Below are 115,343 nucleotides of genomic sequence, written 5' to 3' on the forward strand. Positions count from 1 at the left end.
ATTTTTTCGTCATTTTAAAATTTCTCCGATTCTCATTTTTCTCTCATTATACAAGAAATACCCTATAGAATAGACTTTTTTTAAGTGTCTATTCTATAGGGTACATTTTAGTAACTGACATCCTTTTTTATTTTGTCGTAAGCATTAAGATTGATTTTCACTTTGGAATACACTTGATGTCATATCATAAATGCAACTACTGTCCATAGTTGCGAACTTAAAAAAGCACCTCTTTTAAATACAACTATAACAAAATTCTATTCATTTTCTTTTCATCTATTTATTAAATTCAATTTGCATCATTTTATTTAACTGCGGAACAATATCGACCCCACCTATTGAGTTAAGACTGATAGCTAATGTATGTTTGCCTCCAATTACTCCCCCAGCAAAAGTTGCAAATCCAGGAATTCCTCCTCCATGCCCCCAAACTGAAACACCGTTTGGAAGTTTAGTCTCATAGATTCCAAGACCGTATGCGTCACCAACCCCTTTGCCTTCTATAGGAACTGTAGTAAGCATTTCTTTTAGCTCGCGTTCCTTCAGTAACTTACCACCAAATAAAGATGAAAAGAACTTATTTAAGTCATCCGCATTAGAAATCATATCTCCAGCTGCATTAGCTAAACTCGGATTATAATACGTAATATCTTTGAACTCGCCTGTCCCTTCCATTTTCACATATCCACGAGCATGATTCTTTCCTGGAATGACGGGTGAATTTCCTGGTAAAAACGTATTTGATAGATCCAAAGGTTCAATAATTCGCTTTTCGATTTCTTCCGCATAACTATTTCCAGTTATTTTTTCAATAAGCATTCCTAGTATTACGTATCCTGTGTTTGAATACAACCAATCTTTACCCGGCGAGAAATCTGGAGGCAGCGAAAGGCCTATTTTCACTATTTCTTCTGCTGTATACGTTTTTTTCGAATTCATTATGTCCGCGTCTTTTGACTTTAAGTATTCAGCGATACCACTCGTATGATTCAAAAGTTGTCGTATCGTAATTTGATTACCATCATACCCATTTCCTTGCACGAGACCTGGTAGCCACTTTTCAATTGGATCGTCAAGTTGTAAGCGATTTTCTCCTACTAATTGAAGCACAGTCGTCGCAGTAAACGTCTTCGTCACACTACCAATCCGAAAGCGATAATCCGAATTCACCGGTTTCTTTGTACTTAAGTCCGCCACGCCAGCAGTAAAACTACTAGTTTTTCCGTTGTTAGACGCCTTAGCTAATATTCCTACAGCACCAAGCTGTACTGTTTCCTGCATTACTTGTTTCCAGCCATTACGATTCTTTTGATCATGTACTTGTGACGAACTAGAAATATTTTGAGTTGACTCTGCAGTCACAGTAAAACCAGGTGTAAATAGAGCAGTACCCGCTAATAAAACTGCAAAACTTGCTAACTTAATTGAATTACATTTTTTCATAAGGCTTTCTCTCCTCCATTAATATCGGATTGATTCAAGCTATACTTTCATCTTATATGATAACTCTCTCTTTTTTCTTATCCATTCCTTACGAAATACTTACGTTTAAATTTAAATACGGTAAACTGCGGAAGAGTTATGCATGCAAATAAAAAGAGAACATGTTTTCATTTTTTATGTAAACATGTTCTCTTAAACATTTAAAATTCTATATCAACTTTTCATCCTATTCTTTACACAACTAATTTATATTCCTTTTTACCAGCCCGCACTAGCATTCATACCATTTCCAATAATAGAAAGTAATAGCGGCCATAATACTGGTCCTAGTGTAAGAAATACATTTAGAAGTATGAGCATTCTATATCCAACGGTGAAATTGTGATTTTTACGATTAACAAATACTAAACTGATTAATGATATTATAGTTGTTAAAAATAATACTAACATTAGCAACCAATACCACACCATTAAACTAAGACTCCACGGTGTTAATAGCTCATGTATGATACAAAATGAGATTCCTAATACAGCAAAACTAAAACTAGTCACCGATGTTTTTATAAGCCATTTATTTATTTTTTTATCGTATGTATTTTTACAATATAAATCTATTAAAGTATATAAAGATAAATATGCCATTAATACACCTATCCAAGACAATAACCAGTCTCCGTCTCCTTTGAATAATACGTACAGTAACCAACACATACCTACTGCTGAAAAAACAAAGGAAATAAGTATGCTTTTTAATACCGATTTCATTACATTTTCACACCCTTAAAAAATCAAAAATTAATTATAATTTATAAAAATTAAGTATAGGTTAACATGTAATGAAGTATAAGTAAATAAAGCTAATTTTGTTTACCTATTTGAAGACGGTTTCATATAAGAAAATAATTCATGTTAATCAAATTTCCGTATAAAAATAGAAAAGGTGGATATTTATGTATCCACCTTCCCGTCTCCCTCTACCCACTTCATTATTTCTTTCACATCTAAATCCGTATACGTCTTTTCACCATAACGAACAGACTCATATAACGAGATAATATCCCTTGTTATACAAATTCTTTTTAACCATTGTTGTATCGTTTCATAGGACCTTCTCTGTTCATGAAATGGTAATGTTCTTTCCCATTCAACTAACGTTTTTCTTATCTTATCTGTCGGTAACGGCTGTTCTAACTGATGAATGACTTTTTCATTCTTTATGCTTCTTACCGCAGTTTGCTTTGTGATCGATTCTTTCTCCTGTACTATTTCTGTTTTCGTCAATTTTTTCCTAATATACTTGTAGATGGCATATATAATTGATATTGTGATTATCACATAAAAAACTATAGTAATCCATACATTTGAAAGAACAGAAAGCACGTCATTCCATAGACTTTCTCTTTCGAAAGGTTGAAATTTTTTACCCGTTTTCGTTCTTATACCCGTATCTTTTACTTCTTCATATTCATCTTCATCTATTTTGGAATCATCAAAATTTTCACCTATACTAGTAAAGTCATAATTTCTTTCCGATATTGTCTTAGTCTTACTGAAAAAACGCTCTTTTACTATGTCTTGTACATACACAATACCTTGTGATAACGTTATCGCACTAATCGCAAAGAAAAGTATGATTAAAGTTCTCACACTCCATAACTTCACTTTCATATGTCGCTTTTTATTCACCATGACATAAGCCCCTTCTTATTCTTTCATTACAATCCATTTATTCGTTCTACTGTATTTCTTTGGTGAAGTACCAATAATTAAAGGAACCGCATCCAGTTCCTTTCGACGAAAGCCTGCTGTGTAAAAGTAAGAAGAAGATATAGGCGTATCTTGGTCTGATATCGAGGCAAGTATCCTTAATACATTTTGCAAATGTTTCCGATTATCCCCATTTTTTATATGTAGCAAACCGTTATCTTTTACACTATTGATCCATACTTCAAACGAACAGTTTTGCATAAGAAGTTGTTTGCATATACCTGCTGTTAATTCAATTAGTTCCTCTATATCATTTCGCAAAGAAACACCACTTTTATTTTGCAAGTTGAGATAAATCGCGTATTTATCACATTGTGTTCGCTCATACTTTTTCGCAATTATTGTCCCTGTTTTCGCTGTTGCACTCCAGTGGATGGAACGAAAATCTTCATTTTCATAAGACTTTACTCCCATTACTTTCGTTTCATCATATAAGGGTGAAGACATCGCTTTTCGAAATCCTCGTGACCATTCTTGTAATTCAGGAACTTGTATTTTCGGAACAGCTGGTAAAACTAAATAAGAGGGCGTATCAACTTGTTTATATGTTATATGGTTCGTTATAAATCCAAAGAGATCAGTAATAACAATTTCAACTTCTTCCCATTTCGCGATGCCTCTTTTTAACGCTACAGCTTGCAAATCAAATGAAACTGACTCCCTTCCTTTTAAATTAAAATTCATATAATAATTTGAACCTGTACTATGATTTTTGTTTATTTCATCATGATTCCAAGTTAGCTTATTTTCACATTTAAATCGAAATACGATATTAAGAATAGGAAATATCGACTTGTTTGAAATTTTCATTTTGCACATATTCGTTTCACCTATAAAAACATTCGAATTCCCTTGACTGTATTCCCATTCAACACGAGATACTTTACGTATATATACATGCATAGCACCTATTAAAATTACATATAAAAATACGAGAGATAAAAACAGTAGATTACTTGAAAATACACTTAAAATAACGGCTACAACTGACATAACCCCCATTACGAAAGGCTCCGCTAAAGGTGTATACACAAGCTGTTGATTCATCGTACATTCTCCACTGGCACACTAATCGTATGAAGAATTTCTTTCATAATTTGTTCTTTCGTCGTTTTCATCTCTCCCTCAATCGTTAACGTTAAACGATGAGCACAAACTGATGCAGCGAGCGTCTTAATATCATCTGGCGTACAGTAATCTCTTTCATTTAATATTGCCCGTGCTTGAATCGCTCTCATAAATGCCAACGTTCCCCGAGGGCTTACACCAATTTCAATTAACTCATGGTTACGAGTTGCTTCAATAATTTCAAGAAGATAATCTTGCACATCATTCCCTACTAACACTTCTCTTGCACGCTTTTGCATCGTAATAATTTCTTCACTTGAAATAATAGAGTGTAATGTTTCTAACGGATCATTCATTTGAAACCGATTCATCATTTCCTTTTCAGCTTCTCTCGTAGGATAACCTTGGCGAATCGTAAGTAAAAATCGGTCTAATTGAGCATCTGGTAAAGGAAATGTGCCCGCTGATTCGAGTGGATTTTGCGTTGCTATAACTAAAAAAGGTTCTGGTAATGAATGTGTCTGTTTCGCAATTGTAACAGTACGCTCTTCCATAACCTCAAGTAACGAAGATTGTGTTCTCGGTACAGCTCGATTAATTTCATCCACTAATACGATATTTGCAAAAATGGGTCCTAACCTCGTTTTAAAATCCGATTCCTTCACATCAAAATATTCAAGGCCAATAACATCTCCAGGCAAAGTATCCGCTGTAAATTGTATTCTTTGAAATTTGGCGTCCACACTTTTAGCCAAACTTTTCGCTAATGTTGTTTTTCCTGTCCCAGGTACATCCTCTAATAAAATGTGTCCTCTTGCTATTAGAGCAATGGCTGCTAGTTCTATCGATTCGTCTTTTCCTATAATAACCTTCGAAATATTATTAGTAATTTTCTTTAATGTACTCATATAGTATCTACCACCTTTTAATTATCTAAAAATTAAGAATATACTTTTTCCAAATTATAACATGTAATTCGAAGATGAAATAGAGTGAAAATGAATCTTTTATTTTTTCTTCATTGCACGCAAAAAAGCACCTATTGTCGTATATTGACAATGAGGTGCTTAACTCAATCCAACAGCCTTCTTTCCCTCTAATTTTTAGTAACAATACATCCTTTTTTCTGCCACGCATGCATTGTTTTCAATTAACTAGTAAAATGCATTCTAATATTACATATAATAAAAACCATTTCGATTTGTTCGTTATAGAACTTCCTCTACATCGACACTCTCAATCTTCACTTCATACATATTTGGGATGCTTGCTTCTTTTGGTACCCATGCATAATAATTTTGATCATTTTCTAATATAAATTGAACTAACTTTGTTTCTGAAACATTCCAGAAATTTTTAAGATTATCAATGTAGTCTTCTAAATCGTCTTTATAGTCCAGTTGTAATATATAATCTCTTACCGTCAGGGCAAACACAATTAAACTTCCTAATAGATTTTTTTGCTCATTTTCTTCTTCATACTCTTGTGGTAAGAACCACACTTGACCTATTCCTATCGTTTTTTTGTATTTTTCATAAAAACTACTATCATCCATATTCTCATAGTCATGAATCAATTCATTGACCAATGAATGCCATTTTGGCGGAATAATATTTTCCAATGCAGGATTATGTTCAATTCCTTCTACTATATCCTCGATTTCTTCTGTCTCATCTTCATAGTGATATTCACTTAGGTCTATATGCTTGAATTTCATTTCATTTTTATAATGTGCCAAATCATATGGATAATGATTATTATCTTTTAAACTTGTATCATCAAGTCCGAGTATCTTTACTATTGCAGCTGTCTCAAAGCTCCAATACCCTACATATCCAGGTTCTTTATGCGCATTTTTCCATTCATAATCATAATGGCCTTTAAACCATTCTTTCTCCATGTACGTTTGTAATCTTTTAGATGCTTCTTTTTTATCTGTTTGTGCAAGTTCTATAATCTCTCTCGTTTTTGCATATGGATTTTCTTTATAATATCTGTTCGTCATGTTTGTGTATCCAATATCACTAGCGCATAAGAGGAAATCAATTACTGCGTCATTCATATTTTTTGTATCAACTATCTTTTTTAATCTTTCTATATTCTTTTTATCCGTTTCTAACAAAATTCCTAAGGAAATCATCCAAATCAGACTTAAATATCCAATTTCCCTACTTCCTGTATTCTCTAAATCATAAATTGCATTATGAAAATCTTTTTCTATTACACTAACATCTTCCCCTAAAGAATACTTTGCCCTAATATCCTCCATCTCATATCTAAAATTGGCTAGATATGTCCCTTCTATAATACTCTTATTATCTTTAGAATATCTTTGAATTCCATTTTTAGTATCTTCTTCTAAACTTTTAATATCTTCTCTATTTTCCTCTATAAACTCTTTATGATATTCAATTCCTTCTCTACACTTTTCTTCTATACATAAATAATCTCTCATACCATTCAATTCCTCCTCGCTTCTAAATTATGGCCATTCTCCAACGATGTTACCCTTTGCATCTATCTTAAATGTTTTAACCTTTCCGCTACTATCGACTTTTGATAATACTCTTTCTACCTTATCTCTCTCCAACGCTTTTGTAATCTTATCTGCTAATTTGTTATCTCCATCAACAGCTTTCAATATTCTACTTTTTTCAGTATTCACACCTGTCAACCAACCATCTGACATTTGTGGTCCATCTTTAGTTTTTCCTAATTGTGAACTACCAAACTTTGCTTCATCAATAACATATTTAATATTTGAATTTGGATTTGCATTTTCATATAATCCATCAATCCCTTTTACTATTTTATCATTTATGCCTGATGGTGCACTTTTTCCGACTGGCTTTAAATCAAATCCAGCTTCTTTTAAACTTTGATTATTCAATAAATTGTCACTAGATTTTATTTCACCATAATTCCCTTTTTGCTTATTTGTAGCTGTTTTTGCATCAAAATTGTCTACATTTGTATTTTTGTTACTGCTAGGTTTACCGTTAGCCGCACCCTTAATAGGTACTTTAACACAAACTTAAAAATCCACAGTGTAAAAAATTTATCACTGTGGATTCTTACATTTATTTTTCTTGATAATGCACCATATCATAAGGGTAATATAAAGTATTTTTTAAACTTGAATCATCTAATTTTAAAATCTTTGCGATTGCTCCACTTTCAAAACTCCAATAACCAAAATATAATTTTTCCTGGTGTTTATGGCATTCATACCATCCCATATCATTATGCCCCACATACCATCGCTCTAACAAGTATTCTTTCATGAATTCACAAGATTTTGTATTATCATTACACATCATGACATTAATTAGACTTTTAAATGGCTTTTCAAATAACCAATTACTGTTTTGATAGTTCACTTCTTCATTTCTATAATGAATGATAAAATTATATAAAAAATCATTCACCTTATGCTTTTCTACTAATTTTGCAAGAATATCAAATGTATTTTTATCAATCTCCAGCATAATACCTATAGAAAGCATCCACAACATATCTTCATAAAGATTAATATCCCAAAATTCCTCCATTTTTCCGGCTATTAATTTATAGTCGTCTATCAAGGATTCTATTGGTTCCCCCATAGAATATTTGGCTATTAAAATTTGATATTCTAAATCATATACCTTCTTTCTCACATTTAAAATCCTATCTTCTCGCACTTCATTATTGCGTAATTTTGTTTCAAATTTATTTATTCTACCTTCTTCTTCAGAAATATACTCCAAAAAATATTCTTTGTCTTTAAGTGTATCCCTTAGCATTTCTAAACAACCCTTCTTATTTTTTTATAGTTCTTGCATCATCTAACTTTTTGGTTATAATAGAGCCGTCTTCTTTAATATTAACTAGTATCTTATCATATCCCTCTAACAAAATATCATCAGCAGCATCTTTTCCTACTGCTTTCTCTAGCCTAATCTTTCCCTCTACCCAAGTATCGCTCATCTGTCTTCCATCTTTAGTTTTACTTAGTTTAGCACCACCATATTTAGCTTCGCCGATTATATATTTCGGAGGTGGGCCCTGATTATAATAAACCCCGTCTATTCCTTTAACTATTTTATCATCTAAACTCGTTACTCTATCGTTACTAATTCTATCAAAACCTTTACTTTCGAAATGAACATCCATTTTCATTTCTCCATAATTACCTTTTTGTTTATTAGTTTTAAGTTTAACGTTACCATTTTCTACTTCGTTTATAATTTCTTTTTGCTTTATTTTAGCTTGTTGTACATTATTTATTGTCTTAGGTTTACTCAGGCTCTTACCAGCATTATTAGTCCCCTTAACTCCTCCACCAGAAGACTCGAATTTTTGAATAGTATCCTTAGCATTTTGAATCGATTTATCCCATACAAATCCACCATGCGCAAAAAGACTAGCCCCAGCAGCTGTTGCTGCTATATCTAATGGAATAACAATTGGTGATGCTAACCCACCAGTTCCTACTTCTGCGACGATAGTTAAGAAATTAGATCCACCTATGAGCGAAATAGCTTCAAACATTTCTACAATGGACCCGGCTATTGATATAACATTTCCAGCCAACCTTCCAGCTTGGTAAGTTGTCTTACTTTCTAATTTATCATTCTCATGTGGTTGTAGTCCAACAAAGTTTTCTAGTGCTGCATCACCAGCACCTTGAAAAAATTCGATAACTCCATGCAAAAATGATTGCGCATAAATGGCTGTTTTTTCATGCCATGATCTATTGTCTTCCTGTTCTTGTAAGTTCATTTCTTGTTTTTGCAAAGTAATTTCTTTCATCTCGTTTTTTCGAGCTGTTTCTTCTATAATCCCCTGAATCGAACTCACCCAATCCATATTCAATCCTTGTATACTAAACGTCCCACTCACAGGGCTAAATCCTTTCCCACTTTGCACTTCAGCGAGTCCGGCTGTGATGCTAGCTGCTAATTGGAGAGCGGTGCTGTAGTTGTTGCTGGATGAATGATTGAATTCATATAAATGCTCTAGTTTTTCTTCCAGTTTTTTTCTCATTGCACCTAATACCGTTACAATTGCACCTACTCCGGGCATTGGTGTAAGTACTTCTATTGCTTCTATACTTGTAATCGATTGATTAATTCCCCTTATTTGTTCTCTTATTTCTTGTTCAATCACATCTGTCGAAGCAACTTTCGCTTGGAACTCATTTGGAAATGCTTCGTTTTGGCGAATTAATTCTTCACATAAGCATATAATTCCTTGCGCTAATGGCCGAAATGTTTGGACAAGGTAGGATTTTGCACTACTGTATGTTTGTCCTTGTAATACTGTGTCTATCGCAAAGGCATCAATAGATTGAATGACTTGTTCCATACTTTGAATCGTAGCATTACATATAGCGTTCATACTTTGAGTTTGACTTTGTACTTCTCCCAAATACATGTTTAAACTCATGTATTGGCCTCCCTTTGTAGTTGCTGCTGTTCATAGGAAAGGTCGTTTTCTTTCTCACTGAGATGCCGTTTTTCTTTAAGCAACGTCTCTTTTTCATTTTCTAATTCGAATGTAAGTTTTCTTTCATACTGTCCGATTTCTTGCCGCATATTCGTAAAAAGGTGAAACACTTCTTTGTCGCCGTGCCAAGTTTCTAGTATTCGGTTAAATAAACGATTACTTCTATTTTTCCATTCATGAAAACTAGCCTCAGCTCGTTCTTGATTTTGCAGCGCGATTCGGTTTTCATTTTGTTCTTCAAATATAATTCGTAATTTTTGATTACATTGATTGATTCTCGTTTCAATTTCTTGACTCATCTTTTCCCCCTACCTTTTCCCCTTTACGTAGGTTGTTACATTATTGAAAAGTCTTTTGAAGTCCTGTATCCATTTTCTCAAATTCATTTGCTACGGAATGGATATTATCAATTGTTTGTTGAAAAGCAGTACAAAATTGTTTCGTGATCTGTAAATTTTGTTGATTTGCCTCTTGTGCTTGGAAGTTCACAGATAGTGTCGTACGCGTTGCCTTATTTATAGAGCGACTAGTAGCACTTTGCATTCTATCTGAAGCATTTCTCATTTTCGTTGCAAGTTGCGTTGCCGTATGCAAATTACTTTGAAATTCTCCCATTACTTACTCCCCTCTACCTTTTATTTACAAGAAAATTATACCACGGAAAAATATCCCAATAAACCGAATGTTCGAATTTAACATACAATTCAGCACTGTTACTGAGGATGCGAGCAACGCTTATCTATCAACATAACTGAGTCCAAAATGGATTCTACTTATACAAAAAAGATGACTTCAGCCATATGCTAAAGTCATCTTTTTCTACCTTATTATTTTACTAATTCTCCATTATAAGCTTTTATATTAAGCGGAGCAGTTAAAAATTGTGCTGCTTTACTAACGAAAGATGTGAAGTGTTCACTCGTATTATGGCTCGCAACTGCTGCTTCATCTTTCCATACTTCTACCATCGTATAAACACTTTCTTTTTCTGTATCTTTATATAAGTCATAAGATACATTTCCACTTTCTTCTCTTGAACCATGAATGAGTGGCTGAATTTCTTCTAAAAATGCTTGTTGTTTTGCTGGGTCTACTTGAAATATTGCGTGAATAATAATCATGGTGTTTCCCCTTTCATATTCCATATATTTCTATGACCTAATTAGATTACTTCCACTCAGCAACTTTGTCAATTGGAAGACGTACTGATTGGTAACCACTGTCAGCAGCTTTCCCGATTGAAATTAGCATTACTGGTACGTAGCGTTCTTTATCTAGTCCAAACGCTTCTGCGATTTGGTCTTTTTCAAATCCACCAATTGGACAAGTGTCATAACCGTGCGCACGAGCTGCTAGCATAAATTGCATCGCTACAAGACCACCGTCAATTAATACTGTATCTTTCATTACTTCTGGTGTAACCATAGAGAAGTAAGCTGAAAGTTTTTTCATTTGATCTTCTTTTACTTCTGCTGGCATAAGTCCACGCTCTACTGCTGTACCATAAATTTCTTCTGCGTTATCAAAGTTGTTTAAGTCACCAAATAAAGCGATCATTGCTGAAGATGTTTCTACTTGAGATTGATTGAATTTTGCAAGTGGCGCAAGTGTTGCTTTCGCTTCGTCACTTGCAATCACTACGAATCTCCATGGTTGCATGTTTACTGAAGATGGTGCAAGTGTTGCTTCTGTAAGAATTTCTGTCATTTCTTCTTTGCTAATTTTCACTGAAGGGTCGTACTTACGAATTGAACGACGTCCTGTTAAAATTTCGTTAAAATCATTTGTTTTTACTGAGTTAGTCATAGTTGTATTCTCCCTTTTTTATAATTCTTTTATATTTTCTTGAATGTGATTTAACATATTTAAAAGATTATCGCGTTCTTCCTCACTTAATCCTTTAAATGCAGATGCTGCAAAACGTTCTTTTTCCTCTTGAAATGCTTGAATTTTATTTCGTCCCTCTTCAGTAAGAGAAACTAACGTAATTCTGTTATCATCTGGATTTTTACGTCTTACAATCATTTCATTGGCCTCAAGCTGCTTTAAATGCCTTGTTATCGCAGCATTATCAATATTCACTTCTTGTTGAAGTGCTTTTTGACTAATTTCACCTACTTCATATAACTGAAGTATAAGCTCTAATCGAGACTGGCTCATACCCGTACACCCTTCAAATTTCGAACTTACTTCTTTATTTAGAAAGTGTAATTTATATAAAATAATCGCTTCTTTTGAGCATGAACTTGTCAAATTAACCCTCCTTTACAATCAAAATAAAAACATTTGATGTATCAATAGTTGATATGTCAATTAATATAATCTATATCGATTTAGAATGCAAGCATTTTGTTTTCATTTTATTTTTTCCAAATTAAGGCGCTTTGTAGCGTTACAAATAATGTTAATTGCACTATAATAATACTAATTTAAAGAACTGGAGAGTGATTGATAATGTGGCAATATACAAATAGAAATGAGGAATTGAAAAAGGAAAATGAAATGAGGATATTCACAAATGACAACAATAAATATAGGGATTGTCGCGCACGTAGACGCTGGCAAGACGAGTTTGACTGAGCGTATTCTTTATGAAACGAATGTGATTAAAGAAATTGGCCGAGTAGATAGTGGTAATACACAAACTGACTCAATGGAATTAGAAAGACAACGCGGAATTACGATTAAAGCATCTGTCGTTTCTTTCTTTATTGATGCTGTAAAAGTAAATGTCATTGATACACCTGGACACGCTGATTTTATCGCTGAAGTGGAGCGATCATTCCGCGTTCTAGACGGTGCGATTTTAGTTATCTCTGCCGTTGAAGGTGTGCAAGCACAAACAAAAATTTTAATGCGAACATTACAGAAACTAAACATACCGACTATTTTATTCGTTAATAAAATTGATCGTAGTGGCGCAAACAATGAAAAAGTTATGAAACAAATAAAAGAGGTTCTTTCAAATGAAGCATTCCCCTTCTATTCTGTTCTAAACGAAGGAACGAAAGAAGCCCGGATCATTGAATACAAATCATATGACGATTGTATGGAACTGTTAGCACCATTTAATGAATCGTTACTTGAATCATATGTAAATAACGAAATAATACCGGACGCACTATTAAGAGAAAAACTAGAACAGCAAATACAGCAAGCAAATGTGTATCCAATCTTTTTCGGTTCAGCAATGACAGGTATAGGAGTAACTGAACTACTTGAAAAACTACCGGCCCTAATGCCAGCTCTTACATCGGCACAAGAGGAACTATTATCCGGTATTGTTTTTAAAATTGAACGTGAACCTTCTGGAGAAAAGGTTGCGTATATAAGAGTTTTTTCAGGTAGCTTACATGTTAGAAAATATGTTAATATACAGCGCAGTAAGTCTCTATTCCATAAAGAAAAGATAAAAAAAATGTGCCTATTTCATAATGGAGATACCGTTCAAACTTCTACCGTTCCTAGCGGTGAGTTTTGTAAAGTGTGGGGGCTGAATGATATTAAAATTGGTGATATTATCGGTGAACGTACAGATTATATAAAAGATATTCACTTTGCCGAACCACAAATGGAAGCTGCCATTGATGCGGTACCTAAAGAGCAAATTCATAATTTATACGCTGTTCTTATGGAACTATGTGAAGAAGATCCGCTCATTAAAGTTTGGAAAGACGATGTTCATAATGAACTATATATTCGCCTTTTCGGTGAGGTACAAAAAGAAGTAATTGAAACAACACTTTATGAGAAATATAATTTGCAGGTTAATTTTTCAAATACGCGAGTTGTATGTATCGAGAAACCAATTGGCGTAGGCAATTCTGTTGAAGTAATGGGTGAAAAAGAGAATCCATTTTACGCAACAATCGGATTCAAAGTTGAACGTGGTGAACTTAATTGCGGTATAACATATAAATTAGGTGTTGAGCTCGGCTCACTACCTTTAGCATTTCATAAAGCGATTGAAGATACGGTATTTCAAACGTTAAAACAAGGATTATATGGGTGGGAAGTTACAGATATTATCGTCACGTTAACACATACTGGTTATGCTAGTCCTGTTACAACAGCGAGTGACTTTAGAAACTTAACACCGCTCGTTTTAATGGATGCTTTAAAACAAGCTGCAACAGATGTATATGAACCAGTTAATGCGTTTGAATTAACTGTACCGGAGCAAGCAATTAGTACCGCAATGTATAAGCTCGCTGCCGTTCCAGCAACTTTTGCAGAGCCTATATTCAATAACAATTCTTATCAGTTAACAGGATCATTACCTGTTGCGAAAACAGAGAGTTTCAAACGAATACTACATTCATTTACAGAAGGAGAAGGCATATTTACAACGAAGCCAGCTGGTTTCACAAAACTTATGGCTCCCTTCCCTACTCGAAAACGTGTTGATTATAATCCGCTGAATCGTAAGGATTATTTACTTCATGTTTTGAAGGCTTATTAAAGTAAAAGAGGTGCAATTCGCACCTCTTTTGCATGTATTAATAGGTTAGTTTGTCCTAACAACTTCTTTAAGTTTTCCTATTATTTTCGCTATAGCCTCAATTGAACTTTCTGTTTCATATTCTCCAACATTTACAGAATGATTTGCATTTTTGACAACTTCAATCTGTAAATTTGTTTTATGTAACTGATCAACTTGATCTGCATTGTATTGATGATCTTTATCCCCAATAACTAAAAACCCTTCGTGTCGACTATGTAAGATAGAATCAAAAATTGTATCAAACGTCAGTAAAGGTGTAAATAGTATCATTTTTGACTGCGCGAATTCTTCTCTCCTCATTAAATCATTTGCAATCGGAATTGTTCCGAGTGACTTCCCTAAAAACATAGTCTCGTTGTATTGCTCATCTTTTAATACTTCATTTATTACCGGATTAATATCATCCATCATTACTTTCGTTACTTCTTCCATTGGTTTATTCATTAATTGTCCATCATAAGAATAATGAATATGTACAACATCTATTTTATGTTCAAGCATTAACATCCTCGCGTAATAAAATAACGGCTTATCATAATTGTATCCTGAACCTGAAAACATAAAGCAAACGGTACTAGAACCTTTTTCGATATGTGTGTAATAAATTACTTTGTCATTTATATGTACCTCTTTTTTAGTTCCCTTCACCATTTTCCCCTCCGAATACATTTACTTTTGTAATACGATATGTTCTGTGTGAACTGATACATCCTTTACTTTCTCTTTTATAAATGCAGGCTGTAAGTTATATGTATGCAGTTCTTCTACTGGCACCCATCTAAACAAATACGTTCTACCCTCTTCTTCCAAAATATATTGATCCGCTCCACTCGCAGGTAACTCATGTAGCTCTACTTCATAATAAAAACTAATTTCATGAAACTTTCGCTCAGAAAGTGTAAAGAAATTTTCTACTGACCATATTAACCTTTTCCTTTTAATAGGAACACCTATCTCTTCCGCAAGCTCTCGTTTTAATGCATCTTCACTATTCTCTAGCATTTTTACTCTACCGCCGGGTACATACCAAAAATCTTCACCGTCACCTTGCAGAATGAGTATTTTATTATCATGTTTACAAATTGCTCCAACGCGGTAATTAAAACATGTTTCCTCAACTTTAAACGTAAGATCCATCCGTAACGCCCCCTTATATAAATATCGAATTATTACAAAACAATTATGTAATTACTGTACAAATAAGGTTACTAAATTTATCCACTCCATTCAATGATTTTTGAATTTTCTAAACTATTATTTTTCATCATTACAAGTGTATATACATATGTTACAATCATATTGCACACTAGAAAACATTATGGGGGTACGGATGGAAACGTTATTAATCCAGCAAACTGAGAAATCAAATAAGTTTTGGAAAATCGTTGTGAAAGAAAAAGACTATGTTGTGTTTTACGGAAAAATTGGCACAGCTGGCAGTGTGAAAGCGAAAGAGTTTGAAACAGAAGAAGAATGTATGAAAGAAGCTAATAAACTAGTTGCTTCCAAACGTAAAAAAGGATATACAGACCCGTTGCCTGGGGAAGATTACATAAAAGAAAAAACGATAACCGAAGAAGAATTTTGGGAGCTACTTCATCGTGCAAAAACGAAAGGTGAGGACCAAGAAGAACAAATAGAATGGCTTACTTCTCACCTTGCTAAACGTACAGTACATGAAATTGTAGCTTTTGATACGCATATGCATCGCCTTTTGAAAGACTCCTATACCTCCCGTTTATGGGCAGCAGCCTATATTATTATGGGTGGCTGTTCAGATGATACTTTCGATTACTTCCGCGGATGGTTATTATATCAAGGAAAAGAGACATACGAAGCTTGTATTGAAGATCCAGAACGATTAATTCCTGTATTAGAAAATTTGAGTGAGTATGACGTCCCAGAGATTGAAGAACTTACTCTATATTTCGGGCAAGAAGTTTACATGGAGAAGACTGGGGATGAAGATGATACATACTTTACACTATACCATGTCTTAACAAATGAAGAGTTTGAGGAAGTTGATATCGAGTTAGATTGGGATGAAGACGATGAAGAAGGTTTAAAAAAGATGTTTCCTAGGCTATGGGAGATGTATGGGGAAGAACCGATTGAGTGGTAGATTAATTATTCGTGAAAAAGTGCCTTGTTTCTTTAGTAACAAGGCACTTTTTTTGATACTATATTTAAATTATCATCTTTCCACTCTCCCACCACTCCATAAAAGTCTTTAAAGAAGGAGCAACCCACGTTCTACTATCATTTTCATGGTTCCATACATATATGTCATCTCTTTGTACTTTTCCATTCAAAATGGAATAGCCAAACAAATCACCATTTCCCCCATCAGCAAAAAATAATAAACAGTCAAAAGGCATGTATAAATCCTTAAAATCAACTATATTTCTCATACTCATATTTTCAGTTTTAATTTTTGAAGCAGACCATATAAAGTCACCGTATTCACCTTCTATACCGTTTGTTTCCTGTAATAATTGATATAAATCATTCGGTAACTCCACATGTAAACATTTTTGTATATCAGTAAGTTCATCCTTCGTAGCTGGGTTTTTCAAGCTTAAATTTGATGAGATACTGTGAATGGTGTCTTTCCACATCACCTTTTCCTCCTTATGTGCAATCAAGCATATTCAAAGAACTCCGCTAAATTTATTGATACCATCTTTCTAACAATTCCTTCTCCCTCTCGCCTGAAATACCTGCTTTTAATTCCCATTCTTCCGTACTCTCCATCCACTCATACACATCTGTAACTGTCTCTTCTATCCTTCTAAAAGTAAGCCCTTCATTAACCGCACTTTCGATACAAATAGAAAACCCGCCTCTCCACGGCTTCGTCTCACCATCTAATGGGAAAGTTTCTGGAATCCACAAAGGCATTTCTGTCCAAGGCTGCACATTATGTTCACTCATAAACGCTTCGTCTACCCAAACAAATTCAGCATCGCTATTCGTAACCTTTTTACACGTATTTAATAGCTCTTCCATCGTCAATTCATCATTCGGACCTGTTATATTAAATGTTCCTGCTTTATGATGTTCTGCCATATTTAGCCCCCATCTCGCGACATCTTTTATATCAACTAATTGCACGGGACGAATTTTTCTTCCTGGTACTAATACTTTCCCACCCTTTGCTACACGCTGAATCCAGTATGGAAGTCGATCTGTATAATCAAACATTCCTGAAAGAAGACCTGCTCTTACATGTAACACACGCCCCGGCCAATACTTCTCTGTTTCTTTTTCACATAATACTTTCAGTGCACCATAATACTCATAAGGTGAAACTTCACCATTCTCTATAGCCTTTATTTGATCATCCGTCGGTTCGGGCTGTAATATATAATCTTCTTTTATGTCATGCGGAATCCAATCTTTATATACGGAAAGGCTTGAGATGAATACATAGTGTTCAATATTATCTTTGAGCACTTCTCCAACATTCCTAATATGATGTGGAGAAAATCCACACGTGTCTATGACAACATCCCACTTTCGATTTTTTAAACTTGATACATCGTTATTTCTATCACCGATTAACTGCTCCAATTCAGGAAAAACTTCTTTGTTTGTTCCGCGGTTAAATAACGTAACTTCATGCCCTCTCTGTAAAGCCTCATCTACAAATGCTCTTCCTAAAAATCGTGTACCGCCTAGAATTAATATCTTCATAGTTCTCCCCCATTCGTGATTAATAACCCTTCCTAATGTTTAACGATTTTTTATTGAGGAAAGTTACGGGGAGCGTTTAAATTTTTCTACAAGCTCACCATTACTCTGTTAAAAGTATATACTCTTTGATTAATCTCCATCTATCATTTGCTTCTGGCACAACTTCAGAAGCCATCACCACCACCAATTCCTTCTCTGGAATACAACAAATCATATTCCCCCCATCACCCATAGCACAGTATGAAAAGATTCCATCTTCTTCTCGTAACCACCATAAGTAACCATATTGATTTGGGTTCATTTCTGTCGATTCTTTTATCCATGATTTTGATAGTATTTGTTTTCCATTATGAATACCTTCATTCAAATACATCTGTGCAAACTTCGCCATATCTCTAACCGTTAACGTTAGTCCCCAGCCACCCGTCGAAATACCATTTGGATCGTGAACCCATCCTTTCACATCTTTTCCGAATAAGTCATCAAATCCAAATGCTTTCATATTGTAGTTTGGAATTTCTCTCATGCCGAGTGGCTGAAATAAGTATTCATTCGCAAATTCACGCGCATTTTTTCCTGTTGCGTTCGTTATGATCGCTGATAGTATATGAGCTCCTGCAGATGAATATTTAAAAGCCCCAATTTCTCCGCCTTGTCCTATCCTATTTAACGTATACTGTACCCAATCTCGTTGCATACATAGTTCTTCTAACGGCTCCTGCCAGTCTACGAAAGGATGTGGAGCTGTCATTGTCAACAGATGTCGTACTGTTATTTCAGATGAATTAACGTTATACTCCGGGAAAAATTCTATTACTCTTTGATCAACGCTTTTTATATAGCCCTTATCTATACATATCCCAATTAGCGCAGAGATTATCGTTTTTGTGACTGACGCTATGTGAAATGCATCATCTGGACCGTAACCGTTATAATATTTTCCAAAAATAACATTACCTTTCTGCACTACTAACATACCATTCATATTTTCATATTCTTCTTTTATAATCTGATCTAACTTTTCAGCAATTTTCATTATTCCTTCCCCTTTAACCTATAATTAAAAAGGTTCGATAGGTACATATATATCAACTATATGTTTATGCTTTGGATGCTGCTTTGGGTCATTTCTATATACTTCAAAAGGATACGAATCTCTCGGTTTATATCCGCTATTTGGAAGCCACTCACCGTATATAAAGTCCCATGCTCCTTTATATTCATCTTGGCATATTTCAAAATGTCCTACTGCATACTTTCCAGAAGGTATTACCATTATTCCAACGTCGTTCGTTTCTACTGTGGATTCATCTGAAATTGTTACACATAAACTTGTTCTTAAATGATAGTCCTCAGTAAATTCATGATGATCGTGGTAAATGGTTAATACTTTCGTATCCTCAAATACATGATAGTTTTGCTTAGCTGCGTAATGAAATAATTTCTCTATCATTTTCGGAAAAGCTATAGTTAACTCTTCATATGTACCGATATGTCTTATGTATGCGACGTTTATATTGTCTGCTGTTACAATTTCAATATTTCCTCGAACCTTCTTACATTCATTGTATTGAGGAATTCCCCTTACGTCTTTGCAATTCTTGCTATTGTCGTTTCGATATTGAGATGGACTTACGCCGTAATAATTTTTAAATGTTCGGGAGAAAACTGCTGAATCTGTGAATCCGAAGTGATACGCAATATCTGTAATCGTCATATCTGTCCGATATGTAAGTAGATGTGTTGCCCTTTCTAACTTCAATCGGTTTACATACCGTGATAATGACTCGTTTACTATCCCCTTAAAAATCCGATGAAAATGAAACTTTGAAAATCCTGCTACATCCGCTAACTCTTCAATTGAAAGTGAATCATTTATGTTTGATTCTATATAATCTTGCACTTTATAAATGCGTCGTAAGTATTCATTTCTACTTTGTTTACTCTCCATACTTTTAGCTCCTCACAACAAAAAGAACCATCCTAGAATACTTTTAGGACGGCTTTCTATTCGTAATAGATTCTTCCATATTTTATTGTTAAATCGATATAATTTCACTATATTTTTTAAGCTGATGGTAATGTGGCGTTATCCTAATTTAATTTAAAGAAATAACTATTTTTTTATAGCCCTACGCAAGTTAATAATATTATTGGGATTTAGCTCCCATTGTCTCATAAGTTCTCTTTGTCTTGTTTTTAAGTCTTCAAATGGTTCTTCCACCATGTCGATTTTATTAAATTTCCCTTCGAAAACTAAAGCATTTTTTATCTTTTTATATCCACCAAAACCTAAGTCATCATTTAGTAACCAGACTACTCTCTGTATTTTTGCAAATAAAATACCACCTGTACACATTGGGCACGGTTCCAACGTGCTATAAATAGTAAACCTCTCATTTTTTATTTTTGCATCAAACATTGCTTCCCCTGCATTGCGAATAGCGTCTAACTCTGCGTGAGCTGTTATGTCTTTTTCTGGATGCACTCTATTCCTTCCTCTTGCAATGACATTATTATTTCCATCAACAATAACTGCTCCTACTGGATATGTGTTTTCTTTTAATGCCTTTTCTGCTTCTTCCAATGCCATCTGTAAAAAATATCTATCCCTCTCAAAATTCATATAGATCCCTCTTTTTTAGATGAAATTATGTTATGGAAATTCCTTTCGACTATCATACTAGCTTCTATCAAGCTAACAAAGTCAGCTATTCTTTATGCAACGGATAACATTTTCATATACATTTAACTCAGTGGGTTTTGGTAAAGCTTATTTTTCTACACATTTTTCAAAAATAAAACTCTACTACCGCCATTCCCATCATAATTTGTATGTACCGATACACCCTCTATCTCATCATCCCCAGCCTCAATTTGAAAGCCAATCTCCCTATGAAACTGTATCGATTTTTTATTAACCGGTGACGTGATTGCTTTTATAACTTTACGATTGTTTGCACGAGCTACATCGAAGAAATAAGAATACAATGTCGATGCGATTCCTCTTCTTCTATACTTCGGATTTACTCCAATAAAATGAACGTACGCTTCCTCTTTATGCGTTTGCGAAAAGAATCCGCATAAGAAACCTAACGTTTCGCCATCTTCTTCAATGATAAAACTCGTTTCTTGAAAGTGAACGAAAAACAATTTTGGCAACATGGCAGCCATGTCTCTCCCGCCCCACCAATCATTTAAAACAGAATAAATCTTTACATAATCTTCCCCTTGGATGTTTCTTACTCGCATATGTTTCTCCCTCTCACTCACTTCATTTTTTCATAAATTTTAATGACTGTTTCTACTAAAAGGATGAATACCCATATCCCGCAAAATACAAGAACAGACTGGAATAAAGAACCTAGCATAACAATACTTATTAAACCTAATTCCGATCCCGAAATAGATATTTCATCAAACCCAAGATTATGTATAAATGGACCAGTTGAAAAAGCCATTAAAATTGATGCTATTAAATAAATCACACTCATTATTTTTAATATTTTTATAGAAAGATATGAAGTTTGTTTTTCTTCCACTTGTGATAATTCGATTTCCCCACTCGCAATTCCTTTTTGCAAACAGTCTTCACATAGAAATTCTTCCTTAATTTTTTTGCCACCGTGCAATGTACCTGTTATTTCTTTACAGCGCGAACACTTTCGATTTATCATTTTGTTATCACTCCAATCTCGTAAGATTATACTTATACAATTCTATTTTTACCTTATTATTCCTTTTGTGTATTTTATAGAGAGGTGACGTGTTTTATGATATCTAAACTTATTTTTGGTTATAAAAAGCCTACTGAGCAATATGTATTACGACCTAGTTGTTATGCAATTATTTTTAACTCAACTTCTTCAAACATTGCTATTATCCAAAAAGGAGACCGTTATTTTTTACCTGGTGGCGGTATGGAAGGTACCGAAACAAAAGATGAATGCTTACATCGTGAACTACTAGAGGAATTAGGATGGGCAATTGAAACTAATCAATATATCGGTAATGCAATGCGATATTTTTATGCGGAAAAAGAAGATACATATTATTTAAACGATGGATTTTTTTATATTGCGAACATGGTGCAGACACAAACTGAAAACTGTGAGGAAGATCATGTTTTGCGGTGGATGTCTCCTTTACTTGCTGTAGAGCTTCTCATTCATGATCATCAAAAATGGGCTGTTGAACAAGCGCTTTTATTACAAAAACCAAAAGGATCTCCTTCTATATGAAAGAGATCCTTTTTATTGTTAACTTACTTTTTTCAAATTGAGAGCTGGCTTTTGAATTCCACCCTTTTTTACAACATATAAGCCGATAAAGATTATAAGTCCGCCAACGAGTTGCATCATGTTGATTTGCTCTCCGATAGTTACTGCCGCGAAGATAACTGCGAACAATGGTACAAGATACATATAAACCATTACTTTCGTTGAGCCTATTTTACTAATACCGACATACCACATTGCAAGTCCGAAGATTGTCGCGAAGACGATTGAATATGCTAGAGACCCCCAGCTTGGCATGTCTACTGGCCACGTTAATGTATTTACGTTGAATAAACAATATACAACGAGAGGTACAATTCCAATTAAAGTTGACCAAGATGTGACTCTCATTGCGGAATATTTTGTTATAAGAGGTTGCGCTAATATTGGGTACCATCCCCACGCAATCGCTGCGACTAATCCAATTATGTTTCCGAGCCACGCATATTCGTAAGTAGCTCCTCCTGTATGCCCTGTTAATAAAACGAATGCTGCACCAACAAAGGCCACTATTGAACCAATTTGTACTTTCATCGAAAAACGTTCTTGTTTGTGCAATACTGCTAATATCCCTGTAAAAATAGGTGACATTGCAATTAATAATGAGGCGTTTGTTGCTGAAGTATATTTCACAGATAGCATAAACATCGTTTGATACATTGTTGTACCAACGATACCAACTGCTACTAATCGTAACCAATCTTTTCTTTCAATACGTAATGAGCGTTCCATCATAAAAGTGATAAGTAATAATACCGGTGATGCTACTAAAAATCGTAAACTATTAAATTGAATGGATGACATAAATGCCACTCCATACTTTCCTATTGTATAATTTGCTCCCCATACTAATGCAACTGATACTAGGAGCCATTCCATTTGCCATCGTTTCATCCGAATCTCCCCTTCCCTATTTAGCATAGTAAAATTGGCTGGATATAACACCGTCCAATTGGCTGTTTTTTTACCCAGCCAATTTGCTATACTTGATGTATATAAGAGATACGGAGGCGTTTTTTATGGAATGGAAACTAGATAGTGACAGTAAAATCCCTATTTATCAGCAAGTTGTTGACTTTATTGAAAAACGTATTACATATGGAGAACTTCCTCCCGGAAGCTTCCTCCCTTCAGAACGGAAATTAGCTACGCAGTTAAATGTAAACAGAAGTACAGTAACGACTGCTTATAATGAACTACGTGCTATGGGAATTGTAGAGAGTACGACTGGTAAAGGAACACGCGTGAGTACACATATGTGGGGTGTTTCTCCAACATTAACGCCGAACTGGAGAAATTTCGTAGAAGGTGGTACTTTTTTACCAAACTTACCACTACTTCGCCATATTCGGGCAGAAGTACAACAAAATGAAAATATTATTGATTTTGCAAACGGAGAGCTCGGTTGTAATCTTTATCCCCACAATCAACTACAAGCGATTTTACGTGAACAACCGTTAACGCATTCATTAAGTTACGATCATCCGCAAGGCTATCTCCCGCTAAGACAAGCGGTCGTAAAATATATGAAGGAATATTTAAAAGTTGAGGCGACTGAACAATCCATTATGATTACATCTGGCGCACAGCAAGCACTTCACCTTATCGTGCAATGTTTATTAAATCCAGGTGATGCTGTTGCTTTCGAAAGTCCTTCACACTGTTATTCCCTGCCTCTATTCCAATCAGCAGGTATTCGTATTTTCCCATTACCTGTTGATGAACACGGCATTAACCCAGATGATGTACAGGAGTTATATAGAAAGCACCGCATTAAAATGATTTTTTTAAATCCAAATTTCCAAAACCCTACGGGGACGATGCTTCATCCAAACCGTAGAAAAAAACTATTATCACTTTGTGCAGACTTACGAATTGCGATTGTGGAAGATGATCCGTCTAGTTTACTTACGCTAGAAAAGAAACAACCTTGCCCTACTTTGAAATCAATTGATGAAAATGGAACTGTCATTTATGTACATTCTTTATCAAAAATGATTGCACCAGGCTTACGAGTTGGTTGGCTCGTTGCCCCGCAGTCTGTAGTAGAAAGGTTATCCGACGCAAGGCACCAAATGGAATTAGGTATGAGCATTTTCCCACAGTGGCTTATGCAACAATTTTTTGAAACTGTACCATTTCAGTCGCATATCGTACCGTTACGAAAACAACTAGCAGAAAAAAGAGACGTTATCGTCCACGCTCTAAACGAGCAACTTCATGATAAAATCTCTTTTTCAAATCCGACCGGTGGAATATACATATGGGGAAAATTAAAAGAACCGATAAACGAAAAGCAACTTATTATGCAAAGTTTAAAACAAGAAATTGCTTTTATGCCAGGTAGTATTTTCGGCGCAAAAGATGGTTATATACGTTTATCTTATGGAAAAGTGAATATTAATCAAATTGAGGAAGGTATTTCTCGTTTGCGGGAGGCTATTTTGGTTTGTGAAAAATAACGTGAGATAAAGCTTTCTCGTTTGACAAAAGAAAAATCTACCATTATTATCAACACGAACCTAGTTATAGGAGTGATAAAAATGAAAATTTACGTTGATGCAGATGCTTGTCCTGTAAAAGATGTAATTATTTTTGAAGCTACGAATGCAGAAATCCCTGTAACCCTCGTTACTAGCTTTTCTCATTATTCTAATGCGGAACAACCAAAAGGTGTGGAAACAATATATGTTGATTCCGGAGCAGATGCTGCTGATTACCGAATTATGCAGTTAGCAAAAAAAGAAGATTTAATCGTAACACAAGATTACGGTCTTGCTTCGCTCGCTTTAGCAAAAGGCTGTATCGTTCTACACCATAAAGGCTATAAGTATACGAATGATAACATTGAACAATTGTTACAAACACGATATTTAAGTGCAATGGTTCGAAAAAGTGGTAAACGTACAAAGGGACCGAAACCATTTACAGCAGAAGATAAAGAGAAATTTAGAGCACTCTTTAAAAGTATGATCTCACTTTAAAAATGAATCGTCTATTTGCTAGGAAAACTTCGCAAAACAAAGAAGAGAATATCGTAATGAACATTCTCTTCTTGAGGTTTACCCGTTTAAAATGAAGGTAAATTATCTAAGTTATTTTCTTTTATTCCATCCGGTTCACTACGTATAATATCTCTGCCATACTTATGAAATACGTCCACATGAGCTAACTTCCCTGATTTTGCTTCATTAAGAGCAGTCATATAATCTAACTCTCTCCCGCTACTTGTTTTAAACGCTATTAAATCTCCATCATCATTTTTACGAACAGCAACAATTTGTTCTGCTCCTGTATTGACTTCATGGCCTACTTCAAATTGAGCTTGCTCTTCTCCTTGATGTAAATAATCATTATACACCTTTTCAAAGTCTTTTTTGTCCATAAAACTCACCTCCAACACAATTTATTAGTATGGTTGGGAGGTAGTGGTTTTATGTACTTTTCTCTTAGAAAAACGTATTTTTAATACCTACGCAACCCTTTCAAAGTCTCCAATATATCATCTGTAAAGGCTGTGCTACCCTCTGTCTCTAAAACTCTAAAATATAAACTTCTTAAGAAAGCTCTAATATTTTGTACTAAAATATCATATTGAGGATGCGGGATGTCTTCAACAATTGCTATACTATGTAACCAGTTGCTCCACTCTTCTTCAGTTAAAAGATTTTGGTTACGTAACGACATAATTGGTGCTACTAATCTCTCATCCTCAAAGTGAATGTATACATAGTCATGTAAGCGTACCTTCTGACGAACGGCAGCTAGTATTGCATATGAGAACTCACGATTTTGGATTGTACGCGCTAAAGCATCAAGCGCATCTGCTGCATGTGCAGTAGAGTGTGCCCAGCCTTTTCCTTCTACGTAGCCCCTTACATCTTCTTCTAAATATACATATTCCAACACTTGTTCTGCCACACTGTACAATTGTTCTTCCGATAACAACGGTTCTCTTTCATGAACAGATAAAATAAGTGGTGGAATTAATACGGAGAATGCACGTTTAAATACAGAGTCTGTTCCCTTTTCACCAATTTTATAAAATAAATAATCAGGACTAATTGCTTGTAACATTAATCCTCTTAACTCTTTTTGTCTAAATACATCATTTGTAATCCATGTGTGAAGCGTACTATAAATTAAATCATCACGTAATTCAGCATCAGGTGATCCGATATAATCTAGCATCCATTGCGCATATGGATATGCATCTACGTCTTCTGGTACAGCATAATTGTTATTTTTAATTTGTAGTAGTTCTTCTTTTAGTTCGAGTACTTCATTCATTATATTTCTTGTCCCCTTTTTGCGTTTTTTATTGTCTTATCCCCTTTTATTTGCTTCATAAAATTAATTTAATTATAACCATAAACAAAAGGCTATACATATATTTCTGATTATGTATTACGCTCTTTCATGAAATATAACTTCTGGATTTCCTAAATCACTATTCTTAAATATAACATTCGCACACTCTTTTGGATTATGCTCATCTATATACAACTTACAGGCCGCATGATATCTGTTCAAAAATATCTTCTCTGCTTCTTCATAACTTCCAAAAGCTTCAGTTTCCCGCTTAGCACCACGTTTTCTCGCAATCTCAAAATTTGTATCTACAAAGATTTTGTAATCAAATAAATACGCAACGTCTTTTTTCAATAGAAACGTTCCATCTACTATGAATATCATATTTTGCGTGGCCAATAGCGGCTCATTATGTACAGACATATCCGTTATTAAGTTATGAGAAATCGTTTCATACTGTAAATTCCCGTTAGGTCCTAAAGGCATTAATAATCTTTCTTTGAAAGCTGTATAATCGTGTGCATCTTCATAATACCCTCTTGCAGATTCTTTTCCTTTTGCATAGCGAATCACTCTTGGATTATGAAAATCATCAATGCTGGCGCGTGTTACTGGTAATCCTCGTTTTTTTATTTCTTCCGCTAGTTCGTTTGCAAATGTTGTTTTTCCTGATGCTGTAATACCACTTACTCCAACTCTTGTTGGATAGGTTAAGTTTAGCTTTACAATATGATCTGCAATTTCTTTGATTCGTTGTTTTCGGTTCATGATATCTCCCTTTATAATTAGTTTACATAATATAATTATAAGTAACAATTCATGTCACTATTTGTCGGTAAATCGATATCCTTTGTCGAATCGTTGATATATTTTAAGTTATGATAGATATATTTGAAAAATCGTTGATATATTATTAGCTTACTTCCCCTTAAACCCTCGATATAAAGCAGTCCGTAATTCTTGTTTGTATTCTTCAATTTCTGGCATTTCGAGTTCTTCTGCTAGTCTGATAGCTAATTCAATATCATACGGTACTCGTACAAGTTGAATAGAAAAGCTCGCTGCTTCTTTTTCATTGTAAGTTCCTTCAAATATTAAATAGGAAGCTTGTGTTATTTCAAGTGGGTTTCCTACACTACCGGCATTACATAACGTTTTCCCTCTGAAATTTTGAACGAATGCTTGGTGAACGTCACCGTAACAAACGACATCTGGTTTTCTTTCCCCTTCTATATTTTCCGTCAGATCACTATTTTCGAACATACTAATACGTTCTTCTCTTGAAGCGTGTGGTTGAATTCTTTCATATAAACTTCTCGGTGAAGCGTGAAACATACGAATGAATTTCCCACTCATATAAAACTCGATTGAAAATGGTAAGTTTCTTAAATAGTCATTTTGTTCTTCCGATAATTGTTTTTGATGCCATTTCAATGCTTCAAATTCAGTCGGCTTTGTAATAAAATCATCCCAGTTTCCCATTACGACTACTTCACATTCTTTACGAATGATTTCAATTGCTTCACTGGAATGAGGTCCTTTTCCTACTAAATCTCCAAGACAAATAATGCGCTCGATTCCTCTTAATTTAATATCATTCAACACGGATTCTAATGCTTGAATATTACCATGTATATCTGAAATTACCGCTATTTTATCCATATAAATTACTCCTTTATTTATTAAATTCGCTTGATTGATACCATTTTGGAATATAAGATGAAAAATGATTATGATCTTCTAAAATTCCATTTAATCTTTCCTTCATATCATCTACTAAATGCGGCGTACTTCGATTCGTCCAAACGATATCCGCTGGGAATGTCATCGCGGCGTACAATGTATAGAGTTTCCAAAAATGAATCGATGGTTCGCCTCCGCAATAACCGTGAACTTGTCCAACCGCAAATGGTTTACTTATTCTTGTAGTAAAAATCGCTACATTATAAAAATCGTGTATTGGATCGCCAAAATCATATCCACCAAAATCAATAACGATAAACTCCTTATTATGAATCATACTATTTGCTGGATGGAAGTCATCATGTAAAAATCTTATTGGACGATTTCCCAATAAATCTTTATGATTTTCTACAAAGGTTAATACTGGCTTCAAATCCAGAAAATTCACCTCGTAATCTGTTAGTGCCTCTATGTATCTTTCGTATTTATTCCATCTAGATGTTTCCCATTTATTACTCGCACTTTCTCTTTCAATTGAGTGAATCCTCTTTAATACTTCCCCTGCTTTTCTTCCTGCCTTATACTGTTCTTCCACCGATAACTTCGTTAAACCTTCTACACCATTTATACCTCGGGTCCATTCAAATACTTGAACACATTTATTTAATTTCTCAATTATTATGAAATGAATTAACTTGGGTGTTGGAATATGTAATGACTCTAATCGTTTCATATACGTATATTCTTCTTGTTTACGTTCAAAATGAACTGTATCACATACTTTTACAAAATATGTTACTTTGTTTTCTAATTCTATTTTATGTTTCTCTTCATGTGAGAAACCTTTTGAAATAGCTGTACACTTTACAATACGAGGCCATTCTAGTATTCTCTCTATCTCCCTAAGCATTTCTTCCACAACGTTCACCTCTATTAATATATGTACAAACTACCTAGCACTTCATGCTCTCGTTTATTTCCACCTTTAAACTCTACTGCAAATGGATATTCGCCATTCTTATTCAAATGTTCTAGTACTAGCCCTTCTCCAATCGGTTCACAAAACTGCACATGAATATTTCCAAACACTACACTTTGACTCTCAGCATTCCATTTTTCATTTTTCACAACTGAGCTTGTAGATAGTCCCATTACTTTTTTCCATTTCCGTACTGTTTCTCGAACGTTTTTTACTGCGTAATGAATCGTTTCAATTTGTTGCACTTTGTTTTTATGTTCAGTGATCATCCCACTGTTACGTAAATCGTTTCTTCTTTCTTCGTCCGTTTCATTCCACTGTATAAAGAAAGGTAATTTCGGTCCGTTCTCTTCTTGCTTAACAAATAACATTTTCCATTCTAAAAGCCGGCCATCTTTTCTCATGCGTTTCCCTTCAAATGGCCCTATCGTATGTAAGCCGTACTTATTAAAGTTAACTGCTAGCTCCTCAATTGCATCTGTTCGGATCGCGATTTGTAGCATTCCTTCTCCATTTTGTAGTTTCACCACTGTTTCTTGTACTAATGGATTTTCTGCTTCTTTCGCTTTTTCTTCATGCTGAACTGCTAAAAATTCTATGTATGATAAGTCAAAATAACTTAAACTATTCCAAGTACCCCAAGTAGTATGCTCTCCGCCTAATACAGTATGAAATCCAAGCTCCTGCATTTGTTTTGCCGCTTCCTCCGGTGTACATTGCACTGCGTGAACGAGATGATCAAATGCTAACATATTCTTTCTCCCCTTTCTCTCCATCCTTTTATTGTATATTTTATTTTTCTTTCATTCAATTCAAAAACTTTAAAACCTAGTTGATTTATACGATTAATATGTATTATAATGAAACAAATTTAATTATTGCTGATTGGAAAAACCAAAGGCACTTTTCTCATACGGGAAAAGTGTCTTTTTCATTTATTATTACAGGGGGATTATTTATGCAGAAATTAATTGTCTTTGCTATTATTGGATTTTTCGCTCAACTGATCGATGGAGCACTCGGAATGGCGTATGGGGTAACGTCTACTTCACTATTATTAATGTTTGGTATTGCACCGGCTGTAGCTTCCGCATCGGTTCATTTAGCTGAAGTCGTTACAACTGCAGCTTCTGGCGCATCTCATATCAAATTTGGAAACGTTGATAAATATACAGTTTCCAGGCTTACATTACCTGGGGCAATCGGCGCATTTGTTGGGGCATGTTTTTTAAGCAATTTACCTGGTGATGTAATTAAACCGTACATTTCCGTATTTTTATTTACTTTAGGGGTTTATATTTTATTACGATTCATCATTCAAAAACAAATTGTCACTTCAAATAAGCGTATGTCTGCAAAACAACTTGTGCCGCTTGGTTTATTCGCTGGATTCGTTGATTCAACTGGTGGCGGTGGTTGGGGGCCGATTACGACACCTGTTCTTCTAGCAAGAGGAAATGAAGCTAGAAAAGTTATTGGATCTGTAGATACGAGTGAATTTCCTGTTTCACTCGCTGCAACAATCGGCTTCTTCATCTCACTTGGCTGGGAACAAGTAAGCTGGTTTTGGGTATTTTCTCTCATGCTCGGTGGTATCGTAGCGGCACCAATCGCGGCATGGCTAGTTCGCATCGTTCCTTCTCATTTACTTGGCGTATTAGTTGGTGGTCTTATTATCTTTACAAACATTCGTACACTGCTTACTACATTTAAAGTGGATCCAACTATTATTTCACTTTCTTACGTTGCAGTTGGTCTTGTCGTTATTATTTCTATTTTCATTGCTGTTCGTAATCATTCCAATCGTCCTAATACGTCAACGGCTCAGTATCCGAATGATCAGAAGCAAATGCTACCATAACTATAAAAAATACCGCTCAATTTAGAGCGGTATTTTTTATTTTTCTATTTTCCAATTAATCATCATTTCTGTAGCATTTACTCTCTTCATATGTAACTTTTCTAAAACACGCATCGAACTATAATTATCTAGAAGTGTCTCTGCAATTATTGTTTCTACCTCACCTGTTTTGAAAGCCCAATCGATTAGTTCTTTTACAGCTTCTGTTGCATAGCCCTGATTCCAATATTTCTCAATGAATCCATAGCCAATTTCTACTGTTTGATTCTCGTTTGGTTTCCCTTTAAACCCAATATCACCTAAAACGCTATCATCTTCTTTTCGAAGAACATACCACGCCCCCCATGGTAATAAAGCCTCATCTTGTTTCACATTCTCTACATGCCCTACAATATGCGGACCGCTATTATATCCTTGCTCGTTAGCGACTTGAATCCTCTCTTCTGTACACGGCACTATATAGAGCCTTTCTGTTTCTAATTTCATTTTGATTTCCCCTTTTTGCTTAAACGTTACTCTAATTATAACAAATAATATGACTTTATTATGAATGTCGAATTATATTTTTCTGAATTTTCTTTTAATTTAGAGGGTTTTTCAATATTTTTTGCGAAACATTTGTATAACAATTTTTTCTTTGCTTATTGCTACATAATAGTAGGTTCGGGTGGAGTTTCGCAAGCGTTTCCTATACAATAACCGATATTTTTTGACTTTTCCTAACAAAATATCTTGCAATATATTCAGAAAGTCATTACAATTGCCATATATTAAAAATCTTAGCAATATATAAATCCTCATCAATCCGATGAGGTAGAGGTTGCGACTTTTAAGAGTACGACGGACGAGACACAGAGAATGTCACCGACTCCGTTTGAAAGGAAAAGTTGCCGAAGTTTATATTTCTTCTCTGGAAATATGAGCTGGGGCTGTCTCCGAAAGGAACAGAACTGTCACGTTTACAAAATTACCGTGTAAACGTGGGGTGCTATCTTAACGGAAGGGTATGATGGGGTGGTTATTTGTGAAACGTTCCGCCAAATTCCTTTGGCGGTTTTTTGTATTTTTCTCCCCCGCTCCTTCCTAACCTACAAGAAAAGGAGTGTTGAACATGAATAGCGCAACAAATCAAGCTACCTCTAAAACAGAAACTACACAAGGAAAAGGTGAATTAAGACGCGGTCTAAAATCAAGGCACCTTACGATGATTTCTCTCGGTGGTACAATTGGTACCGGACTATTTCTTGCCAGCGGTGGTGTCATCCATTCAGCTGGACCTGGTGGTGCATTAATTGCATACGCCGCAATTGGAATTATGGTTTACTTCTTAATGACAAGCTTAGCTGAACTCGCAGCTTACATGCCTGTTACTGGATCTTTTAGCACGTACGCAACAAAATTTGTTGATCCATCACTTGGCTTTGCACTTGGATGGAACTATTGGTATAACTGGGCAATTACGATTGCTGCTGAACTAGCTGCTGTAACATTAATTATGAAATTTTGGTTCCCAGATACCCCTTCTCTTATTTGGAGCGGATTATGTTTAGCTATTATTTTCCTTTTAAACTATTTATCTGTTAAAGGGTTTGGTGAATCTGAATATTGGTTCGCACTTATTAAAGTAGTTACGATTATTATCTTTTTAATTGTTGGTTTCATGATGATTTTTGGAATTATGGGCGGCGAAACGGTTGGCTTCAAAAACTTCACTGTTGCAGATGCACCATTTAACGGCGGTATCATGGCAATTATCGGTGTGTTTATGGCAGCTGGTTTCTCATTCCAAGGTACTGAACTATTAGGAGTAGCTGCTGGTGAAACATCTGATCCAGAACGTAATATCCCAAAAGCAATTCGTTCAATCTTTTGGCGTATTCTTTTATTCTATATCCTTGCGATTCTCGTTATCGGTTTATTAATTCCTTATACAACTGAAAGTCTTGCTGCAAGTGATGTAACAGTAAGTCCATTTACACTTATTTTCGAAAAAGCGGGCGTTGCCTTTGCTGCTTCTGTTATGAACGCTGTTATTTTAACGGCAGTACTATCTGCTGGTAACTCTGGTATGTATGCATCAACTCGTATGCTTTGGGATTTAGCTCGCCAAGGGAAGGCACCAAAGTTTCTTGGTAAATTAGATAGCCGCGGTGTACCTGTTAACGCATTAATCGTAACATCGATTGTCGGTAGTATTGCTTTCATTGCTTCTTTATTCGGTGACGGTGTTGTATACATTTGGTTATTAAATGCATCAGGAATGTCTGGCTTTATCGCTTGGGTCGGCATTGCAATTAGTCATTACCGTTTCCGTAAAGCGTATATCGCACAAGGAAAAGATTTAAATGACTTACCATATAGAGCAAAATGGTTCCCCTTCGGTCCAATCTTTGCATTTACACTTTGTATCATCGTAATTTTAGGACAAAACTACGGGGCATTTATGGGTGAGTCAATCGACTGGAACGGTGTACTCGTTTCTTACATCGGTTTACCACTCTTCTTAGTACTATGGTTAGGTTATAAATTTACGAAAAAAACAAAAGTGATTCCACTTGATAAATGTGAACTAAAATAAAGTGAAACGAGCAAACAAATTTGTTTGCTCGTTTTTTGTTGCAAACCTCTTTCCTTCCCTATTGCTCCTGTTTTTGCCATAATAGAAGAAATATAAATAAAAGGTTGGGATACAATGAACATTCGCATTACTGATGAAGCAAAAGCAGCTATACATAGATTAGAACGTGAAGACAAAAAGATCATTCGCATTAGAGGAACAATGACAAACTCCTGTAGTATTTTCGTTGATGTCGATTTAATTTGGGATACATTTAACGCAGATGATGTTGTATATGAAGATGCGGAGCTTATCGTACAAATGGATTCATTTACGAAAGACTACACTGGTGATACAGTGAAGCTTGATTATAAGACGACAGGTTTTAGTATTACGACTCCGAGTGAGACTTTGGTTTATGGATTGTCGATTAAAAAATAAAAATTGTTTTCATTTGACCACCGAGGTGAAAAAATGGGTAAATATGTTCCGTTAAAATTTTTATTTAATGAAGAATTAGCAGAAAAAATAGCTGATTCTATTTGTAAACACGATCCTTGTTTCTCTAAAAGCATCTTTGTAGATTCTGTAGCTTGTAAAGTTGAAAATTTAGAGTTAAAACAGCGTATTGAAGTAATTGCAGATGAATTACACAATGCTTTACAAAAAGATTTTAATGCCGCAATACATATATTACTGAAAACATTAGGACCAGAAAATACAACAGAAGTAGGCACATTTACAAATGGATATATGTACATGCCTGTTGCAAAATACGTTGAAAAATATGGGCTTAACGATTTTAAAATCTCGTTTAATGCAATGTATGAAATAACGAAAAGGAATACTGCTGAATATGCCATTCGGCCCTTTCTTGAAACATACCATGAAGATACACTAAACATATTACAACAGTGGATTCATGACGAAAACAGCCACATTAGGAGATTAGTTTCTGAAGGTACAAGACCAAGGCTTCCTTGGGCTAAAAAAATAGGAGCTCTAAAAGGTGATTTTCAGTACAATTTACAACTTCTTGAACCATTAATGAATGACCCTTCTAAATATGTTCAAAAATCTGTAGCCAATCATATTAACGATATTACGAAAGAAGATAAAGAACTCGTTTTTCAGTGGTTACAGCAATTACGTGATAAACAGCATCCTATTAATCCTTGGATTATAAAACATGGGTTAAGAACAGTTATTAAAAATGGTACTTTACCAAAAGATTTTTGTTTTTGAGTATTTTAAACAAAACCGCTTATGCTTCAAAAATGAAGTATAAGCGGTTTTCCTTTTGAATACAGAAATAACAAACATAAAAAGTACTTTAAATTTCTTCTTTATATCATTATTTTACTAACTCTTCTATGTTATTACTTGCCTTAATTTTTTCGGATGATAGCCAGAGTGAATAACTTGTTCCATCCTTGTTCCTTAAATATATGTTAAATTCCTTATTATATAGTTCTTCTTTAAGAATAGTGACTACCTTTCTCAAATCATCTATTACATATGGATCATTTCTATATTTTATCTCACTGTCATTGAAAACTAATGTCAATTCATACTCTAGACAATTGCCGTCTTTCGGGTGTGGACAAGTAATATCCTCAATTTCAAAACGATCATTTTGAATTTCATTTAACCTTACGCCTACTTTTGTTTCAGTTTGAACCAAATATGTCCAATAACCGCTTACTGTGTTTTTCATTGTTAAAAGCAGTTCTTCTTTCGTTATAGCTTTTTGCACATTTTGAAAAGGCAAGCCTATAGATTCACCATTATAATCCTCAATTTCAAGTGTTGTTATCTTTCTATTACTCTTCTGAATGAATTGGATTAGAGCATATAAACGATCTAATTCTTTTAATTCAAATTGACTGTAATCAATCTTGTCACTCGTTTTTAAAGTTAATAATAACGTATCCGTTGGTTTCTCCTCTATATCATCATCCACTATATATTGAAAAACATTTTTATTTTCAGGTTCCACGTAACCTAATTTTTTAATTTCTTCTAGCATTGGTTTAAATTTCTTATATTCCTCATATGTTTTTTTTCCGTATTGATATTCATCACCTTTTATTCTTGAATATAAGAAGCCATCTACCTCTACTCTAAATTGAATATTTTTGTTATTTTTTGCTTGAACAGTATGATATGTATGCCCCATATTCCCTTCGTTTATAGCACCCCAATGTGTTACAATCACATCAATTCCGTGCTTTTTTTTCACATATTTTTTCACCTGATCGTCATCTTTATAATTACACCCACTTAAACATAAGAAACATAACAATAGTAACATTACATTTTTCATTCTTTTCATATAGCACCTTGCCCTCTTTTCGCATAAACAAAATATTCCATATATAAAGAATACTAAATCGCTGAATGTTTTCAAAGAATTAAAATATTTTTACACTCGGTTTATATATCTATTTCTTTTATTAATGGCTCTAATAAGTTTTACTATTGATAATCGAATATAATAAAAAGAAACCTAAATTTAAGGTTTCCCATTTTTACCAACAATTTAAATTTTAATAGATATTTTTTAGCCAAGTAATAATTCGTAGTACCTGAAACGACTCAAACCAAGTAATGAAAAACAGGAGAACAAAGAAAGAGATAAGTGATATGAATTTTAATCTTCCATCTTCACGTCTAGCAATCGCTATAATACTCAGAACCACTCCAATTAAAAAAGCAATATACCCTAATAGGATAATAGGCTCAGAATAGCTATCTATTATCCTATTTAATCCAAATAATAACATTCCAAAAGTCATCAATGTTATTGAAAATACACTAAATTTTTTCATAATTCAACCTCCAATATAATTTTACTATTTTATGGAGAGAATAATTTTTTTATGCGTATGGATGAACAATTACACTATAAAATTAGATAACTCAATTTATTTTTTCATTAAACAACTGCCTTCTTTTATACCCTCAAAGGATTCCCACTCGATTATCCCGAATATATAAATTACTATTCTCACAAGGAGCAAATTTATATGAATCTATTCGAACACGAAACGTAAAACCGCTTCTCTTTCATGAGAGGTCCTCCCGTTCTCCGTTCTCCTTTCTCATCACATCATTCATTGAAAAATAGGAGGATATAATTATGAAACGTGATCCATTATTTTTAACTTTATTAGAAAGTGCAAATACACATTTTAGCGGTTGGGATTTTTCTTTCATTTCAGAAACAGGCCGAATGAAGAGCGAGCCTTTATCATGGTCGTACGGCAGTACTGCTTATGCAACGCGCTAAATCAATGCTAGATATGGGAACTGGCGGCGGAGAGTTTTTATCTATGTTACAACCGTTCCCGTCAACTATTTATGCTACTGAGGGCTACGCTCCAAACGTGCCAATTGCTCGAAAGAAATTAGAGCCTTTAGGGGTTACTGTTGTAGAGGTGAACGATGATACTGCATTGCCATTTCAAGATGGTCAGTTTAATCTAATCCTAAACCAACATGAATCATATGCTGCTTCTGAAGTAAAAAGAATCCTTTCTCAAAATGGGATTTTCCTTACACAACAAGTTGGTGGTCTCGATTGTGTGGAACTTAATGAGCAATTTAACGCACCGCTAAATAACGAATTTGCAAGTTGGTCACTTGAAGCAGCATGTAGTGAGTTAGAGGAAACTGGATTTACTATTTTAGAAGCAAAGGAAGAATTCCCTTTCCAACGCTTTTATGATATTGGCGCTATCGTCTACTATTTAAAAGCGATTCCGTGGCAAATTCCTGATTTTACTGTCGAAAGGTATTATGAGGAGTTATATCGTATACATGAAATTATCTTACAAAAAGGATATTTTGATGTGAAGCAACATCGATTTATGATTAAGGCGATTCACAGCTAACAAAAAGGAGGCGGCAAAGCCACCTCTTTTTTGTTCCGTTTACGTATGTTCTCTACGCTTTCACCATAAGAAAAGTTATATCATACATATTACAATTCTGACCAATAAATTGTATTTCTGAAACATATAATCACTTCGTATATATAATGAGAACAAAACGTGATTTTTCACTATCCTCTTCTATTGAGAAATGAGTTGTTTTTCATATCGCTTGTTCGCATCATCTTCTGTCAAACATGCAGTTGTGTAATTAATAATATTCCGGTTATCGTACGTGAATATATGTTTTAACTTATTTTCTTCTGTTATTACTGTCGGTAAGTATTTTGGTAAGTTGCTAACTACACCTCTATTATCACTATCTAATATCCAATCAATTTCTTTCCATTCTAATAATCCTTCAGCCGTACGTAATGGTGTATTCATTTGCATTCCATCTGGAAAATCAGCAACGAACACATACATTCCTTCACTAGCCTGGGGCTCATCTTTACCTTTAAAACCAACAGTCCCTTTATACGTTACACTTGAAAGTTCTATACCCGTTTCCTCAAACGTTTCTCTAATTATTCCTTCGTATGGCGTTTCATTCTCTTCTATTTTTCCTCCAACACCATTCCACATCCCCATATTCGGCTTTTTATTTCTATTTAATAGCAGTATTTTATCGCTTTTTCTAATAAAACAAATTGTGTATTTGTACATACGATCATTTCCTTTCATTTTCCACATGAGTTATTTGGCTTATTTTCAAGTAAAAACACTCGCCTTACAATTCCTTACTACATAATATATAGTACAACTTTCATGCGTAAACACTTTACGTCAAACGAGAGAATCCTTTTTAGAAAGGAGAATTTAAAATCGATATTATAAGCAATGAATTTCTAAACCAATATTACAACAGCCTCGTGTGGTTAAACGATACACACTGGTTTGGAGTTCCAATCTGTAAACTTCCCTCTGATCTCTTTTTGTATCAAGAAATTATTTATGAATTAAAGCCCGATTTAATTATTGAATGCGGGACTTTTCACGGTGGTAGTGCACTGTATTTAGCTTCTATGTTAGATTTAATTGGAAAAGGTCACGTACTTACTATCGATATAACTCCGCAGCCAAATCGGCCATCACATAATCGGATTACGTATTTAACAGCATCTTCTGTTTCTGTGCAGGCCATCCAAACAATTGTAAGCATGCGCAAACCTGATGATGTGGTTTTAGTTATTTTAGATTCTGATCATAGTAAAGAACATGTCTCCAAAGAACTATTACTATATAAATCTATCGTCACTACTGGCAGTTATATGATTGTAGAAGATACCTCCATTAATGGAAATCCGCTTCTTCCCGATTGGGGTCCTGGCCCGATGGAAGCTGTGGATGAGTTTTTAACTAAAAATAATAACTTCATAATCGACGAGTCTAAACATAAATTTTTCATATCATTTAATCCAAAAGGTTTTTTAAAGAAAATAAAGTGAAACTTTAATAAGTGGGGTTTTGCTCATCCCCCACTTATTCTATCATTTTCATTTTTGAAAAAGGATAATATACAAATTCCACCTTGCCTATTATGTTATCTTCTTCAATATATCCTAAGCCATTTCGACTATCTCTACTTACTTCGCGGTTATCTCCCATTACAAATAACTTATTTGGCGGAATTTTTGTCTTTTGAAAATTATAAAATACTTGAGTGTTGTTAAATAAATCTTTGTTTGTATATGGTTCTTCTTGCTTTTTATCGTTCACATATACCTTTCCGTTCGTTATGTTAATTACATCACCAGGAAGCCCTATTACACGTTTCACATAATATTTCGATTCATCCTCTTCTTTTATAATGACAATTTCTCCGTGTTGTAAATTAGAAAGACGTACTACCGCTTTATTTACAAATACGTAGTCTTCTTCATATAAAGTCGGCTGCATCGATTCCCCTTCCACCTTACATAAAGTAAAAGAATGGTAGCCTATGACTATCACCAATATAAATAGTATGTACTTTCCCCAGCCTCTCTTAATCTCCTTTTTCATATCCATTCCCACCTTATAAAGCGCTTTTTAACTCAAAAAATATATCACTGCACAATATGTTTCCATGCAGTGATACTATTTTTACTGTGCCTTGTTCGGTTGTTCTACTGGAATTGAATTTGCATTTGATCTATTTGTTTTTAATTCAAAATACGCATCCAAAATCTCTTTACCAATCGCAGAATTAATTCCTGATTTATCATCATTCACCCATGGTACAACAACTGAAAAAGCTACTTCCGGATCCGCATCATATGGTGCATAACCGGCAAGAGTTAAATTATAACATTTTTTTCGGTTGTTGTTCTCATCTCTTCCAATATCACTTTCTCCACCATATACTGTCTCAGCTGTTCCTGTTTTTCCCGCTGGTTTATATGGTAGACCTTTAAACGTTCCGGTACCTGTTCCGTCAGCTTCTTGAAAAACTCTTCTAAATCCTTCTTTTACATGATTAATGTACGAAGTGTCCATATCCACTCTATTTAATACAACTGGTTCAATCGACCGAACGACTTTTCCTACATCCTCTGGTCTATTCGGTTGCTCTCTAACTTCTTGTACAATTTGTGGTTTCATTCGGTAACCGCCATTTGCAATGGTTGAAATATATTGTGCAAGCTGAAGCGGCGTATATGTATCATACTGTCCAATCGCGTAATCAAGTAAAAATCCGGGTATGTTATCAGTTCTACCTATTTGACCGATCGATTCATTTGGCAGGTCAATACCAGTCGACACACCTAGGCCAAATTGTCTAAAATAGTAGCGCATTTTATTAAATGTTTCTTGTTTAATATCTAATGGATTGTTTGGAACATAATTAATGCCTGCCATTTTTAAAGCTGTATTAAACATATAAACGTTCGATGATACTTGCAAAGCTCTTAAATCATCAATATCCCCAAATTCTTTCCACGATTTCTTCGGCTTAGAACTTCCTTTAAAATACATTGGCGTATCAAAGAAGTGTGTATACGGCTTAATCGCTTCTGTTTGATATCCAGTTAATAAAGTAGCCCCTTTTACAGTTGACCCTAACTCATAAGAACTTGTCATCGTTCCTAATGCATAATCTTCTATTTGCATACCGCCATCTTTATTTACAATTTTCTTTCCTGCCATTGATAAAATTTGACCGTTTTTCGGATTCATCATTACTACGAACGCACGATCCATCATCGGCTCTGCAGCATGAAAGGCTCGTAAATTCTTTTCAAGGCTGCCCTCTACTCTTTTCTGTAAATCCATATCGACTGTTAACATCAAGTTATTTCCACTTTTTCCTTCAGTCACTTTTTCTGTTCGAACAATCTTCCCTGCTTTATCCATAATATTTTTAGACTGTTCCTTCGTTCCATGTAGTGCATCTTCATATTGTTTTTCAATGTAACTTTTACCAATACGATCGTTTCGATTATAATCACGAACTAAATAATAATCTAATTGTTCTCTTGGCAATCCTTCATTTTCATTAGAAACGCTACCTAGTATAGAGCGCAGTATTTTATCATTTGGGTATTCACGTTCCCAATCTACTGTCGTATCTACCCCTGGTAAGCTTGCCAACCTTTCACTAACGACAGCATATTCATTTTGACTTACATCTTTTTTAACGATTTGCGGCGTCATTTTATATCCCGCATTCATTTTGCTTTTAATTACTAATACTTCTATATCTTCCTTTGAAAACTCATTTAGTTCTTCTTGTGTAATTCTTTCCCGGCGCAGTTCTTCTACTTTTTTATCTAACTCTTTTCCTTCTATTTCTTGCTTTCTAAATTTACTCTCATCTTCTTTTGTTACTTTCGCCGCTGCCCGCTTTTCATTTAACTGCATCCAAAAATCTTTCTTATCTGTCTCTGTTAACTTATCCATGTCCTCTTGCGACATTTCAATTAGTTTGGCTAAATCTCTTGCTACTTGTAAAACTTCTTTCGAGTCTACTCCTCTCATTTTCGTATATGTAACGGTTCGCAATGGTTTATTATTTACAATAACGTGACCTTGCCGATCAAACATTTTCCCTCTAGGAACGGGAGTGCTTACCGTTACATCTTCCTTTTTATTTACTTCATTTCTATACGTTTCTCCATCAATGATTTGTACTTTACCTAATTGAATTATAATAGCTGAAAATAAAAGAAAGACAATAAAAAATAGTACATTTAACCGAAATGGAATATGAGTCTTTTTCTTTTTCGATTGTTTTTTCTGCTCCTTTTTCTGTCTCATTTCGCTCCCTCGCTTCATTCTATTAACATTTCTACGCAAAATCATTATGTATCAAATTTATTTATATGATATATATAGAATTTTATATTAATTATAAAAGAAATAAAAGATTTAATTTTCAGTTTTTTGTTTTTACATCCTATTTATTACCATTCCCTTAATGCACAATAACATGAATATTATTCTAAAAAAAAATGGGCAAATTGATTTTTATAAATTATAGAGATGGTGTTACTACATTATCAAAATGTTTTCATATGGCTTAAAACAGTGATTACTCAAATAAAAAACTGAGGCAGATACCTCAGTTTTTTCGATAACTTATTTCATTGAAGATAACCCTTCAACAAACTCACCAATCTTATTTTGAAAAACAAAATCAAAGTTATATTCCTGTCCTGTTAACTCTTCATTTACTAAAATAGTTGTTGCTCCTACTTCCCTCTTTGCGATTTCCGGGAATGAAGCGACAGGTTGTACTTTTAATGACGTTCCCATAACGAGAAGTACACCTGTTTCATATAAACGTTTCATCGCATTTTGATATTGCGGCAGTGTATCTCCGTATAAAACAACATCTGGATTTAAAATAAAATTACACTTCTCACAACGCGGTACTTCATGATCAATCATATACTGTAAATCATAGCCTGATTTACATTTTGGACAATGTGCTGTTTGAAGTGTTCCATGTAAATCAATGACATGCTTACTGCCACCTAATTGATGTAAACCGTCAATATTTTGCGTTAAAATCGTAATATCTTTCCCTTGTTCTTCTAGCTCAGCTAAAAAGCGATGGCCACGATTTGGTTTATATTGATGGAACGTATTAATTTGAAAGATTTCTTTATAATGCTTCCAAAATTCTTTCGGACTTCGGTTATAGTACCCTCTTGATAAGTACATCTCCACATTCGCATCAGCATACAATCCATTTGCTGAACGAAAATCTGGAATACCACTTTCCGTACTTGCACCAGCGCCTGTTAATACTGTAATTTTCTTCGCTTTTTCTAAAATTGAACGTACTTCTTCAAATTGTTGCACAAAAATCACCTCTATGTATTTTCCTATTCTTATTATACCAGTTGTTTACAGGAGGTGTTGTACAATTCATTTTACTTAATGCGTTGCGCCCCCAACCTCTACAATATCTACCTTAACTGTCGTCGTTACTTCGATTGCCAATTCTATCCCCTTACGAATAGTAGAAAGTGACATACTCGGTTGCCCTGGATAATTACTCGCTTGTTCTGGTAAAAACGGAATATGAATGAATCCGCCTTTTATTTTCTTATCATGTTTCTCTAGTTCATGCATAAGTCCATAGAATAAGTGATTACAAACGAATGTGCCTGCCGTCTGTGAAACAGATGACGGTATACCCTCTTCGCGAAGTTTTTTTACGATTGCTTTCATCGGAAGTGTAGACCAATACGCAATGGCTCCTTCTTCTACAACCGGTACATCTACCGGCTGATTCCCTTCATTGTCAGCGATTCTTGCATCATCAATATTAATTGCGATACGTTCTATCGTAATATCTGGTCTGCCCCCAGCTTGTCCAATGCATATAATAATTTCCGGCGCTAGTTCTTCTATATACTCTTTTAATACGCTTATTGATTTATGAAATACAGTTGGTACTTGTTTGCTTATTATCTTGTATTCTCCAATTGTTTTTTCATGCAAACCTTTTGCTACTTCCCAAGCTGGATTGATATTTTCTCCGCCGAACGGATCAAACCCTGTTAATAATACTGTTTTCATAGTTTTATCCTCCTAATTAGAAACGATATACTAGGCCGTACATAATAAACATATTTATGATAAAAATTGAAAGAGCAATTGGTACTTGCGCTTTAATAACCGCATTTTTATCCTTTAGCTCTAAAAGCATCGCAGGTACGATATTAAAGTTTGCTGCCATTGGTGTAAGCAGCGTTCCGCAATATCCAGCAAACATACCGAGCGCTGCCATAATTGCTGGGTTTCCGCCGTGCATTTGAACTATTAAAGGTAAGCCAATTCCGCCAGTAATAACAGCAAACGCTGCGAATGCATTTCCCATTACGACTGTAAATAGCATCATGCCTAAACAGTACGCCATAACGGCAACGAACGGATACTCTGTCGGTAGCACTTGTCCGACTAAGTCTGAAACAACTTGTCCAACGCCAGACTTCGCGAATATACCGCCAAGTGCTGCTAACATTTGTGGTAAAATTACAGCCCAGCCAACAGCTTGTAATAGTCTGCTTCCTTCTTGTACAGGTGTTGTTATTTTTGATTTTGTAATACGCATCGCCGCAACAAATGCGAGTAATGCACCAAGCGCTAGTGCAAATAATGTTACTTTATCTGGATCAACAAGAGAGACATTTCCCCATTTAATTTTCCCTAAGGTCAACGTACCGATAATTGTAAAAATAGGAATTAATAGTGCAGGCATAAAAATTTTATTTTTTAATTTCTCAGCATGTTTCACACGTTCTTGTACTGGAACTTCTTTTTCCTCTGATTTTGTTACTTTATTTAGCGAGGCTAAAACGACCATAGCGAGCACGATACAGCCAACGTAAAACGAAGGAATTACATTTCCAAATAAAAATGTAACTGCAAACAATGCCCAAAATAAACTAGAACCGAATCTGTTTGGATGTTCACGATCGAATGCGATACGAACAGCGATAAAAGCAACGATTATCCCTAATACATAATAGATTGTATCCATTGTGATGATGTTCATATTAAATTGCCTCCTTCTCTTCTTTTCCTTCTGCCTTCATTGTTTTCTCTATATATTTATCAAACCTTCTAAATCTAATCCAGCTTACAATAAGTGCAGATATTGCTGTCGGAATGCCCCAAAGTGCCATATCCCATACTCCGACATGCATACCTACTGAATCGAAGAATCCTTTCATTAATAAAATAGCTCCAGTTGCGATGAAAATATCTTCTCCGAAAAACCAAGCTGTATTTTCAGCAGCTGCTGCGTTTGCTTTAATCTTTTCTCTTAATTTTTCAGGAAGTTTACCGTATTTACCTTGCGCGGCCCCTTCTGCCATCGGTGCAACGAGCGGCCTTACTGTTTGCGCATGCCCACCAATATTAAGTCCTAGTGCTGCTGATGATTCTCTTATCGTAAAATATGACATTAATACTCTTCCAGTTGTTGCTCCTTTTGATTTCGTTATAAGTGCTTCTGCTCTTTCTTTTAAACCGTAACGCTCTAAAATTCCGATTACCGGTAAAGTTAATATAATTGGCATAGACATATATCTATTTTCTATGAAAAATTTACCGAACATGCTGATCACATCATAAAAACTTAATCCTGAAACCATACCAGTAACAATACCTGCAACCATAACTACTAAAAGTGTATTTAATCTAAATAAAAAGCCCACTGCAACAAGTAGTATTCCGATTAATTTAATCATCCCAGCACTTCCCCCTATTTTTTATTTCGGTGCACAAATAGAAATATCATTAAGTTTGAATGTTCTGTATATTCTTTTTGCAAATTGCACTGCTTTTTCCCCATCACCGTGTAAACAAATTGTTTGCGCCTGAACTGCTACTTTCTCTCCATTGACCGCATTTACATGGCCTTCTTTCACCATTTGAAGTACTTGCTTTATCGCTTCGTCTTCATCTTTTATAAGCGCATTTTCTTCTGTACGGCTCGTTAATGTACCATCTTGCTTATATGTACGATCCGCAAAAGCCTCTTGTACAAGAGTTACTTTGTATTTTTCTGCAGCCTGTATAAACGCCTCGCTATTTGCTAATCCATAAAGTAATAGACTTGGATTTATATGATAAATTGCCTTTGCAATTGCATCTGCAATTTCCGGATTAGACGCCGCCATATTATATAAGGCACCGTGCGGCTTTACATGCTGCATTTTCCCGCCTGCCGCTTTCACAAATGCGTCTAATGCGCCTGTTTGATATAGAACATAATCGTATACTTCACTTGCTGAAACATTCATGTTTCTTCTACCAAATCCAATTAAATCAGGAAATCCAGGATGCGCCCCTATTGCTACGTTATGCTCCAAAGCTTTTTCAACAGTTTGACGCATAATAGACGGATCACCCGCATGAAAACCGCAAGCAACGTTTATAGAGGAAACGAACGGAAGAATCTCATCATCATTCCCCATTTTATAAGCGCCAAAACTTTCTCCTAAATCACAGTTTAAATCGATTGTAGTCACAATGTATTCCTCCTAATTTCAGCTTCGTAAAGCGATGAATTTCTTTAATAGATTCATATTTACTTCTTGTTCTATGTACAATTGTTCCGCTTCTTCAAGCGTAATTTTCTCAAAAGAAACATAGTCCCCCGGCTTTAGCTGGGCAAGAAGAGGTAAATCTACTGAAATGATATTTCCCATTCTCGGATAGCCACCTGTCGTTTGCCTATCTGCCATTAATATAATCGGCTGTCCACCATTAGGAACTTGAATGGTTCCAAATGTAACAGGACTCGATAAAATCTCTTTTTCTTCAATCCTATTTAAAACTTCTCCCTCAACCCTATAGCCCATACGGTCAGCATAATTAGATACCTTATACTCTTTCGTAAAAAATGCCTTTCTACTTTCTTCTGTAAATTGATTATATTCAAAGTCAGCTATGACACGAAGCTTAGGATGTTTCTTATACTTTGGTAGTACGCTGTTGCTAATTGCCCATTTCGTTTTTATACACTCATCTTTTTGTAAGTCTTGAATGAAACGATTCGCCATTTCTGGTTGTGCACCAATTTGGAAGTAGTCACCCTTTTTCAGCATTCTTCCTTCTATACCACCAATCGCAGCACGTATGTACGTACTTTTGCTTCCCATTGTACGCTCAATATGTATACCACCCGCAAAAGTTACATACGCTCTGCAACCACTTTTCACTTTTCCAAAACAAAGCATACTACCTTCTTCCGCTAAAATGGGACGCCATAACGGGATACGTTCTCCATTCAATAACGGTTCCATATCTGCTCCGCCAATCGCAAGTAAAGTCGTTTTCTTTATTAACAATTTAGGTCCCATAATCGTCATTTCGAGTCCCGCTTCATTCTCCTCATTACCAACTAACATATTGATCATCCGAAGTGCACTTTGATCCATAGTCCCGCCAACTGGTACACCGTATTGTTGATAATGAGATCGCCCTAAATCTTGGACTGTTGTAAACATTCCTGCATGCAAAACCTCTACATCCATTCTTTAGCCCCCTCAAGTGATAAGTACTCTTCCTTCGTTATTGGGATAAATCGTAAATACATACCGCTTTGAATAAAGGTTGGTGTTTCTTCTTCCGGATTAAATAAGGAGATTGGTGTTCGACCAATAATATTCCATCCACCCGGTGTTTCAAGTGGATAAATACCTGTTTGATTTCCGCCGATTCCTACCGAACCAGGTGAGATTTGTAACCGCGGTATTTCTTTTCTAGGTGTTTCTAATTCTTTTGATAGTCCTCCTAAATACGGGAACCCTGGTGTAAAACCTAACATATATACAAAATATGTAGTTTCACTATGTATTCGAATCACATCTTCTACTTGTAAACCTTTATAATGTGCAACCTCTTCTAAATCAGGTCCATATTCTCCCCCGTAGCACACTGGTATAGAAATATGTTTCACATCCTGTTTTACTTCTTCTTTATAAGAATCACACAGCTCCTTTATATACTGGCGAACGTAATCATGTGACCTTTCACGTCTCTCATTTCCCTTCCATACTTCGTATACATTGTAGTAAACAGCTAATGAAGTAAACGACGGAACGCACTCTATCATTCCTGCAAACGGATGTTGCTGCAGTGCTTGAAATAACCGCTGTACTTTCTCATATATATCCCTCTTAATTTCTTCACCAAATGTAACAATAATTGCTTGATCCCCTAACGCAGAAAATTTCATCCTACTCCCTCTTTCTATGCCAAAAAGCCGAGTTCTTTCGAAATGCGATGCGCTGTTTCTTTCACCTTCGCAATAAAATATGAAATGTTACTTTCGTTGTACTCAATTGCTAATCCCGAAATACTAATGCCTGCTACAACCGTTCCATCGCTCGCGAAAATGGGTGCTGCTATCGCGGCTGTATGATTTTCTAACTCAGAATAACTAATGGTGTAGCCTTCCTTTTTTGCCATTTGCAACACTTCTAACAATTGTTTCTTATCCACGATTGTTCCATCTGCAAACTGTTTTAAATCCACTTCCTCTATGTATCTCCGTTTCTCTTCCTCAGAGAAATACGATAGTAAAATTCTTGGACATGCGCCAGCATAAAGCGGTGCTCTTCTTCCAACCGCCGTATACACGCGTACCGGCTGAACACCTTCCATTTTTTCAACATAAATTGCGTCATTTCCATCCTGAATTATTAAATTAACTGCCTGTCCTAAACTATCTCTAAGTTCTTTCATATAAGGAATTGCTATATTTCTTACTGATAATCGTTGTGAAACAAGTTGACCGAACCGTAAAAATACGACCCCTAAACGATATTTCCCCTTTTCGTTTTTTTGTAAAAACTCCATCTCTTCCAACGAGCCAATTAAACGATAAACAGATGTTTTCGGCATATTTGTAAGCTGAACCATCTCTGTTAAACTTAGCTCTTCATGCTCATAAAACAACTCCAAAATATCCATTGTCTTAACTGCCGTTTTATTTATACTCATTCTATCTCCCTTTCGTTCCGAATTACGGAACTTAAATTCCGTTTTTCGAAACAAACATATAATTTAAAATTATAAAATATTCTTTCAATTCAATCAATAGATTTTAAGCAAATAAAAAAGTATGGAAGAATATCTCTCCCATACTTCACCACACTTTATAACGCTCTTACTTGTTCCAACGGCCAGAAAACAGCTTGTCCTTTTCCGACAATTTCATCTTCTGAAATAAAGCCAAACATGCGACCATCCTTAGAAACTTCACGATTATCCCCTAAAACAAATACTTGGCCTTCTGGCACTTTCGTTTTCCCAGTGATTTGTTCTAACGTAAAGTCTGGAGTTAATACACGGCCTACTGCTTTTTCTTTAAACTTTTTTAAATATGGTTCTTCCATCGCTTTTCCGTTTACATATAAAACATCATTTTTATACTCAACTGTATCTCCTGGCAAACCAATTACTCGTTTTACTAAATCGTATCCTTCTTTTCCGTGGAAGACGATAATATCAAAGCGATCTAATCCACTTATACTATAACCAATCTTATTCACTAGAACTCGTTCGTTATTTTTTAAAGTGGGCATCATTGATTCACCTTGCACTAAAGAAGGTGTAAATAAAACACCGCGAATAATAGCAATTAATACAAGGGTAAAACCTATCGTTTTAGCCCAAGAGAATAATTCTTTCTTCGTATTTTCCTTCATCGTTTCTCCTCTTTCTTAAGCACTTATTTTATTATTTCAACTAATTCTTGTACTAAATTAGGATCTATTTCAGAAAAACATGATTTTCCTTCTCTTACCGCTGTACCGACATGCGCCTGCGTGATTCCAGTTTCATCTAGCAATCGCTTTATATTTTCTTTCGTCACGCCAGCTCCAGCTACAAGCTGAATTTGACCATCGCTTACCTTTTGCATTTCTGTAAGCACCGGAATATTCTCTACTATATTTCCTTGTCCACCTGAAGTTAGAACGTGAGTCACTTTATGAAACTTCTTTAAAGTGTTCATTGCTTCTACTGGATTTTCTATATCATCTATCGCACGGTGGTACGTTACATTTATTCCATCTACAACAGATAGTAAGTCCGCTAATTTCTCTTCATCCACTTCATTTCGTTCGTTTAATACGCCTAATACTACACCAGCTGCTCCTAACTTCTGCGCAACTATAATATCTTCTTTCATCATTTCAATTTCTTCTTCCGTATATGTAAAAGACTTCGCATGCGGACGAATCATAACATGAATTGGTATACTTACCGCTTCTACCGCTTTTTTTATAAAAGCATAACTCGGTGTTAAACCACCTTCTGTATAAGATGAAATTAATTCAATCCGCTTCCCGCCAGCGCTTTCAATTCGTTTTACATCTTCTAAACATGTTGCAATAACCTCTAGCATGAGATGACCTCTTTTCGTGCTTTTTTCTTATTATAACATTAGTAAAAATAAGAAGCCTAGCTTTCTCCTTTAAAACTTAAAAAAGAAGAATGAAAAGAAAGATTTTTTATTGGCAACGATTATTGGTAACATCCTATTATTCATGTACACTCCTACCATAATGAAAAAAGCCCTTCATTTTGACGGATTTTTCTAATTTCAAGCTTTTCTTTCCTCAGTTTTCATATCAATGCCTAATTGATCTTCCAATAACTTTACACCTTTCTTTGTAAGATGGACAGCTCGGTTCTTATCCGTTTTCGTAATCCATCCCTGTTCAAAAAGCAGTTTTGCAATTGCAGACCCTAACCAACCAGAAATATGGTAACGCCGTTCACTCCAATCAAGGAAAGGTTTTGCAAATACCCTCCTTTTTGTATCTGCCTCATCAACATTTATTCCAAAATTCAGAAACCATTTCTTACCTTGTTCCGTTACAATGTATTCTCCATCCTCTAAAATTATAAATTGCCTATCTAGTAATTTTTCAGTTATCTCTACACCGAGTTTGCCTGCAAGATGATCATAACAAGTTCGAGCATAACGAATTTGTTTTAGTTGGCTTGATTGTTTTAAAGAGCGAACTTGAACTGTTGGTGCAATTGTCCCTAACTTTTCAAGCACTTCTGCAACTTCTTGATTAGCAAGTCGATAGTAACGATGTCTACCATGTTGTTCAACTGTAAGTAAATTCCCTTCTACTAATTTAGAAAGATGCGAACTAATTGTTGGATGTGACACTTTTGCCATATAAGCCAATTCACTAGCCGGTAGTGCCTGATTATTCATTAGACAATCTAAGATGATTGCTCTTGTAGGTTCAGCAATTAGTTTAGCTATATATGAGATATTCAGATATACATTCATATTTCGATGATACCCTAACTATTAAATTGATACAATTATTTTAAGTTTAATAGTAAAGGAGAATGTATTATGAATGCAATTGATCTTAGTATATTAAATTTAAAAGAAACGAGAAGGCGCTCAGAAAAATTATGGAATTCTCTTCCCGATAATTTTCTTAATTGGAAGCCTGATCCTGAGGCTATGTCCTTTGGTGAAATGATTCGTCACGTATGGAGCTCAACTTTTTACTATCATATGATTATATAAAACAACGGTTCAATAAACGACATACGTACCCCGTATGATGACGAGCCAATTACTTGTGTAAAAAAAGAAATTGAATTGGCACAATCACACTTTACTGACTTCATAGAATATGTTCAATCAATAAGCATAGCCGAGCTAGATTCAAGACTTATTGATCGAAGCGATGTTGGCTATCAACGATATTTAGGTGATATGCTATTACGAATTGCCTATCATGATGCGGTCCATGCAGGTCAATTTTTACAATATTTGCGAATGGTTAACTTGGAAAGACCTTTAATTTGGGATTAAATACGAAAAATGTTTATACAGCCTCCAAACTGGCATTACAATAAGAATTTTTCAACAAGAAACAATCACAACACCATGATAATCATTTATATTAAAAACCTACATCTCCATTAAGTACTTCATACACATAAAAAGCACGGGTTTGATTACTAATCAAACCCGTGCTTTCAAAACAACTATAATATCCATAAACAATAAAATGTAAACTTCAAAAATCACGACCGAAACGCCGCATCCGCCAGCATAGACAATGTTGCATCATCCATCGGTGGATTATGCAGTCCTGCTCTGACGTTTAAATAGTAACGATGGAGCGGATTTTTTTCTGATAAACTTTTTGCTCCTACGATGCGCATCGATTTATCCACTATAGATATCGCCGCATTTGTTACAGCATATTTCACAGCTGCTAATTCTGCTTGCAGTGATAGTTTATCTTCTGCCTCATCGTACTTTTTCGCAATTTGATATAAAAAGACACGAGCTTGCATAAGCTCAAGTTCTAACTCTCCAACTAATTTTCTAACATTCGGCAATAAACTAATAGAATGATTTAAACTATTTGGCTTGTATGATTCCGCAAATTGAACTGCATAATTTCTTGCTGATTGTGCAATTCCTAAATAACATGCTGGTATATGTAGCAACCAGCCAATACCCTTTTGTTTCACTTTCCCGCCTTTTACATCCGTAAAAAAGCGGTTGTCTATCTCTACATTTTGTAAGACAAGGTCGTGGCTAGCAGTCCCTCGCATTGCAACGCTATCCCACGTTTCTTCAATAGATACACCGAGTGTATTTCTTGGAATAACAAACTCACCAACTTCTTCACGGCCTTCCATACTTGCTGAAATAATAAAATAATCAAGTACTGGCGCCATCGTTGTAAAAGTTTTTCTTCCATTTATAACCCACTTCTCGCCTTGTTGAACCGCTATTGTTTCTGGTTTGCCGCCACGCGTCGGACTCCCTGTTTTCGGTTCTGTTGCTGCCCTGTTAAAGAGCGCACCATTACGTACTTCTTCGCAAAACCATTTGAACATCTCATCATTCCAAGAGCGATTTTCCGCTAGCTCCTTCACAATGCCAAGATGCCAGCCAATCGATAATGCAGTAGCTCCACAGCCTTCCGCGATTTTCTCTTGAAATAAAACGAAGTCATATAAAGAAATGGCACTACCACCAAATTCCTTCGGTAACGTTAATTTCGTATATCCGATATCTTTCAAATCATTTATATTTTCATACGGAAATGATCCTAATTCACTTAGCTGATGCTCCCTTCCCATGAACTTCGGAATCAATTTATTTATTTTCTCAATAATTAAAGACTGTTCTTCTGTTTCAACAAATGAGAGTGCCATACTATAATCTCCTTTATCCCGCTATTTGCGGGCAGTAAAACTCCCACCTAAAAATTCAGGTGAAGCAAAGGAAGTTAGGTAGGAGATCAACTGCCCGTAAACGCCCGATTGGTTCAACTAATAATCAGTGAGAAACCCACCCACTGATTAAAGTTTCACTTTATGCTCGATTCATAAACCGTTCATTTTGTCATTATGATTATATGAAGCTACCTCTCTATTGTTTCACTATTCCGATAAAAATACAATGTTTTTGACTAATAAGAAAAGTGCCTATTTAAGGCTAGATCCTTTTCTTATATTAGTCCCCCTTCAATGCTTTTAACGGCAAAGAGGTTACATATCCAATATACGAGAATAATTCTTTAAAGAAGAATGGTATTTCTGTATCTAACGTTTTATATGCTGATGTCGGCGTTGGTGAAGCATACGCTTCAATATTAATATGTTTTGCGATTCTCATTGCGCGTTTCATATGAAGTGGATCACTCACAATCGTGTATGTTTGTATGCCGTTCTCTATTCCAACTTGCTTCGCATTTTTTAAATTTTCTTCAGTGAAAAGGGATTTAGTTTCAATTAAAATATCTTCCTCTTTTACACCTTGTTTCATTGCATATACTCTTGCAGTACGTGCTTCCTCAAGTTCTGCCTCGAACTTTGTACCACCTGTAAAAATAATCTTTTTAATATTTCCGTTCTTATATAAAGAAATCGCATGATTAATTCTTTCTTTAAATACAGGAGATGGTTTTCCGTTCCATGAAGCTGCTCCTAGTACGATACCAGCATCCGTTTTCACGTCATCATTTGCTTTAAAACGATAACTCCAAATATCGTAAGCTGCATAACTTACATATAAAATAGCAGAACAAATCATTAGTAAAAATACTTGAAAGATTCGTCTTTTCTTACTCTTCTTATTTTCTTTCATTTGTAATTGCCTCCGTACATCATCCATACTTCTATAAAAAACATTTATATCAAATCGTTTTGTTTGAGTTTATTTAAAAGAAGGAACTTTACTTGTTATTTATGTATAAAAGGGTTTTCATTTAAAATTGAGGATTATCAATTCATTTTCATTTGCGGTTTTCATTACATTTTTTAAATTTATAAGTTTATTACCATACAACTACATTGTAACGAATTTTTTCTCAGAAGGGAACGATGAAACAAAAGGAATTAAAATAAAGTAGCATTTTGTAAGAAAAAAGGTATATTTTTCATATCTCACGAACAATATACCTTTCAAAACACGAATTATAACTTTTCTTTATACAACTCTAATTTTTCTAACAATTTTTCTTTTACGCTTGGCCATTCACTCGAGATAATACTGTACACCACCGCATCTCTCACATAACCATTCGGTAATTTTCTTTCATTTCGAAGCACACCCTCTTTTACTGCGCCTAACCTTTCAATTGCTCGTTGTGCTTTTTCATTTCTTGCATCCGTCTTAATTTGCACTCTCAGCATATGCAATTTTTCAAAAGCATACTGAAGAAGCATATACTTACACTCTGTATTTATACTCGTACGTTGCACACTCGGATGATACCACGTTTGCCCTAACTCAACTGTCTTATCTTCTACTGAAATATTATATAAACGTGTACTTCCTACAATTTTATTCGACTGTTGATCTACGACTATGAAAGGTATTTGAGTACCTCTTCCGTAACCCTTTATCGCTTTTTGAACGTATTGTTGCATATCTTGCACACTATCCATTTTAGAGATTAAATACGCCCAAATATCCCGATTTCCTTCTACAATCGAAAACAAAGTTTCGACATCAGTATTATCCATTAACCGCAACTTTGCTCTTTCGTGAATAATTTCCATTTTTAAGCCCCCTTTGTTGTTACTATAACATATCATTAAAATTATTTTATTAATATATACATAAAAATAAATTCATACCATAAACATATAGTACATCTAAAAATAAAAAATGCGATGCCTTTATTCAAGCATCGCACTTATAATTTTGCACTACCTACGATTTTACGATAAATATTCATTTACACAATTTAGTAAACGCCATATATTTAGAACTTACATTATAGTTCAAAGCAACAAATAAGCAATCGGCGTAATGATAAGCAACGTTAAAATCGTTCTCTGCACATACAGAATAATAAGTTCAGATACTTTTAACGGAATATCTGTTGATAATATACAAGGAATTGAAGCGGAGAAAAACAGTATAGATGATACGGAAACAACTGCAATGACAAACTTTGTCACAAGTGGCGCACTTACTACTAATAATGACGGTAAAAACATTTCTGCAATGCCAACTGATGCGGCTTTAGCAGCTAAGTCTGCTTCTGGTAATTGTAATAGCCATGTAAACGGATAGAAAATATAACTGATCCAATCAAATATTGGCGTGAACTTCGCTAAGACGATACCAATTAATCCTACTGACATAATGGATGGTAAAATTCCCATTGTCATAATAAATCCGTCTTTTAAATTCATTGCAATATTTTTCATAATGCTCGGTGCAGACTTTGATACTTCTAACGCATCTTCCCAAGCACGTTCTAACATTTTCTCTTTATAAACAGGCTCTGGGAAGCCTTCTTCTGTTACATATGTATCTGGTTTTCTACTGAGGGGTGGGATTCTTACGGTGATAGCAGTCACGATGAATGTTACAACAAGTGTAGTCCAAAAATAAACATTCCATAAATGCATAATATCTAATGTTTTTGCGATGATGATCATAAATGTAGCGGATACTGTAGAAAATCCTGTAGCGATAATCGCCGCTTCTTTTGTCGTATACTTTCCTTCTTTATACACGCGATTCGTAATAAGGAGAGCAAGCGAATAACTTCCAACGAAGGACGCAACTGCATCGATTGCCGATCTCCCCGGCGTATTCCATAATGGCCTCATAATCGGACGACAAAATGTACCGATAAATTCAAGCAATCCATATCCGACTAATAACGCTAAAAACGCCGAGCCAATTGGAACGAGCAAACTTACTGATATGACTAGCTTCTCATATAAAAACGGTCCAACATCTGGCGCAAAGAACCAATCTGGTCCTACTTTTAAACAATATAATATGCCAAAAACAAAGCCAACTACTTTTAAAATAGAAAAACAAATGTCTACGATAGATGCATTCCATTTCTTCGTATAAAATGGATAAATCGCACCAATTGCCATAACAAATAATGCATAATAAGGTACTATGCCAGGAACCGAAGCCCTAATCCACGATACGATATGATCAATCATAATAGACGATGCACCGTTTATCGTAACAGGAACGAAAAACATAAACACTCCAACGAGACTAGCAAGTATAAACCGAAGAATAATCCCCTTCTCTCGCCCTGTCTTAATTACATTACTCTTTAATTCAATTTCACTCAAAATTCGACACCTCCTATTATCTAAATATTCTGTATAATAATGTTGTATTCCTTCTTTCCATTTCTACTATTTAATCATATGAAAAAGCCTATTTTAAAATAGGCTTTTCTATTACCTCTCATAATCATCCACAAGCACTTGAATGATACGATAAGATTCTTCTGCTACTTTTTCATTACTATCCCTATTCGCATCATATGTAATTAACGCCTTCCAAAGTGCCCATCCTCTCGCTCTATTCCACGTTTCTTCATCCATGCGTAATACTTCTTTAAATACATTTCTACTATTTTCATCAAAAAACGTCCAAGCCATCGCTGCATCACAAGCAGGATCTCCTACGCCTAAAATACCAAAATCAATTACAGCACAAAGCTTTCCATCTTTAACGAGTAAATTCCCTGGCGCTACATCTCCATGAACCCAAACTGGCTTACGATCCCATGTCGAACTAAGTGCTACATTCCAAAGGTGTTTTAATAATGCCTCGTCAAAAACATCCTTATTATTTTCAATAGCAACTCTCGCCTCTTCATCATATACAGATATAAGTCCGCCTCGGTAAAAATTATGTGTTCCAGCTAAAGGTCCGTTACTCGCATTAATAGATTGCAATTCTACTAAAAAAGATCCTAAGTCCGCCGCAAATTCATTTAAATCCCGAACGTTTTGTTTCGTAACTGTTTCTCCCTCTATCCACTTATTAATAGACCAAGGCAATGGATACGCTTCAGACGGATTTCCTTTCGCAAGTGGGATAGAAATCGGTAAAGAAAGCCCCTTATTTAATATAGGAAGCCAACTATTTTCTTTCTCTACTTGCGGTGCATATGCCACATCACTTGGCAATCTTACACTCATCTCATCCCCTAAGTGAAACGTCCTATTATCATACCCACTAAACTTTACAGGTTTCACTTCTAAATGGGCCCATTCAGGAAACTGTTCCTGTATTAACTTTTCAACTAAACTTACGTTAATTGGATGCATTCACATTCTCCTTTTCTTTTGAAACTTACTAAGCCCATCCGTACTTCCAACATATTCAAAACTATTTTTCTTATAAAAATCATTCAACGTACGATTATGCCCCACGCAATCTAACTTCAAATACTCTTTATCACATTGCACATTCTCTTCTACCCACCGTAAAATCCATTCTCCTATTCCATTTCCCTTATACTTCCGTTTCACCGCAAATCTATGAATATATAATGAATTAGAAACTTCCTCTTTACCAAAAATATGTTCATCCCATTCATTTTGTTTAGGAGAAACTGTAACCGTACCAACTATTTCAGCTTCTTTCAGAACAACATATGTATATTTCTCTCTTATACATTCTAGTATTTCAGCCGTAGCTTCCTCTCCTAAAAGATACTGCCACTGATCCACTTCTTTATATTGTAGCCATTGTGCTACCTCTTTTAATAAAAGGATAATACTATCACTTTCATTTTCAGTAGCAATTCGAATTGCATATTCTTTACTTATATTTCTCTCCATATTGCCTTTCCCCTTTCAAATTGCTACCATACTGACAAACGAGTCCTTCCATCATTTTCATCTGTAATATATTCTACATAAAATCCTTGATTCACTGCGTTTTCATACATTAATTCAATCGATTTTTGATCTTTCGCATAAATTTGTATGTATTGAGCATCCACCGCTAATACAACTACCTCACACTTGCTTTCCTTAAACTCTTCGTATGTTTCAATATCTATCGCTATTTCTCCTTTAGGATATGCTTTTAAATCTGCAAAAATAAGATAATATATGTTGTCTTTAACTAACTTTTTCAACGCTAACCCTTCCACTACACTTGGTTCTTCTGGAAATAATGCCTCATCCAATTCACCACGTGCTATTAAGTAGGACTCCTCATCCCTCACTCGCCAATCAAATACAGTAATATCAATTGGCTTTAATACTTTCCAAAGTAAATTATCATATCCATCTAGAATATCTACTGTAAGCCCTCTTTTCATATGCTTGCTCCTAACTTATTCATTTTCGTTTCATACATTATATATGAAATGTAATTACTATATTTTGTCGATACATAAGTACATCATAAAAAAACCGCTCCACTACTAGCGAAACGGTTTCCTTCTGCTTACATTTAAATATTCCATTCAATTGTTGCACTACGTTTTAAAATATTTTTTAATATATGCACCACATCAGTCGTTCATTCTTAATGTTCACTTCGACTTCACGAAGTAATATAAAAACCATACTGCATGATTTTGTTCATCCGCAGCTATTCTCCGTAACAACTCTTTCAAATGTACATCCGATGTCTCATCTGAAATTTCCAAATAAAAATCTACTGTTTTTTGTTCATCTTGTATAGCAAACTCTAATCCTTGTAAATACGTATTCGGACAGTCTTCAGTAATTTGTGGTTTCGGCTGCCTGCCAGTTAAGTTCGTATAAATTTGTACAAAGTTGTGGAAATGCTTTATTTCATCATTACGAATTTCAAGAATTTGTTTTTGTTCTACTTGATTTGGAGCCATATTTGCTAATTTTGCATAGCAGCTTATGGCGCTATACTCTCCATTTATAGCTTTTTCAATATCACTAATCAATTTATCATTCTGCCTATACCAATCATAATAATTTGAATTATACATCATATCCCCCCATACTTTCGCTTAACATTTTATGCATTTAGAAATAGTAGGAGCCTGTGTATTTAATGGGACGGCTTTAGAATGAAAGAAAAGTTTGAGAAAAGGGTCTATTTTGTAAAGGAATTGCTTATTCATAAAGTGAAACTATAATCAGTGGGGATTTTACTACACGGCAAATAGCGGATAAAATATCACTATTTTTTTGTACGCTGTTGCTATAAATTCGCGAATGAATCAGGTTTCCAACCAGATGTGGTGTTGAGATGCGAAGCTATTATGAATCCAGTCATATAACTAGGAGGTACCACTATGCCATCTTTATTTAAAACTATGGCCTTCCAGCTGAAAACCGAAAGACTTGAGCTTAGTATGTGGGAGGAATCCGATTCCGTTTGGCTGAGCAAATTAATTGGCGAACGTGGCGTGGACATTCCAGCCGTTGATTCCGTTCGTAACCGGCTTATTGAGATGCGCAAGAAGGCAGATGAAAATGGTATTTCCCTTCTCACTATTCGAAGGAGAGACGAAGGCGATTTCATTGGGTACTGTGGCTTAATTATCGGTCGTTCCACACTTGAAGAGCCGGAGATTGCATACGAGTTGTTCCGCAGCGCTCATGGTAAAGGTTATGCGACTGAGGCCGCATCTGTTGTACTGGACGCGGCGATTGCTACTGGGCGCCAAAGACTTTGGTCGACTGTAGGTGCTTGGAATATCGCTTCCCTCCGGGTACTAGAAAAGATAGGATTTAAGCGGCATCACAGTACGTGGGATGATGAACGTGGTGAGATTGTTTGGAACGTACGCGATCTTTAAAGATTTCGCCTTAATTCTAAACACTACACTTTTCAACAATCAGGCATTTACATTGAGAAAAAATCACAAACAAGCCGTTTCACTAATTAGTGAAACGGCTTGTTTTTAAGCGTTCAATTCTGTTTTATGCCCTTTTACTACACTACGTTTGAGTGCAGTTGCTAATATAGTAACCATACTTACTATACCAATCCAAACGAGTACAGTAACAGGTGTATTCCAGCTTAACCCTTTTCCGAAGAAGAAGATTTCTCTTAGGCCTTCAATCATAAATTTCATTGGTAACCATGAGTAAACCCAGTCTTGATAAAACGGAGACAACATCTCAGGTGCTAATAATAATAACGGTGCCCCGAAGAATAGTAATAAAGCGAATAAACCGATTCCTTTTAGCCCAACTAATGATAGTACTGCAGATATCATTAAGAAGAAACTAAAAGAAGTAATGGATAAGAATAGAGCTGTATCCGTGAAGTTCGAAATATTTAACCCTACCATCCCATCTGCAATCCATGTAAGACCAAACCCAATTACAAGTGTCGCAATAGCTCCTGTTACGATTTGTTTTACTTTTAACAGAAAGTTTTCTTTTCTTGAGCTTACTGGCATTTTACTAATCGCAATAAAAATAATCGCTGCACTAGCTAAACTTGCAATCCATAACGGCTGGAATAATGATATTGGTGAGTTACCGTTCGCACTATTTTTGCCGACCTCATTCACATTTTTCACGTTCTTTACAATAGGTGTTACTAATTTCTCAGCTTGATCTGTTGTTACAGTAGCTCCTTTTGCTTTCAACCCTTCTAATATTTGTGTACGAACAGTATTGTTCATATTATCAACAATCGCCTGTAATATTTGCTCTGCCATAGTTGATGCAGCCGTATTCATTCCTTGATTAATATATATTTCTATCTCAGGTGAAGATGGCTGTGGTGTTCGTAACGACGCTTGTTTTGCGCTAAATTCTTTCGGGATGACTAATGCCGCGTAATACTCTTTATTGTTTAATCCCTTTTGAACGGCTTCTTTATTTTTTACTTCTACCCACTCCACTGCGGGTTCTTCCTCTGATTTCGCTGTTTTTTTCATGTTATCAACGATCGTTTGCCCCATATTCATTTTCGGTTGATTTGGAATTTCTACACCTTGATCCTCATTTACAATTGCAATTGGCAAGTTTTTCGGCTGCGGTTGAACAGTTGGAAATAGCGTTAATGAAAAAATAAAAACAACAAGTAGTGCAATAACTGGTGATAAAAATAAAAGTTTATTTTTAAACATTTTCTTTTCTCCTCCCTTAATTTGATCTATAATAACCAACAACGTGTTGTTTATTTATATTTTGAATTATATGTTCGAGTTGAACCTTATACAATAATCAAAAATCGTGAATGTGTTGGTTATAAGACACATTTTCCAAATGTGTTGAGTAAAATTAAGGAGGGATATGCTTTGCGCGATAATAATTTAGATTTGCGTGTTGTTCGTACGAAAACTGCCATACGAAATGCATTGGTGGAGCTAATTGAAGAAAAAGGTTTTGACGCCATTACAGTGAAAGATATTACAACGAAAGCAAACATTAATCGCGGTACTTTCTATGCGCACTATCAAGATAAATTTGATTTAATGACAAAATGCCAAGAAGACATTATGTACGAGTTTTCTAGCATTGCTAAACAGAAATTCCCGGAAGTTATTGCTGACCTTGGATCAAATCCTTCTCCAACAATGCCATTTATACTTATCACTTCTATTCTTGAATTTCTAAATGAAAATAGTGATTTTATGAGAGCTGTACTAAGTCCGAAAGGAGATTTATCTTTCCAAACAAAACTGAAAGACTTTATGTGGAAAACATTATTTGAAGATACGAATGGTCCTCTCATTAATAAGGAGAATTTACTTGTTCCAAGCGAATATTTAACTTCTTATATGGCATCTGCACATATAGGTGTCATCCAACAATGGTTAAATAATGGACAAAAAGAAACACCTGAGGAGATTGCTCGCTTTTTATCAACAATCGCAGTTCATGGACCTTTTTATGCTGCTGGCTTAAAGAAATAAGCCCGCTTGCTTAGTAATTTCTATTATTTTATTAATAACTTGAAATTTATGTTTCTGTAAAAAAAGCTGTTGAAAGGACTCCCCTTCAACAGCTTCTACATTATTAACGATATAAACGAACTGCACCTGCAGAATTATCATCTGCTTGTCCAACTACTTCAAATTTCAATCCAAATTTCGGTAATTTACGTCCTGCATCTGGGATTAAATCATTTATATACAATTTAGAGTCATCAAACTTCGTTACACCTGGTAATCCTTTGTAATCATATGTTCCACGTGTTGGAGATACCACTTTCCATGCTGGCGTTTGGTTAAGGGAGAACGCAGCATCTGCGATTTGGAATCGTGTACTATTTTTAACAGTTGGTTTGCCATTTAGTGTTCCAACAATTGCCTCTGGGTGAGAGTCAACAACTCCTAAGAAACCTTCACCTGGATGTAAACCAACCCAATTATCTGTAAAGCTAGAGTCTGCATACCATACTAGCAGACCTGTATTATATGGTACACCACTGCTATATTTTAACGCTTGATCAGCACCAGCATAGTTTCTCCACTCTAAATAGTAGTTATGCTTCTTCTTATCAAAACCGTCTGCTACAACAAAACCATTTAATTTAAATTTCGTTTCGCCTTCTGCATCATCAGAGAACACAACATGTCCATCTACAGTTAATGTAGCATTATCAAAAGTAAAACCAGTCGGCGCTAAACCACCATCTGTAATGTATTCGAATACTAATTTTACTTTTTGACCTTTGAATTTGCTTAAGTCATAAGACTTATCTACCCATTTACCATCTGTTGTGTCTAGACCATTTTTCACATTTTTTTCACCAATTCGATCCACTAACGTTTTCGTACCATCTTCTTTCACTGCATGTACTTCAAGGAAGTCATAATCCGTTTCAATTTCATACATTGATTTATAATCAAACCTCGCATTTGTTGCATTTGTTAAATCAAACACTGGCGTTTCTAATGTTGTATGAAGGTTATCACCTTTTGTACTATAGTAGTACTTCTTACCGAATGCAGGCTGAATACCTTTCACCTCTTTATCTGGTAAGTTAACACGAATCAGACCAGGACGATTTGATTTCGTTACACTTTGATCTAAATACGTCGCATAGCCAATACCACGATTTAATTTATTATAGTCAACCTCTACAATATTGGCCCAGTTTCCACCTATGTTCTTTTGAAAGAACTCTTTGTTTTGCGGAGAGAAACTCGGTGGCGTTGTTCCTGCAATTTTACCAGCCCAGCTACCGCCACTCATAACAGACCAGGAGTTAATTGGCTCACCTGCTCCTGTGTACTTCGTATCATACTCATCTGGAAGACCTAAATCATGACCAAATTCATGTGCGAATACACCAACCGCTCCGTCTTCTGGCTCAATTGTGTAGTCGTATGCTGCCATCTTACCGCCCCAGTTATCAACTTTTGCTTTTGTTCCTTCAATTGGATATGGTGTTCCAAGGTGCCAACGATGTGACCAAATTGCATCATCACCTAGTCTACCACCGCCCCCATCTTGCCCAACTCCAGCGTGAATGACCATTAAGTGATCAATCAGACCATCTGGTTCATTTTTATTGCCATCACCATTATTGTCATATTGATCGTATTCGTCAAATTCAGATAAATCAATACCACTTTCTACAGCCGCATTTAATGCCTCTTTTACAAAATCACGAGGTCCTTTTGGTCCCATATTATCATGACCGCCATCTCCTGCATCTGCGCCATAATCTGCCGCATTACCAGGAACTGTCAACCACTTTGTTACTGTGCCATCTACTGTATAACTACCACCAGATTGCTCTTCATAATATTGTTTAAATGTTGGTACTTTTGAACCATCAAAGAGTGTAAATGGCTCATTACCAAATAACATTTTTTGATAATGTTCTGGATTAAAATCATTTGAATACATATAACCTGGTACTTGATCAATATTGTTATGCTTAAAGTCCGCAAACTCTACTAGCAATACGAGAACTTTATCTTTACGAACATCACCGTTATATTGTTTTTGCTTCGCTGAAGTAGTTGGTACTTGGCCGTTTAATCCCCCTTTAACCGGCTCTTGTCCCGCTACTGGACCACTAGCAGGTTGATCTGCTTTTTCTTTCTCATCTGCTTTTGCATCTTTAACTTTTTTCAAAAAGTCAGCCGCTTCTCTCGTAACACTATCCCCCGCTGCTGGTTCTTTTCCCGCATTTTCTCCTTTTTTCTTCTCTACGTATTTTTCAACAGCTTTTAATGTGTCTTCTTTCGACGTAGATTCATTAATTACACCGCGTTTCTTGAGCGCATCTGCTAAACGCTCCTCTTGAATTAAATTTTCATCAATCGGACTTAAAGTTCCTCCATTAGACGGCGTTGCCGCATAAACAGATTGACCCCCATACCCAAATGTGCAACTAAGCACAGCTGCCGCCGCAAGCGTAGACAGCACTTTAAAAGGTTTTTTCTTCATCCCTATTCCTCCCCAATATTAAATACGATACAACGTTTATATATTACGGAAAATTCAGAAAATTATCAATGCATTGTCTGAATTTGTAATATTTTTGAAAAAATCCTTTGTTTTAGATGAACATACATTCTGATTCATCAATATTTCAGAAAATATTGATGAAAGTTGATAAAACTATTAAAATCATAAAGAAATCGTCCACTATATTTAGTGGACGATTTCTTTATTTATCTAAAATACAACTACAACACTTCAATATATCCTTCTGTTCCATGTACCCGAATTCGTTGCCCGTCTTTTATTAGTTTCGTAGCATTCTCTACTCCAACAACTGCTGGCAGGCCATACTCACGTGCAATCACTGCTCCGTGCGTCATAAGCCCGCCGACTTCAGTGACTAACCCTTTTATAGAAACAAACAAAGGTGTCCACCCAGGATCGGTAAATGCCGTAACTAATATATCTCCATCTTCCAAATTCGCGTCTTCCATGTTTAAAATAACGCGTGCTCTCCCCTCAACCACTCCAGAAGAAACAGGCAAACCTACAATTGCTTCAGCCGGGAGATTTTCGCGTTTGTACTTACCTGTAATGATTTCTCCATCAGACGTGATAACACGCGGAGGTGTTAGTTTTTCATATAATTTGTACGCATTTTTTTGTTTATGAATAATCTTGTAATCTAGTTTATTTGTGCGAACGACTTCGTGAAGTTCTTCAAAAGTTAGATAGTATATATCTTCTATTTCATTCAGAACATTATTTTGCACAAGTTTCTCTGCTTCTTTCAGTAATGCCTGCTTATATATGAAATAACGATGAATCATGCCGTATTTCGGATATTCACGATAACCGATGAAATTGCGGAGGTTACAAATCATTCTCTTCGTCTCTTCTACTTTTTGTTCCCCATCCGGCAAGTGCTGCAATCGCTCTAACAACTCTTTTTCTTTTTTCAAAGCTTCCTGCAGCCCTTCTTCAAACTTCCGCTTACTAGCACCATATTCAAAGTCTCTTATATGATTTAAAATCATCGGTATAATTGTAGCTGGCTGTTCACTCCAGCGCGTTTTCGTAATGTCGATTTCTCCACTGCATCTCATTCCATATTTATTTAGAAAAGCATCGATTGCATCCCGAACTTTTTCCCCGCCTTTAAACTGAATTAATTCATCTAAAAAGCTGTCATCTTCTACATGCTGTAAATACGCAATGACTTCCGGATACGGCCGAATCACATCTGCCACATCCAATAACGCTAGCCCCATTTCTGACGTAATATTATGTTGTACAGATTGTGAAAGTACATCTGCTGCATTTTTTTCTCCTAGCCACTGCTCCATCTTTTCATTAATCCATGATGAAGCATTCATACCTGCCATAATGATAGCTATACTTTGCGAGTTAAATAATACTTTCTTTAATTGCTGAATGTCTTCTAAAATAAAATCAAGTACATCCACCCCTGATTTCGTTTGCATGTTTCGTTTTAATTCTTCTATTGATAATTCACTATTCTTTATTAAATTCGTAACGATTTCCGGATCGTTTTCAGGTTGTTGTTGCGAACTTGCAGGTGGCACATTTTTACTAAGATCCTTTTCTTTTTCATCATCCGATAACAATTTAATAAAATTCTCTCGCTCAATTACAGTCGTTAATGCATCTCGTATGAGCGGATCCGATTTACCTAAAGTGTTTATTAAGTAATCTCTGCTAGCAGGTGAAGCTAGTCTTTGCGTAGCATCAACAAATAGTCTTCCTCCGGCTTTACACATAGGTGCACTAGTCGTTAACAGGAAAAAAGATAAACCTAATGGTTTCATCGCATCGGTCATCATTTGTTGGTGACCAACTGATATATACACGTGATTTTCCCCATCATTTACTTCTGGAATTGGATATAAAGTCGTAATCGGTCTGCTTTGGACTATATAAATTGTATCATCAACTAAGCACCATTCAATATCTTGCGGACAACCAAAATAAGCTTCGATTTGTCTTCCGATGCGTGCTAGTTGTAAAATCTGTTGTTCAGTAAGTGTTTGAAATTTTTGCTGATTAGGAGCAATTTTCTTTCTCTCTGTTCCGCCTTCTTTTCGTCCATAGATGGCTAATTTTTTCGTTGCGATGACCTTTTCGACGATTTCGTCTTCTTTTACCTTATAATTATCGGCAGAAACCAATCCAGATACTAGCGCCTCGCCAAGTCCAAAGCTGGCATCGATTGACAACACCTTCCTATTCGAAGTAATCGGATCCGCAGTAAATAAAATCCCTGAAGCCTCAGGGAAAACCATTTTTTGAATGACAACACATATAGAAACTTGATTATGATCAAAACCGTTTTGCATTCGGTATATAACCGCCCGATCTGTAAACAAAGAAGCCCAGCATTTTTTAATATGCTGCAAAATGTTTTCTTTTCCAATAACATTTAAATACGTATCTTGTTGACCAGCAAACGAGGCATACGGTAAATCTTCAGCAGTAGCACTCGAACGCACTGCATATGCATGTTCATCGCCAAAGTGCGAGAGATAATGAGCTACTGATTCCACTACATCAACTGGAATTTCCACCGCCATAATGACTTCTCTAATCTGCTTACTAATTTCACCAATTCGATCTCGTTCCTCAATTTTTAGCATTGCTAATTGATTCAATAAAGTTTGAAACGCTCCATTTTTTCCGATGGCCTGTTCATACCCTACCGTTGTAACACAAAACCCTTCTGGCACTTGTATCCCTTGAATATTGGATAACTCCCCTAAATTCAATCCTTTTCCACCAACGAGAAAAAGCTGCGTTTTTTCTATTTCCTGAAAATCGAGAACGAAAGAACTCATTTGGCACCTCTCCTTACTATTCATGTGTTCTTGATTGTAACAGTAGTAAATGAGAAGAAACAGTCTATTTCGAACGTAAATTACATGATATAATTAAGTTAGGAAGAGATCATCACTTCTATTTCCCCTCTAATTCACTTCAATTACATCACCAAACTTAAACATTCTTTTATTATGAAAAGCAATCATTAGACATAATGGATTTCTATCGAACTTTGTTATGTCTTTTTTATATAAATCCATATTGTAATATCTTTATAAATCTTTTATTAAGCCATAAATTCGCCTCAAGAATAGTAGAATCTGTGACTTTAAAAGCAATATTTTTTGTTTGCACTTTATATAAATTGATATGAATCCCTCTTAATTCTAGGACTAAATTATTGTTTTTTAATCCCGCATTAATTCTTTTCTCAAATTCGCCAAAATGAATTTTCAAGATTAGGGAACTATAATGTCGTATTAAAATATATTAAGGGGGAGAAAAATTGGACAATGAAATGAATTATGGAAGTGATTACAAGTTTATTCCAGCAACTTCAATTGAAAGTGGTCACGGCATCGAAGTATTGCCTGATTTATTTTGTTACACGATTCAAATCGTCAATATATGCTTTGTTGGAAATCCTAAGACCAATGATTTTGTTTTAGTTGATGCTGGAATGCCTAAATGTGCAAATGAAATTATCTCTATCGCTGAGGATCGATTTGGTACCAATAGTCGCCCAAAAGTAATTATTTTAACTCACGGCCATTTTGATCATGTTGGGGGAATAATTGAACTCATCAAGTATTGGGATGTTCCCGTCTATGCACATCAAATGGAGCTACCGTTCCTGACTGGACAACAAAGCTATCCAGAACCAGACCCTACAGTTGAAGGTGGTATGGTAGCGAAAATGTCTCCTCTGTTCCCAAACGAACCAATTGACTTAGGAAATAACGTAAAAGCGCTACCTACCGATGGAAGTGTTCCCCATATGCCAGAGTTTAGATGGATTCATACACCAGGACATACTCCAGGGCATATTTCATTATTCCGAGAAAAAGACCGAACTTTAATTGCTGGGGACGCTTTTGTTACAGTGAAACAGGAGTATCTATATAAAGTCATAACTCAAGAACAGGAAATAAGCGGTCCGCCTCGTTATTTAACAACAGACTGGAAAGCCGCTAAAGAGTCAGTTCTTAAGCTAGAGAAGTTAAAGCCTCTAACCGCTGTTACTGGACATGGAATACCGATGTCGGGTGAATTGCTATCAACAAGCCTCAAAACACTCGTTCAAGAATTTGATAAAATTGCTGTACCTGATTACGGAAAATATATAGATAAAAAGATGCATTAAACGCGGGAATACTTTGTTTATTTTTATATTAACGAATCAGAATATGATACAAAATCAAAACACCAAAAAATATTAAGTTTAATATGAAAAAAACTGTACTTAGGCAACCTCTCTATTATAAGAATGGAACTATCCTTTGTGAATAAAGCTCGATATTCCGCAAATACTATCCATAGTATAAGCCTGCTTCTTACCCAGGTTGTACCTCTTACCATTAAAGGGTGATTAAAACGGGTTACGCTATATAAAAGCATAATCCGTTTTTAATGAAATATTGTATTCCATATACATTTAAACAATGGAGGAAAATAATGAAACATATTGTTGCCTTATTAATTAAGTACACAGCGATAACTGCAGTATTGCTAATCATGCTCAGTATCTTTCAAGGCATTTCAATTCCTAAAGTATTATTAATTTCTCTTTTCCTTACGGGAACTGCCTATTTAATCGGAGATCTCTTCATTTTACCTAAATACGGAAATGCGATTGCTACAATGGCAGATTTCGGCTTAAGCTTTTTCGGAACTTGGTTACTAACATCCTTGTTTACTAATTTAGATGCTACTCGTAATATTGGATTTTCTTCATTTTTAGCTGCTTTAATTATTGGCGGAATAGAAGTTTTCTTCCATATTTATATGCAGAAGTTAGTACTGCGTAATGACAATAAATTAAGAGAACATAATCATATTCCCCATGATAAATACGCTATGGAGATATCAGATGAATATATGGATTCTTCCACAATAAATAAGTCCAAGCTTGAGGATACACCTAAAAAATAAAAAAGTGGCCAACGCCACTTTTTTATTTTTGTTTATTACGCTTGGTCAGAATTTCTTACATGTAATGGAGGTGGAACTACCCATCCCTTTTTCTTACTTAAACGTAGCAGAGTTACACCTGCCTGCGCTTTTTTCATATGAAATTGTCCGAATAACATACCTACATCTTCTCGAAGGCATTTTCCCATTACTTGACTACATGTCACAAGTCCAGCTGCTAATCCTGTAGAAACAGCTGCAGCAATTTCAACATCATTAATACGCGCTCCCGGAGGAATGTCTTCAATAGATGCAACTGGTCGTTCTGGAGGAGCAGGCGGTAAAGCGACCCCATTAATCTTTAAAAGAGCTTTTAATTCTTCTATTTCCGAATTCATATCATTTTCAATTAAGCCTTCTAAAAACTTCTTCAAATCTTCATCACCTGTGTGATTCATAAACACTTGATGGCTTGCAATTGCACCCTGTGCAGCAAGAAGATAACTCCAAATGTCAAATACTTCTCCGTAATGTAAAGGTTCATTTTGAGGATTTCCACTTAATATACCCATTTTTAAATTCCTACCTTTCGAAAATATCATAATAAATATTGATTTCAATATTGAAATCAAATTTTTAAGTATGCTTTTTCCTGCAAAAGATTTTCTACTATGCATGGAAAACACCTTTCCAACACTGCGTGTTTATTGTTTAGGAAAGTAGTTTACAAATTAAATACTCAAAGATTATGAAAGAAGATTATCAATAATCTTTGAGTGAGAATCTGTTTAATATAAGGTTTTTTATTTTTATGAATACACAAAAGAAATTGATTTACATATTTGCTATATTTTAAGCCAATTTACTTAGCGGTTAGCTCTACCACCAAGTTGTTGTTCTGCCATTGCTACTAAACGTTTTGTAATTTCACCACCAACAGATCCGTTTGAACGAGCTGTTGTATCTGCACCAAGTTGTACACCAAACTCTTGTGCAATTTCATATTTCATTTGATCAAGAGCTTGTTCAGCGCCTCGAACTAATACTTCATTACGACTTCCACTATTATTTTTTCCCATATTGTTTCACCTCCGATGTTTTTAATATGCTACAAATTATGAAATAATAATTATCCTTTTTATGGAAATTAGATTATGAATAAAAATTGATTTTTTTCTTAAAGTAGGGCAAAACATATAAGAAAGAATAACTGATATAACATACTTTCATAACAACACTATGTATACTTTCTAATTCCCTTCAGTAAACAAAAGAAAGATTTCTATTTCACCAAGAGATTAAATAAAATTATGTTTTGAGACATAATCCAAAAGGAGATATGAGATGAAAGCTGTAACCTATCAAGGACCAAACCAAGTACAGGTTAAACAAGTGGATGATGCAAAATTAGAGAAAAAAGATGATATTATTGTAAAAATTACTTCAACCGCTATTTGCGGTTCTGATTTACATCTATATCAAGGCAACATGCCCTTACCTCAAGGATACATTATCGGCCATGAACCAATGGGAATCGTTGAAGAAGTCGGGCCAGATGTCACTAAAGTGAAAAAAGGCGATCGTGTTGTCATCCCATTCAACGTTTCTTGTGGACATTGTTTCTATTGCCAACATGAAATGGAAAGTCAATGTGATAACTCAAACCCTCATTACGATTCTGGTGGATACTTTGGTTATACAGAGAAATTTGGTAATCATCCGGGCGGACAAGCAGAATATTTAAAAGTTCCTTTTGGAAATTTCACTCCATTTGTTATACCGGAATCATGCGAACTTGAAGATGAATCCCTACTATTTCTATCAGATGTTTTACCAACAGCCTATTGGAGTGTAATAAACGCAGGCGTTAAGCCAGGTGATACTGTTATCGTCCTTGGTTGTGGACCTGTTGGATTAATGACACAAAAATTCGCTTGGATGCAAGGTGCTAAACGTGTAATTGCAGTGGATTACTTAGATTATCGGATGAATTATGCAAAAAAGATTAACAATGTTGAGGTATTTGAGTTTACAAAATTCCCCGATATGGGAGAACATTTAAAGGAAATTACACGTGGCGGTGCTGATGTAGTTATTGATTGTGTGGGGATGGATGGAAAAAAATCGCCTCTAGAATTTCTGGAACAAAAATTAAAATTACAAGGTGGAACTCTCGGTCCTATTCAAATCGCTACGAAAGCCGTAAGAAAATATGGAACGGTTCAAATGACCGGCGTTTATGGTGGCAATTATAACGCCTTTCCACTCGGTGCATTTTGGGTTAGAAATATTAATCTTAAAATGGGACAAGCACCTGTCATTCATTTTATGCCGGAACTATTTGAAAAAATAACAAATAAAGAATTTGATCCAAAAGAGATTATTACACACAAAATTCCCCTTGAAGAAGCGAGTTATGGTTATCAGATTTTTAATAATCGTGAAGACGACTGTATAAAAGTCATTCTGAAGCCTTAAAGCTACAATTCATTATTCTTAATGAAAAGATAAGATTACATTTCGTAATCTTATCTTTTTTTATTAAATGCTAAGTATCTATCCCCTATTTTCATCTCACATCTAAAATAGTTATTTTCAAAAACTTTGCATTTTGAGGTAATAAATAATTAGTAAAAACATGAATTAAAGTATTAAGTAACCAAATAGCGGACACGATAACAATGTTAACTAACTTAAAAGTGATGTTGATTATATTGCTGCTCCTCTTAATTTTGTTTCTATGAACTATTAAACGCCACTGTTACTTACTTATAATCTCCCTACCTCTATTCACATATAAAATCCCTATATTGTAAACAAAGAGGAGGGACTTGTCCCCCCTCTTCTTTTAATTTTTCTTTAAAAGAGTTGCTCCTGCAATCCCTGGATGTGTCATTTCGAATGGATCTAGAATTAACTCTAAGTCTTCTTGTGACAATACACCATTTTTCACACAAAGTTCTCGAACGGATTGGCCTGTTGCAATTGCTTCTTTCGCAACGCGAGCTGCTGCTTCATAACCGATATGAGGGTTCACGGCTGTAATAATTCCTACACTTTTCTCAACATACTCTTTTAAGCGATCTTCATACGCTTCAATTCCTTTTAAGCAATTATCTGTAAAGGCACGGAAACCGTTATTCATAATGCTAATCGATTGCAGTAAGTTGAAAACAAGTACTGGTTCCATCACGTTTAATTCTAATTGTCCTGCTTCTGAAGCAAGGCAAATTGTATGATCATTACCTATTACTTGGAACGCAATTTGATTAATAACTTCTGGCATAACAGGGTTTACTTTCCCTGGCATAATAGATGAACCTGGTTGACGAGCTGGTAACATAATCTCTGCTAAACCAACACGTGGACCTGATGCCATTAAGCGAAGGTCATTCGCAATTTTAGACATATTCATCATACATACTTTCAGTGCTGCAGATACTTCTGTGTATGCATCTGTATTTTGCGTTGCATCTACTAAGTCTTCTGCACCAACTAGTGGTAGTTCACTAATTGCAGCTAAATGTTTTACAACTGCTTCAATGTATTCTGGATCTGCATTTAAGCCTGTACCAACTGCAGTTGCTCCCATGTTCACTTCATATAAGTGTTGACGTGATTGCTGAATTCGTTTCATATCACGTTCAAGTACACGAGAGTACGCCTTAAATTCTTGTCCAAGGCGAATTGGCACAGCGTCTTGTAAATGTGTACGACCCATTTTAATCACATGATCGAACTGTTCTGCTTTTAATTCAAATACATCGTGCATATAACCCATCGTTTGTAATAAACCTTCTAATGCGTTTAATGTAGCGATATGAATCGCTGTTGGGAATGCATCGTTTGTTGATTGCGCCATGTTTACATGACTATTTGGACTAATATAATGATAGTCTCCCTTTTCCATCCCTAATAATTCAAGAGCACGATTGGCAATGACTTCATTTGCATTCATGTTCATTGAAGTACCCGCTCCGCCTTGGATTGGATCTACGATGAAATGATCATGCCATTTTCCATCAAGAATTTCTTGAGCAGCTTCTGCGATCGCACCGCCCTTGTTTAATTCCAATCTTCCTACATCTGTATTCGCAAGCGCTGCTGCTTTTTTTACAATTGCGAACGCTCTAATTAAACTTTCATGAATTTTATACCCTGTAATCGGGAAATTTTCAACAGCGCGTAAAGTCTGAATTCCGTAATATGCCTCAATAGGTAATTCCTTTCCTCCCAAAAAATCATTCTCCACTCGCACGTTCTTGTTTGTCATTGCCATTTTAATTTCTCCCCCATATTAAATGTAAAACCTAAATAAATCATATGAAGTCATTACCAATCCTTATCAGATTTTATTGTTAAATCGTAGGCTAAAGGCTCTTCAATAATTTTTTTAATCTCTTCTAATTTATTAGTTTTCCCAAGCGCCCACATCAATTTTGCTATGATGGCTTCCGTATTCATATCTCCAGACAATATTACTTGATGTTGCGCCACTTTCCGTCCTACTTCATAGAGAAGTATGTCTTCTCCTTCTTCCAGGCATTGAGTAGTAATCACTACAGCAATCCCCATTTCAGTCAACTCTTGAATTTTCGAAAGCAAGTTCCTTCCTTCAAAAGGTAATCCACCGTTTCCAAAACTTTCAATAATAATCCCTTTATACAAATCTTTTAAACAATCAAATACCTCAGGCTTTGTACCTGGATACAATTTCATAAGAAAAACATCCGTACATAAATTAGTATTTATTGAAAGTTCACTATGTGAGGAAGTTGGCTTCCAATGATATTTCACCTCATCTTCATTTACCTCAGCAACATATGGATAATTCACACTTTCAAATGCATCATAACTTTTTGTTCGCATTTTAACTGCTCTCGTCCCAATAATCACCCTACTATCAAAAACAATAAACACACCGCCAACATCCTCACAGGCAAACCTAAGAGCATCAGCTACATTTTTCTTTGCGTCTGTCTTTTTAAAACTAATAGGTACTTGTGAACCTGTTAAAACAACTGGTTTTCTTAAACCTTGCAGCATATAAGATAACGCAGAAGATGTATAAGCTAACGTATCCGTTCCATGTGTAATCACAAACCCGTCATAGTCATCATAGTGATTAAAAACAGCATTAGCTATTTCTTTCCAGTGCTCAGGTTGCATATTGGTACTATCAATATTCATTAAGATTTTGCAATCTATTTCTAAGTTTCGAGAAGACTTCGAAAAATAATTCAATAATTCCTCAGCGGACAATCCTGGAACAAGCCCCTCATTCCCCTCCACAGATGCAATTGTCCCACCAGTTGCAAGTAATAAAATTTTCTTCATACACAACCCCTCCATAAAATAAACAACGATATAGCGTTCGCGTAATGCGTATTTATATTTATCATTATAGAACTTAATTTGAATTAATCAAGATTTTGTATTCAATACGCGTACTTTTTTTCTATTCTTGATTCTTTTTCTATGTTATAATTAATTTAATAAAATTAGATGGGGTATGAGACGAATGCTGGAACGTTTATCTAAATTAAGAAAAAATCAAAAATGGTCCTTACAAGAGACAGCAGATCGACTTGGGATTGCGAAAAGCACCTATGCCGGGTATGAAAATGGTTATAGATTACCTTCATTACAATCTTTATCAAAAATAGCCGATTTATTTGATACATCTGTAGATTATATATTAGGCCGAATTGAACATTCACATCAAAACAAAGATGTAATTGATATTACAAGACTCCTAAACGATCCAGATCCAACACTTTTAATAGATGGAGAAGCACTGTCAACAGAAGAGATAATAGATTTTATTGCTTTTGTGAGAAGTAAACGAGAACTAAGTTCCAAGAGAATAGAAAATATTGAACCAACATGTAAAAGTTGATTCAATAAAAAACGAAGACACTGTACTCTTTAAACTTAGAAATACTTAGACAATTAATTTGCAAACGGTTTATATAATGAATTCTTAACAGCTGGCCTCATTCGGGGACTTATACTTGGAAACAATCCCATTGGTTATATGATTCAATTATTTTTCATCATTTGTATAGTGGTAGCAGCTATTTTCGGAGGTTTCACATCCAATAAATCAATTATCATAAAACAAGGATTTCTCGCTATTTTAGCGTTGCTTGCCCTTTTATCTGTCATATAGAACTAAAACTTTTCAATAAAGGAACTCACTTTTGAAGAATACGCCATTCTTTCTGTAGATTTATAAGAAAGAATGGCGTTTTTGTATGTCTATTTCTGTATCGAAAGAATTTGAAAGTATAACAGAATTTAAACAAGAATTAGCAAAGTATATAAAGTACTATAATCATGAAAGAATCAAGGAAAAATAAAAGGAAATGAATCCAGTATTGTACTAGGCTCATTCCCTAGAGGCTATTTAATAAACTGACCTTTCTAACTTTCGGGGACACAGTCTAATTGAAGTGCTACAAGCAACGAATTTACTATTTTAAAGTTAAGTGTTTAACCTTTAAGTACTTAAATTCTTTTTTCCAGATAAAGCATACATTATATCTTGATGTTTTATTGTCCTCTTATAATTATGTGGTATCGGGAATTTATTTCGGTGTTCTTTTATTATAATTATGATTACTATAAGTGATAAAGCTACAGGTATAAAAACGATTAACAAAGCATCTTAATGTTTATGAAATTCTTTGTTAATCGTTTCTCTTCTCCCTAATCTCCTGCGAGACTATATTTTTTTATTAAAATTTTCCATATCTTATTTGATTTATTCTGTAACACCAGATTGGGTTACTTTTACATCAGCTGTTACACGAAAACGTAAATGTTTATAGGATTCTTCCCATTCTTGACTGTTCCATTTTCTTACGTGAGTTCTACCAAGCTTTCTAAGTCCTATAGGATCTGTGTCTTTTTTAATAAATCTCTTTATCAATGTAGTTGCTTTTTTTTCTATTTCTTTTTCCATAATTTTTTCTAATTTTTTTATTTCTTTAGGATTATCTAGATTTTTTGTTTTTGTAAATTCTTGAATTTCAGCTTTAACTTGAATATGAGCATTTACGAATGGATGCTTACTATTCCCCTCCATCTTATATTTTGTTCTAGCTTTTATATTCTCTATCGTGGCGTAAGTATTTGAGGAACCAGGTAGTTTGAATTGGTATGTACCTTGTTTAAAATTATCTGTCAACAATTTAAATACAAATAAATCTTTAGGGTTTACTTTATCAACCATTTTACATCTTTTAAAAAGTGCTATTCCATCTAACTCCAACACATTACCTTTTTTAGATATTATCGGTAAATATGAATCTCTCGCATCATCATTAAGTTGGTTTAAAAACATAAAAAAATTTGTTTTTGGCTGCGTTCCATTATCCATATTTTGCTCCAGTAAAGAGGATAGATAGGAAGCAATTTCTTTTTCTTCAGAATAATTCCCCTTTAATAGTGATTCCCCTTTTACATTTGTAATTGCTAAATAAATTGCATTTCCTACACTAGGATTTCGGTTCAAAGTCTCTAAAATTTCCTGCATTCCCTTATCAATTATTTTTTCATTAAATATAATAACACGCAATTGCCCCAACTCTAGAGGTCCAGAAGATTTTTCGGATGCTCTTGCAAGAACTTCTCTACCAGTCTGGCCTGATGCTGAATAGATTTTCGTTTCACCTTCCCCGCCTCCTTTATAAGCTGAAATCGCAAAGGTTCCTTTTAGCTTACCTTTTGCTTCGGTATCATATGCCGCAACTTGAACTAAGTCAATGTCATCCACAATTTTCGTTTTAGCACAACCTATTAAGAAGACACTTACTATAAGGAAAAGTATCCATCGCTTCATGTTTATCTCCTTAACTTTATTTTGGCGGTTTGAATTAGCCATAATATAGGTAGGTATACATATATATATACAAAGCCAATTTGACCTGTCCAAGTATTTAATAAGTTAATTTTATTACGGTTATTCAAGAAAAATGATAAAACAAAGATGAACAGGATGATAACTGGCAAAACATATTTTTGCTTTATTCCCAGTGCCTCTTTTATACCACGACTTACTCCCCATAATGTAAAGGAAACATTGGGTAATATAAAAAAAGCCCAAACAGAAACAATAATGTATTCAAACCGCTCTATAAAGGGAAATTGTATAATTTTAATCATGCTTAAATATGCCCATATCGCGCTCGCTAGTTGTTTTTCACTAAAAAACGCAAGAGTTAAAATCATAAGGTATGTGTAGACAATAGTCGTTACTAAATTTGCATAGTGCGCATATTTTTGAGACGTTCTTGCCTTTTTAATAAATGGGTAGTATAACAATAACATTTCAAATCCAAAAAAACTAAACATATTTCCTTTCATTCCTTTCATAATTTCTAGGAATGAATGCTGTGCAATTGGAAATAAATTTTGGAAATCTGCATACTGCAAAGGATAAAAAAATGTGAAGATTAGAATGCTTGGGATAACGATTCCAAAGAAGCCGATTCCAGCAACTACACGAAATCCTCCAGTCACAATGTAATAACATAGACCCAAAAAAGCCCCTGCTATAATCCAAGATGAAATGGAAGGAAACATCCAAACATGTACTACTTCGATATAGGTATGTAGTGTTGTTGCACCTAACAATACAATATAAGATAAAAAAATGAAGTTGAACAATCCACCAATCCATTTTCCAAGTACGTCTTGATTGATTGCAATGATATCTCCATTACCCTGATTTAAAATCTGATATATGATCCAAATCATAAGATTAACAGATATTCCAAAAAGCAGCGTGCTAATCCACGCATCATTTCCAACTAATTTTGCACTAATCCTTTCAAAACCAAGCATACCAACCCCCATCTGTATAGTAATAATTAAAAAAAACACCATATATGGAGAGACTTGATACTCAATTGGGATCTGTTTCATAATGCTCCTCCCTGTTAATTTCAATCATCAAAATCATTTCGTGATTTAATTTTATTTTTCTCTACCTCTTCTGGATTAAAACGAAAACGCTGTTTAGATCTTGAAAAAATAGGACGTCGAAACATCGCTGAGATCGGCAAACGGATAATGCTGTCTTTCCAATCTGTAGGGCGTGTAGGATAAAAAGGAAACAAATAAGGACGTCTTAATGATTCTGTACGTAATAAACGTGCTAAAAGCAAAGAGCTTGTTAAAACAATTCCTAATAAACCCAACAGGTGTGCAGATATTATAAAAGGAAAACGAATTACTCGAATTGTATTACCAATTCGATATATTGGTGCTGTAAATGAGCTAAGAGCTGAAAGTGCAACAATAATAATAAGTACATTACTTGTAAGACTTGCCTCTACAGATGCCTGTCCAATTACAATACCACCTACTATACCGACAGTTAGACCCACTTTAGTTGGTAAACGTGCCCCCGCTTCTCTCAGTAATTCAATCGTTATTTCTAAAAAAAGCGCTTCAATTAATGGAGGAAAAGGTACTTTACTTCTCGATATGATTAACGTTTCAAGAAGTTCTTTTGGAATAAGCTCGTAATGATATGTTAAGATTGCAACATATAATGGAGTCGTTAAGACAGAAAACATAAAAGCAAAAAGCCTTAATAGACGAAAAAAAGAGGCAATAATCCAAGGCATGGTGTAATCTTCTGTCGTAGAAAAAAAGTCAATTAATGTTGTTGGAAGAGTGATTGCATAAGGTGAGCCATCTACAAAAAGTGCAATTTTCCCTTCTGCCAATACAGCTGCTACACGGTCTGGTCGTTCTGTATTCAAAAATTGAGGAAATATAGAATTCGGGTTGTCTGCAATTAACTGCATCAAATACGTGCTATCCAAAACGTGGTCTGTTTTTATTAGACTCACCCTTTTTATAATTTCTTGTAGATTTTGATCATTTACAATTCCCTCAATATATACAATCGCAACGGTTGTGTTAGATAGAGAGCCTACTTTCAATTCCTTCATTTGTAAATAAGGTGTTGGAAGCTTTCTACGTACTAAATTTAAGTTTACATCTAAATCTTCAACAAACGCGATTTGTGGACCCACGATATTGTATTCAATTTCAGCTTTTGTAATATCTCTTTTTTCTTTCTTTGCCACATTGATTAACAAGCCATTTAATTTATCTGTATCGAACTGAATAAGTATATAGCCGTTTAAAATACTATCCTGAATATCTTCCATTTGATTTGTTATTTTTGAATTTTCAAAGGGTAAGACAGACCGAATATCTTGTAATGAATCGAAGCTCTTCTCTTTTATATAAGTTAAAACCTCTTCATGAAATATATTTACATCGATTAAGGTTCTAAAATATGAAATGACTATAGAGGATTTGTTTGAAGCGATCTCCAACGTTATAAAATCTTTAGATTTTTTTAGTAATTGCATTAATTCCTGCAAAGATTTTATAGAGTGAACAGGTACTTTTTCATGTGGTTTCAATTGATAATACCCTTCCTTTCAAAAAGAACCTATATATAGTTTTTAGAAATTTCTATTTTAAAAATGAGGGATATTTATATGTCAATATGCTTCTTAAAAATAATGCCTTTTTAACTAACTTAACCAAAATTAGTTAAAAAATGTATTACAAGTAAAAATTTGAAATGTCTCCAAGAAAAATTACAATATTAAAAACATCCTTTCTTTTGGTTCTAAAGAAAGGATGTTTTTATAACAGGCTTTTTCAAGTGTCTATTCTATAGGGTACATTTACCAGTGTTCTTCTCTTTATTATTTCATTAAGTAACATTGGCATTACATTCTGTATGGTTTCTTAAAAAATTTCAGTAAGAGAATATCTTAATTTTGAAGTGTACAAATAGGGAGAGTGACTTCAACTGTAGTCCCCTTATTCATTTCACTCTTAATAAATATCTTTCCCTGATGTGTTTCAATGATTTTATAACAGATCATTAATCCTAAGCCAATCCCCTCTTCTTTAATACTATAAAAAGGTTCTCCGAGGTATGGTATACGTTCTTTTGGAATCCCACACCCTTGATCGATAAAACGAATGCTTACTTGATTATTATCAAGTATATTTATTTGAATCAGAATTTCCCCTCCCATCGGCATAGATTCAATTGCATTTTTTAATATATTAACAAATACTTGTTTTAATTGATTTCCTTCACATGAAATCAATGGAATACCAGGGTTAAGATCGATTCTAAATTTTATATTATGCATCATTGCTTGAGGTTGTAGTAGCATTACAACTTGATCCATTAGCACACTAATGTTATTAGGTTGCATTTTTACTACCTGTGGTTTGGCTACCGCCATAAATTCAGTTGTTATGCTCTCTATACGCTCAATCTCTGATGATACTATATTAATATAACCCTGATTATTCTCATTTTCCGTTGATTTTAGTAATTGCATGAACCCTTTCATTGCAGTTAATGGATTATTAATCTCATGAGCCATTACAGTCGCTAATTGTCCTACAACAGCAAGTTTTTCAGATTTTCGTAATAATTCTTCTGTTTTTAGCCGTTCAGTGATATCACGAGAAATACTTAGAAAAACTTTTTTACCATTTAAGTTAAAAACACGAACACTAAACTCAGTTGTTATTACTTTTCCTGTTGGGAAAACATATTCATCTTGCAAAGTGAAGGAAGTTTGTCCTTTTTTAATTTTTTCTAATAACCTTACGATTATTTGAGAATCTTGTGGTACTATATTTGAAAATGATAATGAGAGCAACTCTTCTCTACTATATCCAAATCTTCTACACCCAACAGGGTTTACCTCAATAAATCGACTTGGAGCATTATCTTCATTCAGCTCTACTACATATACCGCATCAGTTGCTTGTTCGATTAGTGCACGGTACTTCATTTCACTATCTCTTAATTGCTGGTGTAATCGATGCCGTTCTCTTTCTGCTTGTTTTCTTTCAGAGATGTCTCTACATATTGCTGATAAAGCTATCACATTTCCTCTTACATCTAGTATAGGAGAAACTGTCAGACTGATATCAAGAAGACTCCCATCACTCCGTTGTCTAACAGTTTCTAATCTAGTAACCACCGATTCTCCTGTTAGAATTTTCTGAATATTTTCGAGCGATTCTTCCATTAAAAAATCCGGTACACAAGGTAATCTCTTACCTATGATTTCTTGTGATGACCACCCAAATATCTTTTCATAAGCTTTATTGGCTTGTAAAATATGCCCTTCTCGATCAGAAATGGTAATAGCATCTAGATTATGCTTTATAAATGATTCTAATAATTCTTTGGTAGCGCTTAATTCTGATTCTACCTTTTTCCTTTCGGTTATATCAACTGTAGAACCAACAACTTCAATAACTTGTCCATTTCGTTTAATTGGCCTAAGCGCAATAAGAATAATAGTTTTATCATTTGGCCAAGGTAATTCAAATATAATTTCTTTTCCTTCCCATGCCTGGAGATAGTACTTCATCAATTGTGGAACTAAATGTGGAGGAATAATAGAAGCATCAATAGTACGTAAGCTTTTTCCTACCACCTGTTCAGAATAAAATCCGTTTTGATAATAAAACTGTCCATCACATAAAGTGTGTATAAAGTGCTTATCCACTTTTTTAAATTTAAAAATTCCTCCTTGAAGCTCATGTACGGTATCTGTAAGTTCTTGCTTCGATTTTTTTAATTCTCGATTCATTTTAGATAAGTCCTGTGTTAAATAATACAATCTCTGGTAGGCTTCCATAAGAAATAGCCCAATTAAAAGTCCTAACGCTATATATAATAGGCCTCCTGTGTAAAGTAATGTAGTATTAAATAATACGCCAACTAACCACTTTATTCCAATAAAAACAGAAAAATATAACGATGCACTTTTAAAAGGATGTAGTTTTTTAAAATAAGTTTTAAAAGTAGAAAATAGAATCCCCATACATAAATAAGCAATCACAGGAGGTTCCCAATACTCTCCAATGTAAAAAATACGCATTAATATTATGCTAATTAGCGTAATCCAACCAGCAATACGACCAAAGTAAATAAAAGATAGAATAAGAGGAACAACTCGAAGATCGTAGGAAAATCCCATGTATGGAAAAGAAAAGAACATTAACGTAACTGCAATAATCCCTCCATAGAGCTTTTCGAAATATCGACTAGAATTAATTGTAAACACTTGAATAAATATTGCTGCGCTAACTAATAAAGAAAAAATAGAAAGGTTGATGAAATAATCTTTAATAATCATGTAATGTCCCTCCTTGCATTAAGTGTATTCGACAAAAAAGCTAAAAATCCTACAAATTGTATAAACAGTTCAAATGCATAAATTTTAAACTAGGATAAAATCTGGAAAAGTAAATAAGGAACACAGCAGATGGGATATTTTAATGAAAAATAGTTCAAAAAAGATAATAGTAACCGTTGACTACTATTATCTTTTTTCTTTAAGTTATCGTAATACGTATGAAACTCTAAGGGACGTGGTATGTCATTTCATCAAACAATGATTATATACTGAGTCATGAATATAGAAATTTCAGCAGTAATTTTTGAAAAATAACATAAAAAACAAAACTATCTTTGAAAATGGAAAAAATCTATATGAATGTCAACTAATCTATGTACAAAAACGTTCACTTAATTTTGCATAAAATCACTCCACTTAGGAAGCTAAGTAGTTCTTCAAGGTCGATAAGAACACCTGTAGATGCTTCAGGATAACTACATAATTGTATGGGTAATGTACTTGAAACCTTTCGGTAAAACCATACACATAATGCAAGTAACGCCTTGGTTCAATATTTACTTTTTCTTGAGCTAAGTATTCTAGGACATAAGGAGAAATATACCATTACAATTTTTCAATTAACTTGTTGTCTAGTTTATTGTCCAGCTCCAATTACTTCGTTACTTTCAGATTCAGTTCATTATATTTTGTACTTTGTCTTTATACACAACATATTCTTTACCATCCACTACTGCTACTACCGCAAATTCATCATTTGGATTGAATGAAAGCCAATCAGCCCACATGTTAGTATTAGCCCCTCCACTCCACATATTATGAACAGTGTTTTTAGTTAAATTCATAACTTTATAAGACGCATTTGGCGCATTTGTTCCAGTCTTTATTTCAAAAGTGTATGCGTTATGAATCTTTTTATAAAAGTAGAAAACGTTTGATGGACGAAGCTGATTCAAAAAATCCTGTTCTTTTTTCTCTGCAATTTTTATCCCTTCTTGCAAAGTGACAACATCTGTTTTTAATGTTTTCCAACTGTTTTTCGCTGCATTCAAGCTAGGGGTTAAGAATTTATATTTATTTTGATCAGCTTTTTGATCAGCTTTATCAATATGTCCCAGTACACCCGAATATTGAGAATCTAAATCCTCCCATTGCGTAGACATATAAGTAAGAGCAGTGATAGCACTATCAAGCATACTATGCATATCACTAATATTATGAAATGCAACTCCAACTACACGATTCAATGTTATTTTATAATCTACAGTCTGACGCAATTTTGCTAATTCAGGTTCTAGCCAACCTAACTTACCTCTTGCATCACCTATCATTATGCCACCAGCAATCAAGGTTGGAATAAAGGGGATTTTCACCATGTCTAACCCCTTAGATTCTATGTCTTTCTGATATTTTACTTGTCCTAAAAGGTCCTCTAGACGCTTTTGGTCCGCCTCCACATCAGCACCTTGGTTTTTTAAAATCGATTGCAATGTCTCTTTATGACTTCCAAATGTTCTAACATCTTCTCCAATAGCATTTTTTAATTGCATTAATTCTTCTATTAATGCTTTTGCAGACTTTTGATTTTGTTGAATTCCTCCCTGTAGATCTTTAATCCCTTTTTTTAAAGTATCTCCATTTCCAGTATTGATCGCCTCTACTAATGTTTCATAATGATTTTCAAATTTTGTATCGTATTCTATAATGCCTGTCAATGTATCAAAAAGTTGTTTTTTTACTTGTGTATTCCATGTAACAGCATGTGCTCTTGCATTCTTTTGATCTTGTACAATTTTACTAGGTAAATCTGCATTTCCATTAATAGTTATTCCTTCAAAACTCACATCTGGATTATTAATTAGCAAATAAGAGTATTCATTCATAGCTTTTGCAAATAAACCAGCATCTTGCAAAGCTTTTTTCATCTGTTCTTCATTTGCTGAAAGAGATATATTTTCAATGTTCGTTTGTTCAATTTCAATTGCAAAAGTTTCTATTGGTATGACTGCATAAGTAGTTGTTATAGTTATAAACGCTGATACAGCGAGTAGTTTATTAGGGGTTTTTTTCATCATTTCGTATTCCTCCTATATAAGGTATGGTTTCAAGTTCTAATCTTATTAAAAAGCGATGTCTTTCAAAATGAGTTCTACATCTTTTATCAGTATCGTTTGAACTTTCTTTAGCAGCCTTCAAATCATTAAGTATTAAAGAAAATGTATATAATCTACTTCAAATTAACCGATTCTGTTGCAAATTTTAAAAAAGCAATTAAACTACAAGGTTATTTTTTATTCGAATCATACTTATATATAATTGAAAGGCGAAGTCTTTAATGAGACTCCGCCTTTCTGTTATATAAGGATTTATCAATTATTACTTTTCTGTTTAACAGTGTAATCATAGACTTTCTATGTTTTAGTTCACTTTACAACAGAATTAATATTTCCCTATTTTTGTGGAGTAACAGTTTCCACTTTTAATTCCTTTATTCCTTCTTTTAATGTAACAGCATCTGTTCGTAATGTTTTCCAACTGTCTTTCGCTGCATTTAAATTAGGCTTTAAGAATTTAAATTTATTTTGATCGGCTTTTTGAGCTGCATTCTCAATATGCCCTAGAACGCCCGAATATTGAGAATCTAAATCATGCCACTGCGTGGACATATAAGTAAGAGCGTTAATAGCATCATCAAGCGCCTTGTGCATTTCATTAATATTACTGTAAGCAACTCCAACTACACGATTTAAGGTTACTTTATAATCCACGGTCTGACGTAATTCTGCTAATAAAGGCTCTAACTTACCTAAATTATCCCTTGCTACTCCCACTATAATACCGCCAATTATTGGTAGACCCAAAATAGCACCCTTCATTACATTAAACCCATCAGATTCTAATTGTTTATAATAGTTTACTGATCCTAATACTTCTTCTAGACGCTTTTGATCGGCATCAACATCTGCACCTTGATTTTTTAAAATTGACTGCAAGAGCTCTTTATTACTTCCAAATGCTCTAACATCGTGTCCAATAGAGTCTCTTAATTTAGTTAATTCTTCTATTAGTTGTTGTGCATACTTTTGATTTTGTTGAATTTCACCTCGTAAATCTGTAATCCCTTCTTTTAAAGTTTCTCCATCCCCTGTATTAATCGCCTCAATCATTGTTTCATAATAATTATCAAATGTTGTATCATATTCAACAATACCATTCAATGTATCTAAAAGCTGTTTTTTTACTTTCGTATCCCAAGTAACGGCATGTGCCCTTGCATTCTTTTGATCTTGTACGATTCTACCAGGTAAATCTACATATCCATTAATGGTAATTCCCTCAAAATTCACATCAGGATTCTTAATTAACATATAAGAATAGGCATTCATAGATTTTGCAAATAATCCAGCCTTTTGCAAGGTCTCTTTCATTCTCGCTTCATTTGCAGAAAGAGCCGTATCTCCATTATTCGTTTGTTCAATTTCACTTGCAAAAGTTGTTACTGGTGAAACTACATTAGCAGTTGTAATAGTTAATAGCGTCGATACAGCGAGTAATTTGTAAGGGATTTTTTTTATCATTTCATTTTCCTCCAATTTAGGTGTTAAATTTCAGTTCTACTCCTGTTTAAAAGCAATATCTTTTGAAATGAATTCTGCATCTTTATGAATATCATTCCAACTTTCTTTAGCGGCTTTTAAATCATCTGGTATTAAAGAGAATTTGTGGTCTTGCATAGAATCGATATTATCCAGTAAATCTGTATAATTTGCGCCCATTGTATTCCATTGCTTTTGAATATTTGTTAGAGACAATATCGCTTGATCTACAGTCTGATATAAATATGCCAATGTTTCTTTCGCGTTAGTAAGCGAAAGAACTGCTTGATTAGCACGATCTGCTTTCATACTTAATTCTCCGATTTTATTAGAAATTTCATTATAGGAGTCCATATGCTTAGATGCTGTGACACCAGCCGCAGTTCCTAGACCGATACCAGCTGCACCAAGAGCCGAGAGTCCACCAACAACAGCCGGTGTTGCTGTACCGCCAGTTACAACAATAACTACCGCTCCTCCAATAGCTGCAATAACTAAAATAGCTGCTCCCAATCCACCACCAATTGACCATGCTAATACATCATCAAAATGTTTTTTCTGAGTAGAACGAAGTTGCTCAATTTCAGCTTGAAGTTGTGGAATCGTTGCCTGTTGACCTGCTAATATTGCAGTTAATCCACCTTTCCCATCTGGACCACCAACATTATTTTTAAAATCTGTAGAATTTTGATATAGTTTCCCTTTGAAGTCTTGTAGCATCTTAATCACATCTGTAACTTCTTTTGAATTTGTATTGATTGTAGTAATTAAATCATTTATACCCTCTTTTAGACCTGCCTTATCTTTCTTTTGTACAGTTTCTACTAATGTGTCGTAATAATTTTGAAATTGTTCATCGTAATTTACAATATTACGAGCAGTTTTTTGAATCTGTGGCTTCGCTGTATCTAACCAGTAATTCGCATTGATTCGTGACAGCTCTTGATTAAGGTGAATATTTTTGAGCAACTCTCCCCCCTCTGAGCCTAAATCGATATTAGATAAATTTACATTTGGTTGCTTAATCATTGTTTTTGCGTATAAATCCATTACTAGAATATGAGACCCTGTTTCAGCTAATGCTTTCTTCAGTCCTTCGGGGCCTAATGCATAATTGCCTACTTTTTGTTCTTGAGCGGTCGTTTCTTGTGCAAATGCATGAATAGTGTTACCGGTAGTAGCAGTTATAACAGTTGCTAATGTAGCTAAAGTTAGTACTTTGAATGGAAATTTTTTCATGACTATTCTCCTTCTTTCGCTAAATGCTTATAATCTTTATGAATTCCGAAAAAACGCAATATTAAAATTTATATACTTGTTCTTCAAGGTAACTTATTACATTTTTTAATTGTCTTAATGTATCTTTTTGAGACTGCTCGCTAGTTGTATCAACATTAGTAGATAATTTTGTAATGCTATTTTTTATTAGATTTAAATCTTCTTTATAGCGCTTTAGTAGATCAAGTTCTACATCTACTTGATTTGCAAACGTATGCAAATCATTTTGTGTAAGAAGAAGCATTGATTTTTGTAAATCAGCTATTGATAATTTCGTTGTTAAATCATATATTTTTTGATTTTGTTTCTCTAAATCATCTAAATATGCTCGCTGTTCTGCTGTTAATTTATTTACTTCAGCAAAAACGCCAAATGTTTTCTTAATCTTTTCGGTATCAATGACCTTCATCAGGTCATACTCTTGTGTTTTTGCTGCAGCTGCGGCTGCTATTTCACCTTGTTTGCTTTTCTCAATTGCTTCACGAGCTGCTTTTTTTGCTGATTCAATCTCTAGAGCCGTTTTACCTTGCTCTGTTGCTTCTTGCACTGCTTTTTTCTCAGCTTCTAGAATAGAGTTGTTAATTTCTTTTCCTTTGTTATACGCTGCCACCCCTGCTTGCGCAGCTGGTTCAATAATTTCTTTTGAAAGACTATAAACTTCTTTGAATATAGCAAATCCCTGTTCATTTAAAGCCCCTGGTATTAATGCAATTTGCTGTAAATCATTTTGAATTGCTTTTTTGGTATTTAATATTTCATTTTTTAACTGATCTATTTTTCCTGTTCCGTCTGTACTTAGTATGCCTTGAGCAGTTGCCACATTGGTATCAAAATCTTTTAATTTTTTATCAAGCTGTAATTTAAGATCTGTTAATTCATTGATTTGCCGTTGCGTATTTTCTTGATTCGTCATAGCCATTTCTTGAAGTACTTCAAGTCTATCCGAAAACCCTTCTCTATCTTCTTTATTGTCTACAAACGATTTTAATGTCGGGTAATAGCTATTAAATTTTGTTACAAATCCTTTACTTTTTGAATTTAATAGAATTAACTGTGGATAGAGTTCCGATGACCATTCCTTCATATCTTGTTTGATTAGGAATTGATTGGTATTTAAAGCTGGGACTTCCTCTAGCTGTACATTAGGACTCATTAAAGATTGATCAATATACGTTTGGATTAATTTAGATTGCGCACCTAATTTTCGTAATGATGAAGAAATATCCATGCCTTCCTGTTGAGTTTCCGCTTGAACGATTGGTGTTGCGAGAGTATTGATAGGAATAGTTGCTCCAGTTACAATGGATGTTATTAAAAATCCTGTCATTATTTTAGTTTTCATTCCGTACACTCCTTTACCATTGTTTTTATAACTTAATTCATATAACTTGTACGACCGCTCTCGTTGTAAACTGGATAAGAAGGAGAAATCTTTCAGATACGTTAATATCGTTGTTTTTTACTTCTAATAGGATGTAAGGATTTTATTTATCTCTCATTTCGATACTCTATTTTTTTAAATATAAATAACAAAAATTTATTAACTATATTTGAATCAGGCACCCTATGAGTAGTAAATTATTAATTCTTTCCTAAAGTTGCGGTTTAACTTACAGAATCGTGAGGATCAATAAACCAATGCTTACAGTTAATCTTGTCATAACATTGTTTAATTCAAATTTAATAATATTACTCTTAGTTTTATCAGCAAACTCCTTACTAGACTACAAAAGGTGGAATTATGCTGTACATCGCTTATACTTTTATTGCGGAATAACTTCACTTTTGTTATGCAGAAACTTAGAACACGTTTATTACAAATTTGATTCTTGACCTCTTGTGGATAAATTTACCATTTAGAAAATTATTAACAACATAATGTTACTTATAACTTCACTATAATTCCTATTAGCGTAACCTTCTCCTTTCTGTCTGGTCATACCAGTTATGTTGTTCATTAAAACATTAAATTTTTAATGCGTAAATAGAAAAATTTTGTCGATTACGATCGATAATTTACTGTTAAATAAAAATATGAACCGAAAAAAATTATATAAATATAGTTATCCATAAATTTCATTTCTGTAATTGTAATGATTACAAATTAATGTGTATACGGTTAAAAATAACTATTTTAGCTCAACCGAGAAATTTTATTTTAGAAAAAATACTTATAGAATAATATAATAGGTCTTTTTATACTTTTTTACCTTTATTTAGTTATGTATAATTGCATAAAATGTAGATATATTTAGTAATATATGTTATATTGTTGATTTTTTCACAAAACATCCTAATATCATTATTAACAAATATTCAGTATGAAGATATTAGTCTATAAACTTATCATCGTTATAAACATAGGTTTTAAATTACAAAAAAGCTGCAAAGCTTCCTTGGAACACTTTGCAGCCTTCTGTCTTTTTGTTTTCTTTAGCAAAATAATGGTTAGTGTATTTTCATTTTTTGGGATACTTATACCCATGTTTAAGTCTTTACATTGAAGACAGCAGATAACAAGCTTATATTACTGTATATTTTTCACGGTACTGCCTAGGAGTCATACTAGTGATTTTTTTGAAAACTCTTATAAAATAACTTTGGTCATTAAAGTTAAGCCACGCACAGATATCTGATAACGAATAAGTAGTGAGTGTTAATAATTTTTTTGCTTCTTCCACTCTTTCCCTTTGAATATATTCGCTTAAAGTAATTCCCATTTCTTTTTTAAATAGTTTAGACAGATAAGTAGGCGTAATTTCTAAATGATTAGCAAGTTCATTCAGAGATATTCCATCGTAAACATTTTTATTAATATGTTTTATACATGTAGTAACCGCGTAAGAATACTTTTTTGCATTGTATTCTTTCACACGATCTGCAAAGGTACGTAAAGCGTCCCCTGATAATCGCTTTACAGATTCTACATTATCTAATTGTTCTAGGGTTTGTATATATAAAATACTATGGGCAAAAGCAATATCTGGTGGCAGGTTTCCTTCTATTGCATATCGAGTGGCTAAGGTAATCGCAATAATTCCAAGGTTTTTTTGATTCCTGAGCGGATCCTCTATTAGCATAAGTTCAACATCTTCTTGCGAAACCGCATACATATACTGTATTAACTTTTTTTTATTTCCTTCTTTAATAGTCGAAAAGAAATCATTTACTAATGCCATATTGTGCGTTTTAGGTTTGTTTTGTCGGCGTTTTAAAATATATAAATCCGGTTTCACAATTTTATTAGGAACTTCCTCTAGTACTTTATTTTTTTCCAAGACAATATCTACATCTAACTTTTCATTGAAAATCATGTAATGTAATAAAATTCCCATATCAATTAATGTAGTTTTTTTAATCTCAGATAAACACTGATAATAGGCAAGTCTTTCTTGAATGTTATCATTTGATTTAAATTCTTTCTGAAATTTTATGATCATATCATCTGAATCTTTTGAATGTATAGTAGGACCGATTATAATAGTCCCTTTAATATCATCATGATTTTCTATATGAATTAGAACAAAATTTTCAAGATAGTTGTTACTTCGGAAAAGTGGCAAGTTAAAGGGATCGTTTTCTTGATAAATATCAGTAAGATGTTCTTCTTTTGAAGAATAAAAAGGACTACAAACATTATCAGATGTAGAATGATATAAAATTTTTCTGTCTGCAGATAAAATATGTACAGGGGCATTAAATGCTTTATGTGCAAGATCACACAAGTGTTGTATATCGATAGAAGTATTCATTACATTCTCCTTTATAGATCCATAAAATATATTCTGTTATATATAATTCACGACAAATAATACTATAAAATATCAAATTAGTACAATTCACAACAAAATATTACTATATCTTTTTTATAAAAATCATATATTATTTAATTATAGTTAGCATCTAAATATCAGAGTAGATAAGATAAGTAAAGGAAATAAGCTAAGTTCTTTTCTTAATTCTACAAAATATAATTATTGAACTTGAGAAAACAGTGAAATACTACAAAATACAGTGGTAGTCAATGCGAGGACCAAGCTGGAAAAAGATTTAAAATAAAGCGAAAGTAACAGGAGATACTGTACCACCGCAAGAAATAACAGTCAAAGTTCCAATTCAATCACTTATACAAATTGAATTCAAAAAAATAAATACTGCTAATTTACATGTGAAACTGAAAAACTATTTTGCTCCAAATTTTAGAAAAAGATAATAAAGAAGTTGTGAAATTGGAAACAGATGAAAGCGATACGGCTATTTTTGAAGCACTATGCTTTGAAAAATACAAGGTAGAGGAAATTCAAGGATTCAATTAAACATTTAATTGAGAGAAAGGTCTTTTCATCAACTAAAAATAAAAAACGAATGGAATATTCAAAAAATGACACTATATTACTGGTCGTAACATTAGTTTTACTTTCCACAAAAGAGGAAAAAATATATAGACTTTACAAATACTAAAAATAGCAAACTAGCTAGTTTTATTACCGCATCACATAAAGTGAAACTTTAATCAGTGGGGGTTTTGTTCATCCCCCACTGATTATTAGCCCACACCAATCGGGCTTTTACGGGCAAATAGCGAGATAAACTTATTATTAATTTCCAAATACAATAGTTGTTAATCAACCAAAAACTTCAATAACCAAGGTGCACAGTAAATTGACATCAAAACAATTCTTACTACAATATCAAGTTTTGCTTATTCTATAAAAAAGAAATATCACTTAAAAACTATTCCTTTATATCGATTTAGACATAAAACATTTTATTATATCGGCTTAAGTATTATGGAATTAAAATTGCAAATAACACCAAAACTCTTTAAAGGGTTCATACATCGCTCGTATCGAATTTATCACCTTCCAATACCTACGTCATTAACATAACTAAAAAACATCATTACAAAAGAATCTGAGAGGTTTTTTCAATTTCGAAATTTATTTTTTTGTAAATTAAAGGAAAAATAATCCGTATATATACGGATTATTTTCTTAGTGTAGTCTGTATTGACCTGTTAACTGTTTTTCAGCCATTCGAACTAAGCGTTTTGTAATCTCTCCACCGATCCGAACCATTTGCAGATGATGTGATGTATCAGGTCCCAGTGTGACTCCTAGTTCAAAAGCAATTTCATACTTCATTTGCTCAATAGTACTTGTAGTAGCAGAAATAAGAATTTCATTTGTATCACTTTCGTATCTTTGAATATTTATAAATAACATGTGCCTAATTATGCTATTTATGCATGATTAACCTAATTTATTCCAGTATTTTTATAGGAACCCTTTCCCTCCCCTTATTCCACCAATTAAATTTGAAACACAAATGTACATTGCATTTCAATATAACAATAAAAGCTACAAAAGCAACGAATTTACTACTTTAAAGTTAAGTGTTTAACCTTGAAGTACTTAAATTCTTTTTTCCAGATAAAGCATACATTATATCTTGATGTTTTATTGTCCTCTTATAATTATGTGGTATCGGGAATTTTTTTCGGTATTCTTTCATTATAATTAAAGTTTGAAGTTCTATGCTCAATACTTTTGCGAGGATATGATAGTTATATCCATTGTTTAACAGAGAAATTATGTCATAAAACATAGTTTTTCCACCCACTAATTTTACTAATTTATTCTTTAACTCATCCCCCTTTTCTTTAGCTTTATCAATTTCTAACAACATAGATTTTTTATTTGTCTGCTTAATGTATTGAGTATACAACTCTGGGAATTCTTTTTGTACTTCTTTGTTTAATACTGGTCTATATTTAATCATATAAGTAACTTGTAACAAAGAGCGTTTTAACAAACTATCTTCAATGAGATACGCTACTTTATTAAATAAATGTACATATTCCTCAATATTGGAATAACTATTAAAATGAGCTAATACTCTACTTTTTATACTAAAAGCCTTGCCTACATAAATAATATTGTCATTATAGTCTTTAATGAAATAAATACCACTGTCAGATTTTTTCAATTTATTATCCAATTCTTCTATACTCATAAAATGCAATTCACTCATACTTCTCTCTCCTTAGCAGTGTTAAATCGTAAAAAACAAGCAAGGTTTCTAAAAAAGTACTTAGCTGCCCTAGCATCTCTTATTTTATCTCTTGCTAAATGTCAAAAAACTGTTTCTATGTTACTCAACTATCAATATGATTATTAATAAAATTTTCGATCGTTATTATCTCGCAATTTTATCATGTAATTTCGAGATCGTTTCCTCATTTAAATTACTGTATTTTATCGAATAAAGGAAATATACTACTACCCCAATAGTAATCCAAATACTAAAGTACACCCATGTCCTTAACGGTAAATTTAGCATTAAAAACACACAGCATACAATTGCAACGCATGGTAATACAGGTACAAAAGGTACCATAAATCCACGTTTTAAATTTGGATGTGATTTACGAAGGATAATAACTGATAGACAAACTAACGCAAACGTCACCAAACTACCGATATTAACTAAATTAACTAATTCTTTCAAATCAATAAACCCAGCTATTATAGAGCTCCCTATTCCTGCTAATCCAGTTATAAAAGTGGGTGCTCCAGTTTTCTTATTAACTTTCGCAAATGATTTCGGTAACAATCCATCACGACTCATTGCAAAAAATACTCGTGTTGCCGCATACATATTGGAAAAAATAACAGCCATAAGGCCAATTACAGCACCTGCAGCAATTGCACCAGCGACTTTTCCTTGTCCTACAACTTCCATTACATAAGCCATTGCCTCAGGAACATTTAATTCTTTATAGGAAACCATTCCTGTCATAACAAGGCATACCATAACATAAATAATTGTACATATGATTAATGATGCAATAATACCGATGGGAAGATTACGTTTCGGATCTTTTACTTCTTCTGCTGAAGTTGCTAATATATCAAAACCCGTAAAAGCGAATAAAATAGCTGCTCCACCCGTAAAAACTCCACTTAAACCGTATGGTGCAATTGGTATCCAGTTCATTGGTTTTACATAGAATATACCAACCGTAATAAACAACAAAATCATTCCAATTTTAATCAATACCATTATATTATTGATTCGTTTACTTTCTCTCGTACCACGAGATAACATCCATGCCAATATCAATGTAATAATTACTGCTGGTAGATTCACAATACCACCATGCGAAGGAATCGTTACTAGAGCTTTAGGTATCTCTAATCCAAATCCCTTTATTAAATTGTGGAAATAGCCTGTCCATCCAGCAGCGACAGCTGCTGTTGCCACGATATATATTAACAGCAATGACCAACCTACTAGATGAGCAACAAACTCACCAATTGTTGCATATGAGTACGTATATACACTACCAGACGCCGGGAGTGTAGAAGCAATTTCCGCGTAACATAATGCTATAAATCCACATATAATTGCTGCAAGTATAAATGAAAAAACAACTGCTGGACCAGCATTTGTTGCTGCTACTAATCCAGTTAACACAAGAACACCCGTTCCAACTATCGAGCCTACCCCTAACATAATTAAATCAAATGCTCCTAATGTTTTCGTTAAAGTCTTGCTTTGATTATGCTCTAACAATTGTGTAACGGATTTCTTTTTTAGTAAATTACTCATATTTTCTGTATCCCCTTTAAAATAAGGTTTGTTCTTCTCGTTAGTGTTGTATATAAATTTACTTAGTCATTAACTAGCCTCATAATATTTCTTTTACATTAAATAGATTTGAAATATTATATAAATTCGCTTCTCACTTACTAGTTAAACTAGACATTTCCATAGATTTTTGCGTACAACGTTTCATAGCTGAAATGATAGCTGTTCTTAAACCTTTTTCTTCTAGCGTTACTACAGCTTCTATCGTCGTTCCACTTGGAGAACAAACCATATCCTTCAATTCACCTGGATGTATTCCTGTTTCCAATACCATTTTTGCAGAACCTAATACAGCCTGAGCCGCAAATTTATAAGCTTGTTTTCTCGGCATACCGCCAAGTACAGCAGCATCTGCCATGGCTTCTATAAACATATACACATATGCTGGAGAAGAACCACTAATAGATGTAACAACATCCATTAGTTTTTCATTTATGACCTCCGTCTGGCCGAAAATATTAAATATGTTCAGTACCTCTTTTATATCTTTTTCTGTAACCATTTCATTAAAACATAACGCAGACATTCCTTCTCCAACAAGTGCCGGTGTATTAGGCATTACTCTAACAACCTTTAACTTTCTACCAAATTCATTCTCAGTGCTCTTAATACTTTTTCCTGCAGCAATAGTTACAACGATTACATCATTTTTTATTTGATCTTTTATTTGGTTAATTACCGATGAGTATAAATCTGGTTTGATTGATAAAATTAAAATGTCAGCACTGTTAGCGACTTCATTGTTGTTAGTAGTTATAGTTATGCCATATTCATTACTAGCATTTTTTAAATTAATGACGTTTAAATCTGAACAAATTATTTGATCTGGAGAAACTATATTTTTTTTTATCATCCCACCTATCATAGCAATACCCATGTTTCCACATCCGATGAATCCTATTTGTTTATTCATAATAATTTGCTCTTGCTCCTTCTACTCTAAATTTTATTGATTTTGAAATTATTATTCTAAATAAGGGCTATTACAATTACTTGGTTTATCAATAGAATTTCAAAATTCTCCTTCCTATATAGAGCTTACATATACCTCTAATAACTTCTTTGCTTTCGCTGAATTTTGAGGTGGGGGTCTTGCTGCCCGGCAAATAGCGGGATAAAATCATTTCTTTAATCTATAATAAGAAGGACATAAAAAAACAAAAAGTTACAAAAATTTTTAAATTAAAATTTTTGTAACTTTTTGTTTTGATGCAAATATAATTTCAATTAAGGTATCTCACCGTTTTAAACTTGACGCTCCATAATCTTGTATAGTTACATTTATATGATATTTAATCGGTACCTTACTAAATGTTTGATCCCAATTTTTTTTGACTTTCTCCCATGTTCTCGGGTGTTTAATTCTTAATTGGTTGCCAAAACCCGCAATATCGACTTGGTATTCTTTTTGTATTTTTTTTGTAACATGATGTACTAAGTGCTTTACTTCTTTTTCAATAGCTTTTTCTTCCCTTTTTAAAAATTCATTTTCAAAATCTTTTCCTGATTGTATCCAATTTTCAGACAAACGCCCTTCTGATTCAATGTTTACATCAAAGGAAATATTATTTCCGTTAACATGTGGTATGATTTTGCTTTTTATTGACTTTATTTCGTATATAATGAGTTTCTTTGATTCTTTATCAAAAGTTTTTACCACACCACCATTCCTTTTTCCGTTTATCCATACTACTCCTTCCAATTCCTGTTCATTTAAAAAGCCCATCAACTTTTTTGTCTTTCCTTTAATTACAGCAGCTCCTGCAAATTTTGTTTCTCCTTTTATCGAGATTACATTTTGCAAAAGAAAACTGGACCCTGACCGCATCTTTCCTTCCAATTTAGCGAGCGATACAGGAGGTAAAATCCTTGTTGTTCTATTTCTATTATCTGCAATTCCAGACAAACGAAATGCTGGGATTTCTCCTTTTTTGTTTGATTCCAGTACCTCCTTCGCTAGACCCTTGCTAATTAAGAGCATACAGCTAAGCCGAACTTCATTGTCACGGAGATACTGTTCAAGTAATTGTTCTAAACTGTATGTACGTACAAGACTATCACTAATAACAATGTTTTTTAAATGTGGGCTGAACATTGTGCTCTCTCTTTTCAATGAAAACTCACGAACAATTTGATGAATGGAATCACCGGTCTCAGAAACATTTATATAACGTTTTTGTTGTCCATTTCCTTTACTTTGTGCTTGCGAACTAACAATTTGATAAGTAGCTGTTATAAGATTTCTTTTAGGATAACCTCCTTCCTCATCCTCTTTCTCAATTGTTGAATCCTTCCCTTTATCTAGTGCTATACCTGCAGTTAAACTCAACTCTTCTACTTCTTTACTGCTCCAACACCCTGTTAAAAATAGAAGCAAAAGCGTCCATAACAAAGCCAAATAGAACCGCATATAATTAAATTTATGTTTCACACTACTCCTCCTTTTAATCGCGTAATAATAAGAAGAAGCAGTGGTAGTAAACCAAATAAAAATAATGCAACATTACCGAGCATATCCCCCAATTTAAGCAAGTCATTTATATTTTTCGAAGTCATAGCAATGATGTAAATGATTGGAATCAAAGCAAAAATAAACGGATGAATACTCTTTTTAAAGAGTTGCGCTAATCCTAATGCAGCTGCATAATAACTAATCGTATAGGTAGCAAATATTTGCATAATCCATATTACAAGCAGTAAAGATTCAAAACGTTCAAATATCAAACCAGAAATTTCAAAACTGCGCATAAGGTCAATTGTCGGCCATGTTCTTGTTACAACCCCATCAACTGATAATGCACCAATGACCATTACAACAGTTATTACATAAAAGATTAACGGAATAGAAATTCCAACTAAAATAGCTTTTACTGCTTTCTTTCGTTGTTCCATAAATACCAAAAGAATTAACATAATTTCAGGACCTGTATATGCGAGAGACGTTGTTTTTATCCCATCTAACACTGGTTTAATTCCCAAACCTAATACGGGACGGAGATTATCTATCTCGAATATTCCGATACTCATAAAGGAAATGATTAAAAAAATAAAAACAGTAATAGGAAATATTATTTCAAACATCCGTGCAATTGAATTAATACCACCCATAATCAAATAGAGACCTATCCACATAAAAGGCATAACAATAGCCCATGTGGGGGTTCCTTCTAGTAAAAAAAAGCTTATTACTTCTGCCATTGAACGAATTTGAAATGCTGAAGTTGTAAGAAAATACCCTATAATAAGAAAACTAAGCAATCTCCCTATCCATTTCCCTACAATATCTTGACTGTATTGGTAAAATGTTTTTTCTGGAAACTGCTGACTTAATTTGACCATAATTACTCCTGAAACCATTGCCAGTATCCCACCTAATATCACACTTAACCATACATCTGGTGTTTTCACTTTTTCCACAGATGCTCTGGGCAAAGTAAGAATTCCTGTCCCAAGTATGTAATTTACAATAATAACAACTGCTTGTGAAGTTGTTATTCGGTCTTTAGGTATAGTAATCACTGAAGGCCACTTCCTTTCGTCATCAGCTACCTTTTGCGGATAGTTTTTTTGGTATGCATTATTTTCGGTCGACGTCTCATTATTTTTAATGGCATGCGAACCATAAAATCTTTCCAATCACTGAATCGATATGGAACAGCAGGGCTGGTATAAGGAACGCCAAAACTTTTCAGTTTCACTAAATGACTGCAAAGTAAAAGAAAGAAGAGAATAACTCCATACAAGCCAAATATCGCAGCACAAAACATAGCTATAAAACGAAGAATGCGTAACGTAATTCCCACACTATATTGCGGAATAGTAAAAGAAGAAATAGCTGTTACCGCAACAACGATAACCATTATTGGACTAACAATTCCTGCTTCTACGGCAGCCTGACCAATTATTAAACCGCCCACAATTCCCATTGCAGGTCCAATCGGTTTAGGCAGACGTAAACCTGCTTCTCGCAAAACTTCGATAGCTACTTCCATAATTAACGCTTCTATTAAAGCGGGAAAAGGAACTCCTTCTCGCGATCCGATAATAGAAATAGCGAGCTTAGTGGGAATTAATCCTGGATGAAATGAAATAAAAGAAATATACAGTGCTGGAGCAAATAATGAAACAAAAGCTGTCATGAAGCGTAATAAGCGGAGAAGCGTACCAGGAAGCCACCTTTCATAATAATCTTCTGGTGATTGCAGCAGCATACTAAATGTAACTGGAGCAATTAAAACAAATGGTGTTCCATCTAACAAAATAGCTACTCGACCTTCCATCAAAGCACTAATAACACGATCAGGTCGTTCTGTATTTTGAATCTGCGGAAAAGGACTGAGATAATTATCTTCAATAAGTTGCTCTATATAACCAGATTCGAGTACACTGTCTATGTCAATTTTCTGAATTCTGTTTTTTATTTCATCCACCAATTCTGTACTAGCAAGATCTTTAATAAATGCGACGACTAACTCTTTCTTTGCACGTTCTCCTACTGGTAGCTTTACTAATGATAAGCTCTCATCCGCACAGTGTCGTCGCAAAAGTGAGGTATTATCACTTAATACTTCAGTAAAACCGACCCGTGGCCCTCTGACTAATGCCTCCGATACTGGTTCTTCAATGTTTCGTTTATTTGCTTTTGTTGTACCAAGAATAAACACATCTGCTAAACCATCAATTAAAAGAGCTGTTGAACCTATCAATACTTTGGGTATTAAATCTTTTATGTAATGGACTTCTGCTACTTCACTAATTGTAAGAACTTTATTTTTAATATATTCTTTTGAAACAGTCCCCTCCACATAAGAAGATTCATTTTTATATTCATCAGAAAAATCATCCATTAGTAATTTCATAATATGTTTGTCAATTATCTCTTTATCTGATAGACCATCAACAAAAACGATCCCAGCCTGAATATCTGTGCGTCCAATATTAAACTTCCGAAATCGAACATCAGAATTATGTCCGATTTGTTGCTTTATAAGTTCTAAGTTAGAGGCAAAATCATTTGTGAAATGAACGTTTGTATTTTGAGATGGTTTATGCTCTTGTTTCGTTTTACTTTGAATATTATTTTTTTTCACTTGTTTGTCTCTTGACTTCCACCAACTCATTCTTCCCACTCTTTCTCTGACATACGAACCCAATGAAAAAATCTTGAGATAGTATACGGAATTAAAAACAAGATAAAAGCTTGTACAAAGACTTTCCAATCTGGAAGATAAGAAGTAATTATGTTCCACATTTTTATCACCCAATTTATATACTCTGCTAGGATTGAGATTTCTAAAAAACGATATGTACTTAATAAAAAATAACGATAAGATTAAAGAGCAGAAAAGCGAGACATTATGCTTATTTAGTACCAATAACCTAATTAGTATAAAAACATTTCTGACCTAAAATACCATTTCCAATTATAATTTGTTAAATATTATCTCCTTTTCCCTTATTTATATGCCCGCATTTGAATTTCAAATAATATAAGGATCAATGATATTTCCTCTTAAAGAAAAAAAGATGCCAGAAGATAGCATCTTTTTTTCAATTCAACTTACTATGTATTTATATTTTATTGTGAAAATACTCGTTTTTTTTAATGAATATTAATGTGTAAAAAATACATATTCTTTTGTTTTAAGTTCATACACTTCTACCGAATCGATACGGAATTTTCTGATTTTAAAGCCAATATGAAATAAAGGAAAATCCTCTCTTAGAAAAACTATATAAAACCAATAACATGAAAACAATTATCAATCTATCAATTGAAAATAATACTTAGCAAGAGTTTATTATCTTAACTCCAGGTGTATTCGTTTTGCTTCAAAATAAAGAACTTGAATAAATTTTTTCGTATCAATACGAGCAGGTAATGTTGGTTCATTATTCAATTCTGTCATCTTTCTCCTTACGGTAGTAAAATCAAAAAATCTAGAAGCATAATTTTCGAACTTCGGGTTTAAAAAATCAGTAAGTCCAAGGGATGCTAAATGGTTTAATGATTGATAAATTGCTCTCCGAATCCGTTGTTTGGAAGCTTCTATGAACCTTTTTAATTCGGCATCTTCAGCTGAATCCCCAAGTTTTTTTTGAGCCAAATTCATAAAAATCTCTTTTAGTGAGGGAAAGCCTTGTTCCAACGTGTTATCTTGTTCATATTTATATAAATAATCTAGCATATCCATTAAATCTTTACTTCCACTTTCACTGGCTATTCCTAATTCAGACAAAAGAAAATGAATGGAATTTTGAAAATGATTGAAAGTATTTAAATGTTTTTCACTACGGTATTTTTCTTGCGTACTTAAATTACTATCCAATTTTAGTACCATATTAAGCGATTCTTGAATGTTTTTTATTGATTTTTCCAAACGAATTCGTTCAATGACTTTCCGAACAACTGTTAATACTTCAATCCGGTTAATTGGCTTAATAATATAGTATTCAACACCAAGCGAATAAGCTTCAGCAATTAATTCTTTTGATTCTACTTGAGAGACCATGATGATTTTCCCTTTAAACGAAGGCTTTATTTGACGAATTGTTTTTATTCCATCTTGATTCGGCATTAACAAATCGATAAATAAAATGTCTATATTTTTAAGGATTACCATTTGTTGCTCTAAAGATAAACCATCCTCAGCTTCTCCTATAACCTCCCCAAGATCTTCATCCTCGATAATTTGAGCCAACATTGAGCGAACCGCTTTTTCATCATCTACTATATAAAAATACATAGAATCACCCTTTCGAAATTATATGATCAATCCCTAATCTAATTATAAAAATTGATCCTTTTCCTTCGGTTCTGTCCTCAAGCGTAACATCACCTTCAAGTTGTTCGACCATTTCTTTAACATACGATAATCCGATACCTGTCGATGGGTTGCCTAAATCATCATATTTAGAAGTAAACCCAGGCTCAAAAATTGAATCTTTATATTTTGAAGAAATACCAGGACCATTATCGCCTATTTGAAATTCAACAAAATGGTGGTCTTTATTAATGTCAATTGTGATGGTTCCCATACCTTGGATAGCTTCTACAGCGTTTGTAACGATATTATTTATAATAGATAAGATTGTGTAAATATGATAATGAGGATGCACACCATCAATTTTATACACAAATTGGATGTCTTTCTCTAGCAACCGTGCATATTTCGTATTTGCCCGTATAATGATATTTACTAGTTCATGCACAGACATATAATCTGTAAAACTTTCATCAGAAATTAATTTTGAAAGTCCCGCAAAAATACGTTGGTTATCCTTTTTAACGTCATGGACCTCACCAGCAATTTGTAATGCCTGTTGCCTTAAATCCTCAAACTGAAAATCCATCTGTTTGTGCTCAAAGGAGTCTAAGGTTTTATATAAATCATAGGATTTTTTTGTTATATTCTCAGCATCTTGTAATGTTTTCTTTAAATGAACAGCATCTTCATATAAATTAGAGATGAGCATGAGCATGTGTTCATTTTGCTTCTTTATATGTCTCTCCCTTGATTGCGCTTCATACAATTTCATCATATTGAAAAAGCTTAGAACTATAAAACTATGGGAACATGCGATAACAATGATCTCATTTATTGCCTCGGATGTGATCGATGTTTTTAATACGAAATATTGAATCATTAATTCCACACAGTCTGACAGTATTTCAATCATGCAACCAATAAAACCAATCATTAGTGGTTGATGATAAAAACGTTTGATTTTTGCTAAATGAAAGAGATACGAATAAGTAAAATAAAAGAAAAAACTAGGATAGTGAGTATGAAAAGCGGCTAGCCAATCCATATTTCCCTTTATAATGACATCCATTGAGATACGAAATACTACCACGACTATCGCTGTTAAAAAACCCGGTAAGAATGCTGGAATTCGTCGAAACAATAACAAAAAAAAGAAAAATGTTGGTGCGCCAAAGCTCATTCTAAATGTTTCATTTAAAGGAAATGACTTTATTTCACCTACTAAGGGTACTGTAAGTATCATTAAAACGAGAATATAGATGTCTTTTTTTACTAAATTACTAAGATTCAAAATAATCACTTCTCACTTTCGCCTAACAGTCAGTATACAAACCTATTTGCATTAATACAATACTTACTCTATTTTTTTCAAAAACTGATAAATAAGATATAAACGAAAGCATTCTAGATTGTGAGTATTCATTACACCCTTCTACTTTAGAAAGATACTTTATAACTCAAAAATGTTCAGACACAATATAAGGTCTGAACACTTTTGGACTCGCTCTAACACCAAAATATCTGTGCTCCTTTTTAAAATATACTTAAATCCCATTCTTTTGCAATATGTTCTAACAACATAATTCCTGGTAAACTATTCCCATATTCATCAATGGCTGGTCCGTAAATACCAATACCACATCCATCTTGAAACGATAAATCCTTCCTAGATTTTGAGGGAACAAGTGTCATAATTCCGCCCGATACCCCACTCTTAGCTGGTAATCCAATGAAAGCAGCAAATTTTCCAGAAGCATTGTACATTCCACAAGTTAGCATTAAAGCTTTTGTTAACCTAGCTACTTCTTTAGGGAGCACTTGTTCTTTGCGAATAGGATGATATCCATCATGTGCTAGTATAAGCCCTATTAAGGCAATATCTTCTGTATTTATTTCAATCGAACATTGTTTTAGGTAAACCTCTAGTGTCTCCTCCACATCTGATTCTAGAAAACCGTTCTCCTTTAAATAGTATGCTAATGCTCTATTACGATGAGCCGTTTCCCATTCTGATTGAAATACTATTTCATTAATAGCGGGACGCTTCTCTATCATTTTTTCAATTAATACGTATAGAGATTCTAATTTTTCTTGCACCGATGTCCCTGGCAAAAGTGAAGCTATCGTAATTGCTCCAGCATTAATCATAGGATTAAAAGGTTTTCCTGGTTTATGTATCTCTAAACGAATAATTGAATTAAAGGCATCTCCAGTTGGCTCTACGTCAACTCGTTCTAATACATAAGAAATACCGCGACTTAAACAAGCGGCTATAAAACCGATTACTTTTGATATACTTTGTAATGTGAAAGGTATCTCCCAATCTCCTGATTTTATCATTGTTCCATCTGGCTTTACTATACAAATACCTAACTGCGATACATTTATTTCCCCCAGAGCAGGAATATAACTGGCGCTTCGTCCCTTAGCTGCATACGTTCGATAATGAGCTACCCATTGATCTAAGCAAACTTTTTCTTGACCCTCAACTTGAACGCTAGAATCCTTTATCATTTAATCATATTCCCCCGTACTATTAACTTTATATAGAATGATTTTTTCTTTACTATAATCAATAATATTTGCACTAGAACCAAGAAAAATATTCAGACATATTGCAGTCTGAATATCCTTCTTATTACACACTTTTCTTTTTTGAAGTTTTCTCATAACTATCCCAACATTCAATATTTTCAAGCCCTTTAATGTTTTCTTTATAAAAAATAGGATCTTTACCAGCTTTTTTCTGGTTTATATAATCTTGTAACGCCGCAAATGCTACTTTTGAAAGTAAGGTAATAGCAATTAAATTAATAATAACCATAAAGCCCATAAATAAGTCCGCTAAATCCCATACAATTTGAATCTTTGCAACAGAACCAAATACAATCATAGCCAACACACTTATTCTGTATATCATTAACCACACTTTACTTGTATGTAAGAAGCGAATATTTGTTTCACCATAATAATAGTTGCCAATTAACGCACCAAATCCAAATAAAAAAACAAAGATAGCAAGACAACCCGATGCCCAAGGACCTATGTGTTCACTTAATGCTGCTTGTGTAAGTGCAATACCATTTAACCCCGGTTGTTTATATGCATCAGACAGCAAAATAATAAAGGCAGTGCTAGTACATATGATCAGTGTATCCGTTAATACACCAAATGCTTGAATCAGTCCTTGTTTCACCGGATGACTTGTTGTTGCTGTTGCGGCAACGTTTGGTGCACTTCCCATACCAGCTTCATTTGAAAATAAACCACGTTTAACTCCATTCATAAGTGCTGCACCAATTGAACCGCCTGCTATTTGTTTAAAACCAAATGCGTTTTGAACAATAAGAGAAAGAACTTCCGGCATTTTTGATATGTTGGTAACTACAACAAATAATGCAACTCCAATGTATAATACCGCTAAAAATACCACCTTGTATTCAGCCATTTTTGCAATACGTTGTACACCACCAAAAATAATCGCAGCGAAAGCAATGGCCATGATTATCCCAACTGTTAGACGATCTGTACCAAATGAGTTTTGAAAAGCAATTGTAACTGTATTTGATTGTACTGAATTGAATACAAGTCCAAAAGTAATTGTGATTAAAATAGAGAATAATACTCCCATCCAACGTTTATTCAACCCTTTTTCCATATAATAGGATGGACCACCGCGGAAACCAGTTTTATCTTTTACTTTATATATCTGTGCTAATGTGCTTTCGACAAAACTAGATGCCGAGCTGATAATAGAAATAATCCACATCCAAAATACAGCTCCAGGACCACCTAATGCAATTGCAATCGCAATTCCTGTAATATTCCCTGTTCCAACGCGGGCTGCCATACCAATACAAAACGCTTGAAAAGGAGAGACTTGATCTTTAGCACCACTTTTTCCCTCCATTAATACACGGACCATCTCTTTTAACATTCGAAACTGTACAAAATTCAATTTAAATGTAAAATAAATTCCGCAAATAACAAGCATAATAATTAACAATTTAGACCATAAAAAATCATTTGTTGATCCGACTAAATCTACAAAAAACCTTTCCATATCATCACTCCATACCAAAATTTATCTATCATAATCTATATAAAATCACCTATATTTCCTGGTATAAATACCTCTTTCATATTCAAATACAACAAGGATAAAAATTTTCTATATGAATCGGATTGGCCTGTTTAAGCAAACATCACAACATGTAACCGTAAAACTGAAATTTTGAAGTACTTAACGATTATACAAACGGATGCTCTACCCCTTTCTGCAAAACTAATATTTTTATCCACTAACATTGTTGTACTACTATGTTTGTTTCGTTTACCGGTGATTTAAATCATAATAATCAATAGTGATTAAGTGGTTTTTTGTTAATCTTCTCAAGAACATGGAAATATCTCCTTTCTCACTACTAATCTCAAAAATAGGCTAGGTAAAAACTTCGCGAAAACTCTATAAAGCGCTTTCACTATTCAACTAAGAAAATCTTGTCTTTAATTTATAATTAAAAGTACAGAATGTTACGAAAAAGTACAGATTTTTATAAAAACAAAAAATATTTTAAGTTTTTTTCATCTAAAAAACACTGAGATTTTGTGAATTTTATACAGTATCCAAACGTCGCAGATTTTGTTCTACCTATCCCTTGACAAGCCTCTATTTTCTTCATAAAAACATGCATACCTTTTCTCTTTTAGAAGTTCATATAAAGTATTTGAAATCAAGAATCAATAGGATATTATAAGAATATTAAAAAAAAAAGCATTTAATTTATTTATGGTATCATACAAAAAACATTTGTTTTCTCAATTAATCCCCCTAGTTGGATTCGTCTATATTGCACATATTTACAACATGAAAGACACTAAGAAAAAAAAGGATTTTGTTGAAGGGATGAAACATTACAAAACTCTTATTTAGGACCTTATGACATCCTCTTTTCTAGCAATATCGAGTTATCCCAAAAAACGTATATTTACTAACATAGATTACAGGTGGTGTATTGTGAAAGAAATAGTATTCGTTCAAAATAAAAAAAGACTCCTTATGAAATTCGAATTTTTAAAAAAGGATTTAGTGCTTACCATTTCACTGATACTAGCAATTGTAAGCTGCTTAATACATTCGCCAAAGATCGAATATATTAACTTTGAAGTGTTAATTAGCTTATTTAATCTAATGGTGGCCATTAAGGCCTTGGAACAGCTAAAGATATTAGACAAACTTGCCGTTGCCATTTTAAATAAATGCAATAACAGCAGGTCAATATCTATTATTCTAATTTTGTTATGCTTTATTTGCTCCATGTTTGTAACAAATGATGTCGCTCTCCTCACTTTTGTACCAATAACACTTGTCATTAGTAAAAAAACACAAATGAACATGATGGATACAATCATCCTGCAGACAATTGCGGCAAACATCGGTAGTAGCTTGATGCCTATGGGAAACCCACAAAATTTATACCTATATTCTTACTATGGAATTAAGCTCATCCCATTTTTAGGTTCAATCCTGCTTTTAGCTGTACTTGGAATTAGTTTGTTATTTATATGTACTCAAAAACTTCAAAAAACAGATTTGAAAATAGAACTACCTGTTATTACCGTGAAAAATCGAAAAAAAGCTAACGTCTGGATTTTAATACTTATCACTATCATTGCATCTATTTTTGGTGTCATTAATTATTACATTGCACTAATAGTCACATTGATAGCAGCATTTACGTTAGATAGAAACTTACTATTTAAGATCGATTACTTTCTTCTAATAACCTTTGTCTGTTTTTTTATTTTCATCGGAAACATTTCACATTCGGATGCACTGGAGACATTTGCTCGCGCTAATTTAAGAGGAGATACTTCAGTCTTCTTTAGTTCCATATTTTTGAGTCAATTGATTAGCAATTTTCCTACTTCAATTCTTCTATCAAACTTTACTTCTGATTGGAAAGCTTTATTACTAGGAGTAAATATTGGAGGGCTCGGAACAATCATCGCATCTTTAGCCAGTGTAATCTCCTATAAACTATTCATTCAGGCCAATGTTAAAGAGAGCAAGGCATATTTAATTAAATTTAGCATTTACAACTTTTCATTTTTAATCATACTTACATGTATACAATACTTTATGTTTAAATTTCTAAAAATTTTTTGAAAAATTGATTCCTTTAGAAAAACCCAAATTTCTCAATTTAATGCTGAGATATTTGGGTTTTAATATAGGTATGTTTAAAGAGCTACAACAAAGTTACCATCAATTTAATATTTTGAGATGTTCTCACAGCGAAAATCTTTTAGCTTTTACGTTGTTTAATAGAGTTTGGTTCATTTTTTATGCACTCAGTTATATAATAAATAACTGAATTTATAGGGTAATAACTTTCAATTAATAATAGAAAGTTATTACAATGTTATTTCATTTTTGAAGTCCTCTTCACAAAATCCTTAATGTCCCTCAAATTTTTCCCACTAATATTATCTTTGATGGTTAAATTTAGTTCAATTTCTAATTTTGCAAATACTGCTCCTACACAATTATAGATACTTAATCCCTCTAAACTCTTTCAAGCGGTAATCCATTCCGATAGAAATTACAAATGACAAAATTTATCCGTTTTTCCTACTTGCTAAATTCAGCAAGTAAAATGTTCTTAAAAACTTCCGGGTTATTAAGGTTTAAACTGTTCGAATTGATAGCGAGTGTATGTTTACCTCCAAGTGTTCCACCAGCAAAAGTGGAAAACCCTGGAACGCCCCCCCTGTGTCCCCATACCGAGACACCGTTCGGAAGCTTAATTTCAAGTATTCCAAGACCATATCCGGTTCCCTCTCTATTTGTAGGAACTGTAGTAAGCATTTGTTTTAACTGCTGTTCCTTCAGTAATTTGCCACCTAGTAAGTAAGAGAAGAATTTGTTTAAGTCGTCAGCAGTGGAAATCATATCTCCATCCGAGCTACCTGGGTTAATATAAGTAACGTCTTTTAGCTCACTCGCTCCGTCTAGTTGCAAATAGCCACGGGCATGCTTGGTGCCTGGAATCACGCTTGAATTACCAGGTAGAAATGTATTTGACAAATCAAGCGGTTCAATAATCCGATTTTCAACCTCTTCCGCATAGCTGTTTCCTGTTACTTTTTCAATAAGGATTCCTAGTATTACATATCCTGTATTTGAATAAGACCAACCCTTTCCTGGGGCAAAGTCTGGGGGAAGTGAAATCCCCATCTTTACAAATTCTTCAGCCGTATACGATTTTTTTATATCCGTAATATCAAAGTCTTTTGAATTTATATAGTCAGCAATACCACTTGTATGATTCAATATTTGCCGGATCGTAATCTGGTTACCATCATATCCGTTTCCTTGAATAACACCAGGTAACCATTTTTCAATGGAGTCGTCTAGATTCAAACGGTTCTCTCCAGATAATTGAAGTAGAACTGTTGCAATGAACGTTTTCGTCACACTGCCAATGCGAAAGCGAAAATCTGCTTTCATTGGTTTCTTAGTTTTCAGATCCGCTACCCCAGCTGTATAACTCCAAGTTTTACCCCCCTTAGAAATTTTAGCGAGTATTCCCGGGTATCCAAGTTGCAGTTCATCTCGCATTGCTTTTTTAACGGAAGTACGATCGCTTTGCGTACTTGTTTGTAACGAACTAGATACATTTTGCGTAGGTTCTGCTTTTACAACTGATGTTGGTGTTATGTATAACAGGGAACTTCCACCTATTAAAAGTGCTAGACTTGCACATGTAATTTTACTGCGTGTTTTCATAAAGAATTCCTCTCTTCTATTAAAATTGTATAGATAGTTGATAGAAGTGTCATATACGAACCACACAGCTATCCATTCTCCAAATGATGAAAAGGCAACAATGCATTTGCAATCAACGTACTAATCATTATTTTCACAAACACCATTGTGTTCTAACAATCTCTAAATCACTCTTTTTCCACATACATATTAACCATAGAAATTACTTCCTTTCCTTAAAACACTCTTGTTACTGATTATTTGTTTTATATGTAGGCCGTACTTGTTCCCCCCTTCATGCCTCCTTATATTTTTATCCTACACAATGAAAATCTCTTTTTTCTTACCTATTCCTTACAAATTCCTTACATACAAAATCACTTCTACAATAGGATTGAAGTAGCATCTGTGCCCGAAAGCGCAAAAAACACCGATACTTTTCGCTTCAGTGTTTTTGCGCTTTACATATTGTAAGATTCGTTTTACTCTTAACAGGTTAAACTGCTGATTTTTTCTAATGCGATTATTCTTCTTGCTATATAAAACAAATTTCATTGTGTTATATGAAACACTATGAAATTTGTCATTAAGGCACATGATTCTAAATTTATTGATGTACTTGAGATGGACTCACTTTTTGAATTTGAACAAGTATATCAAACGCTTTACCTAATGATATATCAACAGTTTTTGGTATATCAGGCCCTTCGGTAGTTATTCCAGCGAAAATTGGATGTTGTTCGTTTAACCAAGTTTTTGTCACGCCGTTCGCCTTACGTAAATCAATAAAAAATTGATCTTTTTTAACTTGTCCAAAGATGTAGTTATAACTGTTTGGATCATCCGATTTTAATGTTCCATAGGGGCCAAATTCACCATTGCTATTCTTCACATTGTATTGTCCTTCATAAACTGACGTTCCAATAGATACGTACCGTTTTCCGTAATATTCTGCTAAATGCTGCCCTGCTACTTTAGGGTATATAAAAGAAAGCATATTTGTTTTCGAAACGTGTCCATTATGTCCCCATACAATGGTTTTTCCTAAATGTTCTTCAGTCCACTTCGCATTTTCATACATTGCAATATCATGTTTCAAATAAAAATCCGCTGGTTTATCAGGAGGTGTCGCTAACATTGTAGTAAACTGTTCAATAATACGAGCATTTTGCTTTATCCATACGAACTCTTTAGATTTCCCATTTAAATGACTTTTATTTTCCTCTAATAAAGCACTAATTTGTTTAGCATCTAAAACATACTTTTCTTTTTCTTCTTTCGTAAGGCTTTCAAAAGTATTCATATCCTTTGTTACAGGAATAAGCCCTTTTATCTTCTCTTCTACTCTAGGCAACAGTTTTGAATTGTTCGCTTTAATATATTCTATTATATTATTATAAACATTTTCGTTTACTGATTGAATGTCCATCCCGATGACACGTACTTTCGGTTTATGTTTTGGATTAGCATTATATTGCCGAATCCAATCAAGTAAATCTAGCATTTCTTTCGTCTTAAATACAGGTGTTAGATGTTGGCTTGGGTTTCCCTTACCAGTAAGAACATATCGATCAAGTTCCAAGGCCCTGTCCCATCCCTCTTCTAAAACTAGATTGGTAAAGCCCTTTTCAGATACTAAATACTTAACAATGCGGTGTTTCATCGTAAAAACTTCATGAGCCCCATGCGTAGCTTCACCTAAACCTACAATTGAAGCTGAACCTACCATATCCTTAAGTGGTTTCAAATCATTAAGAGATGCAGTTGGATTAGTTGTTTTTAAAGGCTTTGCATGTGCTTCTAACCATTTCGCTATTTGATTTGTATTATAGGGAGCTGTAACAGAAACCTCTGTTTTCGAATCTGCATAAGTATTTCCTACAAAATGAGTCATTGTTATAGCAGAAACAACAATTGCAATAATTATTTTCTTTTTCATAAAAAACCTCCTGAAATATTTACTTATAGCTTTTTGACATACTCTGCCAACTTCCATTTAAAACATTCATTTTCTTATTACTGTTAAGATACATTTATTCTAGTTCCTAAAACTCACTTATTTCTTAATAGGTTCTTAAGAAATTCTTAATTCACTTATACGAATATAAAACTAAATAAGCTTCAATTCATTGTATTGTAAATTCCTCATTGCATAACATTATAATGTACAGATATTCGTTATAAATGATGTTATCTAAAGTATTCAATTTCAGTATGTATTATTAACGTAGTTAATATATGGTTAATATGAAGTTCCAAATTTTGATTGTTTGTAGTCTCTTTATCATAGAGTTAATTTAGGGGTTATTTTTTGTTCACTTCATTTTTTTCGGCACTCTGCATCTAGACGGTATACCCATTGGCCACAGTTAGACTATTTCAAATCAAAAAAATAGATTACCTGCACACTAAAGAGTATAGCGCACAGGTAATCTAGTTGTTTTTGAGATTAATAAAAAACTAATTTATCTTTTGAATTCTTCCATCAATAATAGACTGAATTGGTTCTTTTGATTTTTTTATATAATCTACTAATGCTTCAAAATCAGTTGGTCCTGTTTCAGCATCTTTACCGTTTTTAAAGGATACAAATCCATCTCCACCTGAAGCTAGAAATGCGTTCGCAACGACGCTGTAAGTTTTAGAAGGAATAATTTCTTCTCCATTTGTTAAGCGAATACTTGTTACTTTTTCTCCATTAGGCTTGTTCGCATCCCAAGTGTATTGGATACCTGAAATTTGAAGCATTCTTGTTATGTCTTTTTGCCATTGTTGATTTAAAATATCACGAATGTCTTGACCTGTTAAATTTACTTTTATTAATTGATTTCCGAATGGTTGAATACCATATATCTCTCCCCATGTAATATCACCAGCATCTAAGTCATTACGAATACCACCAGGATTCATAAGTGCAATTTGGGATTGCATTGTTGTACGCTGAGCATCAGCAACTAAATTTCCAAGAGTAGATTCACCAGCCATATTTTGTTTGCGATCTAGTGGAGCGATAGACTTACCTACAACTTCATTAACAAGAGGTGCGATTTTTGCTTGATATTTCTCCATCTTCTTCTTTATTTTTTTATCAGGCTCTATGCCTTCATGATAAGTTGTAACAATTTCTGCTTTTTTCTCAACAATATCTTGTGTCTTACGATCAATCTTTACATCAACATCAGCAAAAGCCATACCATAAGAATTTGCTTGTACGACAAGTTTATTATTAACAGTTCCATTTACATAGGTGTGGCTATGGCCACCAAAAATAACATCGACTTCTGGATCAGTCTCATTTGCTAATCGGACGATATCACCATTTGTTACGCCGTTCCCATCTGTTATACCTCCGTTATGTGCAAGAACAACGATAGATTTAACGCCTAGTTTTTTTAATTGCTTTACGGATTTGTTAATAGCTTCAACTTCATCTGTAATTTCTACATTCTTTAGCATAGTAGGCATAACAAGGTTAGGAACATCCGTTGTTACGACTCCGATAAAGCCAACAGGAACTCCTTGTACCTTTTTTATAGTGAATGGTGGTAAAAATAAACGACCGGTGGATTTATTATAGAAATTTGCAGCAACATATGGGAATTTTGCTCCTTTAAAATTTCCTGTTTTCTCATGGTATCCACCATAAATAAGGCGGTTCATTTCTTCAACACCTTCATCAAATTCATGATTTCCTATCGTTCCAACATCGAATTTCAAATCATTTAGAAATTCAATTGTAGGTTCGTCTTGTAATAATGCTGAAACAGGAGTACTTGCTCCAACAACATCTCCAGCATGTACCTTTAATGTATTTGGATTTTGTTTTTCACGATCACGTAAATAAGCCCCTAAGTACTCAATTCCCCCTGCATCTTTATTGTTAATTTTTTTTACAGTGTCTAGTTGCCCATGAAAATCGTTAATACCGAGCATTTGTACATCTATGTAGCGATTTTGTTCTGTACTTGCTTGGATTGAAGGCGCAGCAAATACACTAGTAAAAGTAACTGTACTTAATGCTAAAGCAACTGGAATAATTTTTTTCAACATAAAATTTCTCTCCCCTAATTAAAATCTGACATAATACGATGTTATTTTAATATATTAAGAGAATTATTTCCATAAAAATTCTACCAATTATAAAAATTAATAAGATTTTATTGTTTTCTGACAAGATATTTCTTCCTCAAAAAATGTACGTTTCTTTGTTTTGAGGAAGAAATATTATCTTGATAGTAATATAGCAATACATCTAAAAGACCTAAAAAAACTCTAAACAATAAATTTTTGCTGTTAAGAAGAATATTCAATTCGAAACTAATGAAGATTTATCAACCTAACATATCAATACCACCATTTAAAAAGATGCTCCTGGATTTATCCAAGAGCATCTTTTATAAAGCTTTATTTTTTACTTATTTATAATTTATCAACTAACAATTATATAGTTGTAATCAGTCCTTTAAAAATAATAGGAGTGCTTCATTAAATTCTTTAGCATGCGTTGCATTTAGCCCATGTGGACCACCCTTTATTAAGGCTACTTTAGAATTAGGAATTGCTTCATGTGTTAATTTCCCACTATATTCATATGGTACAGTTGCATCAGAATCACCGTGAATAATAAGAGTAGGTATATTAAACTTCTCCAAGTCTTTTCTAAAATCTGTCTTACTAAAGGCGGTAATACAATCAAGTGTTCCTTTAGGTGATGCACTGGCTGCAATATCCCAATTATATAAACGGAATGGCTCACTAACTAAATCTGTTCGATTACCAGCCGCGAAAAATCCCTTAGTAAATTCATCAAGAAATGCAAGGCGGTCATTTATCACACCACTTTTGAATGCTTCAATTGTTGCATCATCTAAGGCCCCTTCAGGATGATCCTCTGATTTGTATAAATACGGAGGAACTGCCCCAGCAAAAACAGCCTTTTCAATACGATCTGTTCCATACGTACTAATATACCGGGCTACTTCGCCTCCACCCATAGAAAAACCAACAAGTGTGACATTTTGAAGCTCTAAATGTTCTAATAGTTGATGTAAATCAGAAGTAAAGGTATCATATTCATACCCTTCCCACGGCTGAGATGATTGTCCAAATCCTCGACGATCATATGTTATAACTCTGTATCCAGCCTCAACAAGAGCGGGAACTTGGTATTCCCAAGATCGACCACTTAACGGCCAACCATGAATGAGTACAACTGGTTTTCCTGTGCCATGATCCTCATAATATATCTCAATTGGTTCTTGCTTTTCGGTTCCTACAGTAATTTTAGCCATGCTTCTACCTCCCAAAAATATTCCAATATGTATCCTTTTATTCAATAATCTGGATGAACGTCATAACCTATTCATGCACGTTTATGTTGTGAATTCTAAGTATGAAACTCTATTGTTCCAATGCATTCATTTTCTCCTTTTGGAACAATCCCCCCTCTAATACCTTTTGCATCATAAAATAATTACTGAACATTACTCCTATTCAATTGTAATAACAAAAATAGGTGACTATCAATATCGTTCTATCTATAGGATGTATAGGTAAAACCAATCTATTTTATAGTGAAAACAACTATAGTTACGACCTATACGAATTATAGATAATTTAGAATTGATTAACGAATCAGTTTTCAAATACTATAAATTTGTATAGCACTTCATGTTCTGCGAATGCTGCTATAACCAATATTATTGGTCAGCTTAGTTATAAACGAAGAAACTTATGATAGTATCCGACTATTTAAACTTTCTTCGATTACTTAATTTTTAGGAGGAATACATAATGACTGATCTCTATTCTCGTATTAACAAAGATGATGCTGTTGTGCTTTTAGTAGATCATCAAACTGGTCTTATGTCCGGACTAGTACGTGACTATGGTGTTGATGAATTCAAGAACAATGTTTTAGCTCTTG

General features: G+C 34.2%; 104 protein-coding genes, 5 pseudogenes and 1 riboswitch (1 of these 110 running past the window's edge). Of the genes and pseudogenes, 23 read left to right on the top strand and 86 right to left on the bottom strand.

Annotation, left to right across the window (positions count from 1 at the left end; genetic code table 11):
- Positions 1-276 precede the first annotated feature (276 nt).
- The 14 genes and pseudogenes from MR112_RS17425 to MR112_RS17490 all read right to left on the bottom strand — a co-directional run bounded on the left by MR112_RS17425 (position 277) and on the right by MR112_RS17490 (position 12,022).
- Positions 277-1,443, bottom strand: coding sequence for a serine hydrolase domain-containing protein (locus tag MR112_RS17425; RefSeq protein ID WP_242245155.1), 1,167 nt, complete (start codon positions 1,441-1,443; stop codon positions 277-279).
- Positions 1,444-1,701: 258 nt separating this feature from the next.
- Positions 1,702-2,208: a DUF3902 family protein gene (locus MR112_RS17430; protein WP_000843839.1), complete on the bottom strand. Its 507-nt coding sequence runs from the start codon at positions 2,206-2,208 to the stop codon at positions 1,702-1,704.
- Positions 2,209-2,391: 183 nt separating this feature from the next.
- The gene (locus MR112_RS17435; protein ID WP_242245156.1) at positions 2,392-3,132 is read right to left on the bottom strand and encodes a signal peptidase II; all 741 of its coding nucleotides are present in this window, start codon (positions 3,130-3,132) and stop codon (positions 2,392-2,394) included.
- 15 nt (positions 3,133-3,147) lie between these two features.
- Positions 3,148-4,257, bottom strand: coding sequence for a DUF58 domain-containing protein (locus tag MR112_RS17440; protein ID WP_001075940.1), 1,110 nt, complete (start codon positions 4,255-4,257; stop codon positions 3,148-3,150).
- Positions 4,254-5,186 (bottom strand): AAA family ATPase, encoded by a 933-nt coding sequence (locus MR112_RS17445; protein ID WP_000105661.1) that lies wholly within the window; start codon positions 5,184-5,186, stop codon positions 4,254-4,256. The genes MR112_RS17440 and MR112_RS17445 overlap by 4 nt, the downstream gene beginning before the upstream one ends.
- A 300-nt stretch (positions 5,187-5,486) precedes the next feature.
- Complete coding sequence (locus tag MR112_RS17450) at positions 5,487-6,734, bottom strand: PoNi-like cognate immunity protein (protein WP_242245157.1); 1,248 nt, start codon at positions 6,732-6,734, stop codon at positions 5,487-5,489.
- Positions 6,735-6,761: 27 nt separating this feature from the next.
- A pseudogene (locus MR112_RS17455) lies at positions 6,762-7,292 on the bottom strand (cytoplasmic protein); the annotation flags it as partial.
- Positions 7,293-7,359: 67 nt separating this feature from the next.
- A complete protein-coding gene (locus tag MR112_RS17460; protein ID WP_063245377.1) occupies positions 7,360-8,064 on the bottom strand; it encodes a PoNe immunity protein domain-containing protein in 705 nt (234 codons plus the stop codon).
- A 16-nt stretch (positions 8,065-8,080) separates the two neighbouring features.
- The gene (locus MR112_RS17465; protein WP_242245158.1) at positions 8,081-9,709 is read right to left on the bottom strand and encodes a T7SS effector LXG polymorphic toxin; all 1,629 of its coding nucleotides are present in this window, start codon (positions 9,707-9,709) and stop codon (positions 8,081-8,083) included.
- Positions 9,706-10,068 carry a DUF3958 family protein gene (locus tag MR112_RS17470; protein ID WP_242245159.1) on the bottom strand — a complete coding sequence of 121 codons (363 nt, stop codon included), beginning with the start codon at positions 10,066-10,068 and terminating at the stop codon, positions 9,706-9,708. Before MR112_RS17470 ends, MR112_RS17465 begins: the two co-directional genes overlap by 4 nt.
- Positions 10,069-10,108: 40 nt before the next feature.
- The gene (locus MR112_RS17475) at positions 10,109-10,384 is read right to left on the bottom strand and encodes a TIGR04197 family type VII secretion effector (protein ID WP_000503641.1); all 276 of its coding nucleotides are present in this window, start codon (positions 10,382-10,384) and stop codon (positions 10,109-10,111) included.
- 212 nt (positions 10,385-10,596) lie between these two features.
- On the bottom strand, positions 10,597-10,890 hold the full coding sequence (locus tag MR112_RS17480) for a putative quinol monooxygenase (protein WP_000583805.1): 294 nt from the start codon (positions 10,888-10,890) through the stop codon (positions 10,597-10,599).
- Between the two features lie 46 nt (positions 10,891-10,936).
- On the bottom strand, positions 10,937-11,575 hold the full coding sequence (locus MR112_RS17485; RefSeq protein WP_000185382.1) for a nitroreductase family protein: 639 nt from the start codon (positions 11,573-11,575) through the stop codon (positions 10,937-10,939).
- Between the two features lie 18 nt (positions 11,576-11,593).
- The gene (locus MR112_RS17490) at positions 11,594-12,022 is read right to left on the bottom strand and encodes a MarR family winged helix-turn-helix transcriptional regulator (protein ID WP_000204172.1); all 429 of its coding nucleotides are present in this window, start codon (positions 12,020-12,022) and stop codon (positions 11,594-11,596) included.
- Between the two features lie 265 nt (positions 12,023-12,287).
- On the opposite strand from MR112_RS17490, the gene MR112_RS17495 reads away from it, so the two are divergent.
- A complete protein-coding gene (locus tag MR112_RS17495; protein ID WP_242245160.1) occupies positions 12,288-14,231 on the top strand; it encodes a GTP-binding protein in 1,944 nt (647 codons plus the stop codon).
- A gap of 45 nt (positions 14,232-14,276) precedes the next feature.
- On the opposite strand, the gene MR112_RS17500 is transcribed toward MR112_RS17495, so the two are convergent.
- Together MR112_RS17500 and MR112_RS17505 are read right to left on the bottom strand one after the other, a co-directional pair.
- Positions 14,277-14,942 carry an alpha/beta hydrolase gene (locus MR112_RS17500; protein WP_242245161.1) on the bottom strand — a complete coding sequence of 222 codons (666 nt, stop codon included), beginning with the start codon at positions 14,940-14,942 and terminating at the stop codon, positions 14,277-14,279.
- Complete coding sequence (locus MR112_RS17505; RefSeq protein WP_000366230.1) at positions 14,943-15,410, bottom strand: NUDIX hydrolase; 468 nt, start codon at positions 15,408-15,410, stop codon at positions 14,943-14,945.
- A 193-nt stretch (positions 15,411-15,603) separates the two neighbouring features.
- Between MR112_RS17505 and MR112_RS17510 the strand changes: the two genes are divergently transcribed.
- A complete protein-coding gene (locus tag MR112_RS17510; RefSeq protein ID WP_242245162.1) occupies positions 15,604-16,395 on the top strand; it encodes a DUF4240 domain-containing protein in 792 nt (263 codons plus the stop codon).
- A gap of 64 nt (positions 16,396-16,459) precedes the next feature.
- Here MR112_RS17510 and MR112_RS17515 read toward each other — a convergent pair whose 3' ends face one another.
- The 7 genes from MR112_RS17515 to MR112_RS17545 all read right to left on the bottom strand — a co-directional run bounded on the left by MR112_RS17515 (position 16,460) and on the right by MR112_RS17545 (position 21,646).
- Positions 16,460-16,891 (bottom strand): SMI1/KNR4 family protein, encoded by a 432-nt coding sequence (locus tag MR112_RS17515; RefSeq protein ID WP_000265342.1) that lies wholly within the window; start codon positions 16,889-16,891, stop codon positions 16,460-16,462.
- Positions 16,892-16,943: 52 nt separating this feature from the next.
- On the bottom strand, positions 16,944-17,969 hold the full coding sequence (locus MR112_RS17520; protein ID WP_000697698.1) for an SDR family oxidoreductase: 1,026 nt from the start codon (positions 17,967-17,969) through the stop codon (positions 16,944-16,946).
- 100 nt (positions 17,970-18,069) lie between these two features.
- Complete coding sequence (locus MR112_RS17525; protein WP_242245163.1) at positions 18,070-19,005, bottom strand: serine hydrolase domain-containing protein; 936 nt, start codon at positions 19,003-19,005, stop codon at positions 18,070-18,072.
- 24 nt (positions 19,006-19,029) lie between these two features.
- Positions 19,030-19,920 carry an AraC family transcriptional regulator gene (locus MR112_RS17530; protein ID WP_242245164.1) on the bottom strand — a complete coding sequence of 297 codons (891 nt, stop codon included), beginning with the start codon at positions 19,918-19,920 and terminating at the stop codon, positions 19,030-19,032.
- Positions 19,921-20,085: 165 nt separating this feature from the next.
- Entirely contained in the window at positions 20,086-20,595 is a 510-nt protein-coding gene (locus tag MR112_RS17535; RefSeq protein WP_001008618.1) for a nucleoside deaminase, read from the bottom strand.
- 155 nt (positions 20,596-20,750) lie between these two features.
- A complete protein-coding gene (locus MR112_RS17540; RefSeq protein ID WP_242245165.1) occupies positions 20,751-21,221 on the bottom strand; it encodes a GNAT family N-acetyltransferase in 471 nt (156 codons plus the stop codon).
- A gap of 17 nt (positions 21,222-21,238) precedes the next feature.
- Positions 21,239-21,646 (bottom strand): DUF3980 domain-containing protein, encoded by a 408-nt coding sequence (locus MR112_RS17545; protein ID WP_242245166.1) that lies wholly within the window; start codon positions 21,644-21,646, stop codon positions 21,239-21,241.
- 96 nt (positions 21,647-21,742) lie between these two features.
- Here MR112_RS17545 and MR112_RS17550 point away from each other — a divergent pair, with 96 nt between their 5' ends.
- Positions 21,743-22,210 carry an NUDIX hydrolase gene (locus MR112_RS17550; protein ID WP_071740771.1) on the top strand — a complete coding sequence of 156 codons (468 nt, stop codon included), beginning with the start codon at positions 21,743-21,745 and terminating at the stop codon, positions 22,208-22,210.
- An 18-nt stretch (positions 22,211-22,228) separates the two neighbouring features.
- Here the strand turns inward: MR112_RS17550 and MR112_RS17555 are convergent, their stop codons facing one another.
- Positions 22,229-23,140: a DMT family transporter gene (locus MR112_RS17555; protein ID WP_053564117.1), complete on the bottom strand. Its 912-nt coding sequence runs from the start codon at positions 23,138-23,140 to the stop codon at positions 22,229-22,231.
- Positions 23,141-23,265: 125 nt separating this feature from the next.
- Between MR112_RS17555 and pdxR the strand changes: the two genes are divergently transcribed.
- Positions 23,266-24,708 carry a MocR-like pyridoxine biosynthesis transcription factor PdxR gene (gene pdxR / locus MR112_RS17560; RefSeq protein ID WP_242245167.1) on the top strand — a complete coding sequence of 481 codons (1,443 nt, stop codon included), beginning with the start codon at positions 23,266-23,268 and terminating at the stop codon, positions 24,706-24,708.
- An 81-nt stretch (positions 24,709-24,789) separates the two neighbouring features.
- Positions 24,790-25,230: a YaiI/YqxD family protein gene (locus tag MR112_RS17565; protein ID WP_000708762.1), complete on the top strand. Its 441-nt coding sequence runs from the start codon at positions 24,790-24,792 to the stop codon at positions 25,228-25,230.
- An 86-nt stretch (positions 25,231-25,316) separates the two neighbouring features.
- Here MR112_RS17565 and MR112_RS17570 read toward each other — a convergent pair whose 3' ends face one another.
- The 6 genes from MR112_RS17570 to MR112_RS17595 form a co-directional block, all read right to left on the bottom strand.
- Positions 25,317-25,631: a DUF3892 domain-containing protein gene (locus MR112_RS17570; protein ID WP_000358176.1), complete on the bottom strand. Its 315-nt coding sequence runs from the start codon at positions 25,629-25,631 to the stop codon at positions 25,317-25,319.
- Between the two features lie 80 nt (positions 25,632-25,711).
- Positions 25,712-26,536, bottom strand: a complete 825-nt coding sequence (locus tag MR112_RS17575) for a DUF2785 domain-containing protein (protein WP_001006674.1) — start codon at positions 26,534-26,536, stop codon at positions 25,712-25,714.
- A gap of 117 nt (positions 26,537-26,653) precedes the next feature.
- A complete protein-coding gene (locus tag MR112_RS17580) occupies positions 26,654-27,325 on the bottom strand; it encodes a nucleoside/nucleotide kinase family protein (RefSeq protein WP_242245168.1) in 672 nt (223 codons plus the stop codon).
- A gap of 150 nt (positions 27,326-27,475) precedes the next feature.
- Positions 27,476-28,219, bottom strand: a complete 744-nt coding sequence (locus tag MR112_RS17585; protein ID WP_000357653.1) for a metallophosphoesterase family protein — start codon at positions 28,217-28,219, stop codon at positions 27,476-27,478.
- A 13-nt stretch (positions 28,220-28,232) separates the two neighbouring features.
- A complete protein-coding gene (locus tag MR112_RS17590) occupies positions 28,233-29,159 on the bottom strand; it encodes an aminoglycoside phosphotransferase family protein (protein ID WP_242245169.1) in 927 nt (308 codons plus the stop codon).
- Positions 29,160-29,173: 14 nt separating this feature from the next.
- The gene (locus tag MR112_RS17595) at positions 29,174-29,971 is read right to left on the bottom strand and encodes a VOC family protein (protein ID WP_000879126.1); all 798 of its coding nucleotides are present in this window, start codon (positions 29,969-29,971) and stop codon (positions 29,174-29,176) included.
- 98 nt (positions 29,972-30,069) lie between these two features.
- On the opposite strand from MR112_RS17595, the gene MR112_RS17600 reads away from it, so the two are divergent.
- On the top strand, positions 30,070-31,080 hold the full coding sequence (locus tag MR112_RS17600; RefSeq protein ID WP_242245170.1) for a sulfite exporter TauE/SafE family protein: 1,011 nt from the start codon (positions 30,070-30,072) through the stop codon (positions 31,078-31,080).
- 36 nt (positions 31,081-31,116) lie between these two features.
- On the opposite strand, the gene MR112_RS17605 is transcribed toward MR112_RS17600, so the two are convergent.
- On the bottom strand, positions 31,117-31,566 hold the full coding sequence (locus tag MR112_RS17605) for a GNAT family N-acetyltransferase (protein WP_000764601.1): 450 nt from the start codon (positions 31,564-31,566) through the stop codon (positions 31,117-31,119).
- Positions 31,567-31,886: 320 nt separating this feature from the next.
- Positions 31,887-32,079: riboswitch (Lysine riboswitch) on the top strand.
- A 112-nt stretch (positions 32,080-32,191) separates the two neighbouring features.
- On the opposite strand from MR112_RS17605, the gene MR112_RS17610 reads away from it, so the two are divergent.
- From MR112_RS17610 to MR112_RS17620, 3 genes are all read left to right on the top strand, one after another.
- Complete coding sequence (locus MR112_RS17610; protein WP_001083376.1) at positions 32,192-33,658, top strand: amino acid permease; 1,467 nt, start codon at positions 32,192-32,194, stop codon at positions 33,656-33,658.
- A gap of 114 nt (positions 33,659-33,772) precedes the next feature.
- Positions 33,773-34,078 carry an iron-sulfur cluster biosynthesis family protein gene (locus MR112_RS17615; protein ID WP_002026004.1) on the top strand — a complete coding sequence of 102 codons (306 nt, stop codon included), beginning with the start codon at positions 33,773-33,775 and terminating at the stop codon, positions 34,076-34,078.
- A gap of 33 nt (positions 34,079-34,111) precedes the next feature.
- Positions 34,112-34,882 carry a DNA alkylation repair protein gene (locus MR112_RS17620; RefSeq protein WP_060851972.1) on the top strand — a complete coding sequence of 257 codons (771 nt, stop codon included), beginning with the start codon at positions 34,112-34,114 and terminating at the stop codon, positions 34,880-34,882.
- 109 nt (positions 34,883-34,991) lie between these two features.
- On the opposite strand, the gene MR112_RS17625 is transcribed toward MR112_RS17620, so the two are convergent.
- Together MR112_RS17625 and MR112_RS17630 are read right to left on the bottom strand one after the other, a co-directional pair.
- Positions 34,992-35,972 (bottom strand): hypothetical protein, encoded by a 981-nt coding sequence (locus tag MR112_RS17625; RefSeq protein ID WP_242245171.1) that lies wholly within the window; start codon positions 35,970-35,972, stop codon positions 34,992-34,994.
- 214 nt (positions 35,973-36,186) lie between these two features.
- Positions 36,187-36,468, bottom strand: coding sequence for a hypothetical protein (locus MR112_RS17630; protein ID WP_242245172.1), 282 nt, complete (start codon positions 36,466-36,468; stop codon positions 36,187-36,189).
- Positions 36,469-36,779: 311 nt separating this feature from the next.
- Between MR112_RS17630 and MR112_RS17635 the strand changes: the two are divergent.
- A pseudogene (locus MR112_RS17635) lies at positions 36,780-37,533 on the top strand (class I SAM-dependent methyltransferase).
- A gap of 180 nt (positions 37,534-37,713) precedes the next feature.
- Here the strand turns inward: MR112_RS17635 and MR112_RS17640 are convergent.
- Entirely contained in the window at positions 37,714-38,238 is a 525-nt protein-coding gene (locus MR112_RS17640) for an NUDIX hydrolase (protein WP_227900574.1), read from the bottom strand.
- 158 nt (positions 38,239-38,396) lie between these two features.
- Between MR112_RS17640 and MR112_RS17645 the strand changes: the two genes are divergently transcribed.
- Positions 38,397-39,020, top strand: coding sequence for a cephalosporin hydroxylase family protein (locus MR112_RS17645; RefSeq protein ID WP_303394266.1), 624 nt, complete (start codon positions 38,397-38,399; stop codon positions 39,018-39,020).
- 34 nt (positions 39,021-39,054) lie between these two features.
- On the opposite strand, the gene lepB (MR112_RS17650) is transcribed toward MR112_RS17645, so the two are convergent.
- From lepB (MR112_RS17650) to MR112_RS17710, 13 genes are all read right to left on the bottom strand, one after another.
- Positions 39,055-39,576: a signal peptidase I gene (gene lepB / locus MR112_RS17650; RefSeq protein WP_002094069.1), complete on the bottom strand. Its 522-nt coding sequence runs from the start codon at positions 39,574-39,576 to the stop codon at positions 39,055-39,057.
- An 81-nt stretch (positions 39,577-39,657) separates the two neighbouring features.
- Positions 39,658-41,811 (bottom strand): peptidoglycan D,D-transpeptidase FtsI family protein, encoded by a 2,154-nt coding sequence (locus MR112_RS17655; RefSeq protein ID WP_242245173.1) that lies wholly within the window; start codon positions 41,809-41,811, stop codon positions 39,658-39,660.
- 321 nt (positions 41,812-42,132) lie between these two features.
- On the bottom strand, positions 42,133-42,870 hold the full coding sequence (locus MR112_RS17660; RefSeq protein WP_074554685.1) for an NAD-dependent protein deacylase: 738 nt from the start codon (positions 42,868-42,870) through the stop codon (positions 42,133-42,135).
- A 66-nt stretch (positions 42,871-42,936) separates the two neighbouring features.
- Entirely contained in the window at positions 42,937-43,584 is a 648-nt protein-coding gene (gene pcp, locus MR112_RS17665; protein ID WP_000859708.1) for a pyroglutamyl-peptidase I, read from the bottom strand.
- Positions 43,585-43,600: 16 nt separating this feature from the next.
- Entirely contained in the window at positions 43,601-44,563 is a 963-nt protein-coding gene (locus MR112_RS17670; RefSeq protein ID WP_227900572.1) for a DUF979 domain-containing protein, read from the bottom strand.
- Position 44,564: 1 nt separating this feature from the next.
- Positions 44,565-45,260: a DUF969 domain-containing protein gene (locus MR112_RS17675; protein ID WP_000593392.1), complete on the bottom strand. Its 696-nt coding sequence runs from the start codon at positions 45,258-45,260 to the stop codon at positions 44,565-44,567.
- Between the two features lie 21 nt (positions 45,261-45,281).
- Entirely contained in the window at positions 45,282-46,043 is a 762-nt protein-coding gene (gene pxpA / locus MR112_RS17680) for a 5-oxoprolinase subunit PxpA (protein WP_000207317.1), read from the bottom strand.
- A gap of 18 nt (positions 46,044-46,061) precedes the next feature.
- A complete protein-coding gene (locus MR112_RS17685; protein ID WP_000382243.1) occupies positions 46,062-47,051 on the bottom strand; it encodes a 5-oxoprolinase subunit C family protein in 990 nt (329 codons plus the stop codon).
- Positions 47,042-47,755, bottom strand: coding sequence for a 5-oxoprolinase subunit PxpB (gene pxpB / locus MR112_RS17690; protein ID WP_227900571.1), 714 nt, complete (start codon positions 47,753-47,755; stop codon positions 47,042-47,044). Before pxpB ends, MR112_RS17685 begins: the two co-directional genes overlap by 10 nt.
- A gap of 14 nt (positions 47,756-47,769) precedes the next feature.
- Positions 47,770-48,522, bottom strand: coding sequence for an IclR family transcriptional regulator (locus MR112_RS17695; protein ID WP_000026367.1), 753 nt, complete (start codon positions 48,520-48,522; stop codon positions 47,770-47,772).
- Between the two features lie 155 nt (positions 48,523-48,677).
- Entirely contained in the window at positions 48,678-49,229 is a 552-nt protein-coding gene (gene lepB, locus MR112_RS17700; RefSeq protein WP_000662498.1) for a signal peptidase I, read from the bottom strand.
- A gap of 23 nt (positions 49,230-49,252) precedes the next feature.
- Entirely contained in the window at positions 49,253-49,930 is a 678-nt protein-coding gene (locus tag MR112_RS17705; RefSeq protein WP_227900570.1) for a copper homeostasis protein CutC, read from the bottom strand.
- Between the two features lie 198 nt (positions 49,931-50,128).
- Positions 50,129-50,836 carry an ArsR/SmtB family transcription factor gene (locus tag MR112_RS17710; RefSeq protein WP_242245174.1) on the bottom strand — a complete coding sequence of 236 codons (708 nt, stop codon included), beginning with the start codon at positions 50,834-50,836 and terminating at the stop codon, positions 50,129-50,131.
- 69 nt (positions 50,837-50,905) lie between these two features.
- Between MR112_RS17710 and MR112_RS17715 the strand changes: the two are divergent.
- Positions 50,906-51,376, top strand: a pseudogene (locus tag MR112_RS17715) (DinB family protein).
- A 215-nt stretch (positions 51,377-51,591) separates the two neighbouring features.
- Here MR112_RS17715 and MR112_RS17720 read toward each other — a convergent pair.
- From MR112_RS17720 to MR112_RS17755, 8 genes are all read right to left on the bottom strand, one after another.
- Positions 51,592-52,740 carry an acyl-CoA dehydrogenase family protein gene (locus tag MR112_RS17720; RefSeq protein WP_063245352.1) on the bottom strand — a complete coding sequence of 383 codons (1,149 nt, stop codon included), beginning with the start codon at positions 52,738-52,740 and terminating at the stop codon, positions 51,592-51,594.
- A gap of 301 nt (positions 52,741-53,041) precedes the next feature.
- The gene (locus MR112_RS17725) at positions 53,042-53,674 is read right to left on the bottom strand and encodes a YdcF family protein (protein WP_000662215.1); all 633 of its coding nucleotides are present in this window, start codon (positions 53,672-53,674) and stop codon (positions 53,042-53,044) included.
- 329 nt (positions 53,675-54,003) lie between these two features.
- Positions 54,004-54,591, bottom strand: coding sequence for a GNAT family N-acetyltransferase (locus tag MR112_RS17730; protein ID WP_000402586.1), 588 nt, complete (start codon positions 54,589-54,591; stop codon positions 54,004-54,006).
- Between the two features lie 225 nt (positions 54,592-54,816).
- Positions 54,817-56,145: a YjiH family protein gene (locus MR112_RS17735; RefSeq protein ID WP_048656697.1), complete on the bottom strand. Its 1,329-nt coding sequence runs from the start codon at positions 56,143-56,145 to the stop codon at positions 54,817-54,819.
- A gap of 111 nt (positions 56,146-56,256) precedes the next feature.
- Positions 56,257-57,135, bottom strand: coding sequence for an aminoglycoside phosphotransferase family protein (locus tag MR112_RS17740; RefSeq protein ID WP_242245175.1), 879 nt, complete (start codon positions 57,133-57,135; stop codon positions 56,257-56,259).
- Complete coding sequence (locus tag MR112_RS17745; RefSeq protein WP_000440749.1) at positions 57,136-57,651, bottom strand: GNAT family N-acetyltransferase; 516 nt, start codon at positions 57,649-57,651, stop codon at positions 57,136-57,138. It lies immediately after the preceding gene.
- Positions 57,652-57,674: 23 nt separating this feature from the next.
- A complete protein-coding gene (locus MR112_RS17750) occupies positions 57,675-58,139 on the bottom strand; it encodes a DUF2691 family protein (protein WP_000820297.1) in 465 nt (154 codons plus the stop codon).
- Positions 58,140-58,355: 216 nt separating this feature from the next.
- Positions 58,356-58,790 carry a ferritin-like domain-containing protein gene (locus MR112_RS17755; protein WP_000282831.1) on the bottom strand — a complete coding sequence of 145 codons (435 nt, stop codon included), beginning with the start codon at positions 58,788-58,790 and terminating at the stop codon, positions 58,356-58,358.
- A gap of 309 nt (positions 58,791-59,099) precedes the next feature.
- Between MR112_RS17755 and MR112_RS17760 the strand changes: the two genes are divergently transcribed.
- Complete coding sequence (locus MR112_RS17760; protein WP_001139523.1) at positions 59,100-59,606, top strand: GNAT family N-acetyltransferase; 507 nt, start codon at positions 59,100-59,102, stop codon at positions 59,604-59,606.
- Positions 59,607-59,711: 105 nt separating this feature from the next.
- Here the strand turns inward: MR112_RS17760 and MR112_RS17765 are convergent, their stop codons facing one another.
- Positions 59,712-60,893: a YhgE/Pip domain-containing protein gene (locus MR112_RS17765; RefSeq protein ID WP_000475839.1), complete on the bottom strand. Its 1,182-nt coding sequence runs from the start codon at positions 60,891-60,893 to the stop codon at positions 59,712-59,714.
- 171 nt (positions 60,894-61,064) lie between these two features.
- Between MR112_RS17765 and MR112_RS17770 the strand changes: the two genes are divergently transcribed.
- Positions 61,065-61,682, top strand: a complete 618-nt coding sequence (locus MR112_RS17770) for a TetR/AcrR family transcriptional regulator (RefSeq protein WP_001205505.1) — start codon at positions 61,065-61,067, stop codon at positions 61,680-61,682.
- 103 nt (positions 61,683-61,785) lie between these two features.
- On the opposite strand, the gene MR112_RS17775 is transcribed toward MR112_RS17770, so the two are convergent.
- The gene (locus tag MR112_RS17775) at positions 61,786-64,173 is read right to left on the bottom strand and encodes an immune inhibitor A domain-containing protein (protein WP_000728990.1); all 2,388 of its coding nucleotides are present in this window, start codon (positions 64,171-64,173) and stop codon (positions 61,786-61,788) included.
- 242 nt (positions 64,174-64,415) lie between these two features.
- A complete protein-coding gene (ppsA, locus tag MR112_RS17780) occupies positions 64,416-67,022 on the bottom strand; it encodes a phosphoenolpyruvate synthase (RefSeq protein ID WP_000094181.1) in 2,607 nt (868 codons plus the stop codon).
- A 488-nt stretch (positions 67,023-67,510) separates the two neighbouring features.
- Here ppsA and MR112_RS17785 point away from each other — a divergent pair, with 488 nt between their 5' ends.
- Entirely contained in the window at positions 67,511-68,368 is an 858-nt protein-coding gene (locus MR112_RS17785) for an MBL fold metallo-hydrolase (protein ID WP_063245350.1), read from the top strand.
- Positions 68,369-68,679: 311 nt separating this feature from the next.
- On the top strand, positions 68,680-69,156 hold the full coding sequence (locus MR112_RS17790) for a YndM family protein (RefSeq protein ID WP_000680665.1): 477 nt from the start codon (positions 68,680-68,682) through the stop codon (positions 69,154-69,156).
- 35 nt (positions 69,157-69,191) lie between these two features.
- On the opposite strand, the gene MR112_RS17795 is transcribed toward MR112_RS17790, so the two are convergent.
- Together MR112_RS17795 and sasP are read right to left on the bottom strand one after the other, a co-directional pair.
- Entirely contained in the window at positions 69,192-69,707 is a 516-nt protein-coding gene (locus tag MR112_RS17795) for a DUF3231 family protein (protein ID WP_001986359.1), read from the bottom strand.
- Between the two features lie 294 nt (positions 69,708-70,001).
- The gene (gene sasP, locus MR112_RS17800) at positions 70,002-70,214 is read right to left on the bottom strand and encodes a small acid-soluble spore protein, SasP family (protein WP_000517671.1); all 213 of its coding nucleotides are present in this window, start codon (positions 70,212-70,214) and stop codon (positions 70,002-70,004) included.
- Positions 70,215-70,479: 265 nt separating this feature from the next.
- Here sasP and MR112_RS17805 point away from each other — a divergent pair, with 265 nt between their 5' ends.
- Positions 70,480-71,613 (top strand): zinc-dependent alcohol dehydrogenase, encoded by a 1,134-nt coding sequence (locus tag MR112_RS17805; RefSeq protein WP_000649086.1) that lies wholly within the window; start codon positions 70,480-70,482, stop codon positions 71,611-71,613.
- Between the two features lie 370 nt (positions 71,614-71,983).
- Here MR112_RS17805 and aspA read toward each other — a convergent pair whose 3' ends face one another.
- Complete coding sequence (aspA, locus tag MR112_RS17810; RefSeq protein WP_242245176.1) at positions 71,984-73,414, bottom strand: aspartate ammonia-lyase; 1,431 nt, start codon at positions 73,412-73,414, stop codon at positions 71,984-71,986.
- A gap of 53 nt (positions 73,415-73,467) precedes the next feature.
- Entirely contained in the window at positions 73,468-74,472 is a 1,005-nt protein-coding gene (gene ansA, locus MR112_RS17815; RefSeq protein ID WP_000722302.1) for an asparaginase, read from the bottom strand.
- A 184-nt stretch (positions 74,473-74,656) separates the two neighbouring features.
- Here ansA and ansR point away from each other — a divergent pair, with 184 nt between their 5' ends.
- The 3 genes and pseudogenes from ansR to MR112_RS17830 all read left to right on the top strand — a co-directional run.
- Positions 74,657-75,034, top strand: a complete 378-nt coding sequence (gene ansR, locus MR112_RS17820) for an HTH-type transcriptional regulator AnsR (protein ID WP_000893569.1) — start codon at positions 74,657-74,659, stop codon at positions 75,032-75,034.
- A 57-nt stretch (positions 75,035-75,091) separates the two neighbouring features.
- Positions 75,092-75,307 (top strand): annotated as a pseudogene (locus MR112_RS17825) (DUF1304 domain-containing protein); the annotation flags it as partial.
- 103 nt (positions 75,308-75,410) lie between these two features.
- Positions 75,411-75,497, top strand: a pseudogene (locus MR112_RS17830) (IS3 family transposase); the annotation flags it as partial.
- A 404-nt stretch (positions 75,498-75,901) separates the two neighbouring features.
- Here MR112_RS17830 and MR112_RS17835 read toward each other — a convergent pair.
- The 9 genes from MR112_RS17835 to MR112_RS17875 form a co-directional block, all read right to left on the bottom strand.
- Entirely contained in the window at positions 75,902-76,981 is a 1,080-nt protein-coding gene (locus tag MR112_RS17835; protein WP_000832874.1) for a Ger(x)C family spore germination protein, read from the bottom strand.
- Positions 76,982-76,983: 2 nt separating this feature from the next.
- Positions 76,984-78,066 (bottom strand): GerAB/ArcD/ProY family transporter, encoded by a 1,083-nt coding sequence (locus tag MR112_RS17840; RefSeq protein ID WP_000809697.1) that lies wholly within the window; start codon positions 78,064-78,066, stop codon positions 76,984-76,986.
- A gap of 20 nt (positions 78,067-78,086) precedes the next feature.
- Entirely contained in the window at positions 78,087-79,586 is a 1,500-nt protein-coding gene (locus tag MR112_RS17845) for a spore germination protein (protein ID WP_000802295.1), read from the bottom strand.
- Between the two features lie 360 nt (positions 79,587-79,946).
- The gene (locus tag MR112_RS17850; RefSeq protein ID WP_078186774.1) at positions 79,947-82,352 is read right to left on the bottom strand and encodes a PAS domain S-box protein; all 2,406 of its coding nucleotides are present in this window, start codon (positions 82,350-82,352) and stop codon (positions 79,947-79,949) included.
- Positions 82,353-83,026: 674 nt separating this feature from the next.
- Positions 83,027-84,427 carry a hemolysin BL regulatory component HblB gene (gene hblB / locus MR112_RS17855; RefSeq protein ID WP_063245782.1) on the bottom strand — a complete coding sequence of 467 codons (1,401 nt, stop codon included), beginning with the start codon at positions 84,425-84,427 and terminating at the stop codon, positions 83,027-83,029.
- Positions 84,428-84,802: 375 nt separating this feature from the next.
- Complete coding sequence (gene hblA, locus MR112_RS17860) at positions 84,803-85,930, bottom strand: hemolysin BL binding component B (RefSeq protein ID WP_000591969.1); 1,128 nt, start codon at positions 85,928-85,930, stop codon at positions 84,803-84,805.
- Between the two features lie 36 nt (positions 85,931-85,966).
- A complete protein-coding gene (gene hblD, locus MR112_RS17865) occupies positions 85,967-87,187 on the bottom strand; it encodes a hemolytic enterotoxin HBL lytic component L1 (protein WP_000714435.1) in 1,221 nt (406 codons plus the stop codon).
- 61 nt (positions 87,188-87,248) lie between these two features.
- Entirely contained in the window at positions 87,249-88,568 is a 1,320-nt protein-coding gene (gene hblC / locus MR112_RS17870; RefSeq protein WP_063245783.1) for a hemolytic enterotoxin HBL lytic component L2, read from the bottom strand.
- Positions 88,569-89,748: 1,180 nt separating this feature from the next.
- Positions 89,749-90,978: a helix-turn-helix domain-containing protein gene (locus MR112_RS17875; RefSeq protein ID WP_001097917.1), complete on the bottom strand. Its 1,230-nt coding sequence runs from the start codon at positions 90,976-90,978 to the stop codon at positions 89,749-89,751.
- 435 nt (positions 90,979-91,413) lie between these two features.
- On the opposite strand from MR112_RS17875, the gene MR112_RS17880 reads away from it, so the two are divergent.
- Positions 91,414-91,542, top strand: a complete 129-nt coding sequence (locus MR112_RS17880; RefSeq protein ID WP_000939298.1) for a hypothetical protein — start codon at positions 91,414-91,416, stop codon at positions 91,540-91,542.
- A 678-nt stretch (positions 91,543-92,220) separates the two neighbouring features.
- On the opposite strand, the gene MR112_RS17885 is transcribed toward MR112_RS17880, so the two are convergent.
- From MR112_RS17885 to MR112_RS17935, 11 genes are all read right to left on the bottom strand, one after another.
- On the bottom strand, positions 92,221-92,451 hold the full coding sequence (locus tag MR112_RS17885; protein ID WP_000897399.1) for an alpha/beta-type small acid-soluble spore protein: 231 nt from the start codon (positions 92,449-92,451) through the stop codon (positions 92,221-92,223).
- 166 nt (positions 92,452-92,617) lie between these two features.
- Positions 92,618-93,259 carry a GIY-YIG nuclease family protein gene (locus MR112_RS17890; RefSeq protein WP_001292165.1) on the bottom strand — a complete coding sequence of 214 codons (642 nt, stop codon included), beginning with the start codon at positions 93,257-93,259 and terminating at the stop codon, positions 92,618-92,620.
- Between the two features lie 165 nt (positions 93,260-93,424).
- Positions 93,425-94,840: an amino acid permease gene (locus MR112_RS17895; protein WP_000067463.1), complete on the bottom strand. Its 1,416-nt coding sequence runs from the start codon at positions 94,838-94,840 to the stop codon at positions 93,425-93,427.
- Positions 94,841-94,973: 133 nt separating this feature from the next.
- Positions 94,974-95,792: a pyrroline-5-carboxylate reductase gene (gene proC / locus MR112_RS17900; RefSeq protein WP_001041291.1), complete on the bottom strand. Its 819-nt coding sequence runs from the start codon at positions 95,790-95,792 to the stop codon at positions 94,974-94,976.
- Positions 95,793-96,116: 324 nt separating this feature from the next.
- On the bottom strand, positions 96,117-97,310 hold the full coding sequence (locus MR112_RS17905; protein WP_000680795.1) for a Ger(x)C family spore germination protein: 1,194 nt from the start codon (positions 97,308-97,310) through the stop codon (positions 96,117-96,119).
- A complete protein-coding gene (locus MR112_RS17910) occupies positions 97,307-98,398 on the bottom strand; it encodes a spore germination protein (protein WP_000628609.1) in 1,092 nt (363 codons plus the stop codon). The genes MR112_RS17905 and MR112_RS17910 overlap by 4 nt, the downstream gene beginning before the upstream one ends.
- A gap of 26 nt (positions 98,399-98,424) precedes the next feature.
- Complete coding sequence (locus MR112_RS17915) at positions 98,425-99,999, bottom strand: spore germination protein (protein ID WP_000119232.1); 1,575 nt, start codon at positions 99,997-99,999, stop codon at positions 98,425-98,427.
- Positions 100,000-100,680: 681 nt separating this feature from the next.
- On the bottom strand, positions 100,681-101,625 hold the full coding sequence (locus MR112_RS17920) for a response regulator (protein WP_000274085.1): 945 nt from the start codon (positions 101,623-101,625) through the stop codon (positions 100,681-100,683).
- Between the two features lie 4 nt (positions 101,626-101,629).
- A complete protein-coding gene (locus tag MR112_RS17925; RefSeq protein ID WP_000584790.1) occupies positions 101,630-102,946 on the bottom strand; it encodes a sensor histidine kinase in 1,317 nt (438 codons plus the stop codon).
- 233 nt (positions 102,947-103,179) lie between these two features.
- Entirely contained in the window at positions 103,180-104,160 is a 981-nt protein-coding gene (glsA, locus tag MR112_RS17930; protein ID WP_000588656.1) for a glutaminase GlsA, read from the bottom strand.
- Between the two features lie 124 nt (positions 104,161-104,284).
- A complete protein-coding gene (locus MR112_RS17935) occupies positions 104,285-105,709 on the bottom strand; it encodes an alanine/glycine:cation symporter family protein (RefSeq protein ID WP_000439275.1) in 1,425 nt (474 codons plus the stop codon).
- 954 nt (positions 105,710-106,663) lie between these two features.
- Here MR112_RS17935 and MR112_RS17940 point away from each other — a divergent pair.
- Entirely contained in the window at positions 106,664-107,815 is a 1,152-nt protein-coding gene (locus MR112_RS17940) for an anion transporter (protein WP_000659279.1), read from the top strand.
- Between the two features lie 465 nt (positions 107,816-108,280).
- Here MR112_RS17940 and MR112_RS17950 read toward each other — a convergent pair whose 3' ends face one another.
- The 4 genes from MR112_RS17950 to MR112_RS17965 all read right to left on the bottom strand — a co-directional run bounded on the left by MR112_RS17950 (position 108,281) and on the right by MR112_RS17965 (position 114,708).
- Complete coding sequence (locus tag MR112_RS17950) at positions 108,281-109,438, bottom strand: serine hydrolase domain-containing protein (protein ID WP_242245177.1); 1,158 nt, start codon at positions 109,436-109,438, stop codon at positions 108,281-108,283.
- A 586-nt stretch (positions 109,439-110,024) separates the two neighbouring features.
- The gene (locus MR112_RS17955; RefSeq protein ID WP_017657506.1) at positions 110,025-111,356 is read right to left on the bottom strand and encodes an erythromycin esterase family protein; all 1,332 of its coding nucleotides are present in this window, start codon (positions 111,354-111,356) and stop codon (positions 110,025-110,027) included.
- A 521-nt stretch (positions 111,357-111,877) separates the two neighbouring features.
- Positions 111,878-113,467, bottom strand: coding sequence for a bifunctional metallophosphatase/5'-nucleotidase (locus MR112_RS17960; protein ID WP_000913780.1), 1,590 nt, complete (start codon positions 113,465-113,467; stop codon positions 111,878-111,880).
- 404 nt (positions 113,468-113,871) lie between these two features.
- Entirely contained in the window at positions 113,872-114,708 is an 837-nt protein-coding gene (locus tag MR112_RS17965; RefSeq protein WP_001074300.1) for a bromoperoxidase, read from the bottom strand.
- Positions 114,709-115,210: 502 nt separating this feature from the next.
- Here MR112_RS17965 and ycaC point away from each other — a divergent pair.
- Positions 115,211-115,343: the 5' portion of an isochorismate family cysteine hydrolase YcaC gene (gene ycaC / locus MR112_RS17970; RefSeq protein ID WP_000131227.1), read on the top strand. The gene runs 512 nt beyond the window's last position; 133 of the gene's 645 nt are visible here — the first part of the coding sequence; its start codon is at positions 115,211-115,213; its stop codon lies beyond the right edge, outside the window.

It is taken from the genome of Bacillus cereus group sp. BfR-BA-01330 (genome assembly GCF_022663885.1).
GTDB lineage: Bacteria > Bacillota > Bacilli > Bacillales > Bacillaceae_G > Bacillus_A > Bacillus_A cereus.

Excerpts from the sequence above, each read along its gene's own strand:
- MR112_RS17425 (WP_242245155.1), bottom strand. The coding sequence starts at position 1,443 with ATGAAAAAATGTAATTCAATTAAGTTAGCAAGTTTTGCAGTTTTATTA.
- MR112_RS17430 (WP_000843839.1), bottom strand. The coding sequence starts at position 2,208 with ATGAAATCGGTATTAAAAAGCATACTTATTTCCTTTGTTTTTTCAGCA.
- MR112_RS17435 (WP_242245156.1), bottom strand. The coding sequence starts at position 3,132 with ATGGTGAATAAAAAGCGACATATGAAAGTGAAGTTATGGAGTGTGAGA.
- MR112_RS17440 (WP_001075940.1), bottom strand. The coding sequence starts at position 4,257 with ATGAATCAACAGCTTGTGTATACACCTTTAGCGGAGCCTTTCGTAATG.
- MR112_RS17445 (WP_000105661.1), bottom strand. The coding sequence starts at position 5,186 with ATGAGTACATTAAAGAAAATTACTAATAATATTTCGAAGGTTATTATA.
- MR112_RS17450 (WP_242245157.1), bottom strand. The coding sequence starts at position 6,734 with ATGAGAGATTATTTATGTATAGAAGAAAAGTGTAGAGAAGGAATTGAA.
- MR112_RS17460 (WP_063245377.1), bottom strand. The coding sequence starts at position 8,064 with ATGCTAAGGGATACACTTAAAGACAAAGAATATTTTTTGGAGTATATT.
- MR112_RS17465 (WP_242245158.1), bottom strand. The coding sequence starts at position 9,709 with ATGAGTTTAAACATGTATTTGGGAGAAGTACAAAGTCAAACTCAAAGT.
- MR112_RS17470 (WP_242245159.1), bottom strand. The coding sequence starts at position 10,068 with ATGAGTCAAGAAATTGAAACGAGAATCAATCAATGTAATCAAAAATTA.
- MR112_RS17475 (WP_000503641.1), bottom strand. The coding sequence starts at position 10,384 with ATGGGAGAATTTCAAAGTAATTTGCATACGGCAACGCAACTTGCAACG.
- MR112_RS17480 (WP_000583805.1), bottom strand. The coding sequence starts at position 10,890 with ATGATTATTATTCACGCAATATTTCAAGTAGACCCAGCAAAACAACAA.
- MR112_RS17485 (WP_000185382.1), bottom strand. The coding sequence starts at position 11,575 with ATGACTAACTCAGTAAAAACAAATGATTTTAACGAAATTTTAACAGGA.
- MR112_RS17495 (WP_242245160.1), top strand. The coding sequence starts at position 12,288 with ATGACAACAATAAATATAGGGATTGTCGCGCACGTAGACGCTGGCAAG.
- MR112_RS17500 (WP_242245161.1), bottom strand. The coding sequence starts at position 14,942 with ATGTATTCGGAGGGGAAAATGGTGAAGGGAACTAAAAAAGAGGTACAT.
- MR112_RS17505 (WP_000366230.1), bottom strand. The coding sequence starts at position 15,410 with ATGGATCTTACGTTTAAAGTTGAGGAAACATGTTTTAATTACCGCGTT.
- MR112_RS17510 (WP_242245162.1), top strand. The coding sequence starts at position 15,604 with ATGGAAACGTTATTAATCCAGCAAACTGAGAAATCAAATAAGTTTTGG.
- MR112_RS17515 (WP_000265342.1), bottom strand. The coding sequence starts at position 16,891 with ATGTGGAAAGACACCATTCACAGTATCTCATCAAATTTAAGCTTGAAA.
- MR112_RS17520 (WP_000697698.1), bottom strand. The coding sequence starts at position 17,969 with ATGAAGATATTAATTCTAGGCGGTACACGATTTTTAGGAAGAGCATTT.
- MR112_RS17525 (WP_242245163.1), bottom strand. The coding sequence starts at position 19,005 with ATGAAAATTGCTGAAAAGTTAGATCAGATTATAAAAGAAGAATATGAA.
- MR112_RS17530 (WP_242245164.1), bottom strand. The coding sequence starts at position 19,920 with ATGGAGAGTAAACAAAGTAGAAATGAATACTTACGACGCATTTATAAA.
- MR112_RS17535 (WP_001008618.1), bottom strand. The coding sequence starts at position 20,595 with ATGAATTTTGAGAGGGATAGATATTTTTTACAGATGGCATTGGAAGAA.
- MR112_RS17540 (WP_242245165.1), bottom strand. The coding sequence starts at position 21,221 with ATGCGAGTAAGAAACATCCAAGGGGAAGATTATGTAAAGATTTATTCT.
- MR112_RS17545 (WP_242245166.1), bottom strand. The coding sequence starts at position 21,646 with ATGATAAATCGAAAGTGTTCGCGCTGTAAAGAAATAACAGGTACATTG.
- MR112_RS17550 (WP_071740771.1), top strand. The coding sequence starts at position 21,743 with ATGATATCTAAACTTATTTTTGGTTATAAAAAGCCTACTGAGCAATAT.
- MR112_RS17555 (WP_053564117.1), bottom strand. The coding sequence starts at position 23,140 with ATGAAACGATGGCAAATGGAATGGCTCCTAGTATCAGTTGCATTAGTA.
- pdxR (WP_242245167.1), top strand. The coding sequence starts at position 23,266 with ATGGAATGGAAACTAGATAGTGACAGTAAAATCCCTATTTATCAGCAA.
- MR112_RS17565 (WP_000708762.1), top strand. The coding sequence starts at position 24,790 with ATGAAAATTTACGTTGATGCAGATGCTTGTCCTGTAAAAGATGTAATT.
- MR112_RS17570 (WP_000358176.1), bottom strand. The coding sequence starts at position 25,631 with ATGGACAAAAAAGACTTTGAAAAGGTGTATAATGATTATTTACATCAA.
- MR112_RS17575 (WP_001006674.1), bottom strand. The coding sequence starts at position 26,536 with ATGAATGAAGTACTCGAACTAAAAGAAGAACTACTACAAATTAAAAAT.
- MR112_RS17580 (WP_242245168.1), bottom strand. The coding sequence starts at position 27,325 with ATGAACCGAAAACAACGAATCAAAGAAATTGCAGATCATATTGTAAAG.
- MR112_RS17585 (WP_000357653.1), bottom strand. The coding sequence starts at position 28,219 with ATGGATAAAATAGCGGTAATTTCAGATATACATGGTAATATTCAAGCA.
- MR112_RS17595 (WP_000879126.1), bottom strand. The coding sequence starts at position 29,971 with ATGTTAGCATTTGATCATCTCGTTCACGCAGTGCAATGTACACCGGAG.
- MR112_RS17600 (WP_242245170.1), top strand. The coding sequence starts at position 30,070 with ATGTATTATAATGAAACAAATTTAATTATTGCTGATTGGAAAAACCAA.
- MR112_RS17605 (WP_000764601.1), bottom strand. The coding sequence starts at position 31,566 with ATGAAATTAGAAACAGAAAGGCTCTATATAGTGCCGTGTACAGAAGAG.
- MR112_RS17610 (WP_001083376.1), top strand. The coding sequence starts at position 32,192 with ATGAATAGCGCAACAAATCAAGCTACCTCTAAAACAGAAACTACACAA.
- MR112_RS17615 (WP_002026004.1), top strand. The coding sequence starts at position 33,773 with ATGAACATTCGCATTACTGATGAAGCAAAAGCAGCTATACATAGATTA.
- MR112_RS17620 (WP_060851972.1), top strand. The coding sequence starts at position 34,112 with ATGGGTAAATATGTTCCGTTAAAATTTTTATTTAATGAAGAATTAGCA.
- MR112_RS17625 (WP_242245171.1), bottom strand. The coding sequence starts at position 35,972 with ATGAAAAGAATGAAAAATGTAATGTTACTATTGTTATGTTTCTTATGT.
- MR112_RS17630 (WP_242245172.1), bottom strand. The coding sequence starts at position 36,468 with ATGAAAAAATTTAGTGTATTTTCAATAACATTGATGACTTTTGGAATG.
- MR112_RS17640 (WP_227900574.1), bottom strand. The coding sequence starts at position 38,238 with ATGTACAAATACACAATTTGTTTTATTAGAAAAAGCGATAAAATACTG.
- lepB (WP_002094069.1), bottom strand. The coding sequence starts at position 39,576 with ATGAAAAAGGAGATTAAGAGAGGCTGGGGAAAGTACATACTATTTATA.
- MR112_RS17655 (WP_242245173.1), bottom strand. The coding sequence starts at position 41,811 with ATGAGACAGAAAAAGGAGCAGAAAAAACAATCGAAAAAGAAAAAGACT.
- pcp (WP_000859708.1), bottom strand. The coding sequence starts at position 43,584 with ATGAAAACAGTATTATTAACAGGGTTTGATCCGTTCGGCGGAGAAAAT.
- MR112_RS17670 (WP_227900572.1), bottom strand. The coding sequence starts at position 44,563 with ATGAACATCATCACAATGGATACAATCTATTATGTATTAGGGATAATC.
- MR112_RS17675 (WP_000593392.1), bottom strand. The coding sequence starts at position 45,260 with ATGATTAAATTAATCGGAATACTACTTGTTGCAGTGGGCTTTTTATTT.
- MR112_RS17685 (WP_000382243.1), bottom strand. The coding sequence starts at position 47,051 with ATGGATGTAGAGGTTTTGCATGCAGGAATGTTTACAACAGTCCAAGAT.
- pxpB (WP_227900571.1), bottom strand. The coding sequence starts at position 47,755 with ATGAAATTTTCTGCGTTAGGGGATCAAGCAATTATTGTTACATTTGGT.
- MR112_RS17695 (WP_000026367.1), bottom strand. The coding sequence starts at position 48,522 with ATGAGTATAAATAAAACGGCAGTTAAGACAATGGATATTTTGGAGTTG.
- lepB (WP_000662498.1), bottom strand. The coding sequence starts at position 49,229 with ATGAAGGAAAATACGAAGAAAGAATTATTCTCTTGGGCTAAAACGATA.
- MR112_RS17705 (WP_227900570.1), bottom strand. The coding sequence starts at position 49,930 with ATGCTAGAGGTTATTGCAACATGTTTAGAAGATGTAAAACGAATTGAA.
- MR112_RS17710 (WP_242245174.1), bottom strand. The coding sequence starts at position 50,836 with ATGAATGTATATCTGAATATCTCATATATAGCTAAACTAATTGCTGAA.
- MR112_RS17720 (WP_063245352.1), bottom strand. The coding sequence starts at position 52,740 with ATGGCACTCTCATTTGTTGAAACAGAAGAACAGTCTTTAATTATTGAG.
- MR112_RS17725 (WP_000662215.1), bottom strand. The coding sequence starts at position 53,674 with ATGAAAGAAAATAAGAAGAGTAAGAAAAGACGAATCTTTCAAGTATTT.
- MR112_RS17730 (WP_000402586.1), bottom strand. The coding sequence starts at position 54,591 with ATGGAAATTATTCACGAAAGAGCAAAGTTGCGGTTAATGGATAATACT.
- MR112_RS17740 (WP_242245175.1), bottom strand. The coding sequence starts at position 57,135 with ATGCATCCAATTAACGTAAGTTTAGTTGAAAAGTTAATACAGGAACAG.
- MR112_RS17745 (WP_000440749.1), bottom strand. The coding sequence starts at position 57,651 with ATGGAGAGAAATATAAGTAAAGAATATGCAATTCGAATTGCTACTGAA.
- MR112_RS17750 (WP_000820297.1), bottom strand. The coding sequence starts at position 58,139 with ATGAAAAGAGGGCTTACAGTAGATATTCTAGATGGATATGATAATTTA.
- MR112_RS17755 (WP_000282831.1), bottom strand. The coding sequence starts at position 58,790 with ATGTATAATTCAAATTATTATGATTGGTATAGGCAGAATGATAAATTG.
- MR112_RS17760 (WP_001139523.1), top strand. The coding sequence starts at position 59,100 with ATGCCATCTTTATTTAAAACTATGGCCTTCCAGCTGAAAACCGAAAGA.
- MR112_RS17765 (WP_000475839.1), bottom strand. The coding sequence starts at position 60,893 with ATGTTTAAAAATAAACTTTTATTTTTATCACCAGTTATTGCACTACTT.
- MR112_RS17775 (WP_000728990.1), bottom strand. The coding sequence starts at position 64,173 with ATGAAGAAAAAACCTTTTAAAGTGCTGTCTACGCTTGCGGCGGCAGCT.
- ppsA (WP_000094181.1), bottom strand. The coding sequence starts at position 67,022 with ATGAGTTCTTTCGTTCTCGATTTTCAGGAAATAGAAAAAACGCAGCTT.
- MR112_RS17790 (WP_000680665.1), top strand. The coding sequence starts at position 68,680 with ATGAAACATATTGTTGCCTTATTAATTAAGTACACAGCGATAACTGCA.
- MR112_RS17795 (WP_001986359.1), bottom strand. The coding sequence starts at position 69,707 with ATGGGTATATTAAGTGGAAATCCTCAAAATGAACCTTTACATTACGGA.
- sasP (WP_000517671.1), bottom strand. The coding sequence starts at position 70,214 with ATGGGAAAAAATAATAGTGGAAGTCGTAATGAAGTATTAGTTCGAGGC.
- MR112_RS17805 (WP_000649086.1), top strand. The coding sequence starts at position 70,480 with ATGAAAGCTGTAACCTATCAAGGACCAAACCAAGTACAGGTTAAACAA.
- aspA (WP_242245176.1), bottom strand. The coding sequence starts at position 73,414 with ATGGCAATGACAAACAAGAACGTGCGAGTGGAGAATGATTTTTTGGGA.
- ansA (WP_000722302.1), bottom strand. The coding sequence starts at position 74,472 with ATGAAGAAAATTTTATTACTTGCAACTGGTGGGACAATTGCATCTGTG.
- ansR (WP_000893569.1), top strand. The coding sequence starts at position 74,657 with ATGCTGGAACGTTTATCTAAATTAAGAAAAAATCAAAAATGGTCCTTA.
- MR112_RS17835 (WP_000832874.1), bottom strand. The coding sequence starts at position 76,981 with ATGAAGCGATGGATACTTTTCCTTATAGTAAGTGTCTTCTTAATAGGT.
- MR112_RS17840 (WP_000809697.1), bottom strand. The coding sequence starts at position 78,066 with ATGAAACAGATCCCAATTGAGTATCAAGTCTCTCCATATATGGTGTTT.
- MR112_RS17850 (WP_078186774.1), bottom strand. The coding sequence starts at position 82,352 with ATGATTATTAAAGATTATTTCATCAACCTTTCTATTTTTTCTTTATTA.
- hblB (WP_063245782.1), bottom strand. The coding sequence starts at position 84,427 with ATGATGAAAAAAACCCCTAATAAACTACTCGCTGTATCAGCGTTTATA.
- hblA (WP_000591969.1), bottom strand. The coding sequence starts at position 85,930 with ATGATAAAAAAAATCCCTTACAAATTACTCGCTGTATCGACGCTATTA.
- hblD (WP_000714435.1), bottom strand. The coding sequence starts at position 87,187 with ATGAAAAAATTTCCATTCAAAGTACTAACTTTAGCTACATTAGCAACT.
- hblC (WP_063245783.1), bottom strand. The coding sequence starts at position 88,568 with ATGAAAACTAAAATAATGACAGGATTTTTAATAACATCCATTGTAACT.
- MR112_RS17875 (WP_001097917.1), bottom strand. The coding sequence starts at position 90,978 with ATGAATACTTCTATCGATATACAACACTTGTGTGATCTTGCACATAAA.
- MR112_RS17885 (WP_000897399.1), bottom strand. The coding sequence starts at position 92,451 with ATGTTATTTATAAATATTCAAAGATACGAAAGTGATACAAATGAAATT.
- MR112_RS17890 (WP_001292165.1), bottom strand. The coding sequence starts at position 93,259 with ATGAGTGAATTGCATTTTATGAGTATAGAAGAATTGGATAATAAATTG.
- MR112_RS17895 (WP_000067463.1), bottom strand. The coding sequence starts at position 94,840 with ATGAGTAATTTACTAAAAAAGAAATCCGTTACACAATTGTTAGAGCAT.
- proC (WP_001041291.1), bottom strand. The coding sequence starts at position 95,792 with ATGAATAAACAAATAGGATTCATCGGATGTGGAAACATGGGTATTGCT.
- MR112_RS17915 (WP_000119232.1), bottom strand. The coding sequence starts at position 99,999 with ATGAGTTGGTGGAAGTCAAGAGACAAACAAGTGAAAAAAAATAATATT.
- MR112_RS17920 (WP_000274085.1), bottom strand. The coding sequence starts at position 101,625 with ATGTATTTTTATATAGTAGATGATGAAAAAGCGGTTCGCTCAATGTTG.
- glsA (WP_000588656.1), bottom strand. The coding sequence starts at position 104,160 with ATGATAAAGGATTCTAGCGTTCAAGTTGAGGGTCAAGAAAAAGTTTGC.
- MR112_RS17935 (WP_000439275.1), bottom strand. The coding sequence starts at position 105,709 with ATGGAAAGGTTTTTTGTAGATTTAGTCGGATCAACAAATGATTTTTTA.
- MR112_RS17950 (WP_242245177.1), bottom strand. The coding sequence starts at position 109,438 with ATGAAAACACGCAGTAAAATTACATGTGCAAGTCTAGCACTTTTAATA.
- MR112_RS17955 (WP_017657506.1), bottom strand. The coding sequence starts at position 111,356 with ATGAAAAAGAAAATAATTATTGCAATTGTTGTTTCTGCTATAACAATG.
- MR112_RS17960 (WP_000913780.1), bottom strand. The coding sequence starts at position 113,467 with ATGTTGAAAAAAATTATTCCAGTTGCTTTAGCATTAAGTACAGTTACT.
- MR112_RS17965 (WP_001074300.1), bottom strand. The coding sequence starts at position 114,708 with ATGGCTAAAATTACTGTAGGAACCGAAAAGCAAGAACCAATTGAGATA.